This window comes from Chryseobacterium sp. GW823-FHT05E08 (assembly GCF_058795655.1).
In genome coordinates this window covers 200,867-316,209 of sequence record NZ_JBXAHY010000003.1, presented here as the reverse complement: position 1 = coordinate 316,209, position 115,343 = coordinate 200,867, and the positions used below count along the sequence as shown (strand labels likewise).

Here is a 115,343-nt window from a genome sequence, read left to right as displayed (position 1 = left end):
AACAGCAACATCCGAAAAAAAACAAGGATGAAGAACATGAATTAATATTTACCTGCGATACTAAACCCTATAAAGATACCATACAGTTTTTAGAAAACTTCACCCTTAATTTTGAATATTCTGAAGACGGAACCAATTGGATCCCGATGAAAAGCGTTAAATTTTGTCTTTATCTTACCTGGAAAGAACCTTTATATAATAATTTTGAAAGCCGTTCTACAGGAAATGATACGATGCAGATGAAATGCCAGGCCAATAAAAATCAAAAAAATATATTTGAAACTTTACTGTGGCTGGGCTGCAAAGGCGGAACAGGAAAAGGAAATTCTTCCAAAGTAAAAGAGGAAAACGAAGAAGCGGTTTTAGATTCTGTTTTTAAACAATTTGAGGGTTTAAAAATCCTGAGACGAAGAGAGGGACAGACCAGACCAGATAAAACACCCTATTTTTCAAAAGACTGGAGTACACAGGGACTAGGCTACTGGAGAGGAATTAGCTCTGAAACAGCAAACACGCTGACAGATCCTGCAGATCCAAGAGCTTACATGTTCTATGATGCATCTACAGGCGCTTATATTGAAAGAACCAGCAGGGTTATTTTAAAATATGGGGAATTCAGATGTGGAGAATGGACGGCATTTTTGCTCTACATTGGGCTTACACAGGGTATTGTTTTAGATCAATTTGCAATTTTTTCAGGAAATGGTCATGATAACAGCATTATGTTGAAGAAAGCCACTCATTTTATTAATTTAATATTTTTGGTTAAAGGATGGAATATCAAGGATCCTCAAGCTCCAGATTTGCCGGTTTCCACAAAGTATCGCGCGCAGGGAAATGCCAATCCGCTTCATTATTTTTCGGATCATGTTTTTACTTTGTTTGAAAGAAATGGGGTGAAAAAATACTACGATGCATCTTACGGTCTAAGATTCAAAACAGGGCAGAAAACAAGTAAGAAATTATTGGCAGAATATTCTACATCGGCTTTAACGGGGGTTTTGTATTTGAGAGAAAAAACTCCGGGAAAAGCAGAATATAAAACCATTACAACTAATATGGAACAACATTTGGTCATTAGTCTTTTTAAAGGACTTGGCGGAGCCCCGTATGTAACTGATGATAAAATAACATATACATTATGAAAAGGTTAATTTTTTTATTTTCATTTTTTATTATTAATACTCATTTTTTATTTTCACAAATAAAAGACAAAAATATGGACACGATATCACTTACAGATAATATAAAATTATACTCCCAAAAGAAATCCGACAATAATAGTATTGACTGGAGTTTGATTTTAAATGCCAATAATAATGAAAAGACTTTGATCAACAAAAAGAATCAAATTCCGGCAGGAAATCAGTTTATTAAAGCGTCAAAAGATTATTTTCTGGATGTTCCTAAGTTAATTGACGGGTTTTCCTACAAAGATAATATCTACTTTTTTGTTTTCATAGAAAGGGCACTCTGGGTATATCATTCAGGTTTGGGTGGAGGAAACATTTCCAGAGTTAAAATAATGGATATGATTCCCGGATCTGTTGACAATTTTGGAGACGCCAAATTTTTTATAGAAAAATGTGAGGATGATAATGATACGTATTTTTCTGTAACGCACTCAAGAGTTGGAAGACAAGTGATTAAGTTTTTTGAATTAGAGAAAAATCATTTTACCGTAAAAGAACTGGAGTTTTCTGAAACAGATACCGTTTTATCAAAGGAAGATCACGATATTTTTTATGATAAAAACCTAAAAAATGATAAAGAAGAGATAAAGAAAGTTCTCAGGAAAGTTCTCGTAAATAATGTAAAGGAAGAAGATAAATTTAATTATCTGGGAACTTTAAAAGGGACTAATGGTACCTACTTTTTGTATTCTGATAAAAACATTCATTTTCTACTCTTTACCAATAATTATGAATGGATTTTATCTAAATATAAAGAGAGGGTTTTAAAATAATCTTTCCGCTATTTTACTATATAATATTGCTCAATTCTGAATTGGGCATTTTTTTAGCTTTTTAAATTTTAATTAATTTTTAAATCCTGATTAAAAAATATTGCCAAAAATCGTTAATTTAATCTTAAATAAATCTTAATATTTCCCGATTTAGTGTGAAAATTTGCATTAATTCAATATTGATAAATTACTATGAAATCCTTTTAATAAAGGAGATTTTCAATAATTTTAAATCAAAAGTCGTAGAATTACTACATTAAATCGTAGAAATACTACAAAAATTCAGATTAAGGTTTAAAAACTTTCAGGGTAGGAATAAGGAGTATATCTTTGCTATAGAAATCAATCACCAAATCACAAAATATTAACGATTAAAATTTACAAAACATGGCAGCAAATTCAAGAGGAATCTTAAAATTCAACGGTAGCGAAGGTCAAAAATTATTAAAGCTAAATTATAGCGTATCAAGATCTACAGACGTTTCAGGACGTGTAGCATCAGATCCTTCAAATGCAATCATCAAACTTACAATTGAAGCAACAGAAAAATCAGACATTCTGGAAAGCTTACTAAACGGGAAGTACAAGCCAACAAGCGGAGAAATTACTTTCAACAAGTCTCACGAAGAAGGTACATTAATTACTTTGAACTGGGAAAACGGATACGTAATTCAGCATGAAGTAGACTTCGACGCGGTAGACGAAAACAGTATGTTGATCAGTTTCATCGTAAGCGCAGAAAAAATCAATTATGGTAATTCTGCTTACGAAGGTATCTGGCCAGGAGGCACTAACTAACAGTTACAATCATCTTAGTAAAAATAAAATTGGTACAGAATAGTGCGCTCCTTACAGAGTGAGCTATTCTGTTTTTTTTTTGAAAAATAAATTATTTCAGGTTTTTAAGATTTAAAATATTGTAATTCAGTTATTTTAAAGTTTTAAAACATTGATTAATTAAAAATTTATTTGATTTTTTATCGAATAAATTTTAGCATTTAAAACACATACACACCAATTAACCAAAATCAAAAGGTTATGTTTCAGGATGATAACACGCCAAAAACTCCGGCTTCCAAAACCGGAAAACCATCTGTAACCAAACAAATGGGTGAAACGGCAAAAACACAAGCTGTAAATAAAGCGAGCCAGAAAATTCAGGAAAAAACAAACGGAAAAGTTCAGAAAGCAACAGAAACTCTTGCAACGGCTCAGGCGTACACAGGAATTGCCCAAAATGCTTCCGGAATGTTTATGAATCAGGTAAAACAGGCAAATATTCCGACTTTAGTTGAAGATAAAGTCTGGTCTAAACAGCCTACTTCCAAAATACACAACGCCGACGCAATCCCTGAAAGTCAGTTTTTAGGGATCAATCGCGTGGTAAAACTTGACATTATTATTGAAGGTAAGGTCATTAAACATTTCAAACATTTTAAATTAAAGCAAAACGCAGTCAAACATCACGAATTTGATCTGATGCTTGCTCATGATTCGCTGGGAAATGCAGAAAACCATAATTTAGAAGAAGCCCAAAACTTTTTAGGAAAACGAATTACCGTTATTTTTAAATATAAAGATGTTGAAGACGGTCCCGAAAGAAGTTTCGTCGGCGTTATTACAGAAGTCGGTTTCAGTCAGGAAAAAGGAAGTCTGGGAAATATTGTTCTTACAGGTTTCAGTCCGACGATTTTGTTGGATGCAGCTCCACACATTCAAAGTTTTGGAGGAGGTCAGGAAATAAGCCTGAACAGTATTGCTGATCAAGTCATTAAAGAAGGGTTGGGACAAAATAAATTCGATTTCAGAGTAGATTCCCAACACGGAAATGTTTCTTACAGTTCTCAATACGAGGAAACTCATTACAATTATCTCGCAAGAATTGCTGAAGCGTATGGCGAACAGTTCTATTATGATGGTGAAGTTCTTCATTTCGGGAAACTTCCGCCACAGGAACAACCCGTAAAACTCACTTATGGAAGCAGTGTAAATGATGTTAAAATAAAAATGAAAGCCCAGCATGTAAATCCCACTTTTTACGGTTACAACAGCAGTAAAAACGAGAAATTAACGACAGGGAATTCAAAAATAAATCATACTTCTGATATTGCAAAAAGAGCTTACGAGATTTCAGAAAAAACATTTCAAACGCCCTCGTTAAGGGTTGCTCCAATCAAAGCATCTTCTTTTATGGATATTGATGCTTCCCAAAAAGGAACGGCAGGAAGTAAAGCTTCTAATGTATTTGTAACCTCGGGAACAACTACAGTTCCGTTTTTGTATCCGGGATGCATTGCAGACATTGAAATGCGTAAAACAGATACCAATCAGACTTCTTATTTCACCAAATTAATGATCGTAGAAGTGAATCATGAAGTAGATGCAAGAGGTTATTACACAGGAACTTTTGATGCGATAGCTTCAGATACCGGATTTATTCCGCGACCAGAATTTCAGCTGCCAAAAGCCGAACCTCAGTTTGCAAAAGTGATTTCCAATACAGATCCGATGAGTCAGGGACGTGTGCAGGTTCAGTTTGATTGGCAAAATGGCTCAACGACCACAGAATTTATCCGAGTAATGACTCCAGATGCAGGAAGTAGCGATAAAGTGAATAAAAATCGAGGTTTTATGGCAATTCCTGAAGTTGGAGATCAGGTAATTGTGAATTTTGTTCATCAACATCCCGACAGGCCTTTCGTAATGGGCGGAATGTTCCACGGAGGAGTTGGCGGTGGTGGCGGACAAAATAATAATATTAAAAGTCTAAGCAGCCGAAGCGGAAATAAATTAGAACTAGATGACGGCGCAGGCTCGGTTTTCCTTACAGATCAAGGTGGTGCGAACATGAAATTTGACGGTGCCGGAAATGCCACAACCAACGCCAACAACGATAAAACAGTTTCGGTAGGAAATAATAACACCGTGAATACGGGAAGCAAGAACATGATCAATGTAGGAAGTAAAGATGGTGGCGGTGCAAATTCTATGTTTTCTATGGATAATGCCGGAAATATTTCGTTGGAATGCGATACGAATATCACCATTAAAACAGGTTCAAGTTCAATCACATTAAACACTGACGGAACCATTATTCTCAGCGGAAAAATAATTGGAATCGGCGCTGAAGGAATCGGAATTGCAGCTTCTAAAGGTGTTGATGTTTCTTCTCCTGCCAACCATATCGGTGGCGGACAAACGAAAATTGACGGCGGTGATGCTTTTATTAATTAAAATCTGATATGAGTAATTCATTTAAAATAAAAGAAAAATTCTCTGAACAATATACGCTGATCATCGATTCGGATATCAAGGCGGTGAATGTTCACATGACTTCCCGGTCTCAGTTGAGATGGGATTTTAGTGTTTTAAAAGTGGAAGAAGATTTTGTTGAGGTTAAAATCATCATGCTGGATCATATTTTACTCGAAGCCAATAATCCGTTGATTAAAGAAATTGCAGCGTTAACCAGTGCTTTTTCAAGGTTGTACAACGAATTACATTTGAGAATAAATAATGATGGAAAAGCCATTCAGGTTTTAAACATGGATATTATCCGTTCAAAATGGAGCCAGACAAAGGCTGAAATGGAAAAAATTGCCGAAAATAATCCAGACATCAAAAACGCCATTGTTTTAAATGATAATATTTTTCAGAATCAGGAGAAATTGATCGAAGGAATCCAGAATAACGAATTTTTTCTAATGTATTTCAATAAAATTTATGGGAAAAAAGTTCCGTCAAGTTTTAAAGATAATGCCTTGAATTTCTTCAATTCTGCCAACGTACATTGGAGTTTTAATCTGAAAAATAGTTCCAATCCACTGCTTTCTTCAGACGAAATGATCGTAGAACTTTCCGGTGAACCTTCCATTTTATTAAATATTGGATTTTACAACAGAGCATATGTTCAGTTCTCTAATCAGATTGATACAAGTAAGCTCCAAACTTCATTAAACGAAAAAGGAATTTACAGATTTGATGAAATTACAGGAAGAATGATCGAAGCTTCTTTAACCAGAGAAGAGATCGCCGATCCTGAAAACCTTTACACAAAATTGAAATACACATTTTATAGTGACGAAATTTTTAAATATAAAATGTCCAATGAATACCTTACAAAAGAACAGTCTTGATATAAAAACTTTTAGCAGAGGGTTTTCTATAAAAAATTATCATTTTGAATTTAGATTCAGACGTGATAAAAAAAATGATGTCAAAACCTTTTTTGTTTTCATTGAAAAAGGATATCAGAAAGAACAACAGGAATTTATATCAAAAATTGGTTATGGTCTCGAGCATCAAACCATTAATAATAGAAACAAAATAACAGCCCATACAAGAAAACAAATCTTAAAAAAAGCATGATATGGGGAATAAAATTATAACAGAAAAAGATTTCTGGATGTGTTCCAGCGGAGCAATGCCCGCCCAGTTACAGGGAACCAGAAAAAGTAATAAAAAAAGTTCGGGAGACGTGTATATTACCGTTGCAGATACCGCAACAAGCAGTTGGATAGATTTCGGATGTACTAAAAATATGTTGTTGGCTGCGATTTTAACAGCAGTTGCAGTCATAGTTGTGGTCGCATTAATTATTGGAACAGGAGGTATTGCCGCCATTGGTTTAATGGGAATGATGGCGATTGGTGCCGCAGCAGGATTTGCAGGAGGTGTCATCGCAGCCGTTGACGGAGCCTTAAAATGCGGACAAAAAAATGCAACCGCAAGAACCTGGGACGGAAGCAAAAATAATATGCTTCTTACCGGAACTCCCGCCATAACAGGTGATCGAACAATGGCTTGCTCTATTGGAGGAGTCGTAAAATTTGCCCCCGAAATCAAAAGTTGGACACATGCTTTGGCTTTGGGTGGATTTAATTATGTCACTCAATTGGCTGGATGTGCTTTAGGCGGAGCCGGAGTTGGAGCCGGAGGTTTTCTTGTTGCCGGTCTTGCGGGCGGCTCGCTTGCGCTCGCCGCACCCACTTTTTCTAGTGTATTATCGAATGTTGCAGGAAGCTTTACCGGAATTTGGGGCGGAAGCCGGGCTCTTTTCGGATTAAATTCTCTGGCCAACGAACATGCGTATGGAAATGTTCAGGATGCCGGAGATGCCGGATCGGCTTTAGTTAATGGCGGTATTCCCGAAATTGGAATGGGACAACGCATATTTTCAGGGCAGGCACAACCTTCCGATTACCTTCTTTTCTTATATTTGTTAAACATAAGAGCAAAAGGGCCTAAACCTCCTGTAGAAGAACCAAATGCCGGTGGTGATAAAGATAGAAGCACACCTTCTGATAAAGATGGGAATAATAACCCTAAAGATAAGGATGGCAATCAAACACCTGAAGATGAAGGAGCAAATGGAAGTAAAGGGCAAGGAGAGAATAAGACAAAGCCTAAGGATGGAGATGAAAGAAATACTTATGAAAGTCCTCCTAAAACACCTGCAGAAAAATTAGTAGAAGCTACAGAGGCAAAAGCAAAAGAAATTGTAGGAAGTCAAAGTGCTTCAGAAAGAGGTCCTTGTCTGTCCGGAGTATATGATCCGGTTACTGGAAAAACTTTTTATGGTCAAAACTTTAAAACTAATGCTACAGGTAGAGCTGCTTATGAAAAATGGTTAACAGATCCTCCTGAGTTAGGCGGAGCAGATCCTATCATCAAACAAAAAGTTGCCGACTATGAGGCGAAAATTAAAAGTGGTGAAATCAAACCTCCTGAAACGGCTGATAACAGATTGGCGGCACATTCAGAAATAAGAGCTTATGATCAGGCTTTGAAAGCAAGAAGGGAAGCCGGTTTGCCTGTGGATGAAAATTCAATCAGAGAAATGGATCTTCATAATAGGGATCTTCAAAATAATGCAATTAAAAATAATGGAGGAACTCCTCCACCTAAAGTAAGATGTCCACACTGTGGTTTCTTAACTGATGGAATTAATACACACGGACATAATTAATAAATTATGATTAATAAAAATATAGAATTAAGACTTGAAGATATTGACGATCGTTTATTTACAAAAAATGATAGAAACGGTTACGCCGTATATTTTTTAGATCAAAATTTAACCCAGCCGTTTACAGGAGAGATTTATGTGAAATTTAATGATACCATAGAATCCGAAGCTGAATATAAAAACGGCTATAAAAACGGAATTGAATACATCTATAATTCAGAAGGAAATTTAGAACAGACCAATGAAAATAGAGGAAATGTAATTTTCGGAATTTCAAAAGAATATGATGAAGATGGAAATGTGGTAATTGCCAGTATCGTCTATAATAATGACTACCTTAGATCTGTAGAATCTGTTGATAACGAGATTCAGGAAACAAAAGCTTATGATGATAAATTCGGAGAGTCTTTACCGGAATATATTCAGAAACTATTGAAATTATCCAATGAAGAAGTTTTTAAATATGAATTTAAAATCAATAATCCATATTTAAATTATAAAGATTAATTTAAAACCAAACCAACCTCAAATATTTAAACATGAAAAAACTACTCTTAACTTTTATCATAGCAAGTTTCTCATTATTTTCAACCGTAAACGCTCAAACAAATCCACTTGCCAAAACAACTTGGGAAGTTGAAAAAATGAACGCCGACGGAAGCGCTACTTTTAAAAAAGCAAAATCAATCAAATTTCCGGCAGAACAGCCTAAATTTAATTTTCTCCAGTTTGAAGCAGATAAGAAATTCCATACCGGAACTTCATGTTTTCACATGATGGGAACTTATAATGTTTATGAAGATAATCAGGTCGAAATAAGCGAAGGCATGGCAGATATGGCCGGTGATTGCAAGGAGCCAAAAACATTGAACGGAACATATAATTTTAAAATAGATAAAGACCGTCTTGAGTTGACTCCAATAAAAGAATAAGCTTTACTATTCATTTTGTTGATTGTGAAGTGTGGATATTGGTATAATTTTAGTGTATCACGTTATCAGTAAAAACATACACAATGAAATTAAAATTGATCACAGCAACAATAGCAGTAACTCTAGCTATGGTAAGTTGCAAAAAAAATGAAACTAAACAGGAATCAGTTAAAGATTCCACTAAAGATTCTACAGCACAAACAGCCCAAACTTTAATTGATAGTTTTAAACAAAATAAAAACGAAAAGGCTTTCTTAACAAGTTTATACAAAAAACTTGGACAGGAACCGAAAGATGATAAAGGAACACCTTATCGTTTGATTAAAACAGAAGAAATAAAACTTTACGGATCAGACAAACCGTACACTCTGGCTTATGTAGACGAAATTGATGGAGCAATGGCTGGCTGGCCATGGAAAAATCTTTTCGTTCTCAATGATAAAGGCAAAATACTAACTCAGTATGAGACAGAAAAGTATGAACCTGTTGTTGTTTTTGAAAATCAGTCACCTCTATTAATGGTCACTGACGAAACTTCAAAAGGAAATGGAGATCATCATTTTATGGGTATAAAGAACGATACTATTAAAGAATATTTAAATACTCATGGATTTCAGGGTATTCAGACTATTTATGGAGGATATCGTCCTACCACTTTGTCATATACACTCAAAGACATTAATAACGACAAACAGAAAGATATTATATTTACGGGTAAGAAGAAAAATAAGCCCGTCTATTTATCTTTTGTTTGGGATGCAAAAAAAGAAAGCTTCGAGCCTAAAGATTCAATAGGTATGGCACCATAATAAGTTTTATTTCAATATACATATATAAAAGAGAATCATATAATGGTTCTCTTTTATTTTACATTAGATTCTAATATAATTAAGAATTACAAATAACATATCTCTTTGTTTTAAATTAAAAGAAAACACTTTTTCTTATATTTGTTCATTATAGAAAATATGGAGGCAACACAAGATAAAAGGTTATTTCTCATCGATGCTTATGCGATGATTTTTAGAGGATATTACGCATTGATTAGAAGTCCGAGAATAACGAGCACAGGGATAGATACCTCTGCAATTTTTGGATTTACCAATTCATTGATCGAATTGATCAGAAGAGAAAGACCTTCTCATTTGGCCGTGGTTTTTGATGTCGGACAGGCAAGTGTAAGAACAGATGATTTTGCAGAATACAAAGCTAACAGAAGCGAAACTCCGGAAGCCATTAAGATTGCTATTCCATACATCCACAGAATTTTGGAGGCGATGCACATCCCTTATTTAGGGGTTGAAGGTTATGAAGCGGATGATGTGATAGGAACCATTTCATGCAAAGCAGAAAAAGAAGGGTATACCACTTTTATGGTAACTCCGGATAAAGATTTTGCCCAATTAGTTACCGATAAAGTTAAAATATACAAACCAAGTTTAAAAGGAAGTGAAATTGAAATTTTAGGTGTTGAAGAAGTCAAAGCTAAATATGAAATTGAAGATCCAAAGCAGGTGATCGATTTCTTAGCAATGATGGGTGATGCGGTAGATAACATTCCCGGATTGGAAGGTGTTGGAGAGAAAACTGCCATGAAATTCCTAAAAGAATTCGGAAGCATAGAAAATCTTTTAGCCAATACGGATAAATTAAAAGGTAAGCTTAAAGAAAAGGTAGAAGCTTCTGCCGAGCGCGGAATTTTATCTAAAAAACTAGCAACCATTATCTGTGATGTGCCTGTAGAATTCCATCAGGAACAGTATGATCTTGAAACTCCGGATTTTGAAAAAGCAAAAAAAGTTTTTGACGAAATAGAATTCACAAGACTGTATGAAAACCTTTACCGTGCTTTTGCCCATTCTCAAACAGAAGTTGTGGCTAAAGATTCTACAGCAAACGGTGAAGAAATTTCTCAGCCCACAGAAACGCCTCAACAAAAAGTAGCGAAACAAATCGGTCAGTTAGATCTTTTTGCCAATTTTGAAGAACTGGATCAGGCTACTTCTACAAAATCCAGCATTGAGCAGAACGAACATTTATATCAATTTGTTGATAACTATAAGGCTCAGAAAATTTTAGTTAAAAATTTATTGCAGCAAAAAGCGGTTTGCTTTGATACAGAAACGACTTCTCTTAATGAATTAGAAGCCGAATTGGTCGGAATGAGTTTCTCCTATAAAAAAGGATTGGCTTACTATGTTCCTTTGTCTGAGGATAAAGGCGAAGTATTGCAGACACTGGAAATTTTCAGACCGTTTTTTGAAAAAGAAGACTTGCTTAAGATCGCCCACAATCTGAAATTCGATTATAAAATTCTAAAGCAATACGATATTACTGTTCAAGGAGCAATGTTCGACACGATGATCGCCCATTATCTTCTCAATCCTGACGGAAGACACGGAATGGACTATCTTTCAGAAGTTTATTTAAATTATAAACCTGTTTCCATTGAAACCATTATCGGTAAAAAAGGGAAAAATCAGGGAACTTTCAGAGATGCAGATCTGAGAACACAAACCGATTATGCGGCAGAAGATGCAGACGTAACTTTCCAGTTGTATGAATTGTTTGCCCCTCAATTAAAGAAAGAAAACTTAGAGGATCTTTTCTTCAATATCGAAATGCCGTTGATGGAAGTTTTAGCTAAAATGGAATTATCCGGAATTTCTCTGGACGAAAAATGGCTGGCTCAGGAAAGCATCGACCTTGAAAATGATTTAAGACAATTAGAAGCTAAAATATTTGAAATTTCGGGTGAAGAGTTCAATATGAATTCGCCAAAACAATTGGGTGAAGTTTTATTTGAAAAAATGCAGCTTGACCCGAAAGCCAAGAAGACCAAAACAGGTCAATACGCGACTTCAGAAGATGTATTGCAGAAATTGGCTTCAAAGCACGAAATTATTCAGCATATTCTTGAATACAGAACGTATCAGAAATTAAAATCAACGTATGTCGATGCGTTGCCATCACAGATCGACAAAGATGAACGTGTTCATACCAATTTCTCACAAACTACGGCTGCAACAGGTCGTTTGGCGAGTGTAAATCCCAATTTACAGAATATTCCGATCCGAACATTAAGAGGTCAGCAAATTCGTGGAGCGTTTGTTTCAGCAGAAGGGAAAAAGATTATTTCTGCCGATTATTCACAAATTGAACTTCGTTTGATTGCCGAGATTTCTGGTGAAGATAATATGATAAAAGCCTTTCAGGATGGTGAAGATATTCACGCTTCTACCGCTGCGAAACTGTTTAACATTCCATTGGAAGAAGTTTCCAAAACCCAGAGAAGTCAGGCCAAAACAGTAAACTTTGGAATCATTTATGGTCAGGGTGCATTTGCATTGGCAGAACAAACAGGTTTGTCTAGAACGGAAGCTAAGCAAATGATCGAAGCTTATTTTGAAACCTATCCAAAGTTGAAGCAATACATGGCTGAACAAGTCAATAAAGCCCGTGAGATTGGTTATGTTGAAACTATTTTAGGCAGAAAACGTCATTTAAAAGATATTAATTCAGGAAACTTTGTGGTGAGAGGCCATGCCGAAAGAAATGCCGTGAATGCTCCTGTTCAGGGAAGCGCGGCTGATGTTGTGAAAATGGCGATGATTAAAATCCAAAAAGAACTGGAAAAAGAAAAACTTCAGACAAAAATGTTGCTTCAGGTTCATGACGAATTGGTATTTGAAGCTCCAATTGATGAGGTTGAAGTCGCTACAAATATCATTAAAATTGAAATGGAAAATGCCATTGAAACGCAAGTTCCGTTGTTGGTGGAGATTGGAGTAGGGAATAATTGGCTGGAAGCGCATTAGGAATATCCTCTTTTCTATAAATGCTTCGACTTCGCTCAGCATGACATCGCTAAAAAATTACTGTTATAATAATGCAGTTGGTATTAGAGTTGTCATGCTGAGCGAAGTCGAAGCATTTTATCATTAAATATTTTAACGAAAAACAAGAAACTACCAATCTTTAGAATCAATCTTATTATAAGCATTTCTAATCACAGCTTCAGGATCGACATCTTTAAATAAAAATCTCTGTTTTTTAAGGTTAAATGTTTTTGATTTTGAAGGCATTTCTTCATCCATGGTATTGATCACTTCTTGACTTAGCTTTCCTTTCCTTTCCTTTCCTTTCCTTTCAATACTTCATAATTAAGAGCCTGATGACTGCCTGCGCCCATATTGTAAGTTTCAATATAGGTAAGAATCAGGTCACTGTTTATATATTTAAATTTACTGAAAAGATTTCCATTCGGACCTGTTGCGTATAAATTGATGCTTAATTGACCTTTTTCAATGCTGATGTCCTCAGTGTCATAAATCTTGTATTGGCTTTCTGTATATTCTGCGGGGAAAACAGTTTCAGAGGTAGTATCTAAATGAAAGGTTTTATTAGAATTTTGTAAAATAATTAAGACAGTTCTTCCTGCTAAAGTATCCGATTTTTCTCTTAATACCAAAGCCATATCTGAAAGTCCGTCATTATTCAGATCACCCTCTGCTTCATATTGTATTTCGTAAGTACTTGAAACAAAATCGGATACTTTTTTTCCTGTTTTCGGAAATCCTGATAACGATTCTACTTCCTGATCTTTTACAACAGTTTCAGAGAGGTTTTTCTTAGTAAGCGTGTCGGTTTTCGGTTGTGTGGTCGTCTTTTCTTTTTTATGACAAGAATAAACTATAAACAGGAGAGAAATAAAAATGGGAATAAGTTTTTTCAAGGATATTATTTTGTGGTTTGCACAAATTTAGTTTTTATTTCTTTAAAATGTAATAAGATAATAGAAACGCAGCCCAAAACAATAACCGGCAAAATCGACTGTAAAATAGTGATATATATTTCTTCCTTGAACAAATAAGTACTCCAAGAAGATTCTCTTTCTACAAAAATGCTATAGTTCCAGAATAGCCATAAAGTAACAAGAAGAATGAATTCTATTGCCATTTTCAGGTATAAATTTTTGAGTAACGATAATATTGAAAAAAAGATAGAGAGGAAGAACGCTGTCAGCAACGAAATAAAAAATGCATCTTCAAAAAAACTACAGTCTAAACAGCTACTAGAAGTGTTATCTGAAAGTTTCCCCATTGACCAGTACGTATGAAAAAATGTTGCAATAAATAGTATGAAAAATGCGATTCCATTCTTCTTTAAAAATGAGATGATCTTAGATTTTATGAAGGAAATCTTTCTTTTCAAATGTTGTGTTTTTATTAATTTCAATCTGAAATTTGATATTTCGTGTCTGTAACTAATTTTCCTTGGGATAAACAAATGGGATTTCCTTTCTCATTATATTTCCAACCAAGGTTTATAGCTTCTATTATTTTTTCTTTAATCATAACCGGAGTTACGCTTTTAATAAAGTCATCACCGTAACCATAAGACCTACCGAAATTAACATTTACAAACAGTAATTGTCCTTCATTTTCATACTGAACGGGTATTGAATATTCATCATTATGTGCTTCATTATGTGAGATTTTCCTTCTTATTTTCCAATTAAAAATCTCTCCGTTTACATTTATTTTTCTAAGACCTTTTTTTGAAATTGCCATATTATATTTTTTGAAAAATTAATGATCATTTATAAATATATAATCTATTCAGAGAGCTGAGATAAAAGTTTTGTTAATTCTAAAATTTTCGGTTTTAAATTGTCCGAATATTCAATAGAAAAAAATATAATATTTCTGTCATCTGAATCTTTTGCAGCCTTTATACTGATGTTTTCATTTATCATAAAGTTAAAATAAATATTTTTTTCAGTATCGGTTTGGTGAAGTTCATATTTTAATTGTTCATAATCAAGATGGTGAAAAAAATCTAGTTTTTTGCATAATAGATTAATGCCAGTTTGAAAATGTGTATTAAAAATCCAAAAATTGTATTGATTGTTTTTTTTCATATCGATGAGATTTTACTCTTTTTTTAACTTAGAAAATCCCTTTTGATAAGGCTCAAATTCCATCCTTCTAGAATTGAATTTATATTTTTTTGTAATTTGAGTATTAGTTTTATCTTCAATATCCAGATCTATAAAAACTAAAACACCATTTTTCAAATCGTATTCACCAAAATAATGCATGCTTTCGCCATGCCAATATTCATTTATTTCAAAAGTATTATCTCTATAAAGTTTAACATTATATCCACCAGACTTTAATTGTAAGTTTGGTGAAGCATGTAATTTGTATTTAATTTCTTTATTTGAATGTAAATAATTGAAATAAAAATTGATAGATAATAAAGTGATTAATGATAATAATGTAATATTTGTTGTTGTAAAACTTTTGCTTTTTTTAGAATCATACACATAAAGAATAACAATAGTAATTGCAATAACTAAGAGGGTTAAGGGTAATATTATAATATTACTTTTTGAAGCATTAAAATCAGTATAAATTTTTGTGTTGTGGATTAATACAATGAAAAGAATAATCAAAGTTGAATATTTGATTAAAAAATTTAGTACTGATTTTAAACTAAACATTTTATAATTTTCTAAACACTAAACTCAATCTTCCCAAGATAAACCAAGCTAAACATTTCGTCTTCCACAGAGGTAGGTTTTGCAATTTGTCCGCTGTTTAGGAAAATCAAAGAATTGATATCAGCTTTAATCTGAAGCTCATTGATCCTGCTCACTAAAGTTGGAAGCCATTGATCTGCAAAAGAATATTCTGAAAATTTATCATAGATGTTATTGTTGGTGTCATCAAAACCATATTCTACAAAATCATAATCCAGCCAAATCGTATCCTGAGATTCTGCAAATTTTGAATTATGGGTTTCATCAGATTCTTCTTCCACATAAAATTCTTCATCTTCATTCACGAAGTCTTCAAAATCTTCTTCACTGCTGAAATTTCCTATCCAAAAATCTAGTATTTGCGTGTCCATAACTGTTTTTATCTTCTTTTAATTTAATTGACCTCAAAGTTATGACAATATTTGCAAACCCTTCAACAGAAAATACGGCTATTAGGGATTCTTATCTGTATTGATTTTGTATTTTGATGAAATTTTTATTGTACTCTTTTTCCTAGCTCACTCTCCTGAATAGTTTTCTCCAGTCTTGAAATCCGTGTCTTTTCCTGCTTGGCACTCATAATCCAATGAAGCATTACTTTTTTATAAGACGGCGCTTGATTATTGAAAAATTCCCAAGCTTTTGTATTGGCTTTAAACTGTTTTTCATAAATGGGATCGAGCGTTGCAATTTCTTTTTCGTGAGAATAAATGGCAGATCTTTCTTCTTTTCTTAGCTCAAATGCTTTTAAACCTTCGGGCTTCATTAATCCGGCTTTGGTCAGTTCTTCCGCTTTTTTGATGTTGATAACACTCCAGATACTTGTCGGTTTCCTTGGTGTGAAACGGTTGCTGTAACTTTCTTCATCAATTGATCTTCTCACGCTATCGATCCACCCAAAACATAATGCCTGATCAACGGCTTCAGACCAGATCATCGATGGTTTTTTGGTTCCGACTTTATAAAATCCTACCAACAATTCTTTTTCAGTGGCATGGTTTTTCTCGAGCCATTCTCTGAAATCACTGGGTGTGGCAAAAAAAATTGCGTCCATTTTTATGTTTTTTTTGACAGGTTATTTTCTATTGATTGTATTCTTTAATTTTCTGTTCCAATCTTTTTTCCAGATATTCATTTCCACCACGAAGTTCTTGGAGAATGATTTCGGCTTCGGCTTTATATTTTTTGATTTTTTCTTCAGACCAATGAGCGGGTGGTGGTTGAAGATTCGTAATTCTATCCGCCAACTTTACAGCCCAGACTTCTTTGGGAAGCTTTTTTATGCGGTTTAAACTATCCATCATTTTTTGATCTTTTTCCAGATCTGCATTTTTAGTTAACGCTAAAACACCTTCGGCAACAGGTTTACTAAAAATGTTTTCAAGTTCTTCATAGATTGTTGGAGTATCTTCCAGAACATCATGAAGTAAAGCAATTTGAACAGCCAATTCACCATCAAAATTTTCTGTTTTTTCGGAAGCCAATAAGATTTCCATGGCAACGTTACTCAAGTGGACAACGTAAGGAAGATCAGTTCCCGGAATGGTTTGGTTTTGATCTGTATGTTTTTGCGCTGCAAATTTTATAGTTTTTTGATAGATATCCTGAATGCTCATGTCTGGTGATTGCTTTTTCTTAAAATAATTTATAATCGAATATAATCAATTTATATTGATCATCTTTCTGTTTTTAGTTTCGGGCGGGAGCGAAGCTCCCGCCCGAAACCTGAAATACATTTTATCCACCATTAAAAATTTTCATAAGATTTTCAATCGCATTTTCAGAATGCATCAATACCGTATTTTCTAAGGTTAATCTTGTAACCTCAGAAGCTCTTTCGAGCATTTTATTTTCATAAGATGAAATGGCAGTTTTTATATCTTTAAATTCATCATTTGTTAAGCATCCAGCCAATTCGTAAGCATCTTGCATTGCCATATTCACGCCTTCTCCGGCATAAGGTGGCATTCTTATATTCGGAAGTGTTTCCCATTTTTGATTAAGAGGGTAGTGGTATTGCGGACGTGGAATAATCGAAATTTCATCACTTTCAAATAATTCCTGCCAGATTTCATCCCATGAACTGTATTCTTTTTTGAACCATTCTGCGACCTGCTGTTTTTGAGTGAAATCTATTCCAGAATTTTTTACCCAATGTTCGTCAGTGTTACAGCCAGTGTAGAAAGTCAAGGTTCCATCTTCTTTGGTACTGAACAATAAGGTCTTTTCATCATCCAAAGCGAAAACTTTACCACCCTCAACGAGTTTCCAAATTTTTGGAGAATTCATTTCAGCATTGTAAATATTACCTTCGACCATCGTTACTCCTGAATAAATAGGCTGAATATCTGTAACGTAAGGTCGGATTTTAGAGTTGGCTCCATCTGTAGCAATCACGATATCTGCATAGTAAGAAGTTCCTTTTTTGAAATGCAATAACCAGCCATTCTCATGCTTTTCCATGGAGAGAAAATGACTGTCCCAAACCACAGTATCAGGTTGTAAAGATCCTAATAATATCTTACGGAGTGGAGCTCTGTCAATTTCAGGTCGGTCCTCGGAATGAGAGTTTTTCTCGGAATGTTCATTTAAATAAATATTCAGATTTTTATCTATTACTTTTAATTTTCCTGCATTGGGACGGTAATGTGCTTTGAAACCATCCATTAATCCGGCTCTACGAAGGGCTTCTAAACCTGATTCTTCATGTAAATCCAACGTTGCTCCTTGCACACGAACTTCTTTGTTGATATCTCTTTCATATACTTTTACCTCAGCATTTTTTAACTGTAAAAGTCTGGCTAAAGTCAATCCTCCGGGACCACCGCCGACAATGGCTATTTTTTTATTTTGTATTATCATAACGTTTAAATTATGATACAAAATTACTTTTCAGGAAGAATTGAAAATTGTATAAATCGGTCGTTTTTATTTTGATTGAGTTCTTTTGGAAGAAATCCGGATAGTTTTTTAATCTCTTTGATGAAATGAGATTGATCTGTAAAATTCTGCTCAGGAAATAATTTTCCTTCTTTAATATGTTGAAAAGAAGCTCTGAAACGCAGAATTCCACAATATGATTTTAATGAAATACCAAATTGCTGGTTAAAATAACGGTTAATTTGCCGTTCGCTCCAGATTACTTTTTCTGAAAGCTCTTTTACGGTTAACGCACCTTTTTCAGAATAAATAAGATCAAATAAATTCAATTTTCTTTCATCCGTTTTTTGAGACTGAAGTTCTTCCTGTATTTTTTCGGATGCTTTTTGACAAAATTTTTCAAAATCGTTTAAGTCATTAACCGAAAAATTCCAGAAATCAAGAGGTAACCTTTTCACTTCATTTAGTAGTTCCGAAACTGAAGTATGAAGAATATATTCTGCGGCCAATAAATTAAAACTTACGGCAAACATTTTAGTTTTTTCAGCAATTACGATTTGTTCGGGATGTGTACAAATTCCCAATAAAACAATATGAAAAGGTTCTTTTAACGACTGAGAAAAGATCAAATCGATCCTGCCGTCGGGGAGAAGAATAACTTCCTTATTTTCTGACGGATTATCCAGCATCCAGAAGCTTTCAACAAAATCTTGAAGCGATGAATCTGGTTGAATGGATTGATAAATTAAACTGCTCATTAAAGCAAATTTACTTAAAAACTAAAATAGTATAAGGTTCATTCTTTTGTCCTGCCGGTGGGAAAATAAACCTAATGTGAAGTTTATTTTTAAAATAATCAACAAAAGTTTCTCCGCCGGGAATTTTTCCGGTTTCGGTTTTTTTGTAGCCTAAATCGGTTATTGTTTTTAAGTATTGATCATACTCATTTTTATTTTTAAACTGAAACTCAACTCGGTCTGCCGACTTTTCATTTGTATATTCAAATTTTCCGATCTTATATTGAAAATCCGGACTGTCGTATTCATATAAATTGAATTCTGAACTTTCAGTTTTGTCGTAATAAGAATATTTCATCTTTTTAATTTCAACTTTAAATGATGGCATATCCATTTTATTGAATTTTTCTAGCTGTTCCAATGAAAAGGCCTGTCCAAATCCTTGAAAATGCAGAGTTAAAATTAATATAAGTGTTGAGAAAATTTTAAAATGATTCATGTGAAATTAATGTTTTAGGATTGGAGTTTATAGTGTTTTTATTTTGCTGATGTAATCATTTAATTGATCACTTTTAACTTCAATATCATCAGAAATTCCTTTTCCCACTTCTTTATAAGGATATTTCGTGCGGTCAATTAAAGTTCCTGTTGTAATGACTAAAAAGGCATTGTCCGGCAATTTAAATTCTGAATTATCTGAGGTTAATCCTTGCGTATTACAGCCTACGATTTTTACATTTTTCTGTCCTTTAAAACTAGCGACTACAAATTCTCCTGAACTTGATGTTTTCTTATTGGTTAAAATATAAATGGGTTTATTTTTATTCTTGATTTTAATATCCGAAATAGGAATCGCGCCTATTTTTTGTTTCCCGAAATAAATACCATCATTTTTACTCATAAAAAAACTTATCGCTCCAGAATTATCCATAGATCCTGATGCATTATCGGTATCTAAAAAAGGGCGAATTGATTTTAACATGGGAGAAAACATTCCTCCTTCATTATCTCTAAGATCAATGATCCAAAGCTTTGGATTAGCTTGATCTAATTTTTTTACCTTATCGAAAAAAATCTGTACATATTCGTTCCAGTCATCCTGATTCATATTTCCGATGGCGGGTACTGTGATATAAGCCATATTTTTATCAATCAAACTGTCTTTTGGATAAGGGAATTCCACGCCAACGTCTTTAAATCTTTTTAAATAAGCTTCAATGACTTCAGGTTCATAAAATTTTGAATGATGATCACCTAGTTTTCCAAGAATATCTCTAATAATAGGATAAGTTTCTCTAATGGTTTTCTTTTCGTTAGCTTGTTTCAGATAAGTTTGTTTTATTGTTGCCCAATCAATACTCTTTTTATTAACGGAATTCTGCTCCATGAGCTGAATGGCTTTTTCAACATAGGAAGCAGGAGTTTCCTGTGAATAGATTTTTTCTGTAAAAAGAAATAAGCTAAATAAGGTGAAGAGAAGAATTCTTTTCATAAGTATTGATTAGTTTTAATGAATCGAAGATACTTATAATATTCGCTAACAGTATTTTGTATAATTGCTTTTTTATAAAATATTTTTCTCTCTTCTTCCATCCCAGATTGAAAGTATAATTAATTCAGATTTTGAAAATTCATAGAAAATCAAATAGTCTCTAATAATCTTAACCCTAACATCTTTAATGTCAGTTTTTCTGCCAATTGTAGGATGTTCTGCTAATAGTTTAATGGTCTCAACAATTAGCTTGTTAAGTTTTATACTGAAGGTTTTAGATTTGTTTCTAAGAATCCAATATTCAAGAATTTCTTTTCTTTCGATATTGGCTTTGAGTGTCCAGATTACTTTTCTTTTAGCCATTCTTCAATATCTTGATTGGCTTTATCTTCCGTAAGGTAAGCGGAACTTTTATATTCTTCTCTCGCTTCGGCAATTCTGTCTTTTTGAGAGTCGTTAAGGATATAATCATTCTTATCCAATTCAAAATCTAAAAGTTTTTGAATCTCTTCGATGAGTCGGATTTCCTTTAATTGGGTGATCCTATTTATTAAATCGATTTTTAAATCTGACGTTTTCATCTGTTGCGAATTTAATTCAAATTTAGAAAATTTTATTTTAAATATTTATTCTACACCAAAGGCAACTTAAAATAAAAAGTACTTCCCTGATTCAGCGAGCTGTTCACACCAATTTCGCCATTTTGTTTTTCAATGAAATTTTTGGAAATCGCCAAGCCTAAACCTGTTCCGTTTTGATGCTCTCCGGGAACCTGAAAATAACGGTCGAAGATCTGGCGATGGTATTTTTCATCAATTCCGCTTCCTGTATCGGTGATGCTGAATGTTACATATGCATCTGATTTTTCAACCAAAATCTGAATATTTTCATCCTGAAAAGAATGTTTTATGGCATTGCTCAAAAAATTATTCATCACCCAAACCGTTTTATCAAAATCGGCAGAAACAAAATTGTTTTCCTCTAAATTATATTGGAAATTAATAGCTATATTTTTCTGTTCAGCCAGCTTTTCAACATTTTTAATGGCGGTCTGAACAATATTTTTGGGCGAACAACTTTCAATATGTAATCTGATATTTCCTGTTTCAACTTGTGATAAATTCAGGAGTTCTCCAGTAATATCCAATAAACGCTGTCCGTCTTCGTTAATGCTTTTCAACAATTCTTTTTGTTGCTCATTCAGTTCACCGAATTTTTGATTGCCTAATAACTGAACTCCCATTTTAATGGCAGAAATTGGAGTTTTCAGTTCGTGAGAAATGGTTGCGATAAAATTAGTTTTAGCAAAATCCAATTCTTTAAAAGGCGTAATATTTCGGAGTAAAATTACTTTTCCGATGTATTTTTTCTCTTTTTCGCCGGTTTTTACAATGTTGATGGGAACAATTTCCTGTTCAAAATAATTTTCTTTATTATCAGTGACAATTTTTATAGGTTCTTTTACTGGATGATCGATGTTTTTTAAAAGTTCTCTTACTAAATCATTGTTGATCGCCACTTCATGTGCTGTTTTCCCGATGATTTCTTCTTTTCTGAGGTTGGTAATTTTTAAAGCTTCATCGTTGATCATGTAAATAAAATGATTTTCATCGAGTCCAATTACAGCGTCGTGCATATTATTAACCAATGTTTCAATCCTTTTTTTATCCATCAATTGGGTAGAAAGGGTGCTGCTTTCATATTCCTGCAGCTTTTCCGCCATGATGTTGAAAGAATTGGCAAGGTCATTAAACTCTTCACTTCCTTTAAAATGAACCCTTTCATTATAATTTTTATTCGCAATTTGCTTAATACTGAAAGTCAGCTGATTAATAGGTTCTGCAATGGTTTGAGGTAAATTAAACAACAAAGTAAAAGCGATCAAAAAACAAACTGTTCCAATACTTACGATCCAGAAAGTGGCATTTTCTGCGGTGATAATGGCGATATCACTCTTGCGTTCAATGCCTTTCATATTCAATGACATGATTTTAGCCAGATCTTCTCGGATGAGTTTTTCTTTTTCGTTGGTGGGATGTTTTAAATAGCTGTCGAAATGCAGATTAAGATTTTGAGTGGCTTCTTTTTCACCAAATTCAGTGAGATTTTTTTCCTGTAAAGCATTATTTTTTTTGAAATCTTTGATGGCAATTGCGCTGTCTGTACTTATTTTATCCAGTGCCAACAACATGTTTTTGGAGAATTCTAAACTGTTGTAATTGGCGGTAAGAATTTTTTCGGTATCAGATTTTAATTTATTGATATACACAGAGCCGATCACCGAAAGTAAAACGATCAGTAAGAATAAAAGACCTACGCCGAGGGTAAGTTTGGTTTTAATTTTCATTGTGTTTAAGATAAAATAATAATATCGATCTGTCGCTCATTCAATCGGTTCATCAGGGTGTAGATCCAACTGTAGCCGGAAAGTCTCTGCCAAAGCTTTGCGTGGGGTTTTCCGATGCAGACTGTGGTGATATTATGCTCAACTACATAATCTAAAATTCCTTTATGCACACTGTTTTCTTTTATTCGGATCACTTTTGCACCTAATTCCTGTGCTAAATTAAAATTATTAATCAAATATCTTTGCTTATCTAAGGCTATTTTTTCAGGATTTTCAGAAGGTTTCTGCACATATAAAACCGTCCACGGACTGTTATAATAACTCGCCAATCTTGAGGTTTTCCGGATGATATTTTTGGCGATTTTTTCGTTACTGCTGATGCATGCGAGAAATTTTATAGGTTTAAAATTTTCAGTCTTAACCTCTGTTTCCACCTTCTTTTCAACGTGAGTGGCAACTTCTTTCAAAGCCAATTCACGAAGCTGTAAAATGTGTCCGCTTTGAAAGAAATTATTTAAAGCGGTCTGAATTTTTTCTTTTTTGTAAATCTTACCTTCTTTCAGTCTGGTTAAAAGTTCGTCAGCGGTTAAATCGATATTCACCACTTCATCGGCTAAGGCTAAAATTTTATCTGGAACGCGTTCTGAAACCTCAATTCCTGTGATTTTTTTTACCTCTTCATTCAAACTTTCAATATGCTGAATATTCATCGCACTGATGACGTTGATCCCGTTGTCCAGGATTTCCAATACATCCTGCCATCTTTTTTTATTTTTTGAACCTTCTACATTGGTGTGTGCCAATTCATCCACCAAAACAACTTCCGGATGTTCATTGATAATTGTCTGAAGATCCATTTCTTCAAGATTTTTGCCTTTATAAAAAGCAGATCTTCTCGCAATTTCAGGAATTCCGTCTACTAAAGCTACGGTTTCTTCTCTTCCATGAGTTTCAATGTAGCCAATCTTCACATCAATGCCGTTTCTTAACAAAGCATGGGCTTCCTGAAGCATTCGGAACGTTTTTCCAACACCTGCACTCATCCCAATGTAGATCTTAAATTTTCCTTTTTTGGATTTTTGAATGAGCTCTAAAAACTGCTTTGCTGATGATGACATTGATTTTATTCTTTTTAATTTTATTTTTTGAAACATAGGTGTTGTTGGAAGCAGGAAGTTGGGTGATGGAAGTTATTATTGCGTATTATTTACTTCCAGCATCCAACTTCAGACTTCCCGCTTTTTAAAACCAAGCGGCTAAACTCGTTGTAATAAAAAAGTTTCCTTGTTTAAGTTCACCGTTCTTTGCAAAGATCGCATCTTTTGACGTAAAACCCCTCGCCTCGGTACGGAATACGACATTCTTTAAGATCGCATAATCAACATTCAGAGAATATCCATAGGTCTGAAAACCGTTGGGTGTTTTCGTGTTGATAATTACTCCGTTTTTATCGTTGTAATATTCCAATCTTCCGGCCAATGCCCATTTATTATCTAATTGATATTTCATTAAAATATTCGGACTATACCAAATATTATATTGTTCACTTCCTTTTAATTTCTGCTCGGCTCCGATGTCAAAACCTAGAACAGTCGAAAACTTTTCTGTCAATTGAAAACTTCCATACAAATCATGAAAATAACGCATTTTTTTCTCTTCTTTTGATTTATCGTTTCCGATGAATGAACTGCTGTTTAATGTAATTTTTTCATTCGGTTTATAGGTTAATTGATGTCCGAAAGAAATGTTTTGATTGCCTTCAGGTTTTGCGATACGTTGCCATCCATTCAGAACTAATCCGCTTACAAACCATTTTCCATTGTCTGAAGTGTAGGAAATTTTTGCTCCCGTTTCAAAATAAGGCGAATTTTCTGCGGCGAAACTCCTGGTCAGATTAATATTATCTTTTCCGATCGCGCTTTCCCAACCGATGTGAGAAGGCATTATTCCGGCATCGATCCATAAATTTTTGTTTTTGGAAATTTTAATTCCAATATTAGCCTCATTTACGTAACGTAATGCTTCCTGTTCTGCAGCCATATTGTCTTGAGCATAAGTTCCAGCCATTAACGCAAAATTAGCGCGTAAATTTTCACTTTGATAAGCTGCTTTTACAAGTCCTAAATTAAGATTCAGTTCATTATGACGATTATATGAGTATAAAAAATTCTGACGGAGATGATTGTAAGGTTCATTAAAATCATACGTGTAAAATAGTTCAGCATACGCCGAAAAAGTAACTTTATTGTTTGTTTTTAATGAATCTGATGTTTGAGCTTTTGAGAAAAATATTCCCAATAATAGACTTGTTATGATATATTTTTTCATGGTAGTGATAACCTTTTTTGACTTAGGAGCGTTAAGAAAATTAATAATTTTATTTTAATTGATCCAAAGCAATATTTAGCTTTAAAACATTAATCTTTGATGGCCCGAAAAGTCCTAAAAGAGGTTTTTCTGTTTGATTATTAATAAGATTTTCAATTTTTTCAAGGGAAAGATTTCTTTCTTTAGCAATTCTTTTAGCTTGGTATAAAGCACCTTCTTCAGAAATATCAGGATCTAATCCACTTCCGCTTGCGGTTACCAATTCTACAGGAACTTTCGCCGTATTCATTTCTGGGTTTTGCATTTTTAAAGTGTCAATTCTTTTTTGAACCGTTTGCAAATATTCTTCATTACTTGGTCCTTTGTTGCTTCCTGCGCTTCCCGCTGCATTATAATCTACAGCAGACGGACGACCGTGAAAATATTTTACAGATTTAAAATCCTGACCAATATTAGCATAAAATTTTTGTCCGTTATGGTTGATAATTTCTGCGTTTCCTTGGGTTGGTAATGCTTTTGAGCATGCGTAAACAATGCCTAAATAAATTCCAACGATAACTAACATAACTAATGTTAACCTGAATGCTGATATAATATGATTTTTCATTTTAATTAAATTTTTTTGAATTAATTGAGGGAGGATGGAAGTTAAAACGTTGCTATATTCACTTCCAACCTCCAGCTTCCAACTCCAAGCTTTTTAAAAGAACAAACTGATAAATAAATCGATAATCTTTATTCCGATGAATGGTGCGATAATTCCTCCCAAACCATAGATCAAAAGATTTCTTCTTAATAATGCACTTGCCCCAATCGGTTTATAAGCAACACCTTTTAAAGCCAACGGAATCAGGATCGGAATGATAATCGCATTGAAAATAATGGCTGATAAAATAGCTGATTCCGGAGTGTGAAGATTCATGATATTCAATTTCTGAAGTGCCGGAATAAACGTGATAAACAATGCCGGAATAATGGCAAAATATTTAGCAACATCATTCGCAATACTGAAAGTGGTCAAGGTTCCACGGGTCATTAATAATTGTTTTCCGATTTCTACAATCTCGATCAATTTTGTTGGATCATTATCCAAATCAACCATGTTTCCGGCTTCTTTAGCGGCTTGAGTTCCACTGTTCATCGCAACACCAACATCGGCTTGAGCAAGAGCGGGAGCGTCATTGGTTCCATCACCCATCATCGCAACCAGTTTACCTTCCTGCTGTTCTTTTTTGATGTAATTCATCTTATCTTCAGGTTTGGCTTCTGCGATAAAATCATCTACACCGGCTTTTTCTGCGATAAATTTGGCGGTTAAAGGATTATCTCCCGTTACCATCACCGTTTTCACACCCATTTTTCTCAATCGTTGAAAACGTTCCTGAATTCCTGTTTTAATAATGTCCTGAAGTTCAATAACGCCCCAAACTTGTTCATTAACAGAAACAACTAAAGGTGTTCCCCCGTTTTCAGAAATTTTAGTTGTTGCTTCCTGAGTTTCGGGAGGGAAAATATTTCCGGCTTTTTCAGTCAGTTTTTTAATTGTATCGTAAGCTCCTTTTCTAATTCTTGTGTTTTCAAAATCAATACCTGAAGTTCTGGTTTCTGCCGTAAAATCAATGTAGACAGGATTTGGAACAAGTAAGTCTTCAGATTGTAATTGGCTTAATTCAATAATAGATTTTCCTTCCGGAGTTTCATCGGCAACAGAACTTAATGCCGAAGCTTTTATAAATTCATTAATATCAATATTATTTGATGGATGAAATTGCGTTGCTTTACGGTTTCCAATGGTGATCGTTCCTGTTTTATCCAGCAATAGAACATCAATATCTCCTGCAGTTTCAACCGCTTTACCACTTTTTGTGATGACGTTGGCTCTTAAGGCTCTGTCCATCCCGGCAATTCCAATCGCAGAAAGCAGACCTCCAATCGTTGTGGGTATCAAACAAACGAAAAGGGATATAAATGCCGCAATGGTGATTGGCGTCTGCGAATAATCTGCAAAAGGTTTTAAAGTAACTGTAACGATAATGAAAGTAAGGGTAAATCCTGCTAACAATATGGTTAAAGCGATCTCGTTAGGTGTTTTTTGTCTTGATGCGCCTTCTACAAGGGCAATCATTTTATCTAGAAAAGATTCACCCGGTTTTGTGGTGACTTTTACTTTTATTCTGTCGGAAAGTACTTTTGTACCGCCTGTTACTGAACTTTTATCTCCACCTGATTCTCTGATAACGGGGGCGCTTTCTCCTGTAATGGCTGATTCATCGATTGTTGCTAAACCTTCGATAATTTCACCATCCATAGGGATCTGATCACCTGCTTCACAAAGGAAAATATCTCCGAGTTTCATTTCGGCAGACATTTTTAAGGCTGTTTCTACTTGGAATCCAGCTTTGTTGTCTATTATTAATTTTGCCGGAGTTTCCTCTCTGGTTTTTCTCAAGGTATCTGCCTGTGCTTTTCCTCTTGCTTCCGCGATGGCTTCAGCGAAATTGGCAAATAAAACTGTGAAAAATAAGATAATAAATACTAAGAAATTATAAGTAAAACTTCCCTGTGTTTTATCACCTGACAAGCTAAATAAGCTCACGATGAACATGACGATTGTTCCGATTTCTACCAGAAACATGACAGGGTTTTTAAACATGATTTTCGGATTCAGCTTAACGAAAGACTGTCTTATGGCTTCGTTAATCAAATCTTTTTGAAACAATGTTTGTGATTGATTTTTCATTGATTTTAAATAATTTAAAGATTTAGGAATTTAGAGATTAAGAAATTAGATTGTCTTTGAGATTGATTTGAACATTACCTTGATAGATTTAGTATGAAGTAATTTCTAAATTTCTCAATCTGTTAATCTCTTAATTCCCAAAATATTGAAGTTGTTCTGCAATTGGCCCCAATGTAAGAGCAGGGAAGAAAGACAGGGCAGCGATTAAAAGAATGACCGCTAAAGTCATAAATCCAAAAGTTGCGGTATCCGTTTTTAAAGTTCCTGCACTTTCCGGGATGTATTTTTTCTGAGCTAAACATCCTGCAATTGCAATCGGACCGATGATCGGGATAAATCTTGATAACAGCAGCACAACTCCTGTTGAGATATTCCACCAAGGGGTGTTGTCGCCCAATCCTTCAAATCCTGATCCGTTGTTGGCGGATGATGAAGTGAATTCATACAACATTTCACTAAAACCATGGAATCCCGGATTGTTTAATGTCTTGGCTCCAAATTCAGGGAAATAAGCCGTTAAAGCTGTTCCTACAAGAATTAAAAAAGGGTGAAATAAAGCAACGATCATCGCGATTTTCATTTCTTTAGCTTCGATCTTTTTACCCATAAATTCGGGGGTTCGTCCGACCATTAAGCCACTCATAAATACGGCAAGAATGATGAATATAAAATAGTTAAGAATTCCGACTCCACAACCACCGTAGAAACAGTTGATCATCATCGCTAAAAGCTGATTCATTCCTGAAAGTGGCATCGTACTGTCATGCATGGCATTCACAGATCCTGTAGAAATTACGGTTGTTGCAATACTCCAATATCCTGAAGAAGCACTTCCGAAGCGGATTTCTTTCCCTTCCATAGCTCCCAAATGATTATCGGTTCCCATTTCTGTAATTAATGGATTTCCATTGGTTTCATTCATAACATTCGGAACGGCAAGAGCCAGAAAACCGATGGTCATTACGGTGAAAATAGTCCATGAAAGTTTTCTTTTCTTTAAATAAAAACCTAAGGCAAAAACCAACGCAAAAGGAATGATCATCTGAGTAACCATTTCCGTCATATTGGTCATGTAATTGGGGTTTTCTAACGGATGCGCAGAGTTGGCACCAAAGAAACCTCCTCCGTTGGTACCTAAGTGTTTGATAGCCACAAAAGCAGCAACCGGACCTCTGGAAACATCAACTTTCTGACCTTCAAGATTGGTGATATGGTCTTTCCCTTCGAAAGTCATCGGAGTTCCATTAGCAGAAAGAATGAAAGCCACCAAAATACTGATCGGGATTAATATTCTGATCATTGATTTTGTGAAAAAATCGAAGAAATTACCTAATTCTGTAGTCGTTTTTTCTTTAAATGCTTTGAAAAGTACGGCCATAGCAGCCATTCCGGTAGCAGCTGTTACAAATTGTAAAAACATTAAGTATAATTGACTTAAATAACTAACTCCCGTTTCTCCTGAATAATGCTGTAGATTACAGTTTACTAAGAAAGAAATTGCGGTATTAAAAGCCAGATCGGGCGACATATCCGGGTTTCCGTCTGGGTTTAAGGGAAGTAATGATTGATTTAATAGGATGAAAAACCCAATGATGAACCAAACTAAATTAATGGCCAGCATGGCAAACATATTCTGTTTCCAAGTCATCTGACGGTTAGGGTTGATCCCTGAAACTTTATAAATAGCATTTTCAATCGGTTGAAAAATTTTATCTAAAAAAGTCTTTTTATAACCGTAAACATCAGCAATGTATTTCCCTAAGAAAATCCCAATAACTAATGTGATCGCGAACATCGCTATGATGCCTAAAATTTCTGTATTCATGATTTTGATTAAAATTTTTCAGGTTTCGTTAAAACATAACAGATGTACCCAAAGGCTAGTATTGAAAGGATAAATAAACTCCACATAATTTTTTATATTTTGTCGAAAAAATCAACAGATTTGTATAAAAGCCAAAACAGTACTGCGAAAAGCAGTATTAAACTAATGAGCATCATGATGTTACAATTAAGGTTAATAAAGTAAAAAGTACATACGATACAATCAAAAAGCTGAATTTTGAATGCTCCCGTTTTTTGAACGTTTTTCTTGAAATTGTCATTTTTAGAATATTTTATTTATATCCATAATGCCAAAAGAAGAACCGTTTTGTCTAAATTCAAGGTAAATGCTTTGCTGGTAATGTGTTGCGAGATTTTAAGGTAATGTAACAAAACAGAAAAGCCTATCAAAATGATAGGCTCGTTATTATAATGATAGGATGTTTTAGGTGAGAGGCAGTAAGCTATAAGAGAATTTTAGCGTAATAATTTCAAACTCTCAAACACTAAAATTCTCAAATCCTCAAACTCATCTCAGTTCGTACTCTTCCAATTTGCGATACAGCGTTGCAATACCGATTTCCAGCAATCTCGCGGCTTCGGCTTTGTTTCCTTTGGTGTATTGAATCACTTTTTGAATATGTTCTTTTTCTAAAGATCGCATGCTCAAAGAATCTTTTTCTGTAGAAGTCACTTTTTCAGAGTAATGAGGCAGGCTTTCTTTATCTAAAATGTTGTCGTTCATTAAGATTAAACTTCTTTCGATGGTATTTCTTAATTCCCGGATATTTCCTTTCCAGTCGTTTTTTTCTAATTCTTTATAGTATTCCGGGGAAACCTGAACGGAAGACAAATGCAGTTTATTCGAAAAAATATCAATAAAATTTTTAGCTAAAACTTTTAAGTCTTCTTTTCTTTCGCGAAGTGGGGGAAGATTGATTTCGAAAACATTCAACCTAAAATATAGATCTTCTCTGAAATGTCCCTGTTTTATTTCGTCTTCTAAATTCCTGTTGGTGGCAGCAATTAACCTGAAATCCGATTTGGAAACTTTGGTTTCGCCCATTTTCATGAATTCTTTGGTTTCCAGCACACGAAGTAATTTTGCCTGAAGTTCGATGGGCATTTCACCAATTTCATCAAGGAATAATGTTCCGCCGTTAGCTTCTTCTACGAGCCCTTTTTTATCTTTTATAGCTCCTGTAAAAGAACCTTGCTTGTGCCCGAAAAGTTCGCTTTCTAAAATTTCTTTGCTAAATGCTGAACAATTGATTGCAACAAAATTATTCTTCTTTCTGTCACTTCCTTCGTGAATTGCATTCGCAAAAACCTCTTTTCCGGTTCCGGTTTCGCCTGTTAAAAGAACGGTTGCATCTGTTAAGGCAACTCTCTCTGCCAATTTTTTAGCCTGAATAATTAAAGGAGAAATTCCAATAATTTGATTGAATCCTTTTTGAATATTACTTTTTTGAACAATCTTTGATTTATTGTCTTTTGCTTTTTCCAATGTTTTATAGACCAACGGAATAATTTTCTCGTTATCGTCACCTTTTACTAAATAATCGTAAGCTCCGTTTTTCATCGCCTGAACAGCATCCGTGATATTTCCGAAAGCGGTCATCAAAATGATTTCAAGATGAGGATATTTTGTTTTGATGGATTTCACAAGATCAACACCGAAAGCATCGGGAAGCCGGACATCACTCAACACAACATCAAAGTCGTACTGTTCGAGCATCGTCATTGCAGAACGCGCTGTGGAAGCTTCTTTTACGTTAAAATTTTCTTGGGAAAGGATCATTCCTAGTAATTTCAGGAGCTTGATCTCATCATCGATGATCAGAATGTTTCCGGACATGGTTGTAATTTTGGGAAAACTTAATGCAAACTTAGATAATTATTTTGGAAAAAGGCTAAGAAAGATGAGAAGGAAAAGATGGATTTTGTTGTTGGGGAGCCTTGTCAAGGTTTTAAACCTTGACAAGGCTTTTGGGAAGAAAAATAATTTCAAAGTTTAATAGAAGAAAACTATTTGATATGATGACTTCATGACAATTTACAGACAAAAGCCTAGCCGCGATAGTAACGGTTACCCCGCAACATGAAGTGGAAGAGTGGGTGGGTTTGGTGTTGGGAACGTTGGCGTGAGGAGTATGAGTGGATAGCGCGAAACAGCTCCTGAAAAAATAAGTAATGAGTAATTGGTAATAAGTAATTAATTATCGTCACAATAGATGTAATAATAGGAAAAGTAGAAAGTGTTCTTTTTTGATTGCTTACATTTGTATACATTCCAATCTTAAAAGAATGAAAATGAATTTATATATGACCGACAAAAGATATAAGGAGACAATTCATACCGATAACAATAATTACGAATATACTACCATAACTCAGGACGAAAATAAAGTAAGAATCTATACTCTGAAAAACGGATTGAAGGTTTTTCTTGCTCAGAATTTTGATGCTCCAAGGATTCAGACCTACATTCCTGTAAGAACGGGAAGCAACAACGATCCGTCTGATAATACAGGTTTGGCACATTATCTTGAACATATGATGTTTAAAGGGACTTCAAGATTAGGAACTCAAAACTGGGAAAAAGAAAAGGTTTTACTAGACCAGATTTCTGACTTATATGAACAACATAAAGCAGAACAAGATCCTGAAAAAAAGAAAGAAATCTATACAAAAATAGACGAGGTTTCTCAGGAGGCGAGTCAGTATGCAATTGCAAATGAATATGATAAAGTAATTTCTTCATTAGGCGCAAGCGGAACGAATGCCCACACTTGGTTTGACGAAACCGTTTACAAAAATAATATTCCGAATAACGAACTTGAAAAATGGCTTAAAGTCGAGAAAGAAAGATTTTCTGAATTGACGTTAAGACTTTTTCACACTGAATTAGAATCAGTTTACGAAGAGTTCAACAGAGCGCAGGATAATGATTCAAGATTGGTGAATTATGAGTTGATGGATGCTCTTTTTCCAACCCATCCAAATGGTCAGCAAACGACTCTAGGGAAGCCAGAGCATTTGAAAAACCCTTCTATGAAGGCTATTCATAAATATTTTGATGAATATTATGTTCCTAATAATTATGCAATGGTTTTCGTGGGTGATCTGGATTTTGAAGAAACAATTCAGCTTGTAGATCAATATTTTGGAGTTATTCCTTACAAAGAATTACCAAAGAAAACCCCAATCATTGAAAAACCACTTACTGAAATCGTTGAGCGAACAGTAAAAAGCCCGACGACACCAAGAACTCAATTGGCTTGGAGAACCGAGAGCTATGGAAGCCGAGAAGCGATATTAGCCGATATTGTAGCAAATATTTTAAGCAATAGAGGAGAAGCAGGATTATTAGATTTAAATATTAACCAGACGCAAAGAATGCTTTGGGCACAAGCTTTTTCGGTTGGGTTGAAAGAATACGGATATTTTTCAATTGTTGCTGTTCCGAAAGAAATGCAGACATTGAATGAAGCCAAAGAAATGGTATTGGAGCAGATCGAATTGCTGAAAAAAGGAGATTTTCCGGATTGGATGCTTCCTGCCATCATCAATGATTTTAAACTTCAAAGAATGAAAGCGCTGGAAACAGCCGATGGTCTTGCAACTAATCTTTACGACACTTACATCAAAGGCAGATCTTGGGAACAGGAACTGAGCGAGATGGATGAATATTCTACCGTTACCAAAGAAGAAGTTGTTGATTTTTCGAATGAATTCTTTAAAGATAATTACGTTATCATTAACAAAGAAAAAGGAGTTAACGATAAATTATTAAGAGTTGATAACCCAGGAATTACGCCAATAAAAATCAACCGTGAAGCGCAATCTGAATTTTTACAGGAGATTTTAGCAGAAAAAACAGGAGACATCCAACCAGAATTTATTGATTATCAAAAAGAAATAAAAACGGATGTCGTTAAAGATAAAAAACTAAGTTTCGTTAAAAATAAATACAACGAAATTGCTCAGGCTCACTTTATTTTTCCTTTTGGAAGTGATCACGACAGAGATTTGGGAATTTCTACCCAAGTTCTTCAATATCTCGGGACCGAAAAATTTTCTCCCGAAGATCTTAAAAAAGAGTTCTTTAAAATTGGGGTAAGCAACGATTTTAAAACCTCTGCCGATCAACTTTTGATCTCATTGAGCGGATTAGAAGAAAACCTTGAACAGGGAATTGGATTGCTTCAACACTGGATGCATAATGTAAAGTCAGATCAGGAAATTTACAATCAGTTTGTAGAAACCATTCTTGAAAATCGTGAAGCAGTAAAGAAAGATAAAAACCGCATTATGACGGCTTTGACGAACTATACAAAGCTTGGAGAATTCTCTCGTTTTACAGATATTATTTCTAAAGAAGAGCTTGAAAGCACCAATGTTGAGGTGTTTACAGACAAAATGAAAAAACTGTTTGATTATCCTTATCAAGTATTTTTCTACGGAAAAAACTTTGAAAACTTTACTAATTATATTGAAAAATATATTGAAACGGCAAGTCTTCAAATTCCTGATCCTAAAAAATATCCTGAACCTGAGACCAAAGGAAATGTCTATTTCATGAACTACGATATGGTTCAAATGGAAATGAGCAAGATCGGAAGAGGAAATGAGGTCAACACCGCAAACTTCGGAAAAATCAATGTTTTCAATGAATATTTTGGAAGAGGATTGTCTTCGATAGTTTTCCAAGAGATCCGTGAGAGCAAGAGTTTGGCGTATTCTGCATACGTTTCTTATGCTGCCAACGCAGAATCGGGACATCCAGATTATATTACGACATACATCGGAACCCAGCCCGATAAATTGCAGATTGCAGTTGACACAATGAGCGAATTGATGAGTGAACTTCCTGAAGTGCCAACTCAGTTTGAAAATGCCAGAAATGCCGCCTTAAAACAAATTGCATCAACAAGAATTACACGAACTACTATTTTCTTCAATACCTTAAGGTTAAAAAAAATAGGCATTTCGCATGATTTTAGAAAAGATATTTATCAACAGATTCAAAGTCTGAAATTTGATGATGTGAAACAGTTTTATCAATCAGACATAAAACCTGTTCATTTCAATACGGCCATTATCGGGAAAAGAGAAAACCTGAATATGGAAGCTGTCAACCAAATGGGAGAGTTTAAAGAACTGACATTAAAAGATATTTTTGGACATTAAAATAGGAGCCACAAAGTGGCGACTTAACAAAGGACAGGATGAAGTCAATAAAACAACATCGAAAACAATATTCAAAATGATATTCAAACAAAAAGAGGCTTCTTATGAAGCCTCTTTTAATTATTAGTCTAAAAAATTATTTATATTCCTTATATTTTTTATTATTGCTTCTTCACTTTCTTTAGGTGGGTTTCTACCAAAAGCACTAAAAAAAGAACTCAATGGATCATCCATCATATCTTTTCTTTTTTTATAAAATTTTTCATACGTTGTAGTAATGCCATAAGGAACCGAGGGAATTGGTTTTTTCACATATTTTAAACCGACTAAAGAAAAATTAAAATAACCTTTAGAATCATATGCTTCTAAAACTAAACCCGGTAAACCTTTAAATGTGTAAGGGCCTTCTTGAACAGGAATTTTGTCAGTAAACCAAACAATTATTTGTTTTTTACCATATTTAGTAGTTGCTTTTCTACAATTATATCCCTGTATATTTTTAGTTTCATTTTCAATTTTCCATATAATTTTATTTGGAGCTTCAAAATTATAATTGTCTCTTGAAATTTGATCATAAATTATTAATTTTTCATTCGAAAAATAAACTTCAGGTTTAAATTTTGCTTTTGGGAGCAATCCTCCATTTATTATAACTTGCCCATTTACAGAATTTTCTACACTTTTTTTTACAGCTAAAATTGCCAAAGAATCTGCTGTATCTTTGTAGCCGCTTTTAAAAATAGAAGTTTTTTTTCCTATTAATAAAGAAGTAATTTCTTTTTTTTGAGTTTTAATATTCGCGGTATCTATTAAAAATGTAGCTAAATAATTACATTCTAAATAAGTACTATCTATTTTTTGGCAAAAAAATAAAGAAGTATAAAACATCGAAGAAAAAATACAAAGTTTAAATAAAATATTATCCACCATAGTCTGCACTTCCACACATAAATTCGTTATATAATGTGCTATTTGCACTCATGCAGGCATAAGCATGTGCTTTTGAACCAGGATTACCAAGGTCGTAACATACTGTGTCAACTGCGTTTGCACCAGAATTACACCAAGCTACCATTGGGTAAGATTGGCAATATTGCTGTGATTTAACTTCTTTTTTGGATTCTTCTGCGCTTATTGTTGGTTTTGCTTCAATGATACTTTTTGCACTGAGTAATCCAGCTACGCTAAAGGTCGCTAATAATAATAGTTTTTTCATAAATTGTTTTTTTTAATGATTAACGGTTCGAAACTAAAAAAAATATTTTAAATCCAAAATTATTTTTCTAAACTAATTTATGTCATCACACAATCACCATCGCCATCCTGAAAATGAGGATCAAAGCCGTTGGGAAGGTTTTTAATAAGTTGTTTGTGAAACATATACCGTCTTTCCATATTTCGTTGATGGATTTTTGGAAATATATTCATTAATTCTGCTTTTTTGTTGAATTCTGTTTGATAGCTTGTTAAAGAATTAATTTTATTCTTTACAATAAAATGGCTTAAAAATGTAACAAACTGTTTCAGATCAGATGTTGAAAACAAATAGGATATTTTTAAGTGACCGTCTCTTACAAACAAAAGGGCACAAATTTTTAAAGCATTCTTCGTATCATAAATTTTTATCCAGAAATATTTAAAGCTTTCAGAATAACTGGAAAATAAATAGTTTTCTTCTTTATTTTTGCTTTCCAAAACCCACGGATTTTCTATTGCCCAATTGAGTTCTTCTGCATTTCTGTTTGTATGAAATTTTGAGATGAAACCAGCACTTTCTGCATCTATTTTATCAAGAATTTCAAATTTGAAATCAGGTTTTTGAATGAAGCAGTTTTTTACTGAAATAATAGAATTTAATACGGAATCTCCTAAGCTGAGAAGTGGCTTTAGATGCTCTGTTTTAGGCTTTTTTGAAGGAATTATCGTTGCCAGATCTGTCCGGAAATAATATCTTTTTCCAATTTTAGGCTGAATGTATTCAAAAGTACCCATTTTATTGTAGAGTCCTTCTGCTTCTTTCGTAAATTCTGTGAGCGCAAGATTCTCATTATATTCTTCAAATGCCTTTTGTAAAAGGGATTGAGCAATTCTTTTTCCTCGGAAATTACTGCTTACATACAACGTACTCAACCATGCATAATTAAACACTTTTCCATCAATGATAAAATTATCAGGAAAACAACCAATATAACCGGCTAAATTGTCATCGTCAAAAGCTAAAATAAGTAACGTTTGATCATCATTTGCCTTTGGATTATTGATGTGAGACTGAGCTCTGTGTGCTGTAATTGGCAGAAAATCGTATTTTTTGAAATCTCCGGATGATACAAATTCTCCCAATTGTTTTTTATTAAATGTCTTTAAATGTATCATTTCCTTAGAATTTTATTTTTATTTAAAATACCTTTTAATTGATAATAAGTAATTTCTTTTTTTAAGATCGTTTCTGCATTTTCTCCAGTTTCCATCGGGATTCTTTGCAGGTTTTTTGAAATGCTGTCGAGTTTTATTCCTGCGCTTCCGAAAGTGCAGAACATTTCTTTATTTTTAAATAATTCATCAAAAAAAGCTTTTTCAACGCCGAAATCTGTAAAAGGAAAAGCAAAACTTTCATAAAGAAAATCATTGTTCTTTAAATAATCAAACGTTTTCCTGGTCGTCTCTAGTTTTTGATTTAATGACAATTCATTATATAAAGGATGATCCCAACTGTGAGAAGAAATTCCAAATCCTTTTTGAGTTAATGACTTTAATTGATCGAAGTTTAAATAAGGTTTTTGTTCTTTTAAAAATGAATTAATATTAATTTCAAGAGCTTTCGTAAGCTTATCCAGAATTTCTGTCTGATGATAATTTAACTGTAATATTTTCTGTTTATTTTCTGATTTCGAATCGCTTTTAAACTGAAGAATATTATAGATTTCTGGCCTTATTTCTTTATTTTTTTCAATTTCATTAATAATCAAACTTGCCTTGCATCGAAACATTAAATCTTTATTATCAATGAAAGCAGGATTAATGAAATTGATGGCATAAATTCCTTTTCTTTCTAAAATCGGAACGACTACATCATAAAATTCCCTGAAACCATCATCAAAAGTAAGTAAGGCAATTTTCTTTTTAGGTTTAAAATTTCCATTGATAAAATCCTTAAATTCTCCCCAATTCACAAACTGGAAATACTTTGATAAGTAATCCAGATCTTGCTCAAACTGTTTTACATTTTTATAATTAATGATATGATTAAGATGAGGTAAGTTTTCATCAGAAACACAATGATAGACAGGTAAACAATAGGGAAGAGGAAACGATTTTTCGATGTCATTTCCTGCAAAATTGGCTAATAAATTTATGATTTGCTGTTTCATACAATAAAAAAGAATCTATTTAAATTAATATTAAAAATTTAAATAGACTCTTAAAGTTATCATTAAAAAAATTACTTTATCACTTTCATTTCATCGATAAGCCATTTAGAATCAGCATATTTATCGATAATAAAAAGAATATATTTGGTATCAACCATGATATTTCGGCTGAAACGTGGATCATAATTGATGTCACTCATCGTTCCTTCCCACTGTCTGTCGAAGTTTAATCCAACAAGATTTCCGCTAGCATCCAAAACCGGACTTCCAGAGTTTCCTCCTGTTGTATGGTTCGTTGCAGTGAATCCCACAGGAACATCGCCTGTTTTATCTTTATAATTTCCGAAGTCTTTTTTGTTGTAAAGATCGATTAGTTTTTTGGGGACATCAAACTCATAATCTCCGGGAACATATTTTTCAATAACTCCGGCTAAATGTGTCTGGTACCCGTAAGAAACACCGTCTCTTGGAGTTGATCCTTTCACTTTTCCGTAAGTTACACGAAGCGTAGAGTTGGCATCCGGGAAAAATTTTCTATCCTTGTCAGTAGCAATTTGTTGAGCCATGAACGTTTTTTGTAACGCATCAATTTTTGTCTGAAGAGACGTAAATTGAGGATCAGCGGTTTTCATATAAGTATCTCTTATTGAAACGTAAAGCTGATAAACAGGGTCTTTTTTAATCGTTTTGATTAATTTATCCTGATTAGAGAAAGCTTTCTCAATGTCTGTACTAAGATTTGCTCCATTCACAGAAGTTCTTCCCGTAATAATTGAATTTTTCGAAATATCTTCAATAACAGGAATGTTTTGAGCTTCATTTTTATACTTGTCAAAACCTGCAGGTAAGAATTGTGGAGCCGTTTTATTAGCATATAAAGCCAATAGTTTTGCGGTTACTTTTGCATCCAATTCTGCGCTGTAATCTTTGTAGAATGCAGTTAATTTCGTTTTAAGTTTAGTCAACTCTTTTTCATCCATTCTGCCGGATTCTACAGAAGAAATGTAAGTATAATAGTCACTTGCAAGCTTTAAAGTTTCTGCATTTTTAATGACTTCTGTGTAATAGGCATTATTTAAAGCAAAAGGAGCCTGATCGTTGTATAATTTATTCAATTGATCTAAAGTTGCCTTCACCTCATGGTTTTTAGACACTAGAGAACCTTCATACATTACTTTTTTCTCAACGGCGTTGGATTTTTTCAAACCTTCAACTTCACCGATCCATTTTTTCCAGTAATTGGCAACAGAAGCAAATTTTGAAGCATATTTGATACGCGTTGCATCGTCTGCACGCATTTTTTCGTCTAATGTTTTCAGAGCAACATCACGTACGGCAATTTTTGCAGGATCGATTTCTTTCATGATCTTTTCTACAGCAATTGCAGGAAGATATTCCGTTGTTTTTCCAGGGAATCCGAATACAAAAGTGAAGTCATTTTCATTTTTATCCTTGATAGAAACCGGAAGATAATGCTTTGGAGTATAGGGAACGTTGTCTTTTGAATATTCTGCAGGGTTGTTGTTCTTGTCAGCATAAATTCTGAACATAGAGAAATCTCCGGTATGTCTCGGCCAAACCCAGTTATCGGTATCAGAACCGAATTTTCCGATGCTTTGTGGTGGTGCGCCTACTAAACGAATATCTTTATACGTTTCGATGGTGTAAGCGTAGTATTTATTTCCGTAATACATTGGTTTTACAGAAATAGATTGAAAAGATTCTGTTTTTTGTGAATTTTTATAAACCTCAATATTGGTGTTGATCTTTTTGGTAAGATCTGGTTCTGTAAGGTTGTCTGTACCTTCTAAAATTTGATTAGAAACATCCTTGATGTCTACAATAAAGTCTACTGTTACTCCCGGATTTGGAAGTTCTGTACTCATATTTTGTGCCCAGAAACCGTTTGATAAAAGATCATTTTGTACGGTAGAATGAGCCTGGATCTGACCAAAACCGCAGTGGTGGTTTGTCAATAATAATCCTTTTGGAGAAATGATTTCGGCAGTACACCCTCCGTTGAATTGTACCACAGCATCTTTTATGCTTGCTTTTTGAGGATTGAAGATGTCTTTAGCAGAGATTTTCATTCCTAAATCTTTCATTTCCTTTTCATTGAGCTCTGTTGGGATCCACATTCCTCCGTATTGCTGTGCAAAAGCCATGGCAGCCGGCAAAAGAAATACAGATAAAAGTATCTTTTTTGTCATAATCAAAATTTTGCCCTAATTTACAAAGAAAATGGGAGATTTTGGGTATGAATTATCAGTTAAAAGCGATAAAATGGATAGTTAATTATTGATGATCGATAAATCATTAAAATGATGCTGAATTTGTTATTCAATATTAATTATAAATGATAATTGTGCTTTATGTTTTTAATCTAAATTTAAAACTGATAGGCGATTATTTTAGGATCATTCATTAATTGTTTAATTAATGTTTCATGATGTTTATTCTTGCCCGTGAGTCTCCAGGTTGTTGCCAGATTTCCTACAGTGTATTGCTGTCTTATCATCAGATATTTCAAATTATTATTTCTGAATAATTCTTCACAATGCCTTATTTCATCGGAAGCTACAATGGCAATTTTATATTCTCTGATCTTATGATTGTTGTCGATAAAAGCCTGAAGATAAGTAAGCGAACTTAAAATTAATAGAACCAAAACGGTTCCCAAAAGAGATAAATAAACATAGCCGGAACCTACAGCCATTCCAATTGAAGCGGTTGCCCAGATCGTTGTTGCAGTGGTGATTCCATCGATTTTATTATCTCCTTTAAAAATAACTCCGGCTCCCAGAAAACCAATTCCAGTAATGATATTTGCGGCCAAACGGTCAGGATTTTGAACACCTATTTTAATGGAAAGTATGGTAAACAGACAAGATCCGAAGCATACTAAAATAAAAGTACGCAACCCTGCCGATTTGTTTCGATATTCTCGTTCTGCGCCTATGAAAACGCCCAAAAGAACAGAAATAAATATCAATAACAGCTCATTTTGAATAGAATGATCCTGTAAAAATTCCATTTTTTTAATTTTAAACTTCTATTAATAAAAATACAATAAAATCTTCATCTATAAACATAAAAAAGACTGCCTATAAAGACAGTCTTTTGGTTGGCTGTTGAATTGAATTAATTTTTAATAAATTTCTGTGTCACCGCCTTATCTTTTGTAGATAATTTGATGATATAATTTCCTTTTGGAAGCTCAGAAACATTGATTGAGTTATTTTTTACACCTGATGAATTAATGATTCGTCCGGTTGTATCATAAATCTCTGCTTTAACGATTTCTTTATCAGATCTAATTGATAAAATATCTTTCACAGGATTCGGATAAATACTGAAAACATCTTTGTTTTTGTTGCTTTCTGAGGTTGCTAAAACGGTTTCATTCTGAATATTTGTTGTGAAAGTATTCGTAATGATCGGATGGTTGTAATCAAAATAGATTTTAGCCGTATTACTGAAACTGTCTCCTAAAACTAAGGTAGATTTTGTCTTAATTTTGAAAGAAACATAACCATCATTATTCGCATCATCAAAAGGAAGCTGAATGTTTTCAAAGATAAATTCAAGCGTGTTTGGATTCGTAATTTTTGTTACAAAACTGTGACTTCCGTTAAGAGAAACGATGGATGAAAGATCAAATTTTGAAGCATCGATTTCGTCTTTTACAACGATGTTTTGAGCGTTTCCGTTTCCGGTATTTTCAAATCTGATCAGATAATGAACATATTCTCCAACCTGTGTTTCAGCAATGGATGTTCCTTCAAGACAGGTTTTGTCATTCGGGTCAAATGAATTGACAACGGTTTGATTTAATGTAAACGTATTATCTAAAGGCGTGTCGTCCGTAGCTCCGTTGATTTGTGCTGTGTAATGAAGAACATCACCGCCATTCAGAGGAGGAGTTGCAGTTGGCGTGTTTAATTTGAAAGTTACCGTAATTTCTTTGGTTTCAAACGGAAGAAGGTTGGTGAAGTTCCAGTTTAAAATTCCGATTGTTTGTGAATTTGGAGCCGTTGTAGCATTTAAATAATTCATCACATTATCATTGAAATTGAAATTTAAACTTCCTGATTGTGTAGTTGTTCCTTTGTTTTTGTAAACAATTTTATATTTTGCGTCGAAACCTGGTCTGGCAGCAGTAAGCGGAATGGCAACAATTTCTAAATCGTTGTGTGTACCGTTTGCTGAAATGCAGAAGTTCTGAGCCAAAGGACTGGCCTGTGTTGGGAAATTTGCTGTTAAACTAGAAGGAGAAATAGTGAAATAAGCAGGATTTTCAACAACAGGAGTAATTGTACTAGAGCCACTTAATACAGAAATTGAATAATTTCCCGAGCTGTTAGCAATATATCCTCCGGAATTGCTTCCATTTACAATATTAAACTGCTGAAATGCCTTATTTAAGTCATTTGCATCACAGCCATTGTTATTGGAGTCATATTTCGTATTCCCTTGAATCGTATACGTGGTTCCGCCGGGAACAAAAGAACAATAGCTATTTACTTCAACATTACCAAGACCTGATGATATTAATTTAGCAGATACCTGTTGAAGGTTATTGGTGTCGCAGCATACGTAAGCCAAATTGGGCAAATAAGCTACAGGAGCCGGACTGAAATTCAAGATCGGATTTCCGTTTTTTATATTGATATTGGTTAAAGAATTTCCCATTACACTTATTCCGTCCAACAACGTATTTTGACTTACATCCAGACTTGTTATGCCATTTTCACTTAGATTGAATGATTTTAATCCTGTAATTGGTGAAACATCAAGTGATGTCAGCGCATTTCCTCCAATTCCCAAATTGATAATGGCCGGAGTTCCTGTGAAGTTTAGTGAAGAAATATTGGTTGCTGATAAGCTTAAAGCTTTTAAATTGGGCTTATTTTGAATGTTGATTGATGTTATTAAAGGAGAGTTTAAAACTAATAAATTATCCAGATTATTAGTGTTTTGGATGTTTATTGAACTTAATAATGAGTTGTTATCAACATATAAATACTCCAAAAGACTGGCGCCGCTTACATTTAATGACGGCAGTTTTGTATTTTTAATACTGAAATGCTTAAGTTGGCTTAAAGGACTTAAGGTTAATGAAGTAAGATTAGGTTTATCAATAATGATTTTTTTTAAATTTATATTATTAGAAAAATTTAAACTTGTAAAATTTGTATTGGGAAAAACCCCGTCTCTTACCTCAATTTCTTCAAGTGCCGTAAGGCTGGAAATATCTGCACTGGCTAAATGAGCGTTACTTACAATGGTAAGTTTTTTTAGGGTGGGGTTTTGTAAGAAACTCAGGTTGGTAACGTATCCGCCGTTGGTGACTAGGCTAAAAGTTTCAAGCTGAGTACAGCCTTGTGTGACGATTGTACCTATGGCATTGTTGCCGATGTATAAGATTTTCAGATTTGTCATATTGCTTACATTCACCTCGTTGATGTGGATGTTTCCCTGTACAGTAAGCATTCTTAAATTCGCAAAGCTCTGGATCCCTGTAAGGTTATAAATCTGGGTTTGGTTAAATGATAAGCTTGAAATATTCAAAGCTTCGCTTACCTGAATTTCCCCATCGTTATTGGTGTCGATTACGGTCATATTACCGTTGAGATCCTGTGCAATAAAATTCCATTGGTTCGCGGATACCAGTTTAGCCTTAAACTGAGGATCCGGAAAATTAATAATTTGTGCACTGAGTGAAAAATGTGCTAGAATTAGCACAAAAAAGTAAATGTTTTTCATGGGTTAGTGATTTGGTGTGCTAAATATACAAATAAAATAGTATTGTGAAAAATATTTGCTTTTTAATTTTAATTATTGAATAAAAACAATCTATCATTGTGTTTTATTTAAATTTTTATTAATTTTTGGCTGATTTGAAAATTTTTAAGCCACAAAAAAAGACTGCCTTTAAAGACAGTCTTGTATTTTATAATTTATTTTTTGAATTAATTCTTAATAAATTTCTGAGTCATCGTTTTATCTTTTGTAGATAATTTAATGATATAATTTCCTTTCGAAAGTTCAGAAACATTGACCGAATTGTCTGTTACACTTGCCGAATTCAAAATTCTTCCGGCAACATCGTAAATTTCTGCTTTCACGATTTTTTCTTTTGATTTAATAAACAAAACATCTTTTACAGGATTCGGATAAATGCTGAACTGAGTTTTATCATTATTGATTTCAGAAGTTGCTAATACATTCTGAACCGTTGTTGTATAAGTATTCGTAATGATTGGATGGTTGTAATCAAAATAAATATTCGCTTTATTACTGAAGCTGTCGCCAAGGTTTAAAGTAGATTTTGTTTTAATTTTAAATGAAACATATCCGTCATTAGTCGCATTATTAAATGGAAGCTGGATGTTTTCAAAGATAAATTCTACAGTATTTGGATTTGTAATTCTCGTTACAAAATTATGACTTCCGTTCAGTATAACTAAACTTGATATGTCGAATTTAGAAGTATCAATAACATCTTTTACAACAATGTTTTGTGCATTTGCTGTTCCAGTATTTTCAAATCGGATTAAGTAATGAACGTAATCTCCGACCTGAGCCTGGGTAATAGAAGCTCCTTCAAGACAAGTTTTATCATTCGGGTCAAAAGAATTGACAACCGTTTGGTTTAATGTAAATGTGTTGTCTAAAGGCGTTTCATCAGTTCCGGCATTGATTTGAGCTGTGTAATGTAGTATATCTCCACCATTCAAAGCCGGTGTTTGCGTTGGAGTATTTAAAGTAAATGTAACTGTTATTTCTCTTGTTTCAAATGGTAAAAGATTGGTGAAATTCCAGCTTAAAACTCCTGTTGATTGAGAATTTGGCGCGAGTGTGGAATTTAAATAATTCATCAAATTATCATTATAATTGAAAGCAAAAGTTCCTGATTGCGTTGTTGTTCCCTTATTTTTGTAAATGATTTTATATTTAGCATCAAAGCCAGGAACTGCAGCAACTATCGGAAAAATTAGAACTTCAAGATCATTGTGACTTCCATTCGCAGACATACAGAAGTTTTGGTTAAAGGGGCTTGTTTGTGCAGGAAAATTCGCGGTTATACTTGTTGGCGAAAAATTAAAATAAGTTGGGTTTTCTAACACAGGTGTAATTGTATGATTACCGGTTTGAACAGGAATTGAATAATTTCCTGAAGCATCTGCTATCATATTTCCGGAATTAAAGCCATTCGTTATTGAGAATTTTTGAAACGCTTTTATAGGATCATTGATATCACAACCATTGTTATTCAAATCATATTTCGTGCTTCCCTGCATTGTGTAAAAATTCCCTCCGGGAGTGAAAGAACAGTATGAATTTAATACAACATTAGGTTGATTGTAAGAATATACAACCAGTGCATTTATCATTGCCAGCTCAAAATCATCAACACATATATAATGTAAATTTGGGGTGTTTGAAAAAATAGGAGTTGCTCCTTGATCATAATTATTTTTTCCATTCTTAATATTAAAGCTTATAAGATTAGGATTATTAGAGAAATTAAAATTGCCAAGCTTTGTGAGTTGCCCGGCATCAATTGTAGTGAATAGATTATTATTAATGTATAAATTCACCAAATTAGGAGTTTCCTCCAGCGAAATTGCTGTAAGTTTATTATTTGTAGCCGAGATATTTAGTAAATTATTGTTGTTATTTAAAATTAGTGTTGTAATTAAATTATTATTACATTCTAGGGTCATCAGATTTGGAAAATTAGAAATATCAACTGATACTAATTGATTTCCACTACAGGAGAGAGTTTGCAGATTTGGTGTGCTAATAACTGAGAAATTAGTAAGTTGATTATTAGCGATAGTTAGATTCTGCAGACTACTTAAATTATCAATAGAAAGAGCCGTAAGATTATTATTGGCTACATGTATAACTTCAAGATTGGATAATCCTGATATTTGTAGATTTGTCAGAGCATTACTAAAAGCAGATAAAGACTTAAGATTAGCAAACTGATTAATACCTGTAAGATCAGTAATCATATTACCAGTTTGGCCGGGAATAAAGAGCTTGGATACATTCAATGCTTCTGAAACCTGAATTTCTTGATCTCCATTGGTATCAATCTTTATGTTATTATTGTTAATATCCTGAGCAATACTATTGGTAACATTTGCTGCTAATAATTTTGCTTTAAAAACAGGATCCGGAATATTCACAATCTGCGCCTTAAGCCCAGAAAACAAAATCATAAATACGATTAAGTAGATTTTTTTCATGTATTATTAGTTAGTAGTTATTTTTTTAATTAAGTGGCAAAAATAAGCCATTGAAACTGAATCTCAATGGCTTATTATGTTAAATGTTTTCTGAAAATCTATTGTTTTTCAATCAAATCCAAAAACTGTTGTTCATCCAGAATCTCAATCGTTCCGATGTCCTGAGCTTTTTTTAATTTGCTTCCTGCTTTTTCCCCAACAACAAGGAAATTCAGGTTTTTAGATACAGCAGAAATGTTTTTTCCACCGTGTTTTTCTACCATATCTTCCGCAGATTCTCGTGTGAATAAAGATAATTTCCCTGTGAAAAGGAAAGTTTTTCCGTCTAAAACATTAGATAAAACCTCATTCGTATTTTCTCCTTTTTCAAGCTGAACGCCGTAAGATTTCAAACGTTCAAGCATCAAAATATTTTCAGAATTTGCGAAGAAATCAACGATACTTACTGCGATTTTGGTTCCGATATCTTCAACCTGACAAAGTTCTTCTGCTGTTGCTGCTTTTAAATCATCGATCGTAGAGAAATTTTTGACTAATTTCTTCGCAACCGTTTCTCCGACGTGTTTTATACCAATTCCATACAAAACTTTTTCAAACGGAATTTCTTTAGAATTTTCGATTCCGGTGATAATATTTTGGGCAGATTTTTCCGCCATTCTTTCTAAAGGAAGAAGTTGCTCTTTCGTTAAAGTATAAAAATCAGCAGGATTTTCAACTAATTTTTCTCTGTAAAGTTGTTCGATCGTTTCACTTCCCAAATTGTCGATGTTTAAAGCTTTTCTTGAAACATAATGAATCATTCTTCCCACAACCTGTGGTGGACAATGAAGTTCATTCGGACAAAAATGAATCGCCTGATCAATAATTTTCACTAATTCTGTTCCGCATTCAGGACAGTTTTTAATGTATTCGATCTCTTTGCTTTCGGAAGTTCTTTTTTCTGTGTTTATGCCTACAATTTTAGGAATAATTTCACCTCCTTTTTCTACATAAACGAAATCATTTTCATGAAGATCTAGTTTTTTGATAATATCTTCATTATGCAGAGAAGCTCTTTTTACAATCGTTCCGGCTAATAAAACAGGCTTTAAATTGGCAACAGGAGTAATCGCTCCAGTTCTTCCGACCTGATAAGCAACGCTTTTTAATTCCGTTTCTACTTTTTCAGCTTTAAATTTATAAGCCATTGCCCAACGTGGAGATTTTGCGGTATATCCAAGCTGTCTTTGTTGTTGTAACGAATTGACTTTTAAAACAATTCCGTCAATTTCAAAAGGTAAATTATGACGTTCTGTATCCCAGAAATTGATAAATTCTTTCACTTCATCCATCGTAGAACAAAGTTTTGCCTGTTGTGAGGTTTTGAAACCCCATCCTTGCGCTTTTTGAAGCAGCTCCCAATGTGTTTCTGCAGGAACTTCTTCCGAAATATATTGATATAAAACCGAAGAAAGAGAACGTTTTCTTACTTCTGCGCTGTCTTGCATTTTCAAACTTCCGCTTGCAGTATTTCGAGGATTCATAAAAGGATCTAAACCTTCTTCTTCACGCAGTTTATTAAGTTTATCGAAATTTTTTCTTGTTAAATAAATCTCTCCACGCATGAAAAACTGACTTGGAAAATCTCCTTTTAATGTCAAAGGAATATCCGAAATCGTTCTCACGTTTGCTGTGATCTCATCTCCCTGAAAACCGTCTCCACGTGTTACTGCCTGAACCAATTTTCCGTTTTCGTATAGAATGGAAATGGAGGCACCGTCATATTTTAATTCAGCTACAAATTCTACAGGATCATCAATCGTTTTAATGATTCTTTTTTCCCAATCTTCAAGATCATCAAAATCATAAGAATTATCCAAAGAATACATCCTGAATTTATGCTGAATGGTCGGGAAATTCTTAGTTACAGCCCCACCAACACGTAAAGTCGGAGAATTGATATCATTAAATTCCGGATACTGTGCTTCAAGATCTTGAAGTTCTTTTAATTGAGTATCAAATTCAAAATCTGAGATGGTGGCCTCATCAAGGATGTAGTAATTGTAATTATGCTGATGTAGCTCTTCGCGGAGCTTTTCTATCTTTTGTTGAATGTTTTCAGGCATTGCTATTCTATCTTTTAAGCAAAAATAACTAAACTAATTGCATTTAAAAAAATAAGACAATTAAATATTGTGAGAAAATTAATATCGCGTAACATATTCCAACGAATTGATTTTGTTTAGAATAAATTTCATGTTAAAACTAATTTAACATAATGTTGTAATAAAGTTTAAAAAACGTTAAAACTCCCGTAAACAGACGGCTCATAAAGTCAGGATACCTTTGCACAGCTAATTTGAAGATATGAAAAAAGTAAAGATTGTATTAGGGTTATTGTTTTTGAGTTTTGGGACGGTAGCGTATGCACAAACAACACAAGCTTCTATTTTGGGAAAGGTTATCAATACGGGAAACAGTGCTCAGGAGAAAGTAAAAGTGACGATCATAAATGAGTCCACAGGTTTCAGAACGGAAACCGAAACCAATTCAAAAGGAGAGTATATTTTTAAAGAAATTCCTCTTGGTGGACCTTACACGGTGATCGTAAATGATGAGAAAAAAGAGGGATACACTGTGAATTTTGGTGATCAGGTGACGGTAAATGTTGACTTGGCAAATAGAGAAAAAACCATCGAAGAAGTTGTCATCACAGGAAATCTGAAAAATAAAATCGGAAATTTAGGTGCTGCAACAGCTATTTCTGCAAAGAATATCGGTATTTTACCGGTAAACGGAAGAAATTTCACCAACCTTACAGAACTTTCTCCATTAAGTGGAAAAGGAGGAAACTTGTCCGGACAATTAGGATCTTCTACCAACTTTACGATCGACGGGATGACCGCGAAAAACCCAACATCTGCAGGAGCGACAACAAGCCGAAGCGGTGCACCTTTTTCAATCTCGATTGAAGCGGTTCGTGAATTTAAAATTACAACCAACCAATATGATGTGACGCTTGGAAGAAGTGGTGGAGGTACGGTAAGCGCCGTTACAAAATCTGGAACGAACAAATTTTCAGGAAGTGCTTGGGAATATCTGAGAACAAATTGGCTTTCAAGTCTATATGATATCAGAGGAAATAAAAGAACGAATGATTTCTCAACGTCTCAGTTCGGATTTTCATTGGGAGGACCAATTATTAAAAATAAATTACATTTTTTCGTAGCTTGGGATCATCAGTTGGATTCAAGGCCGTTGGTGATTGCGGATGTTCAATCTAAAGAAGATGCGTTGAGATTTGGAGTTACGAATGAAACGCTTAACCAAGTTTTAGACATTGGAAGAGCAAAATACGGTATTGGAAACTCACCACAATTCGGGACTTTTGATAAAGTAAGAAATTCTGATGCCGGATTTTTACGTTTAGACTGGCAGATTAACCCTAAAAACTTGTTAACCATAAGGAATAACTTTACTTACGATTTAAATAAAAACGGGTTGGCAGATAACACAGCGATCAATTTCTTTGAATCTTACGGTAATGATAAAAACTTAGACAACAGTTTGTTACTGACTTTGAGGTCAAATTTAAAGCCGAATATGACCAACGAATTAAAGGCTCAATATTTATATACGCAACAGGATAGTTATCAGAATGACGAGTTGGGACATGCGGTTCCAAGAGGAATCGTAGAACGTGTGCAATCGGTTATTGATGAAAAGAATAAGCCGACAACAAGTATTCAGTTTGGAGGACATCGTTTTGGTCAAGAGGGCTTTAGAAATAATGTTTTCCAGATTGTGGATAACTTATATTACAACACGGATAAAATTAAATATACTTTCGGTGCAGATTTGATGTACACAGGTTCAAAATCAATATACGGAAGTGAGGTTAACGGAAGATTTCATTTTGATGGGTTAACCAATTTTAATAACCTTGTTTCAAACAGGTTTTACAGAGAAGTTCCTTTGGTAGATGATACTTCTGTAAGATCTAGTATCTGGAATGTTGGTGTTTATGGGCAAATTCAGACTAAAATTGCAAAAGGTTTAGATTTAATGGCTGGTTTAAGATTAGATTACGGAGGTTATCCGAAAGCTGAACTTAACCAAAAGTTACTTGATGAAATGGGTATTAGAACGGATAATCAGATTAAATCATTTATTATTCAGCCAAGATTTCAGTTTGAGTGGAATATCAATGAGGGAAATAAAGATTTCTTAAAATTCGGAGCCGGAATTTTCTCTTCTGACATTAATAATTATATGGTTATCAATAACTTGGTTTTTGATGGAAAACATTTGGCAACGGTAGATGTTAATCCTTCAAAAATTGGCTTGACTCCTGATTTTGTAAACTATAGAAATGATTACGGAACAGTTCCTACACTTTCTCAGTATCAGCTTCCAACGATCAATTATACTGGAGAAGATGCTAAAATTCCAATCGTTTACAAAGCAAATATTTCTTACACTCACTTCTTTAATGAAAGATTCAGAGCGGGAGTTGCGGGTTATATGGCTTTAGGAAGAAACAATTATTTCTATTATGACAGAAACATGCAGGCAAATCCTTTTTTCACGTTGAATAATGAAGGCGGAAGAGGAGTATTTGTTCCTGTAAATACGATAGATCCTACAAATGGAAAAATTGATTGGAAAGAGGGGACAATCAACAAAAAATTCGGAAGAGTGTTGGAACTTGTGAGTGACGGTAAAGTAAACCAGTTCTCGTTCGTGGTTGACACAAGTTACCGTTATTGGAGAGACGGAGAAATTACCGCAAGTTATACATGGTCTGATATTAAGGACAATACGTCTTACAATGGAAACGTTGCCAATTCAGCGACATTGTCTACGCTTGTTCAGAGTGATCCGAGAGACTTGAGAATGACGTATTCGGATAATCAGTTCCGTAATAAAGTCGTGTTGTATGGTAACTCGCCAACGATTGCAGGATTTACAATCGGTTTAAGATATTCAGGAATTGGAGGAACGCGTTTCTCTCTGACTTCCGGAGGTAATATTAATGGAGATTTCGTTGATACTAATGATTTGGCGTATATTTTCCCGAATCTTACTCAGCCTTTGCTTGATGATCCAGAAGTTGGAAAAGCGTTAAAAAATTACATTACCGATTACAATAACAATATTGCAGAAAGAAATGGTGGTAAAAACGGATTTTATGGAGTTTGGGACATTCGTGTAGCGAAAAAAATTAAATTTGATAAAATCGGAGCATTTGAGCTTTCGGTTGATATTTTTAACCTAGCCAATTTGTTGAACAAAGAATGGGGTGTAAACAAATCATACGGAAATACAGCATTGTACAGAATTGACAAGTTTGACCCGATTACAAAACAATTTGTGTATTCTAAAAACACCAGTGGTTTAGCACCTTTATCTGGAAATCCATACCAAATTCAAATTGGAGCAAAGTATAGTTTCTAAACAAAATATATAATGGTGAATGGTGAATTTTGCTTTGCAAGTCAATTGCTAATTATAAAACATTTACTTTAAAAATTGACAACGAAGTTAATTCACTATTGACCATTCACTTTTAAAATTATTACCTTTATCTAAAAGTCTCACGGCTTTTTAATATTAATATCTAATTATATTATGAAAAATTTTATCTTAGGGTTAGCAGTTTTAAGCACAGTTTCAATGAAGGCACAAACCCAGATTATCGCACACAGAGGTTATTGGCAGACGCAACCTCCGACAACGGAAAATTCAATTAAATCATTAGAAAATGCCCAGAATTTAAAAATTTATGGAGCTGAGTTTGATGTGAGAATGACGAAAGACGGTGTTTTGGTCATCAATCACGATGAGCATCATGCAAAAATGGAGATTTCTGAAACCAATTTTAAGGATTTAGAAAAAGAGAAATTATCAAACGGTGAAAATTTCCCTACGTTAAAAGATTATTTAAAACAAGGAAAAAAAGACAAATCGTTGAAGCTGATTGTTGAGATCAAGCCTGATAAAACAAAAGAAAAAGAAGATGAATTGACAGCGAAAACGATCAAAATGATCAAAGATATGAAGCTGGAATCTCAAAGTGAATTCATTTCTTTCAGCTTAAATATTTGTAAAGAAATCAAAAAATTGGCACCTACATTTAAAGTTCAATATCTGAACGGAGAATTGTCACCTGAACAAATCAAAAAAGAAGGTTTAGACGGAATCGATTACCATTACAGCGTTTTCGATAAAAACCCAACATGGATTTCTGAAGCGAAAGCATTAGGGTTAATCACTAATTCCTGGACGGTAAATGACACTGCGGTTTATGACAAATTAAAAGCTCAGGGAATCGGTTTTATCACGACAAACATTCCTGATCAATTAAAAAATAAGTAATTCTTTATTAAGATTAAACGTTAAGCAAATTTTCCAAAAATAAAGCTTAAATTAATAATCTTAATGATTTCAATAAATAATCCACCTGTCTCTTTTTGAGGCAGGTTTTTGTTTTTTAAATCAATTTATTTAAAAATTAAACATTCAAAAACCTCTTTAATAAAGGAAAAAATTATTATATCAAAAAAGGACAATAAAACTAAGTAAATATAGTATGCTATTCATATTAAAAATGCTTAATTATTTAACCTGTTGTTAACCAAATGAGTGTGATTTTTGTTAATCATAAGTTAATATTTTGTTTAATATTTCTTTAATAAATGTTAAAGTCTTGTTAAGATCGTAGTCAGAATGTCGGTCTAATTTTGCGCAAACAAAAAAGGTATGCGTAAAGAGACACAAAAGTTGTTGGTTTTGTCACTGCTCGGGCTCGTCAGTGTCAGTCTGACAGCTCAGGAGAAAGCTAAAAGAGACACTATTAAAAACATTGACGAGGTTGTGGTAACGGCTTTAGGTATCAAAAGACAAGACAGATCTTTGGGATATGTTGCCGAAACCATTAAGTCCGAGGAATTATTAAGAACTCAGAACAATAACTGGTCACAGGCATTGGAAGGAAGAGTTGCCGGTCTGAAAATTCAAACAGCAGGAGCCGGGCCTTTGGGAAGTTCTACCATCAAATTGCGTGGTGATATTTCCATGAATGCGAGTGAGAATAACGCTCTTATCGTTATAGATGGTGTTCCGATGAATAATAACACAACAGGAACAGGTTTTTCGGCTTATGGCGCAGGTTCTAAAGCAGATTTGCCAATCGACTACGGAAACGGAATTAATACAGTAAATCCTGATGATATTGAATCCATTACGGTCTTAAAAGGTTCTACAGCATCCGCTTTATATGGTTCTAGAGGAGCAGGTGGAGCAATCATGATCACCACAAAATCCGGAAAAAGCAAGAACGGAAAAATACAGGTTTCTTTAAATTCTTATTCAAGTTACGATACCGTGTTGAAATGGCCGGATTATCAGTATGAATACGGTCAGGGAACGATGCAGAAAGACGCCAACGGAAACTATTTTTATTCTTATCAGGTTTCGGCAGACGGGCTTAATACTGGGGGAACAAGTAGTGCTTTCGGACCGAAATTCGCGGGACAGTATTTTTTCCAATATGATCCGGCAACGGAAGGTCAAAGTGCGACAAGACAACTGTGGCAGCCTTACAAAGACAATATCAAAGGTTTCTGGAAAACAGGAACAACATTCTCAAACAATATTTCATTAGAATCTTCGAACGAAACGACATCTTTCAGGTCATCTTTAACCTATTTAAAGAATGAATGGATGATGCCAAACACGGGTTTCGACAGATTTAATGCAGCTTTTTCAGTTGATCATAAATTAAGTGAGAAATTAAAAATCGGGATTAAATTCAATTATAATAAAACTAAGAGTGACAACTTGCCTGCAACGGGTTACAGCAACCAGTCGATCTCTTATTTCATGATCTTCCAAAATCCGAATGTTGATTTATCTTGGTACGCGCCGATCTGGAAATCAGGGAAAGATCAGGTTGATCAGATTCACCCGTTCAGTTCGTTTATCGATAATCCATATTTGATTGCTTACGAAATGCTGAATGGTGTTGATAAAAACTTCATCACAGGAAACGTAAACCTTAATTATAAAATTACTAAAAACTTCGAAGTGTTGGTGAGATCCGGAATGGAATTAACCAACGAACTGCGTACCCAAAAAAGACCTTGGAGCTCTGCAAACTATCTTCAGGGAATGTATAGAGAACAGCACATCAGGTTGATGGATTTAAATAATGATATCTTATTTACGTATAAAAATAAATTCAACGACTTTGATTTCAGTGCATCGGTAGGAGGAAATATCCGTTACACAGAATACACGATGAATGATTATCTGGCAGACGGACTTCTGAAACCGGGACTTTATACAATGCCAAACGGAATTTCAAACATCAATAAATTTGCAAAACCAAGTGATAAGCAGGTTAACAGTACGTATGCTTTGGCAACTTTAGGGTATAAAAACAAAGCTTTCTTAGATCTTACGGCAAGAAATGACTGGAGCAGTACGCTTCCGCAAGAGAACCGTTCTTACTTCTATCCATCGGTTTCTACATCGTTCATTCTTTCAGATATTTTCAAGTTAACGTCTGATAAATTTAATTATTGGAAATTAAGAGCTTCATGGTCTACAGTCGGAAACGATACAGATCCTTATATGTTGATAAAATACTATAATAACAGTGATTTTTCAGGTTCTGTAGAATCTCCGGCGTTATATCCGAACCCGAATCTGAAGCCCAACATGATTACAAACATGGAAGCAGGGATGGATTTCAGTTTTATTAAAAACAGGATTAATTATTCCATAACGGCTTATCAAAACAATTCTAAAGATCAGATTGTAAAGATTCCGACATTATGGGAAACGGGTTACAGCAATAGAGTGATCAATGCAGGAGAGGTTAGAAACAGAGGGCTGGAAATGACTCTAAATACATATCCGATCAGAAATAAAAACTTTTCATGGAGCGTAAACGCCAACTGGTCTCTGAACAGAAATAAAATTCTTTCTCTTCCTGAAGAGTTCCACGGCGAGCCTTACACAATGGCAAGTGTAGGTGGAGTAGTATATTACAACGCATTTGTAGGTGGTTCATTGGGTGATATGTATGGTTATGGATTGATGTATTCTCCTGATGGACAGGTGATTTTCAACGCGAGCGACGGTTTAACAGCAAAACCTACTCAAATGAAGAAGATCGGAAACGCATATCCGGAATGGAGAGCAGGTCTTCAGAATGAATTCAGATATAAAAATATTACGGTAAGTTTCTCATTTGACGGTCAGTACAAAGGAATGGCATATTCACAGTCTCACCATAAAATGACAGAACAGGGGAAGTTAGAGCATACATTAATCGGAAGAGATAACCCTGGAGGTTTGATCGTTGGAGCAGGTGTTGTACAAAATCCTGATGGTTCATTCTCTCCCAATACAAAAGGAGTGTTGGCATCGGCTTATTACGCAGATTATTACAGAAGAGCCAACGTAGAAACGAATACTTTCGATACTTCTTTCATTAAATTAAGAGATGCCAGAATTTCATATTCTTTCCCGAAAACAGTGACCGAACAGCTTAAAATCACAGATCTGACTTTAGCATTATTCGGAAGAAATCTTTGGATGTGGACGAAGTTTCCATTATTCGATCCGGAAGCGGCAACGCTTAACGATAACCAGATTACTCCGGGAGTTGAGATGGGACAGTTGCCAACAGCAAGAACGGTAGGTATTCAGCTTAATGTTAAATTCTAAAATTTAAAATCATGAAAAAATTACTTTTAAATATTTTATTAATTACAGGAATTGGTTTTGTTTCAGTTTCTTGTGACAGGAATTTAGATGAGGTTAACGTTGATGAAAGTAGAGTCAATGAGCCAGTAGCTTCAAAATTATTAGTTCCGATTCAGTACAATATGTCTGCGATCAACTATATGAGAGCAAACGATTTCACATTTGATATCATGCAGGTTTCTCTTGATTTTCCGAACGAAGGAAACTCTCTGAGCCGTTATTATGTAACAGAAAATACAGGTGCAGGTTTTTGGAACAACAGCTACAAATGGCTGATGCAGATCAGTGATATGAAAAAAGCGGCAATAAGAGATAATGATGTTAATTATCAGGCAATTGCAATGGTTTTAAATGCTTGGGTTTATTCAAATCTTACGGATACTTACGGAGATGTTCCGTTTTCAGAAGCTTCTAATTTGGATGGAGGTATTTCTCAGCCGAAATTTGATAAGCAGAAAGATATTTATATTCAATTATTGAATGATTTAAAAGCCGCAAATTCACTTTTCGTTACTACAAAATTACTGACAGGTTCAGATCTTTTCTACAAAGCAGAATCCGATGCCAACGGAATTATAAACTGGAAAAAATTCTGTAACTCTCTTTCATTAAGATTATTGACAAGGATTTTAAAGAAAAACGGTGAAGTAAACGTTAATGAAAGAATTCAGGAGATCATCAATAATCCTTTGGTTTATCCGATTTTCCAGAGCAATGCTGAGACTGCAAAATTAAACGTAACCGGAGTTTCCCCACTTCTTCCTCCGATCGCCAGACCACAGGATTTCACAACAGGAAGAGCCGCTTCCGCATTTTTTGTTGAAACTTTAAAAGCAAATAATGACCCGAGAATGGCTTTGTTTTTTGGTCAGGCAAAAGATTTGGCAAGTGTAAATATTGGGTATAAAGGGGCTCCGTCAGGGTATACTTACGGAACGGTATTTAATTATCAGCCTTCTAACATGAATCAGAATTTGGCAAAAGCTCCATTAAATATTTTGATTTATCCATATGCAGAATTACAGTTCACCTTGGCAGAATTAGCAAACAAGGGAATTATTCCCGGAAGTGCGCAGACTTTCTACGAAAATGGGGTAAAAGCAACCATCGAGCAATGGGGTGCTGTGATGCCTGCTAATTATTTTACCAATCCGATTGTGGCATATGATGGTTCTTTAAACAAAATATATCTTCAAAAATACGTTGCTTTATTCTTTGTAGATCAACAGCAATGGTTTGAAAAAAGAAGAACAGGTTTCCCAATACTTCCCAACAATGGTGGGCTTTTAAATAACGGAGATCTTCCTCAAAGATTAATGTATCCTCCAAATCCAAAGGTTTTGAATACTGCCAATTATCAAACTGCAGTTCAGCAAATGGGTGGAGATAATATCAATCTTAAAACATGGTGGAATCAATAATAAGTTGAAAAATTTAAGTCAATAATTAAGCTAAGTTTAAATTAAAATATAAAAATTAACCACAAACTTAAGCATAAAAATTAACCACAAAGTTTGTCATTCCGTAGGAATCTAAACTAAGTTTTTCCAAGATTGTTGAGATCCTTTCAGGATGACAAAGAGGATGTGAAAATAAAACCACCTTAATAATTAAAATAAAATGAATATAAAATTTTTAATGCCTTGCTTACTAATTTCAGCAATGGCATTTTCTCAAACCTCTGTTTCAGGATATGTATTTGAAGACACTAACAAAAACCTGAAAAAAGAAAATAAAGAAAAAGGAATCGAAGGAGTAGCGGTTTCAAACGGAACTCAGGTAGTTTTGACTGATAAAAGCGGAAGATACAGCTTACCAATTCAGGAAAATCAGACGATTTTTGTGATCAAGCCTTCAGGTTATATGACGCCTGTCAATGGAAATAATTTACCTCAATATTACTATCAATATAAACCAAAAGGTTCACCTGCAGATTTCAAGTACAAAGGAACTGCGCCGACTGGAGAACTTCCAAAAGAATTAAATTTTGCATTAAACAAGCAAAACGAAAGCAAAAATTTCGACATTTTGGTTTTCGGAGATCCGCAACCTTACACAGAAAAGGAATTGGATTATTTCAAAAGATCGATTGTAAACGAGGTTAAAAACACCAAGAAAAATGCAGTATTGGGAATCAGTTTAGGTGACTTGGTTGGTGATAATTTAAGCTTACAAAAACCTTACGCAGATGTAATGAAAGAAGTTGGTTTGCCTTGGTACAATGTGATGGGTAACCACGATATGAACTACGATGCAAAAGAAGATTTGCTCTCAGACGAAACATTTGAATCTAATTTCGGACCTGCGAATTACTCTTTCAATTACGGAAATGTTCACTTCATTATTTTGGATGATATTTTGTATCCCGATCCAAGAGATGGAAAAGGATATTGGGGCGGTTTCCGTGAGGATCAGTTGAAATTCGTTGAAAATGATCTGAAATTGATTGATAAAAGCAAATTGGTTGTCGTTTCTTTCCATATTCCGTTGGATCATAAAAATGAAGATAATTTCAGAAATGCAGACCGTCAAAAATTATTTGATTATTTGACTCCTTTTCAAAATGCTCTGATTTTATCGGCTCATACACACATCCAACAGCAGATTTTCTACGGAAAACAAGCAGGTTGGAATGGTTCAAAAGATCTTCACGAATATAACGCAGGAACAACGTGCGGTGACTGGTGGTCAGGAACAAAAGACGATGCAGGATTGCCGACTTCAACCATGAGAGATGGGACTGCAAAAGGATATTCTTTCATCAGTTTTAATGATAATCAATATAAAGTTAAATACAAAACAGCCGGAAAACCGGAAGATTATCAGATAGGTTTATATGTTCCGAAAGCAATTCCTCATCCGGGCAGAACTTCCGCGAAAATCTTGGCTAATTTCTTCATGGGAAGCAAAAAAGACAAGGTAGAATACAGAATCGACGGCGATCAGTGGGAAACAATGGAGTACGACGAAACGTTGGATCCAAACTTTGTAATGTCAGTTTTCAAATGGGATGCTACTCCAAATCTTTTGCCTGGAAGAAGACCTTCAAACCCGGAAATGTCAAAACACATTTGGACGGGTGCTTTTCCTAAAAAATTAACATTAGGAAAGCATAAAGTTGAGGTGAAAGCAGTGGATATGTATGGGAATCAATTCACAACAACACAAGAATTTGAGGTTCAAAACCCTATTCTTATTCCTTAGTTTTTATTTTTTTTACTATACTTTCAAGAAACCGATTCCTTTTTGGAGTCGGTTTTATTTTTTTTTAAATTTAAATACAAATCTTTTTAAACACAAATAAACACAATTAAAAGGTGTGATACTATCAATAGGAACGGGCTTTAGCCCGTTTGTTGAGATTAACAATTCAATTGGCTTTAGCCAAAACTTAAAAATATTTAATTAAAATTTTTGTGGTTAATAAATTTGTGTAATCTGTGAAAAACATTTGTGCTCATTCGTGTTTAAACAAAAATGACTTTCGTAAATTTGCTTAAACGAATAAAATACTATCAAAATGAATATACAAGGAAAAAATGCCATCGTTACAGGCGGAGGAAGAGGTCTTGGTAAAGCGGTTGCTTTGGCATTGGCAAATGAAGGAGTAAATATCGGAATTACAGGTAGAAATGAAGAAAACCTTAAAATGACAGTTGATGAAATCCAAAAATTGGGAGTGAATGCATGTTATGCTGTTTTCAGTATGGATAATGAAATTCATGTAAAATCTGGAATTGAATCTCTGGCAGAGCAATTAGGCGGAGTCGATATTTTGATCAACAACGCAGGAATCGGAGACTTCGGAACAATCGAAGAAATGCCTTCTGAAACTTGGGAACAGGTGATTAAAACCAATCTTTTCGGAGTATATTATGCTGCAAAAGCAGTTCATCCTTTCATGAAAGCAAAAGGAGAGGGAGATATCGTCAACGTAGCATCCACAGCTGGATTAAAAGGCGGTCCGAATATGTCAGCATACGCAGCTTCAAAAGCAGCGGTAGTTTCTCTATCTCAATCGATGATGGCGGAGTGGAGAAAACAAAACATCCGTGTCATCACATTAACGCCAAGCACAATCGCTTCTGATATGTCGATCCAAGGTGGATTAACAGACGGTAATCCTGAAACCGTTCTTCAACCGGAAGATTTCGCAGAATGGGTAAGAGATATTTTAAAAATGAACAGAAGGGCTTTGATTGCAAACGGTTCTATTTTCTCTACAAATCCATAATTTAGAAATAATTTTCATATCAATAGGAGCGGGCTTTAGCCCGCTTTTTTATACATAAAACATCCTGGCTTTAGCCAAAAATTAAATAATAATTGTCTAGATCCTTCCAGGATGACAAACTGAATGGATAATCATGATGCGATCTTTGCTGAGTGAAACGCCTTTGCGAACTTAAAAACATAAAGCTTATCAAAAGAACTTTGTGCTCTTTGCGTTAAAAAAAGTAAACACTTCGACTCCACTCAGTGTGACATTCCCAATGCTAACAGTTTAAAAACAAAAAGTAATAATTACTTTAAATCAAAAAAGTAGTTTTATTTTTGCAACAAATTATTGACATGCAAAATTATTTAGAATTCGATTTCAAAATTTCTCCGCTTCAGCCTTGGAGCGATATATTAATGGCAGAGCTTATCGAGATAGGTTTTGACAGTTTCACAGAAGAATTGGAAGGTATTTTAGGATATATTCAGAAAGATTTATTTAAGGAAGAAGAACTTAAAGCATTACCACTTTTCCAGAATGAAGACGTTAAAATTGAATACACTTTCAAAGAAATGCCAAATATCAACTGGAACGAAGAATGGGAAAAGAATTTCGAACCAATAAATATCGATGATAAAGTATTGATCAGAGCAGAATTCCATGAATCTGTTCCGGGAATGCATGAAATTATAATTCAGCCTAAAATGTCTTTCGGAACGGGGCATCACCCAACAACGCATTTGATGATCCAACAGATGATGGATATCGATTTCAATGGCAAAAAAGTCTTAGATATGGGTTGTGGAACTTCGGTTTTGGCGATTTATGCCAAACAAATTGGAGCTGGAGATACAAAAGCGATCGATATTGATGAATGGTCAGTTGAAAATTCAAAAGAAAACGCTACAAGAAACAATGTAGAACTGGATATCGAGTTAGGAACTGCCGAAAACTTAGGAAAAGAAAATTACGATATTATTTTAGCGAATATCAACAGAAATATCTTGATTTCAGACATTCCAACTTATGTTTCTGTATTAAATGATGGCGGAAAATTATTACTTTCAGGCTTATGTTTCTTTGATGTGGACGATATTCTAGAAGTTTGTAAAGAAAACGGACTTGAATTGAAAAAACAACTTCAAAGAGAAGAATGGGTAAGTTTATTGCTTGAGAAATAAAACACTGCAAAATATTAATATGAAATCTTTATTTACAGTTTTATTTTTATTAATCATTCAATTCTTTTCTGCACAGGAGGAGGAAATTGCCTATGCCAACGGAATTTTTAATTTTGAAGAAAATAAAACTCAAAAAATATTCACAGATTGGACTAGAGTAAGACAGTCACCAAAGGTCGATGCTCAAATTCTGGATTCTTTGCAAACCAATCAACAGGTTTTGATCATTAAACAGGATGAAACTATTTTAAAATTAGGAGAGCGAAGAGCAAACTGGTATAAAGTATCCTATCAAAAAGACGATAAAACCTCAGAAGGGTACATCTGGGGCGGAAATCTTTGTGTAGGTTACAGAAATAAAAACGGTTATGATTTTCTTTTTGGCTTAACGAAAACAGTTAATAAAAAAGACAAGCAATATCCTGAAATTATTATTAATCAAAATATCGCTGCTGTAAAAGTAGTCGAAGGAAATACATTAATTGATGAGGTTTCCTTTGATACTGGTTCTGCAGAAAGTTTGAGCTATGGAACGTTTACTATTGAAAGTAATCATAAGCTTAATAATGTTGAATTAACCTTAAAAGCGATGGTTTCCGGTGAAGCTTGCGGAATTGCTAGTTATGATCAATATGTTCTTTTTAAGGACAAAAAACTGATTGCCCTGCCTCAATTGATGAATGTTGGTGATGCCGATGTTTATTATCACACCGAAGAATTTATTTTTCCAAACGACAAAGGCGGAATTCCAAATGCTTTTATCTTTAAAATGGAGGAAATGGAAAGAGACGATAAAGATCGTGAGAAAAAGAAAAAGTCCTCAAAGATCTATCTCTGGGACGGAAACTCTTATAAGTTGAAATAAATTTTAAAAAAATAAATATGAAAACCACTGTATATTTACGGTGGTTTTGCTTTTTATATAATACTATGAATTATTTTGTATACGGACTTGAGCATATTTATACTGATGAGACTCATACGGGATGTAAGTTTTTAGGATATTTTGACGACGCTGACAAAGCGGAAAAAGAAAAGCAAAGATTATTACATTTTCGCGGGTTTTCAGATTATCCCAACGATTTCTATTTGAAAAAAATTGGATTAAATAAAATAAATTGGCAAAACGGCTTTATAGATGTTGTAGGTGAAATAGGAAGAGATTATTTACCGGAAGATGATTTTGTTCCTGATTATAGTCAAATAATTAAAGAACTAGATTTAAAGACGGTCTTTAAAGTAAGCCATACTTATACAATTCATACATTTTTAGATGATGAACGAGAAATAGGCTTATTCTTTGATGAAAAAAATGGCAAATGATGTTGTTCATTTCCTCAGACAAAAAGATGGATTTAATAAGTATCCGGATGATTTTATAATTAGTGAAATTTTACTGAATGATTGGCAATGGAGTTCAGGATTTGGATAATGTCTGAAAATTGTCTGAAAAATCACAATGAGTTTTTGAAGCTTTTCCCGCTTTCCACTATATCTTTTGCTTCGCTTCGCTACACAAAAGGATGCCGTTGCAATCGGGGCTAGGTTTGTGTTTATTTAAAGATTTGTAATAAAACAAAAAAACCTCTCAAGATTGAGAGGTTTCTGTGAGCGCGTCAGGATTCGAACCTGAGACCGTCTGCTTAGAAGGCAGATGCTCTATCCAGCTGAGCTACGCACCCATTAAATAATTTTGAGAAAACTATTAAAACAGTCGGGGCGGCAGGATTCGAACCTGCGACCTCCTGGTCCCAAACCAGGCGCGATGACCGGACTACGCTACGCCCCGATTAGGTCATCTAAAACAACGAATATTACCTTGTTTTTTGTGGGTGCAAATGTATAGTTTTTTTTTGAATTATAAAAATAAAATTTCAAGAAAATAGCTAACGTCTTAAAAATGAAACAATTTTTCTTTTAATTAACTTTAATCATAACTAAGAATAACAATGAAATCTCGAAATCAAGTACTTTTAAGAGACTACTCATTTTTATTGTAGTAAACGCCTTTTTACCTTTTTCTACTCAAAGAAATTAATATGATTAATAATTTTAAAGAGAATGCAGGAGTCAAAATTTTAAATGAAAGTTTTCAATTGAAAATTAATGAAAAAAGAAAATTCTTTTAGAAAAACTTTATATTAGTATAAAACAGTATTTTTAATTGAAGTGAAATACCAAGAATTTAACTACAAAAACAAGCCAGAAATCGAGCAAATGCTAAATGATGGCCAGAATGTTTCCGAACTTATTATCGGAGCTATAAATGGTGTCGACGATCAGCAGTGGTTGGAAGAGCTTTGTATTAAATATATTCTTAATGAAGATTTCGGCATTGCCCGAACCGCGATATATGGAGTAGGTGATATTGCAAGGATTTACCGTAAATTATTAAATTTCGAAATAATAAAAGAAAAATTTACCCAAATTCAGGATCAAAGATTGAAATATGTAGTTGAGGATGTCGAAAATGATTTTGAAATATTTTTAAAAGAATAAAAAAGGCTTAAAAACAAAAAGACTCACAATTAAAATTATGAGTCTTTTTGTGAGCGCGTCAGGATTCGAACCTGAGACCGTCTGCTTAGAAGGCAGATGCTCTATCCAGCTGAGCTACGCACCCATTGAATAGTTTTGAGAAAACTATTAAAACAGTCGGGGCGGCAGGATTCGAACCTGCGACCTCCTGGTCCCAAACCAGGCGCGATGACCGGACTACGCTACGCCCCGAGTATAATATAAGGTAAAGAAAAAATGCGGAGGGTAAGGGATTCGAACCCTTGCGACACTTTCGCGTCGACAGTTTAGCAAACTGCTCCATTAACCACTCTGGCAACCCTCCTTTTTTCTTTAATTTTTAATGATCGTTGTTCTGTTATTGCGAGTGCAAATATAGAATAGATTTCTTTATTTACCAAATATTTTTCAAGAAAAATTTGCGTATTTTTGAGCTGATAAATGATTAAAAAAATAGACCAATGCGTAAAACATTATATATCATCGGATTAAGTGCTTTCGTTTTTTCGTGTACTCCACAACAAAATGCGAAAAAAAGTTCTTACAAACCGAAAACCCCAGTATCACAGCCAAAAACTGCAATAAAAACACAAACTCCTGAAAAACCAAAACCACAAATCACAAATGATCACGGTGTAGAATTTTTTACTACAAATATTGCAGATGCAGCTAAAAATGATAATACCGCGAGTTACGGTTCTATCGTTTCAGCAAAACCCGCAGGATATAAAGTAGTGAAAACGTATTTCCCTGCAATCGCTCAAAACTTCAGACAGAGATATCTTATCTTACATTATACGGCGTTACCGGATGATAAATCGATAACTGTGCTTAGCCAACAGGCTGTAAGTGCACATTATTTGGTAAATAACACTGGAGATAACGAGATCTATCAATTAGTAGATGAAAATAAACGTTCTTATCACGCCGGAGTAAGCTCTTGGAGAAATGATAAAAATCTTAATGATACTTCTATCGGAATTGAAATCGTAAATGCAGGTTACACCGCAGATGCAACAGGAAAGAAATTATTCGTTCCTTTCAGTGATGATCAGGTGAAAAAAGTGGCTGCTTTGGCAAAAGATATTATTACAAGATATCAGATTCCTGCAACTAATGTATTGGCACATTCAGATATTGCGCCTACCAGAAAGCAGGATCCAGGACCGTTTTTCCCATGGAAAAAACTTTACGATCAATATCAAATAGGAATGTGGTACGATGAAGCTTCAAAACAAAGCTATTATGATTTGGCGACATCTACAGATTTTACTGCAAAATACAATGATCCGACATTTATTTCAAGTGTTCAGACTCAATTGCAAAAATTTGGATATGGATTAGATCTAAGTGGAAAATGGGACGATGGTACCAAAAAAACAATTGAGGCCTTTCAATATCATTTCCGTCCGCAAAACTATGATGGAATTATGGATGCCGAAACATGGTCGATATTACAAGCTTTAAGTCTAAAATACCCTGTAAAATAAATATAAAGCGCATCGGTATGATGCGTTTTTGCTATATTTAAAACTATAAAAATTTAAAAAATCTGTAATGGAAAATTTCAGAAAAGAAAGTGATCTATTAGGTGAACTCTACGTTCCTGTGGATGCTTATTATGGAGTTCAGACCCAAAGAGCGATTGATAATTTCAAAATTTCGGGACAGTTGCTTTCTTCATACCCCGACTTCATAAGAGGATTGGCTTTTGTGAAAAAAGCTGCCGCAAAGACCAACTATGAATTAGGTTTGCTTGATGAAGAATTATATTTCAAAATTGCTGAAACTTGTGACGAATTAATTTCAGGGCAACTTCACGACCAATTTCCTGTAGACATGATTCAGGGCGGGGCGGGAACTTCGATTAACATGAATGCGAACGAAGTAATTGCCAATAGAGTGTTGGAAAAATTAGGTAAAAATAAAGGTGAATACGAATTTTGTTCGCCAAACGATCATATCAACCTTTCACAATCAACAAACGATGCATATCCTACTGCTATAAAAATGGGATTATTGCAGATGAATATTGGTCTTGTGGACAAACTTCAAAAAATTGTTGAAGCTTTCCGTGCGAAAGGAGAAGAATTTCAGGATGTCATCAAAATGGGGAGAACCCAACTTCAGGATGCTGTTCCAATGACGATGGGACAGGAATTTGAAGCGTTTGCAGCCAATTTGGAAGAAGATATTTCTAAATTAAACAGCAACGCAGATCTTTTTGTTGAAGTAAATATGGGAGCCACAGCAATTGGAACGGGAATTAACGCTCCGATTGGTTATGCTACACTTTGTGCTAAAAATTTAACTCAAATTACAGGTTTTCCAATCGTTTCTGCTCCAAATTTAGTTGAAGCTACACCAGATACAGGTGCTTATGTGATTTATTCTTCCGCAATGAAGCGTCTTGCCGTGAAATTATCAAAGATTTGTAATGATCTGAGATTGCTTTCTTCAGGGCCAAGAGCGGGATTGTTTGAAATTAATTTACCTCCAATGCAGCCGGGTTCTTCAATTATGCCTGGAAAAGTAAATCCGGTAATTCCGGAAGTGGTTAATCAGGTTTGCTATAAGGTAATTGGAAATGATTTAACGGTGACTTTTGCAGCGGAAGCTGGTCAGTTACAATTAAATGTAATGGAGCCCGTACTTTCTCATGCGATAATGGAAAACATTAATTTCCTTTGCAATGCTTTAGATACGCTTCGTGACAAGTGTGTTGTCGGAATCACTGCAAACAAAGAAGTGTGCTTAAACATGGTTAAGCACAGCATCGGAATTGTTACAGCTCTTAATCCTTACATCGGTTACAAACAGTCTACACAGATTGCAAAAGAATCGTTGGAAACAGGAAATAGTGTATATAATTTAGTGTTGGAAAAAGGATTGCTTTCACAAGAAAAATTGGATGAAATCCTTGATCCTAAGAACATGCTGAAACCTCATAATAAATAATATTTTCTGTGAGTAAGATCAACAAAACTGTCAAAGCATTACAAAATATAGCTCAAGATCCAAGCTTGCTTAACTTGGTGCTTAACGACAGAAATGTAAAGAAAAAAGAATTTCTTAAAAAATATCCTCATTTGGAAACCCTTCCTCAGATCAACCTTCTTGATCTGAGTGAAGGATCTTTTGATGAAACCATTGATTTATGCTTTCTGGACGGAGGTTCAATTCCTACAGATTTAGCCTTGTTAAAGACTTTAGCAAAAGGAAAGAAAAGCTATTTTGAAATCGGAACATGGAGAGGAGAAAGTGTTTGGAATGTTGCAAAAGTGATTAACGATTGCACAACTTTTAACCTTTCAGGAAAAGACCTTTTGGAGCTAGGTGTAGATAAAAAATATGCCGATCTTCACGGAATTATTTCCAAAAAAAATCCTGAAATCCTTCATTTAGAAGGAAATTCGAAAACGTTTGATTTTGGAGGTTTAAATAAAAAATACGACCTTATTTTCATCGACGGAGATCATTGCTATGAAATGGTGAAAAACGATACTGAAAAGGTGTTTAAACATCTTATGCATGAAAATACGGTAGTCGTTTGGCATGATTACGCCTTTAATCCAGAAAAGATCAGATATGAAGTTTTTCAAGGGATTTTGGATGGTTTGCCTAAAGATTTTCATCAAAACTTATATCATTTAGCCAATTCGATGTGTGCTGTTTTCATTAAAGGTGATTTTAAAACCAAGGCTTTTGAAAGTTTACAGGAACCTGAGTTTTTATTTGAAGTAAATTTGAAAATAAAAAAATAGGTGAAATTTTTAATTATCATCCCTGCACATAACGAAGAAGGCAATCTCTCATTCACTTTAAATTCTTTACAACAGCAAAGTTTTAAGGATTATAAAGTTGTGGTTGTTAATGATGGTTCAACGGATAAAACATCCGAAATTATCAAGAAATATACGGATCAGGATTCTCGTTTTGAAACCATAAATCTTCAAAAATCTGCTCATCAACCGGGTTCAAAAGTGGTTAACGCTTTTAAAAATGGGTTAAAAACTCAAAATATAAATGAGTTTGACATCATTTGTAAGTTTGATGCAGATATTATTTTACCTGAAAATTATCTTGAAACCATAGAGGAATCTTTTCAAAATAACCCAAAAAATGGTTTGATTGGAGGGCTTTTATATATCGAGAAAAATGGAGAATGGATATATGAAGGAAATTCAAATAAACATCACGTGAGAGGTCCGATGAAAGCTTATCGAAAGGAATGTTTCATCGAAATTGGAGGTCTAAGAGAAACATTAGGCTGGGATAATATTGATTCTATTTTACTTGAAAATTTAGGTTGGAAAGAAGTCGTTTTGTCTGAATTACAAGTGAAATTAATTAAAGTAAAAGGCGCTGATTACACCGTAAAAGAATCTGATTATTACGGAAGATATTTTTATTTTCTAGGCTTAAAAAGATTTCTGGCTTACGTTGCATCTTCCAAAGAAGCTATGAAAAGCAAATCGATTCCATTTTTCTTCCAAATTATTAAGTCTTACGAAAACTGCAGATCAAAAAAACTGGAAATGAAAATCACGAAAGACGAACAAAAAGTTATCAACAACAAGCGTTGGGAAGCTTTGAAAAAGAAATGGTTAAAGATTTAGTAAAATAGTTAAGCATACAGTTTGTCATTCCGTAGGAATCTAAATCCCAATTATAAAAGGTATTGTAGAGATGCTTCCAGCATGACAAAGATGATATAGGTAAGATTATTGTTGTCGCAAGATTTTTTGCATTAAAAATATCAATAGGAACGGGCTTTAGCCCGTTTAATAAATCAAGAAAATCAATTGGCTTTAGCCAAAACTTAAAGTGAAAAAAATAGCCTACATAGAAATAGACACTCACGCAGAAATTGCACAGGATTTTATTGAAATCATGCAGGATTCGAATGAATTTGAAGTAGATTATTATTTTTCGCAAAGAATTAAAAATCAGATAAAAAAATCAAGAGAAAATATATTTCTGTCTGATAGTTCAATGATTATGGATCAGCTGAAAATAAAAAAATACGACCTGATTATTATTGGAACTGTTCATCGCTATTTCAACACATTTCAAGCTATTACAAATAAATTTAATACGGCAATTATAGTTCATAATATTAATTTTACCAATATTTCAAAATCTGATTTAATTAAAAATATCCTGAAAAAAGATCTGATTTACAGATTGAAATTATGGTGGAAAGAAGGACTTTTCTATTCTTCAAAAGTTTATAAGAAGGCGAAAAATTTATTGGTTTTAGATCAGGAATTAGCTTCTGAAAAATATACATTCCTTCCTCTTTTTTACACTAAAAATGTTCAGAATTCAGAGAATAAAGTGTTGAAAATAGTTATTCCTGGAGGTGTTTCTCAAATGAGACGAGATTACAAAAGAGTATTTTCAAATATAAAAAAATGGGAAGATGATTTAAAAAATAGCCCAAATTCAGGAAATAAATTAATTGAATTTATATTTTTGGGAAAAGCTGACGGAAATGAATTACGAGAAATTATTAATCTGGAAAAATCTTCAGAAAAAATTAATATCACCTACTTTTCAGAACGTATTTCTCAGGTTGATTTTGAAAAATGGATGAGTGAAGCAGATGTTTTATGGTGTCCTATTCAGCAAGAAACTGAGTTTTTCAGTCAAAAAGAAATCTACGGAACCACTAAAATGACAGGTAATCTTGGCGATGCGATCAAGTATGGAAAATTGGCTGTTTTTCCTAAGAATTATCCTTCGAAACTAGATTTCATTATTCCTGAGAATGATAATTTAATGGAACAGTTTATCCAACTGAAAAATATTAACTTCGATTTTCAGAAAAATTATAACAAAAAATTGGTTCAGGAGAATTTAGAAAATATTTTAAATCAATTAATTACTACTTGATTTTAAAAACACTTTTTATAAATCTGATATTTAAATAATCCTCAATTGGGAAGATTTTAGTGAAATAATTTCCAATATAAATCAATACTAAAACAACGGTCGGTTTGTAGATCAAATTGATGAAGTTATTATCAAAAGTAGGCAACACAATCGCAACAGTTATCGCTAAAGTACAGATAATCGACACAAAAATCATTTCAATTGTCAACGGAGAAACTTTAAAAACAACATAATTAAAAATGATTTTAATAACGTTGTAAGTTGTTAGTGAAATTGCTGTAGATAAGGCAATTCCAATCAATTTAAGGTCTGTGTTTTTAATGAAATAAAGATTCAGACCAATCGTTAATCCTGCCAATAAAAGCATCACTAAAATATTGAAACGATAGTATTTAGAAAGTGAAATAATATTTCCGTTGAACCCTGTGGCAAGGTCAACTAAAACCGCAGAACCCCAGATCCAAACTACGGGTTCGTATTCTCTCAGCATTGTTCCGTTTTTAGGCATAAATTGCGTTAAAAAAGGAAATCCTACCATGATGCAGGAAAATAAAACGGCGCCTAAAAAATATAAAGATAAAGACGTTTTTTTATGAAATCTGTCCAGTTCTTCCATATCTCCGTCTGCCAGTGTTTTATTAATAATTGGCGCAGAAATATTAAATAATCCCAATTGTGGAATAGATATCAAGGAAATTAAAGCGTATAAAACTGAGTAAATTCCGACTTCTTCCATTCCTAAATATTCTCCAATCATAAAGCTATTAATGGCTAAATAATTCCCGAATGTTCCCAGAAATCCAAAAAAACTATAATTAAAAAACTCTTTCCAGAAATTATTTTTCTTAAAATAATCTGTGTTGAAATCGAGTCGTATTTTTTCTAGTTTATTCGTGTAATAAATGTAACCGAAAAGCATTAAAGTGAAAATCCCAAAGAAAAAAGCAAATGCAACTTTCTGTGAAAAAGCAAAATAGAAGAATAAACAAAATGCTCCTAAATTGGCTATTTTCGGAAAAAGATTATCAAAAATATTAGAAACAACGATTCTTTTGTAGTTGGAAGTGTATTTATTAAAGATCGCACAAAACGAAAGAATTAAGATCAACGGAAGAATCATTTCTTTGCTCTTCCAGGCTTCCGAGAGTTTGAATTTAGGATAAAAATAGGGGAGGACAAAAAATATTACACTGAATACAACAAAATTAATAAGAACTGTAAGCAAAGAAAGCGAAAGCATATTCTGTTTTTTGCCGTCTTTTTCTACAGTGTGAAAAAATTTCACATTAGAATAAGAAATTCCTAAAACAACAAAAGGAACCAGCATTTCAGCTGCAGGAAGGATGTAGCGCAATTTTCCGTAAAATTCAAAATCATAAGGGAAAATGAAAATTGCAGAAATTGTACCCAACAAAAAACCAATATAACCGATAATGGAATATTTGAAGCCTTGCCTTGCTACTACGCTCATAATAATATTTTAAAGGTTTTTAGGTATAAAAATAATGTTGTTGATGTATTCCGTTTTATTTTTTTCGTCGTTGGTGTTTTTTGTTAGAATTTCTTCAGTCAGTTTTTCAAGCTCAAAATTATGTCTGTTTAGATATTTGGCTTCATATCCCCAGCTTTCAACCTCAGAAATTTCATTCCAGATGGGTTTGTCGTGGTGTCTTTGCTCCATTTCAACCATCAAAGTCGGTAAAAATTGCTGAATGATTTTTTTTGCTCCTAAAAGCGTTTTCATTTCATTTCCTTCAACATCTATTTTGATGAAATCCAGTCTGTTAAAGTGTTCAATTGCAGCCCAATCATCTAATTTAATGACCTTTACTTTTTCGGTATAGCTTTTTTCTTCGCCCTTTTCTTTATATAAAGTGTTCAGCGTTCCTCGGGACGCGATCATTTTACCATTGATAATGGGAACTTTAAACTCGGCAGTTGTATTTTCGTCAGAAAGTGCCAGAGGAAAAACGTTTATTCTCGGGAATAATCTTTTCAGGCGGCGGTACAGTTTTTTGTTGGGTTCAAAAGCATAAATATGGTTATGATCCAACTTGTTTTCCAGCTGATAGAGGAAGGTTCCAACGTTGGCTCCGATATCAAGAATGACTGCTTTTTTGGGCAAATATTCTTTGATCCAGACCAATTCTGGTTCTACATTACGAGCCGAAAAATTATCTTTATTAAGATGGTTTAAGGTCTTAAAATATCTTTTTTTATAGAAATTCGGACTAATATATTGTAGTTTTTCTGCAATTCTTTGGTATAAAGACATCCTGAGTTTTTTGACGATCAGCAAAGATAAGCAAAAATGTTAAACTAATGTTAAATTTGTTTGATTGTAATGGGTTGATTATCAGTTGTGAAAATATTTTTTTCAAGCCTGTAAATAACAAACTGGATGTTGAATTTTTATTGAATTAAATAAATGGTGTATTCAAAAAATCATTAAAAGGTTTCATGACTTTAAAAATCTCTGACATGCTTTTCGCTGCATTTTCATCTAAAACTTCTTCGTCTTTTAAATTATAAACCACAATGAAGCTTTTTAATTTTAAATATTCACCCATCGGATCTTCTTTTTCAAAACCTTGAGGAACTTTTTTCAACTTGTCGTCTTGGTCTAATTCCGGGAAGTACTTTTTGAAATCTTTATTGTTGATAACTTTCATGAAATCGTCTCCATATAAAGAAATTTCTTTTCTTACTTCTTTCAAAACAGAGGATTCCGGCATGTAAATTCCGCCTGCTAAAAATGATTTTCCGGGTTCTATGTGAAGATAATATCCGCCTTTCTGACTTCCTTTTCCCATTCCTAATGAGGCACCGAAATTGGTTTTGTACGGGATTTTGTCTTTTGAAAATCTCGTATCTCTGTAAATTCTGAATAATGCTTTTTTTGGATCTAATTTTGCCAACTCTTCATCAAATCCTCCCATTTCATTGATCAGCTCTTCAAGAAAAGAAATTACATTTTGCTGAGATTCTGTGTAAAGATTTTTATTTTCATTAAACCATTCGCGATTGTTGTTTTTAGTCAACTTTTTGATAAAATCGAACGTTTTTGTAGAAATGGTAGCGGACATGTTTATATTTTAAATCAAATTTAATTAAATCTCTTTTATACGCCAAATAATATATTTTTTTAATGATTCACAATTATTTAACTCGATAACAAATAATTTAATAATCGCCGTCTTGATTGAGATTTTGTTACATTAAAAATAAAAATTTTAGGGTTTTTCTGTTGAAATTTTAAAATATTTAGGGTTTTGGAAATTAAAATTATTAATTCCGTAATATTATATAAAAAGAAATCCAAATATTAATTGTATATTTGCAGAAATTTTATAATATTTAATGAATTTATTTACGGAGTCCAATTTAAGTCCTGACATTCTTAAGGCAGTTGGCGAACTGGGTTATGAAAGCCCAACAGAAATCCAAAAACAGACTATCCCTTTTATTCTTTCAGATATTCGCGACTTGATCGCACTTGCGCAAACAGGGACAGGCAAAACAGCAGCGTTTTCGCTTCCGATTTTGGATATGATTGACGATACGAGTCGCAAAATCCAATTTTTGGTGCTTTGTCCGACACGAGAACTATGTCTTCAGATTTCTAAAGACATAAAAAATTACTCCAAATACATGAAAGACATCAAAACTACAGCAGTTTACGGTGGAAGCAGTATTATGGACCAAATTAGATCTCTAAAGGATAAGCCACAGATTATTGTAGGTACTCCAGGAAGAGTTATCGACCTTATCAACAGAAAAGCATTAGACTTTTCTGCTATTCATTGGTTAGTTTTAGACGAAGCTGATGAAATGCTTTCAATGGGTTTCAAAGACGAATTGGAAACAATTTTGAGAGAAACTCCTGAAACAAAACAAACTTTCTTATTCTCTGCAACGATGAATAAAGAAGTGGAGAGAATTTCTAAAAATTATCTTACAAAACCACACCGTATTTCTGTGGGTTCTATTAACGAGGTTAAAAAGAACATCAAGCATGAATATTACGTTGTTGGGTACCGTAACAAAAAAGAAGCTCTTAAGAGATTAATTGATGCAAACCCTAACCAGTATTCAATTTTGTTCTGTAGAACAAGAATGGAAACTCAGGAAGTTGCAGATTTCTTAATGCAGAACGGTTACGCAGCTGATGCTCTTCACGGAGATCTTTCTCAAGCGCAGAGAGATACTGTAATGAAGAAATTCAGATTGAAAAACATCGATATTTTGGTTGCGACAGACGTTGCAGCGAGAGGATTGGATGTTGATTCATTAACTCATGTTATCCATTATTCTTTACCAGATGATCCTGAAGTATTCGTTCACAGAAGTGGAAGAACAGGTAGAGCAGGAAAAGACGGGATTTCAATCTCTTTAATTAAGCCTGAAGAAAGCAGAAAATTAAAGCAGATAAAATCTACAACGAAAATTGATATCGTTGAAAAAATTATACCAACAGGACAAGAGGTAATTAAAGCTCAGGTTGGTGGAGTTTTCGAAAAATTATTCACAGAACACGAAGATATCTTCGAATTTGATGACAGCTTGATCCCGGATCTTAATGCTTTCACAAAAGAAGAATTGGTACACAAATTATTGCAGTTCCAATTGAAAGATCTTGCATTGTACTACAAAGATAAACATGATCTTGTTGAGCAGAAATTCAGCTCTAGAGATGATGACTATCCTAGAAGAGACAGAGATAGAGGTCGTGACAGAGATAGAAGCAGAGGAGACCGCGATAACAGAAGTGGAGACAGAGACAGAGGAGGAAGAGAACGTGGTGGAAAACCAAGAAGAAAGAACGAAGATATGGTAAGATTCTTCTTCAACTTGGGTAAAAAAGATCAATTGAAGAAATTAGATGTTTTAGATATCATCAACAAAGCAACTACACCTGCGGGAGGTAGCAAGAAAAGAGCTGAAATTGGTGACATCGAAATTCTAGAGAAATTCTCTTTCTTTGAGATTGAAAAATCGTTTAAAGGAGAGCTTTTGAATAATATTGCATCAATGAAATTCAAAGGAAAAGATATGAGAGCTGAAGAGGCGAATTAATACTCATTCCAAACTATATAAAACCGGCATCAAAGCCGGTTTTTTTTGTTTGATAATCAGGCATTAATGTAATGTTAACAAAACTTAACGTCAGATTGTTTCAGGTAAGGTCCTTTTTTAGGAAATTTGCACAAAATTATAAATACTTAAAAATGGGAATTGGTAATATTTTCCACGCTTTTCAACCAAAAGACAAAATCTTCTTTGTACTTTTCGAAAAAGTAACAGAGAACCTAGTTGCAATGTCTGAAGAATTCAACACCGGTATCAAAGATTTCGATCTTAACGATGACTCTATGTTGAAGAAAATGAGCGACTATGAACACAAAAATGATGAGCTTACTCATGAGATTTTTGTAGAATTGGGTAAAAACTTTATCACTCCTTTCGATCGTGAAGATATTCACACGTTGGCTACTGGTTTAGATGATATCGCTGATTACATCTATGCTTCTACAAAGTATATTTTTCTTTACAAGTCTCCTGAACTGAAGGCTTATTCAGATTTCTCTTTACTGATCCACAAAGCTTGTCTGGAAATCCAGAACGCAATGAAAAACCTTAAAGGGTTTAAAAACATGGAGCAGGTAAAAGAAGCTTGTATCAAAGTAAATTCTATTGAAAATATTGCAGATGACCTTCTTTCCAATTCTATGGTAGAATTGTTTGAAACGAATGACGCTATCAATATTATCAAAGTTTCATCTGTACTTAATTATCTTGAAATAGTAACCGATAAGGCAGAAGATGTTGCCAATACTATTGAGAACATCATGATTAAATACGCCTAAACAATATAACAAAAATGGAATTTCCTATTTTACTGATAGTTATTATTGCGCTGGCTTTAATTTTCGATTATATCAATGGTTTTCATGATGCGGCCAACTCGATTGCGACTATCGTTTCTACAAAAGTTTTAACTCCATTCCAGGCTGTACTTTGGGCAGCGCTTTGGAATTTTGCGGCTTTCTTTATCGCTGCTTATATTATTGGAGAATTTAAAATTGGTAATACAATTGCCAAAACGGTTAACGAGAACTTTATTACATTAGAAGTAATATTTTCAGGTCTTATTGCTGCAATAGCCTGGAACCTTTTAACGTGGTGGTTTGGGATTCCTTCATCATCATCACACACTTTGATCGGCGGGTTTTTAGGAGCGGCTTTAATGCACGCCTTTATGATGGATTATCACGAAGTTGTTGCTGCTCATCCTGAGCTAGGAATGTGGGATACGTTTAAGACGGCTGCTTATCAGGTAACGACACAAAGCGTTGTTAAATTTGATAAAGTAATTCCTATTTTCTTATTCATTTTTATGGCTCCGATTATTGGGATGATTATTTCAATCATTATCACATTAATTATTGTTCACCTTTATAAAAAATCGAATCCGCATAAAGCAGATCAATCATTTAAGAGATTACAGTTGGCTTCTTCGGCTTTGTTCAGTTTAGGACACGGTCTGAATGATGCACAGAAAGTAATGGGTATTATTGGAGCAGCGATGATCTATTATCACGTGAATATGCTTCAGGATCCTGTTTATCTTAATATTCCTTCTGCAGGACGTTTCGATTATTTTGCACAACATTATATTTGGGTTCCTTTGGTTTCTTTCATCGCAATTGCATTGGGTACAATGAGTGGTGGTTGGAAGATCATTAAAACAATGGGAACTAAAATCACTAAAGTAACTTCATTGGAAGGTGTAAGTGCTGAAACAGCAGGAGCAATTACTTTATTTATTACAGACCATTTTGGTATTCCTGTATCTACAACACATACGATCACAGGTTCTATCATTGGAGTTGGTTTAACAAAAAGAGTTTCCGCGGTAAGATGGGGAATTACGGTAAGCTTACTTTGGGCTTGGGTATTAACGATTCCTATCTCTGCAATTGTTGCAGGAATTACTTATCTTTTGGTTACATTTTTAACTTAAAATACAAATTCAAATAATAAAAAAAAACTTTGTCCATTTGGGCAAAGTTTTTTGTTTTATAAAGCCCTGAAAAATCGTATTTTTGTTGAAATTATATGATTTTATGGAATTTTTAGACAGATACCAACAAATTGTTGCGGACGCCATTACCAAGTACACTTTTAAAGATAAACCTACTGAATTGTACGATCCGATGAACTACATTATTTCCCACGGTGGAAAACGTCTTCGTCCGATCATGGTGTTGATGGCTTGTGATTTGTTTGGCGGCGATCTTAAACAGGCGATCAAACCTGCCTTGGCAATCGAGTTTTTCCATAACTTCACTTTGATCCATGATGATATTATGGATGAAGCTCCTTTAAGAAGAAATAAACCTACGATTCATACTTTACACGGAATCAATGTGGGAATTCTTTCCGGAGACGGATTGATGTTAAAGGCTTACAAATTCTTTGAAGACCTTGAACCTGAAATTTTTAAAGCTTGTATCAGAATTTTTACACATACCGGACTTCTTTTATGCGAAGGTCAGCAGTATGATATCAATTTTGAGACGCAGGAAAACGTAACTTTTGATGATTATATCAGAATGATTACGTATAAAACAGGTGTTCTAAGTGCATCTTCTTTCGAGATCGGATCATTGATTGCTAAAGCTAATTTTAAAGATGCTAAAGCAATTTTCAACTTCGGAAAACACATCGGGATTGCTTTCCAGATCATGGATGATTATTTGGATGTATTCGGAGATCAGGCGCAGTTTGGAAAAAAACATGCAGGTGATATTTACGAGAACAAAAAAACAGTTCTTTATCTGATGGCGAGAGAGCATGCAACGGACGAAGAAAGAAAAGAACTGGATTATTGGTATTCTAAAAAGACAGATAATATCGACAAAGTTTATAACGTTGAAAAGATCTTCAGAAGAACTAAAGTTGACGAAAAAGCCTTGCGTTTGATCGAAAAACACAACGAAATCGGTCAAAGCTACCTTAAGAAAATAGATATTCCGGAAGAAAAGAAAAAGCCGTTTATAGAACTGGCGAATTATCTTTTGAGAAGAGAGAGTTAAATTAGGTAATAGGATTTAGGGCTTGGGAATTAGTTCCTTTCAAACGGTGCAAGCTAAGCCCTAATTCCTAAATCCTAAACTTTATACAATGAAATTCAGGACTGAAGTTGAGATCAAAGAATCAGAGAAAAAAATAGAAATTGAAGATAAAATATTTTCAATAGGTTCATGTTTTGCCTCTGAAATGTCAGATTTATTTTATGATGGCCAGCTTCAAACCGTCAACAATCCGTTTGGGACTGTTTTTAACCCGTTTTCAATCAGTAATTCCATTAAGACGCTTCATGATTCTGATTTTTATCATGAAGAGGATTTAATCACCTTTAATGATGAATTTATTTCTTTGGATCATCACACGAGTTTCGACACAAGATTTGTTCATCAGACCTTAGAAAAAATAAATTCCAAAATTGAAGAAGGAAATCGGTTTCTTCAAAATACCAATTGGGTAATCATAACTTACGGAACTTCATTTATTTATGAATTTCTTCCTAAGAATAAATTGGTTGCCAATTGTCATAAAATTCCCCAAAAATTCTTCGAAAAGAGATTGTTGACCCATCAGGAACTCACAGATTCCATTTACAATACGATTTTAAACCTTAAAGATATTTGTAAAGATGATGTTCAGATCTTATTTACGGTTTCACCAGTTCGTCATACGAAGGATGGAATGATTGAAAATCAGTTAAGTAAGTCAAAATTGATCACAGCTATTCATGAAGCGATTTTATTGTTTGAAAATTGTCATTATCTTCCGATTTATGAGATTTTAATGGATGATCTTCGGGATTACCGCTTTTATAAAGAAGATATGATACATCCGAATTCTCAGGCAGTAAATTATATTTTTGAAAAATTCGGGAGCGCTTATTTTTCTAATGAAACACAGGATTTTATTAAAGAAAATTTTAAGATCAATAAAGCTTTAGAGCACAGAACGAATGACGATAAAGATCCAAAATACCTTGAGTTTAAAGAAAAACTGAACGAAAAGATTGAGGCTCAACGTAAAAAAGTTAAACATAAAATATTCCAGTTTTCAAATGATCGACTTTACAAAACTTGATTATTTAAAAGAGGGAAATAATAAGCAAAAAAGAGCTTATGAAGTTCTTACCAATCACGAAATTTTCGAAAAATTAAGTAATTATTCACCCATTTTATCCGGAACAATTCCGATTGAAATTGATGTTGAAGGTAGTGATTTAGATATAATTTGTGAGGTTAAAAATGAGACCGAATTTCTGGAAGTTTTAAATCAAATTTTACCTCAAAATATTGATTTTACAATTGAAAAGAATATAATTAATAATGAAAATTGCATTATTTTGAATTCTATGTTGGAAGAATTTCCCATCGAAATTTTCGGACAAAATAAACCGACAACAAAACAGAATGCTTATCGACACATGATCGCAGAATACAAAATATTACAGGAAAAAGGAGAAGATTTTAAACAAAAAATAATAGAATTAAAGAAAAAAGGAATCAAAACAGAACCCGCTTTTGGCTTGTTGATGAACCTTGAAAATCCTTATGAAGATCTATTAAAATTTTAAAAACAATGATTGATACACATACCCATTTATACTCAGAAGAGTTTGATGAAGATAGAAAAGAAGCTATTCAAAGAGCTTTAGATAAAGGAATTACAGAGTTTTATCTTCCGGCAATCGATTCAGAATCTCACGAAAAAATGCTGCAATTGGAAGCAGATTATCCGAATCAGATTTTCTCAATGATGGGACTTCATCCTTGTTATGTAAAGCCTGAATCTTGGAAAAAAGAATTAGAAATTGTTAAAAATTATCTTGATCAAAAACATTTTCCTGCAATCGGAGAAATTGGAATTGATCTGTATTGGGATAAAACGACATTAGATATTCAGGTTAAAGCTTTTGAACAGCAGATTGACTGGGCAATTGAAATGGATCTACCAATTGTAATTCACACAAGAGAAAGTTTTGACGAAACTTTTGAAGTACTAGAAAGAAAAAAACATCCAAAACTTCGCGGAATTTTCCATTGTTTTTCAGGAGATTTAGAACGGGCAAAACACGCAATCAATCTGAATTTCATTCTGGGAATTGGTGGAGTAGTGACCTTTAAAAATGGTAAAATCGATCAATTTTTAAACGAAATTCCTTTAGACAAAATTGTTCTGGAAACAGATTCTCCATATCTGGCTCCCGTTCCTCACAGAGGGAAAAGAAACGAAAGTTCTTACCTGGATTTGGTTGCCGGAAAGCTGGTGAATATTTATGGTAAAGATTTTTCTGAGATCGATAGAATTACAACTGAGAATGCAAAGAATTTGTTTAAATAAGATCAATAGGAACGGACTTTAGTCCGTTTAACAAAAAAAATAATTCCAATTGGCTTTAGCCAAAATCAAAAAATAAAGCCTTCTCAAATTGAGAAGGCTTTTATATTATTTTTTTCTGAAAAAGCTCTTGTTTTTAGGCTTCTTTCCGGCATCTACTGCTGGTTTTTTCTTAGTATTCGCAGTTTGAGACGGTCTAGGAGATCTTGCACCTGCAGGTTTATTATTAGAATCTCTTTTCTGTGCTACTAAATTATCTGTGTGAAAAGGGTGATCTTTTACAATAGGAATTTTCATTCCGATCAGCTTTTCGGTATTTTTCAGGTTTAATAAGTCAAGTCCATCTACGAAAGAGATTGAACTTCCCTCTGCACCCGCTCTTCCTGTTCTTCCGATTCTGTGAACATACGTTTCAGAAACGTCGGAAAGCTCGAAATTAACAACGTATTTAAGCTCGTCAATATCAATTCCTCTCGCTGCAATATCTGTTGCAACAAGAACTCTTGTCTTTCCTGATTTAAAATTATTTAAAGCATTCTGACGGGCATTCTGAGATTTATTCCCATGAATAGCTTCTGTAGAAATTTTGCTCGCCTGAAGTTTTCTTGCAATTTTATCTGCTCCATGTTTCGTTCTTGAAAAGACTAAAACGGAATCAGAAATATCATTTTGCAAAATATGAGTAAGAAGATCTAGTTTGTCATCTTTTTCAACAAAATAAACCGATTGTTTGATGGTTTCAGCTGTTGAAGAAACAGGAGTAACTTCTACTTTTACAGGATTATTTAAGATAGAATCTGCTAATTTCTGAATTTCAGAAGGCATTGTTGCTGAGAAAAATAAAGTCTGTCTTCTCTGAGGTAAAAGTTTAATAACTCTTTTTACATCATGTACAAAGCCCATATCCAACATTCTGTCGGCTTCATCAAGTACAAATATCTCAATGTTTTTTAAACTTACGATTCCCTGAGCAATAAAGTCAAGCAATCTTCCCGGAGTCGCCACCAAAATATCAACCCCTCTTCTAAGAGCAGTTTCCTGGCTTCCTTGTTTTACCCCTCCGAAAATCACCAGTTCCTTTAATGGAAGGTATTTTCCGTAAGCTTTAATGTTCTCTTCGATCTGTATCGCCAATTCTCTTGTCGGAGTCAGAATAAGAGCTTTTATATTTTTGTTTTGTACTTTATTTTTGGATAAATTTTGTAAAATAGGAATGGCAAAAGCGGCCGTTTTTCCGGTTCCGGTTTGTGCACATCCTAGGAAGTCTCTGCCATTTAAGATTTCAGGAATAGATTTTTCCTGAATAGGAGTAGGGGTTGTATATCCCTGTTCCTGAATTGCTTTTGCAATGGGGTCTATTAGGTTTAGGTCTGTAAAATTCAAATGAATTATTTTTTTATTTAAAGTAAAAATTCCCTCAATGTGAAGGAATTATATTATGCAAAGGTAGTTTAAATATTTTTAAGTATATTACTTGACTTTGGTCCATTGCTGATTAAGTTTTAAATCTTCAAAAAATTTGTAAACTTCAATCAATTTTTCGCTTCCTCTTTTTCCATAATCTTCCACTTTTTTTGAGGTACCATCGGCAAAATTTACAGTTAAATTAGAACTTGAAAGATCTGATACGTTTTTTTGTCCATAGTTTTCATTTAAATTTTTAACATCTAAACCATTTAATAGAGAAACTAATTTATTATAATCTGCTTCTTTAATTGTTGCTTTAAAGGTTCCTTCGCGAGGTTTTGAAAACTCATCTTTTGAAGGTGTTTTTGTAAAGTTAAAATGTTCCGCTTCTAAAACCGCAGTTCTGTCAGGATTGATAGTCATCGCAAATACAGGACAAAATCCGAAACAAGGTGTTGTTTTATATTCAATTGTAGAATATTGTGATTTGCTATTTTGTGAGTTTTGTGCATTTTGAGAATTACACGAAAATAATACAACAAATGCAAAAAGACCTAGTAAATATTTCATAGTTTAAATTTGATTGGAGTCTCTCAATAATTGTTCCAAAAGATATGGTCTAGTCAATAATTAAAGAAAAGTTCATAAAGGCTCTAGCAGAGGGAGTTTTTTGTTGTTATAATGTAATGATTTAGATTAATTACATAAAATATTCTATTATAAATGATATAATTTTACTTGAATTTAAAAATTAATTTATAATCATGAAAAAAACTACAATTTTAATTGCAACAGTCTTAGGTTTTGCTGCAAATGCACAATCATGGAATCTTACAGGAAACGGAGCAACTAGTCCAACTACTAATTTTTTAGGAACTACAGATAACCAATCTCTTGTTTTTAAAACTAATAATATAGAATGGATGAAACTAAATACTAAAGGGAGGGTAATATTTCAGAATATAGACAGCGGTTCAGGTTTGGATAGTAACTTGTTTTTAGGAGGAGGAAATGATAATTTTGTAGGATTCGCCAATACATCAGTTGGTATAGGTGCACTTGTTAGTAATATAGGAGGAGGAGCAAATACAGCTTTAGGTGCAAATAGCTTAAGAGCAAATGTATCAGGAGGGCAAAATACTGCAATAGGAGTAAATGCTAACGCAAATAGTACTATTGCTACAGCTAACACTGCTGTAGGAGGAAATGCAATAAACGGTCTTGGAACATCCAAAGCGAATACAGCAGTTGGTTTTGCTGCTCTTGCAAGATACAATGCTACAGTTAATGATAATATTGAGAATAATACAGCAATTGGTTATGGTGCAATGTCAGGAACAAATTCAGGTGTTGGAAACTCAGCCCTTGGAAAAAGAGCTCTAAGCGGAGTTTCTAGTGGAAACAATAATATTGGGATAGGTATTGAAACAGGAAATAATATTGCAGCAGGTAATGAGAATATTGTTATTGGTAATAATTTGAACGTTTTAACATCAGGAGGAAATAATCAGCTAAATATTGGAAATTGGATTATAGGAAATAATGGTACCATTGGGATCGGACAATTCACCAACCAATTGCCAGCAGATGGTGTTTCTCAAGATGGAGAAAAATATAAACTTTTCGTAAAAGACGGTATAAGAACAGAAAAAGTAAAAGTTGATATTGCAGCAAGTAATGGCTGGGCAGATTATGTTTTTGAAAAAGATTATAAACTAATGCCATTGAATGAGCTTGATCAATTTATAAGTAAAAATGGCCATTTGCCTGAAGTTCCAACTACTGAAGAAGCTATTAAAAATGGAATAGAGCTAAAAGAAATGAATATTCTACTCTTAAAGAAGGTGGAAGAGCTTACTCTTCATGCAATTGAACAACAAAAGCGTATTGAAGCTTTAGAAAGTAAGTTCAAGTAATATTAAATTTGAATTTATGAGAAATAAAATATTACCTCTATTATTAATTGTTTCATCCTTTTCTTTTGGACAAAATAAATTCTTTTATGTAGAGATTCCAAGTGAAAAGAATGTTCCAAAAATAAACAAGACAACAGATAATAAAATACATCTTGTACATACTGATCAGGAAGTAAACAGACTGTTTTCAAATTATTCGATATATAAATTTGAAAAAGCATTTCCTACTTCAAAAACTGAAAAACTGAGAAATGTGTATGTACTAGAATGCAGTAGTTTTGATTTGAAGGATCTATTATCACAAAGATTCGGAAGTTATTTTCCTAATACAGAATATGCTTCTCAGCCTGAGTTATTATATACACCAAACGACTATCATTTTTCTGGAGACTATCTAAACTCCAAAACTTATGATTTAATAAATGTAAAAGAAGCATGGGATTATAGTCATGGAGATCCCAAATTTTTTGTTGGCATTTCAGACACACCTGCAAAATTAGATCATCCTGACCTGAGCGGAAAAGTATTTTCTCTATATTCTAATCCTGTAGCTCCTGATGGTCATGGGACAGCAAGTGCAGGAATAATAGGGGCAAATACAGATAATAATCTGGGTATTGCAGGAATTGGTTTCAATTCTTCTGTATTAAGCTACGGAATATCTGTCGGAAGCATGCTTGAACTTTCACAAAATGGGGCTAGAGTAATTAATGCTAGTTGGGGTTCCGAGCTTTCTCAGCCAAGCACCTATGAGCAGATGATAATTGATGAAATTCACGATAATGGTAGTGTTATTATCGTATCCGCTGGAAATGGGACTGTTTCCGGATCAGGGAATCCCTTCACGTATTATTATCCAGCTAGCTATAATCATGTTATAAGTGTGGGTGGTGTTGGATCTCAAGATGTTGGATGGATTGCAACCTATGGAAGTTCGGCTGGGTTGCCTTCAAACTGGAGAGATAGAGTTGAGAATCGTCCCGGAAATCCTAACACAACTTTTCAAACCAATGATAAAGTTGATATAATGGCACCTGGTTTTGGTGGCTTCTCAACTGTATATTTGACTACTGTTCCTCCGCAGGGTACTCAGGAATATAACAATTATGGAGGAACTTCAGCTGCAGCTCCACATGTTTCAGGAACAGCAAGTTTAATGCTTACAGCAAACGGATGCTTAAATCCTGATGAGGTTGAATCAATATTAAAGCTTTCATCTGTATCAATTGATGATATCAGTACAAATATACCATATATTGGGAAAATTGGTTCTGGTAGAGTCGATGCAGGAAATGCAACAAAAATTTCATGGCAGATGAATCCTTCTAATGGAGGTGAGGTCAATGTTAAAGATAGACATTTCGACAGGTGGCATTTTGAATTACTTAACTCTCCGCAAAAAATAAGAATTGAAAATCAATCGTTCACTGATAATGCGGATATCCTCTTCAGAGCAAAGGAATATATTTTAATTGATACTGATGTTTTATTAAAACCTGGACCAGGCAAAAGTGATTACTTATTTGTTTCTAATGAGAATACTTGCTTCAATTTTAAACCTACTTTCAATCCGAGTAATATAATCACAGATAAGAAAGCAGATTTTAAACAGGAGACTTATAACGATCTACAAAATAATGACATAAGTATATATCCTATTCCTACTAAAGAAAATATTTTAATAAAATCTAAGATTGACTTTAATACAGCAGAAATTAAAATATATGATGGCAATGGTAGGTTAGTACAACAAAATATAATCAATAATAAAAATAATATTATTTCAATTAACCTTTCTACACTTGTAGCTGGCAATTATATTATAGAAATTTTATTTGATGGTAAAAAACATTATTCTAAAAAAATAGTAAAGCAATAAAATAATTTACAGTAAACAAAAAAGGATAAACAGCAATGTTTATCCTTTTTTTATATTGTATAAGATATTTTCTTATCCGTGCAACTGCTTCCAGATCGCATCTTTCAATTCCATAAGACCTTCTCCTGTAACTCCTGAGAAAAATAAAGGTTTTTTATTTTCAGGGAATTCTGCAGAGATCTCTTTTCTAAGCTCTTCATCCACAAGATCGGATTTTGAGATAGAAATGATGAAATCTTTATCTAATAATTCAGGGTTGTATTCCTGTAATTCATTTTCCAAGATTTTAAACTCTTGGAAATGACTTTCAGAATCTGCAGGAATAAGGAATAATAGGATCGAGTTTCTTTCAATATGTCTCAGGAAACGGTGACCAAGACCTTTTCCTTCCGCTGCACCTTCAATAATTCCCGGAATATCAGCCATTACAAAAGATTTGTAATTTCTGTAGTCTACAATTCCTAAATTGGGCGTTAAAGTGGTAAAAGCATAATTGGCAATTTTCGGTTTAGCAGCAGAAACAGATGATAGAAGGGTTGATTTTCCTGCATTAGGGAAACCTACCAATCCAACATCAGCTAAGATTTTAAGTTCGAAAACGATAAAACCTTCCTGACCGTCCATTCCCGGTTGTGCAAATCTAGGCGTTTGGTTGGTAGAAGATTTGAAATGTTCGTTTCCTTTTCCACCTTTTCCACCTTCCATCAGGATGATTTCCTGACCGTCTTCCAGGATTTCACCAACGATTTCTCCGTCTTCATTTTTAGCGATGGTTCCGATAGGTACATTGATATAAATATCTTCTCCGTAAGCTCCTGTAAGCTGGTTTTTAGCTCCATTCTGACCACGTTCTGCCTTTATGTGACGCGTGTATCGAAGAGGTAGTAAAGTCCATTCATGAGCATTTCCTTTCATGATAACGTGACCACCACGTCCTCCGTCTCCACCATCAGGACCTCCTTTCGGAATATATTTTTCACGACGAAGATGGGCAGAACCTGCGCCACCATGACCGCTTTTACAATGAATCTTTACGTAATCTACAAAATTTGACATAATTCTTTTAGGGTTTAGGCTTCAGGGATTAGGGAATAGATTTGAGCAATGCTAAATCCGAATCCCTAAATTCTAAATCCTTATTTTATTTTTTCTACTTCAGCAAAGAGCTTTTCAGAGATTTCGTTGATCTCGCCAACTCCGTTTACCTCTACATATTTTCCTTGCTGCTTATACAATTCAGCTACTTCAGCTGTTTTTGCATAATATTCTTTAATTCTGTTTTCGATGATTTCTACATTGCTGTCATCGGTTCTTCCGCTTGTTTCGCCTCTTTTCAGCAATCTTTCAACCAAAATAGTATCTTCTACGATTAATGAAAGACAAACATCGATGTTGTCGTTTAATTCATCTTTTACGATTTTTTCCAAAGCTTCTGTCTGAACTGCAGTTCTCGGATATCCGTCGAAAATAAATCCTGCAGCATCCGTTGGTTTTCTCAATTCGTCAATCAGCATATCGATCGTTACCTGATCCGGAACCAATTCTCCTTTATCAATGTAAGACTTTGCCAGTTTCCCAAGGTCAGTATCATTTTTCATGTTGAATCTGAAAAGGTCACCTGTTGAGATTTGTTTTAAATTAAATTTCTCGATCAGATTCTGAGCTTGAGTTCCTTTTCCACTTCCTGGAGGGCCGAACAGAACAATGTTTATCATAATGTTGAAGCGCTTTTGGCAGTTTGCAATTGGCTTTTACCATTAGCCTATTTGCTTTTAGCCTTTAGCATTTTTAAGTTATTATTAAATTTATTTCTTTATTTTACTTTTTTAGGCTAAAAGCTATCAGCTAATAGCCAACAGCGTTTAATGGTTGATTTGTCCGTCAGATAATTGATATAAATTCGGAAGGTTTCTTCCTAATTCATCATAATCTAAACCATAACCAAGAACAAATTTGTTCGGAATCTCTTTTCCGATATAATCTAATTTGAAATCTTTTTTATAAACTTCCGGTTTCAATAAGAAAGAAGCGATTTTTACAGATTTTGGACGCTGTGTTTCGCTAAAATATTTGAAAAGGCTTTCAACCGTATTTCCTGTGTCTACAATGTCCTCTACAAGGATGATGTGACGGTCTTTTACGTCCTTCGTTAATTCCATTTTCTGGTAAACGATTCCTGTAGATTCTGTTCCTGCGTAAGAACTCATTTGGATGAAAGCAATCTCGCATTCACCTGGATAATGTTTCAAAAGGTCTGAGAAGAACATGATAACTCCGTTCAAAACACCAATGAAAACAGGAACTTCGTCCTTGTAATCTTCATAAATTTTTAAAGCTGTTGCTTTTACGATCTCCTGAATTTCGGCGTCCTCCAGATAAGGAACAAAAGTTTTGTCGTGAACTTTAATACTTTCCATAAAATTTTTAGTAGTTTGCAAAGTTACGGATTTTTGATGAAAGTTTTTAGCGTTTAAGACTAAGAGTGTTTTAAGCTTTAAGAGTTGATGATTTTATACTGTAATGTTATTTTGAATGGAGAAAAAGTGTGAAGAAGAATCTGTTTTGCAGTATTTTTCATAATGATTTTCCAATCTCTTTGTCATCCTGAAAGGATCTAAATAACATTTTTAGAATTGTAATATTGAAAGATGCGTGTCTAGATCCTTTCAGGATGACAAACTTTCTGAATGTTTCGAGGTGCTGAAATGGCGACAAATACCCTAGCCCCGATTGAGTGAAAATCCTTTTTTGAAAAAAAAGATTGCAACGGAAAGCGGGAAATAGCTCCTGAAAATAAGTAATGAATAATGGGCAATGAGTAATAGAAAACTAAATAGAAGAATGTTTAAAAATTATTATCTTTGCGACTCACAAAACCCAGAAAACGATAATGTAGGATATAATTTCTTTCAGATTTAATTGAACAATAACGAAAATGTTATTGAAGTTTAACCTTAATTAAGAAAGAAATCATGCTTTTTCTACACAATATATCTTTTGGGTTTCCTGCGGGGAATCTGCTTTTTAATTCTATTAACTTAACGATACAATCAAATACAAAATCGGCTTTGGTCGGAAGTAACGGCATGGGGAAATCTACCTTGCTGAAAATTATTGCGAATGAAATTGAACCTTTGGAAGGAAGCGTCAATATTCAGGGTGATATTTTCTATGTTCCGCAGATGTTCGGGAATTTTAATCATCTGACAGTTGCTGAATGCCTAAAAATCGACAAAAAATTACATGCACTTCAAAAAATAACGAATGGAGAAGTGGATGAAATGTATTTCGAAACTTTAAATGACGATTGGGATATTGAAGAACGCTCTAAAATCGCTTTACAGTATTGGGAACTTGAAAATTTAGATGTAAATCAAACATTAGAAAGCCTGAGTGGCGGACAAAAAACAAAGGTTTTTCTAGCGGGAATTCAAATTAATCAGCCTGAAATTATTTTATTGGATGAACCAACGAATCATCTTGATTTGGAAGGCAGAAATCTGCTGTATGAGCTTGTTGAAAAGACAAATTCGACGGTTGTAATTGTCAGTCATGACCGAACTTTATTGAATTTAGTTGATACTATTTTTGAATTGAGCAATCAGGGGATTTCGACTTATGGCGGAAATTATGATTTTTATGCCGAACAAAAAGAAATTGAAAATGAGGCGTTGCAAAACGATATTCATTCCAAAGAACGTGCGTTGAAAAAAGCAAAAGAAAAGGAACGTGAAACTTTGGAACGAAAGCAAAAACTCGATGCGCGAGGAAAAGGAAAGCAGGAAAAATCGGGTGTGGCGAGAATTATGATGAATACGTTGAGGAATAATGCCGAGAAAAATTCTTCAAAATTGAAAACGATTCACGCTGAGAAAATCAATGATATTTCTGGTGATTTGCGGGATTTGCTTTCGTCTGTGAGAAATGCGGATCAAATGAAAGTCAATTTTAATGATTCAGAACTGCATTCCGGGAAGATTTTGATTTCGGCAGCGGAAATTAATTTTAAATATAATGAAGAAAACCTTTGGCAGGAAAATCTCAATTTTGAAATTAGAAGTGGTGACAGAATTTCTATCAAAGGTTCGAACGGTTCGGGAAAAACGACTTTGATAAAGCTGTTGTTGGAGGATTTGAAACCGTCTGTCGGAAAAATTTCGAAGTCGGATTTTAATTCGATTTATATTGATCAGGAATATTCTTTGATTGATCGAGATTCAACGATTTACGATTTTGCTCAAAAATTCAACGATAATGCGTTACAAGAATCTGAAGTGAAAACATTATTATCAAGATTTTTATTCGGAAAAGAAACATGGGATAAAATAGGTGATGTTCTGAGTGGCGGTGAGCGTCTGCGACTTCTTCTGTGCGGACTTTCCATCAGCAATAAAGCTCCTGATATGATTATTCTCGATGAACCAACGAATAATTTGGATCTTCAAAATGTAGAAATTCTAACCAATTCTATTAAAGATTATCATGGAACTTTGTTAGTGATTTCACACGATGAGATTTTTTTGAGGGAGATTGGGATTGATAATGAGATTGTTTTAAGCTAATCACAAAATTAATATATTTTTTGTCGTTCCTTGGTGGTTTTGAGAATCTTAGTCATCAAGGAATTGCATTATAAACGCTCCAAAGTCCATTGATAAATATCATTCAGAATATCTTCTCTAATCTCTTCATTTAATATTTCATGTCGCATTTGAGGATGCAGTTTTACATTTACATCTTTAAAACCATCAATCCTTAAATTCTCAACAGTCTGGGTAACTCCTTTTCCAAAATCGCCTATGGGATCATTTTGTCCGCTAATAAACAGAAGAGGGAAAGATTTTGGAATTGTTTGTGCCCAATTTCTTGCCGTCGCTTTTTTATAAATACTGAATAACGCATAAAATGCATTGTTGGTAAAAGGAATTCCACAAAGTTCATCCTGAGAAAAAGCATTTCTGTTGGCGGGATTCAGACTAAGCCAGCTTGTATCACTGAAATTGTTGTCTTTTTTGAATTTCTGGTTATTGACAATCGTAAAAAGAGTATTGAAAAAAGTACGTTTGTGAGGCGTTATTTTGTTGGCTAACGAAAAATAAACTGTTACCAAATTAATACCTGCCAAAGCTCCTCCCGTTCCTGTAATAATTGCCCCCGAAAATTGATCACCCATTCTTTGCAGCAAACAACGCGTAATAAAAGAACCCATTGAATGTCCAAGAATAAAATGAGGAACATTCGAATATTGATCCATCAAGTGTTTACTCATCTTTTCTGAATCTGTAATCAATCTTTCATCCGGATTATTAAGTTGAAAGAAACCAATATCTTTTTTGTCTTTTACCGATTTTCCGTGCCCTAAATGATCATAAGTCAATACCGCAAATCCTCGATTGGCAAAATATTCCGCAATCTCCGAATATCTGCCACTGTGTTCCTGCATCCCGTGAACGATTTGTAAGGTTGCTTTTACAGGAATTGTTTCAGGATAGAATAAAGTGTAAAAGAGTTGGGTTTGATCATCTGTGGTTGTAGATAGGTATCCTGATTTTTGTAGGGGTTTCATGGTTTAAGTATTTGAAGGATAATAAAAGATACATAATTGATGAAAGAAAGTGATTCTGCTATATCTAAGTAATAATATAATTTAGACCTTTAAAATTGAAATATCTTTAATCTTCATATGGAAGTATATCATCGTCTTCATATCTAAATAATTTTAGCATTTGTTTTTCAGCCTCTTTTAGTTTACGATGTTTTTTACCTTCATTAGTTTCAACGGGTTTATCATTTATAAAATAACTATCAACTCTTAAAACTTCATATCCAGTAATTTTAGTTATTCCTTCATTATCAATTTTTTTATTGATTTGTAATTGACAATCAATAGTAAAACCATTTTTAAACTCAACTTGTCCTTTTTGAACTAATTCTTTAAATTCTGTAGACTTCATCAAGAATGGGATTGGGTCATTTTTATATATTCCTGTCCATTTATAATAACCTTTTTTAAGAACAGGAGATATTATTTCAATCCTTGCATCACTTATACTTTGTGGCTCAATAATATCTGAGTGTAAAATAAATCGATTAAAGTTTTGCTTTTTTATAAAGTTTTCTGAGATTGTTTTGTTATTTTTATCTTCTATTTTAAATGAAACTTTATCTATTTTTTCATAGTTAATCAATTGTTCATAAAAATTAGAACGGCGCTTTTTTATAATAATATTATTTTCAAGTTTTCTACTAATATTTTGTATTTGTTCTTTTGCTTCTTCTATTTGATTTTGATTTAATTCTTGATTTAATTTTTTATTCTGTAATTCAAGATTTTCGTTTTGTAATTCAATCCTTTTAATTTCTAAAGAATCTTTTTTATTATCTAAAGCAACTTTGTCTTTGTCCTCAAGAATTTTATCAACAAAATGCTCCGTAAGCTTCTCTGCTGTTTTAGTAATTGGAGTTACTATGATTGCGGTAATAACTCCTAATACAATAGCTCCAACTATTACTGCATTTTTTCTTTCTTGTTTTGATAAAACTTTAAAAATTTGTCTAAAGCCACCCTCACCATATGGCTCAATTTCTATCGATATTTCAGTGTCTAACTCTCTCGAAATCTCCTGCATTATGGCAATTATTTCATATTGAGATTTGTTTAGAGTTATTGCATCAATTGTATGGCTATCATCATTAAACCAATAATGAATTTCTAACTTTTCAGAAAATAGTAGAGAATTTGGAATCATGATGTTATAAGTTTTATGTTTTTTAGAAATAAATATAGCAAATTATGATTAAATATTATCAATTCTAGGTTTATAGAATCTAAAGCCCACATTTTCCATCCACCCAAAAATAAAATCCACCACAAATTTGGTCACCCTATTTTTTAAAAGTAATTTTGCATGAATCTAAAAACAAAAGTAAAATATGTCAACTTACGTAGTTGTAGGTCTTCAGTATGGAGATGAAGGTAAAGGAAAAATCACGGATGTTTTATCTGCAAAATCGGATTATGTTGTTCGTTTCCAAGGGGGAGACAACGCTGGTCACACGGTTTATGTGGGTGAGGAGAAATTTGTTTTACACCTTCTTCCTTCAGGAGTTTTGCAGTGTAAAGGTAAATGTATCATTGCCAATGGAGTAGTGGTAAATCCTAAATCTTTCATTAGAGAAGTAGGCCAGATCGAAAGCAAAGGCCTTAGAACAGACCACATTTTTATCAGCAGAAGAGCGCATGTGATCATGCCTTACCACATCCTTTTGGATACTTACCGTGAAGAAGAACACGGAGGAACTCAGATAGGAACTACTAAAAAAGGAATTGGGCCATGTTATGAAGATAAGATCGCAAGAATCGGTATCAGAATGGTAGACCTTTTAAATCCTGAAATTTTAAGAGATAAAATTGAGAAAAATCTAAAGGTTAAAAACTCTCTTTTTGAAAAATATTACGGAAAACCGACATTAGACGTTGAAGAAATTTACAACGAATTTTTAGAGATCGGAAAACAACTTCAAGACAGAATCGTTGATACTGAGGTTGAATTGAACGAAGCTATCAGAGATGGTAAAAACGTTTTATTCGAAGGAGCTCAGGCGTTGATGCTAGATATCGACTTCGGAACTTATCCATACGTAACTTCATCTTCTCCATCTACAGGAGGCGTTTGTACAGGAGCTGGTGTTCCGCCAACTTCACTTAAAAACCTGATCGGTGTTGCAAAAGCATATTGTACAAGAGTAGGAAACGGACCTTTCCCTTCTGAATTGGACAATGAATTAGGAGAAAGCATCAGACAGATCGGAGGTGAGTTTGGAGCTACAACAGGTAGACCAAGAAGAACAGGTTGGTTAGATCTAGTTTCTTTGAAGCATGCTTGTATGATCAACGGAATCAATAACTTAGTAATTACGAAATTAGACGTTCTTACAGGAATTGAAAACCTTAAAATCGTAACTCATTACAAAACTGAAGATGGAAAAATCATCGATTATTTCACTTCTTCAACAGAAAAATTATACAACTATGAGCCGATCTACCAAGATCTACCGGGTTGGAACGAAGATCTTACACAAGTAAGAAGCTATGACGAACTTCCAGACAATGCTCAGAAATACATCGAGTTTATCGAAAAGTATTTAGGAATCAATGTTTACTTAGTTTCAGTAGGACCTGAAAGAAGTCAAAACATCATCAGAAAAGAATTATTCTAAGGAATATTTTAAATAAATAAAAAAGAGGCTATCAATTTTGATGGTCTCTTTTTTTTTTTGTGTCATTGCGAGGAGCGAAGCGACGAAGCAATCCTTTCATAATTAATCACAAAATAATCTGTGTAAATCCGTAAAATCTGTGGTCAAAAAACAAAAAAATCTCCCACAAAAAAATGCAGGAGAAAAAAGGTAGGTATCAACGCAAAGGGAACTTTAAAAATCAATGCGTCAAAATATAAATTGGTTAATCAGTTTTTAGAATATTTGGCATAAGCTTTCGCTAGTTTTTCATCATATTTATTCAATTTGTAACCTCCGCCATTATAACCTTTTGCGAAATTTGCCCAGCTTTTATTTCTCAAATGAACTAAAAGCCCGTTTTTCTCAAGGAATTTTCCGAAAGCTTTCAAATGCTCGCCTTCATTAATTTCCATTTTTGAAACGAAGTCAGCAGTGTCAATATATCCAAGATTTTTAGCATGAAAACCCATAATTTGGAAACTTCCCCAAGAAGCGGAAGATAACGCTGCATCTTTAAATTTCGGATCGTTTCCTAAAGTCATTGCTTCATTCAGTCTGTCGTATTCCTTCACCCCGCCTTGATAATAGATTTTCGTCCATTTTGGATATAGAACATCTTTATGATTAGCATTGTAAAAAGTATTTGGATCAATTCCTCTTTTCTTTAATTCGTTCCAGAAAATGTGTCCTTCAAATAAAATTTTAGGTTTATTGTTAATTAAAAATCCTTTTCCGCTGCTCTCGATTTCATTAACGGCTTTTACGGCTGCCAATTCAAGATCGTATTGATTAGCAAAAGTAATCAAGTCACTTTCTTTCAAAAATTTATCTGCTGAATTTGTCGGAGCCGGAGCTGAATTCTTTTGAAGTAAAACCGTCCACGTTTTCATTCCGACAATTCCGTCAACGACTAAAGAATTTTTTCGTTGAAAATCTTTCACGGCTTCATCAACTTCCAGAGAAAAAGAATCTGAAATTTTGATGTTATATCCTTGTTTATAAAGAAGTTCACAAAGGGTAGTGACTTCCGGTGATTTTGTGTAATATTTTAAAAGTTTCATGGCTGTTAGTTTTTTAGTTATAAATGATAAATATAATCGGTGTATTTTATCGACATAGGAAGCTGTAGCGTTAAGAAAATTAAAAATTAATCCGTTAAAAAATTCCCACTGTTTGAAGCACGAGACAGATTTAGAGTCGAAAAACAAATGTTGATTTCGTGCGAGTTTTGGGGATTTTAGGATTAAGTTTTAATTTTTAGCGAAAGATTCCAAGTCTTGAATTTTTGATTCTTTTGTTTCAAGACAAAAGAATTTGATAAAAAAATACTTTAATTAATCGGTACTTTCGGCATTCTCTCACAAATCATCCCAATTAAAAAGTATGATTTAAATTTCACTTCCTCTCTTTGAAGTTTGTAGTCTAAATTCATAGGATTGACGTTTACGACGCTGAAATTTTGTTGCAAAACAGCGTAATCATCAACTCTCAGTTCAATGCTGTATTCTCCGATCGGAATCATTTGGTTGATCATTCCGATTTCGTTGGTTTCTATCTCGAAGATCCTGTTGTTGTTCGTTCCTTTGATGGAAATAGCGCATTTGTAAATCGGATCATTATTTATTTTATCAAAAACCCTGAACTGTACCATTGCTGAAGTTGGCTGAACCTGAATGGGAACTCTTATCGGAACAAAAATTCCGGGAACTCGTATTGGCGTGGCGACAATCGGAGTGATGGGTTTTACTGGAGCAACAGGCTGAACCGGAGTGGCAACGTGCGGAGTAGGAGTAATTGGTCTTAAATTTCTTATTCCACCTAAAGCACTCACATTTATTCTATTATTGAATGCTATATTTGGATTCATTTTTGGAACTTCGGTCACTGTTTCAAGGACAGGTTTTGCCGCGAATTCCATTGTTGATATTTTTGCGTTTTCCGGAGTGTCAGTTTTTCGGGATAAGGTATTGAGTTGGTCAGATTTTATGGTTCTAACATTCGTTACGGCTTTCAGGAACTTCTGATTGTTATTTTTGTTCACAAAAAGCTGTTGTTTCATGATCAACGGACCGAAATAAATCAGTTGATTAGGATTATTTACCGTATCATTCGTGATGGATGGATCTAAAATTATTTTTAAATTTTTAATCAACATCATTGTTTTCGGGAATGCCGGAAGCTTAAAATCATTGGAAATGGTCTGTCCGTCTGATATTTTTTTAGCTTCATTCCATTGAAAAAGAGTAGACATCATAAAATTTTTGTTGAACCAGTTTCTTTTTAAATGAACAAAAGAATATTCCAGTTCTACGGCTAGAATCACGCTTTCATCATAATCAATAGTAAGAATTTCTGATGGTAGATTTTCATTGGCATTTTTTGCTTCAGAATGTAAATTATCAAGCTCGGATTTTTCAATTCTCATGCTGTTCCAACCAGATTCATTTTCCATAAAATCATATGGAATAAAATTAATATCGTGAATAGAAGAATTGCTGATCACATCCGTTTTTTCTGCTGCAGTAAAGGTATTTTTTGCATTTTGAGCCATTGCAACATACAAATCTGCTTCGGAAGTTTTATTGATCTTTCCAAGTTCTTTTTCAATGAGATCTTTGAAGCCTTTTACTTTCCATTCAGAAAAAGCAAGCTCTTTTATATTGTTGAGATTGAGTAATTGGTCGTTCCAGTTCTTTTTTTCTTCATCAGTATCTAAACTGTCAAATATTTCCAAATGAGAAGTGATTTTGTCGACCGCCATTTCATGGTTGGTTAGATATTTTTTATAGGCTTTAAATTCTTTAGTATCATTATTTTTAGCATCATATAATATAATGCTTTTACTTTCTAAGATTTTATCTAAATTTTCCTCAATATTTTTTAGGTTACTCTTATCCAGAATATCTCTGTAAATATCAAATAAAGAATTGTTCGGATTCAAATCCCAGAAATTTGAAGAAATTGGAACGGAATTCAGCTCATAAGCCACGTTTTGTTTTTTAATGATAGAAAGCGATTTTTTCTGATCATCATTCAGTAGACTTTGAGGTTTTAATAATTCCAGTTCTTCGTTTTCGTATACTCTCAGAGAAGGGCAGATCATTGGCAGATCATTCTCCATAGAGCTTTGAGACGCGTAAATGTTTCTAAGCTTTTGATAGACGGCAACAAAGTATTTCATGGTAATTGGTTTTGGTTAATAGGTGTTTTTAATTGGTTTTAAATCTAAAAACATTAAGTTCTTCGCTGAGTGAAACGCCCTTGCGAACGAAAGTCACAGTAAGTTTTTCAAAAAAATCTTTGCGAACTTTGCGTTAAAAAATTATCAACAATCAAAAATTTTATAAATAACCGACAGAAAAAAGCTCCTGCCGGTTATTCTATTGAGAAGGATATTATGATTTACCGTCTGTCCAAACTTTGATATCTGGGTTTGGATTTGGAGATTTTGGAACTACATGACATTTGTATCCGATAATATAGATACCGTTTGACTGTAGTTTTTTACCGCTCCATTTTGCATCAGTTTGAGAATTTTGGTTTTCGTAATCGTGACTTCCGCCAAAGACGAATGGTCCGATTCCCACTGCCGCTCCAGAACTGATTTTTGTGCTTGCTGCTTTGTACGCTGTACTATTTTCACTGAAATCTAACATTACATCTCTTGCAATGATCAATTCTGTAACGATCATTGGCATTAATCCTTTTCCTTTACCATCACTGATGATGTCTCCGTTTAATGATTGTGGAGAAGTTTCGTGAAGTTTCCAGTATTTTGATTCTACAAATTCTTCGCTGAACCATCCTCTTTCCACTCTTACTTTTCCAAGTTTAAATGATATTTTAAGGTTGCTGAAATCAGTATTCATCGATGTTCTCGTAGTGTTTCCACTATTTCTTGCTCCGATACTGAATAATCCCATGCTGAATCCTGCACCTGCGCTCCAGTTGTGAATTGTTTTAGAATAATCGCTGTGCGCACTTCCTTCATACATTGAAATTGTTGGCCAGTTTTTAGATTCTTTTAAAGCATTTGCTGAGATTGGAATTGATGGTGAATAATTAATATAATCGATCACTCTAGTTCTCTGGCTGTTTCTGAATTCCGATTGAAGACGTTTTTTGATGACCAACATGTGTTTTTCTTCAATTTCGCTCAGATAATTCTGAATTCTTTCAACCGCTTCTTTGTAACCTAGAGATTGCCATGCTTTTAACGCTGCATCTTCTCTTTTTTTCATGTTTTTACCGTCGATTGACAGTCTTGCCATTGCATCAGGATCACCATTGTCGGCATCTGTTCTTATGGTATTGTTGGTTTCTACAACATCATAATATTTCATTTGATACTCAATATATTTAGAATACATCGGAGCTACAAAAGTTTGGTGTAATTCCGGCTTGTTTAGGTCGTCTACCGGAGCGTTTTCGTCAAAATCAGGATTTTTTACTACTTTGATTTTGAAAAGTTTGTCTCTTAATTTTTCAAGATTTTTTTCAACCTTAGGATCCATTGGAGTATCTACAACTACAGACCATTGCATCAAATCTTCGTATACTTTTGATACTCTTTTTGATGAATCATTAAAAATTGTCATCTGTCTTCCGTTTCCGCTTGGTGTAAGTGGTGGCAATTGAGATGGGATTGCGTCTACCATTGCAGAGAACTGTTCCATTTGAAGATATTTACGGAACTTGCTGTCTTTCATTGCGTTTTGGAATTCCTCTAAATTAGTTTTAGGATTTCCGTTGGCATCTAAGATTGGTTTTCCTGTTCCGTCCAATAATGGTTTTGGAGCCGGAGCGTTTCCGAATAAACCGTTTAATGCATAATCAAAAGTGTCTTCTGTTAGCGTAAGTCCGATTGGGTCGAATGCGATAAAGTCATTTGGACCGATTGAATCCGGATCTCCACCGTTGGTTACAGAATCGTAAACTTGTTTTAAAAGCATGCTCATTAATGAGTTTGATCTAGCTTCTTGAGTTAAAGTTGGCATAATTATAAGTTTTTAAAATTTTTCTTGCTTACTCTTTTCGGTTTTCAGCATTCCCCGATTTCTTATGGTACAAATGTATTTCGGGTTGAAGAAGAAAGTCTCAGTGTTTTTCCGATTTTGAGAGTGTGGTTTTTACTATTTTTTATTTTACGTTGAATTTTTTGAATTAAAATGAAGTTATCATTGAAAAATAAAAATCTTATACCTCTTATTTTTAGACTGTTATTATTTTTAGCATAGTTAAATTTTAAGATTGTTATAAAAATTTTCAAAATATTGCAGTTTTAACAATTTTTTGGCAAATATTTTGATATTGAAACAATGCTTATCGATAAGAGCTACTAAAACTAATAATCACCTTATATTAACAGTTTAAATATTTTAAGTGATGAAACACCTAAACACTAATCAGGAATTTCGCTTTAACGAGATCCTATTCGAGCATCGTAACAAAGAATATGGTGCTTATGCTTTAAGAAATGAATCAGACAGAATACTAACCAAAGCGCTTTTTATAGGAGTGAGTTTGTTGGCTGCGATTTCGATTACTCCATTAGCTATTTCGGCTTTCAAAACAGATGCGCCAACAGAACAGCCGCCTAGTATTCATGAATTTATCCCTATTGATATAGTAGAGACGCCTCCGGTAAAAGTTACGCCGGTTCAGCCTCCTGCTGTGGTTCCAGAAAAAGTGAAAACTTATGATGATAGATTACCAGATCCTAAAAAGGTTTTAACTAATGAAAAGAAAGATAATCCGGAAGATAGAGTGAATGCGGTTGCAGGCACTCAGACATCACCAGGAAAAGAGGTTACAACACCTGCTTATGTTCCAACAGCTCCAACAATCGGAACAGGGCCTGTAATTAATACTGCTCCGCCAACAATTCCTCAACCTGTTGATAAAAACAAGATTCTTAGCGGTGGAGAACTTGCTGTTGAAGCTAATTTTGAAGGTGGAATTAATACTTTCAGAAATAAAGTAATAAGCAATTTTGACGGTTCAGGATTTGAAAACGAAGATGTAATGAAAACTACCATTACTTTCATCGTAGAAACAAATGGAACTATCTCAGGAATTAAAGCTGATGGTAAAGATGCTAATTTCAATAGTGAAGCTATCAGAACTATTAAATCTATCAGAGGAAAATGGGTGCCTGGGAAAAATAAACAAGGTGAATCAGTAAGAAGTTATTTCAAATTTCCAATCTCAATGAAGTTTGATAATTAATATAATTATTCACAATTTGATATAATTTAAAAATCTTTGTAAACTTTGCTGAATAGAACGCCTTTGCGAATCTTAAAAGCATTAAGTAGTCTAGAAACCTTTGTGTGCTTTGCATTAAAAATAACATTATTATTAAAAGCAGGTATTCAAAATTTTAAATACAAATCTTGACAGTTATCCACAAAAAGCTAATTTTTGTGGATAATTTTTTTTATACTTAAAAGGCTTATTAACAATATTTTAACTCAATTTTAGTTTTCGCCATTCACTAATAGCAAAGAAAAAAGTGTATTTTTGAAGCTTAAAGTTCTAATAATGGCAAAAATCATAGGTATCGCTAATCAAAAAGGAGGAGTTGGAAAAACTACAACAGCTGTAAATTTAGCCGCAGCATTAGGGGTATTAGAAAAGAAAATATTAATAATTGATGCTGATCCTCAGGCTAATGCAACCTCCGGTTTAGGAGTGGAGGACGTTCAGTATTCTACATATAACTTGCTGGAGCACAGTGTTGATACAAGAACATGTATCAAGAGAACAGCTACACCAAACCTGGATATCGTTCCTTCTCACATCGACTTAGTTGCTGCAGAGATCGAATTGGTAGACAAAGTAAATCGTGAGTACATGCTTAAAAAAGCATTACAAACTGTAAGAGATGACTACGATTATATTATCATTGATTGCGCACCGAGTTTAGGTTTGATCACTGTTAACGCTCTTACAGCAGCAGATTCTGTAATTATCCCGATCCAATGTGAGTATTTTGCTTTGGAAGGATTAGGGAAATTATTGAATACAATTAAAAATGTTCAGAAAATCCACAATAAAGATTTAGATATCGAAGGTTTGCTTTTAACAATGTATGACAGCAGATTGAGATTGTCTAATCAGGTTGTAGAAGAGGTAAATCTGCATTTCCCTGAAATGGTTTTCGAAACAATTATCAGCAGAAATGTAAGATTGAGTGAAGCACCAAGTTTCGGTGAAAGTATCTTAAATTATGATGCCGAAAGTAAAGGAGCAATCCAATACATTCAGTTGGCAGAAGAGGTTTTATTGAAGAACGAGAATTTAGTTAAGAATTAAAAAAGGCTTAAAGCCAAAAGCTTAAAGCTTAAAGCATAATATGAAGGACAAAAAAAGAGCTATGGGACGTGGTTTGGGAGCAATTTTAAGTGCAGAATCCAAGGCTACGGTCAATTCTGCTACTGATGAGGGAGCAGATAAGTTTGTGGGAAGTATCGTAGAAGTATCGATTGAAGATATTTATCCGAACCCGACTCAGCCAAGAACTTATTTTGATGAAAAGGCATTAAACGAACTCGCGCAGTCTATTAAAAACTTAGGCGTAATTCAACCAATTACGTTAAGAAAAGATGGCGAAAAGTTCGAAATTATATCTGGGGAAAGACGTTTCAGAGCAAGTAAACTTGCGGGGTTAACTTCTATTCCGTCTTATATTCGTTTAGTAAACGATCAGGAGCTTCTTGAGATGGCTCTTGTTGAAAATATCCAGAGAGAAGATCTTGATGCGATTGAAATTGCATTAACGTATCAGAGATTGATGGACGAAATCGGTCTTACTCAGGAAAATTTAAGCCAAAGAGTAGGAAAGGATAGAAGTACTATTACCAACTCTATCAGATTGTTAAGATTAAATCCGGATATTCAGAACGCGATCAGAAGTGGTGAAATTTCTGCAGGTCACGGTAGAGCAATCATCAGTCTTGAAAATGAAGAAGATCAGCAGACTTTATTTAATTTAATTATTAAAGAAAAACTGAATGTTCGTCAGACTGAACAGGCTGCTGCTGCATTGAAAAATCCAAAATCACCGGCTGCCAAAAAAGCAACGATTGAACTTTCAAATAATTATAAGAGAGTACAAAAAACAATTGCTGATATTTTAGAAGTAAAAGTGGAGATCAAAGCCTCCGGAAATGGTAAAAAAGGTAAAATTGTTCTGGATTTCAAAAATGAAGACGAGCTGGAATATATTTTATCTCATATTAAATAAATGAAGAAATTATTTTTCACTTTTTTCTTGTGTCTGTTTGCTGTTGCTTATTCACAAGTAAATCCTAACGATACAATTCGGGTAGAATACCATCCGAAAGACAGTATCTCTGCCGCAAAACCAGCAAAATCTGAAGCTAAAATAGTTGCAGATCTTGAAGGTGCGAACGGGCCAACCAAAAAAACATTAAAACTAAATCCTACAAGAGCGGGATTGTATTCTGCTGTTTTACCTGGATTAGGTCAGTTTTACAATAAAAAATATTGGAAAGTTCCTATCGTTTGGGGAGCTGTTGGAGCCGGTGTAGGAATTGCAATGTGGAACGACAAGCAATACAAAAAGTACCGAGAATACTACATTGCCAAACTGAACGGAACTCCAAATGAGTTTGTAGACAGTCACCCGTGGCTCGACAAAGTTGCATTTGGAAATGCACAGGACAGATCAAAAAGACAAAGAGATTACGCCATCGCAATTACAGGATTAATTTATATTCTGAATATCGTAGATGCCGTGGTAGACGCACATCTTTACGAAAGCCGTCACGACCCGGATTTGACTTTTACTCCTGCGGTTATTCAGGATCAGTATGGTATCAATCCTCCAAAAACAGGGTTGAGTTTAAGTTATAGATTTTAATAATTAATATATAAACTGTTTTTAATTAAGCTCTTTGCTGAGTGAAACGCCTTTGCGAACTTAAAATATGCATAAAGATTTTAAAGTTAAAGCTTTGCTATCTTTGCGTTAAAAAAGAACAGATAAATAATAAAATATGAAAATAGCATTAGTTGGATACGGCAAAATGGGCAAAATCATTGATGAAATTGCTACAAAAAGAGGTCATGAAGTTGTTGCCAGATTAAAAGAAACTCCAACTGCTGAAAACCTTAATAATCCAGATGTTGTTATTGAATTTTCTTTGCCGGAAGTAGCTTATAACAATATTAAAGCTTGCCTTGAAAACCAAATTCCTGTGATCAGCGGAACAACGGGTTGGTTGGAGAAAAAAGAAGAAATTGAAAAAATTGCTGTTGAAAATAATACAGCATTCTTATACGGCTCAAATTTTAGTTTAGGCGTGAATTTATTTTTTGCTTTAAACGAAAAGTTGGCTGATTTAATGAAAAATGTTGATGAATACTCTTGTCAGTTAGAAGAAATTCATCATGTTCACAAGCTTGATGCTCCAAGTGGAACTGCGATTTCTATTGCAGAAGGTATTTTTAAACATAATCCGAAATTCAACGCATGGAAACTGGAAGAAACCCAAGGAGATCAATTGGGTATTTTTGCTGTGCGTGAAGATGAGGTTCCGGGAACTCACAGTGTTTATTACAGAAGTGAGGTTGATGAAATTGAGATTAAACATACAGCATTCAACAGAAATGGTTTCGCATTAGGCGCTGTTGTTGCTGCAGAATGGATCAAAGATAAAAAAGGAAATTTTACAATGAAAGATGTTTTAGGTCTTTAATTTTGTAACAAATTCCCTACATTGTAAACTAATAGTTGTGAATGGTGAGATAGTCAATTGTCAATAGCAAAATCTATTATCATTTATAACTCACCATTTATCATTTATATTATTATAGATTAGGCAAGAAAAATTTATGAATTATTTTTTAACTTATACAGTATACGTCCTCATTTTATCTGTATTAATGGGACTTTCAACTTGGAAACTGTTCAAGAAATTAGGGTATAGTCCGCTTTTTGCGTTTATCCCTTTTTATAACTATTTCATTATTTTAAAAGAAACAAAACATCCGAAATGGTGGGCTCTTTTGTCGTATTTACCGATTGTTGGCCCGATCATGATGTCTGTTTTTCATATTTATTTAATGAAAAAATTTGGGAAAAGCCTTTTCCAGAATCAGTTGCTTACGGTGATCCTTCCATTTATTTATATGGCAAGTGTGAACTATTCCAAGGATGTAGAGTTAGAAGATGAAAACGAATTATTCTTAACCGACGAAGAGAAAAACGCAAAAAAGAAAGACTCTTTCATAGGTTCTATTACTTTCGCAGTGGTTTTTGCAACCATTATTCACTCTTTTGTAACACAGCCTTTCGGGATTCCTACAGGATCTATGGAAAGAACGTTATTGGTAGGTGATTTCCTTTTCGTAAATAAATGGAGTTACGGTTACAGACTTCCAATGCGTCCTTTGGCAATACCGTTTTTACAAGGAACAATTTTTGATTCGGGTGAAAAAGGAAACCCTAAAGACGACCCAAAATCTTATGTTGATGGAGTAAAGCTTCCTTATGAGAGAATACTTCAATTCAATAAACCTCAGAGAAATGATGTAGTTGTTTTCAATTATCCTCAGGATTCTGTACATACGGCGATCGACAGAAAAGATCCTTATGTAAAAAGATGTGTGGCTGCTGCTGGTGATGTTTTTGAAATGAGAGGTGGAAGACTTTTTGTTAATAATAAACCGGAAGTTGTTCTTGGAGATCAGGAAGTTCAACACGGATACACAGTAAACACAGGAAGTCAATTAGATATTCCAAGTCTTTACAATACCTATGGATTTTTGCCTGTAAGAGAAATGCAGACGGATAAAGGATTTATGTATGCTTTTCAGGGATTAACTGATAAAACGGCTGCAGAGATCAAAGCTCTTCCGAATGTGATCGACATGACGGAGAACATGTATCCAAAAGATTCTGCAACAATTTCATATAAATTAAATGCTGATAAAACGGCATACACAAAAAGTATCGACACTACACAATCTATTTTCCCTGTCAACAAACCTTGGAACCAAGATTGGTACGGTCCGGTTAGAATTCCTAAGAAAGGTGATGTTGTAGCAATCAACAAAGAAACTTTACCGATGTATCAGTGGATCATTTCTGAATACGAGCACAATAATTTAGAAAAGAAAAACGATAAAATTTTCATCAACGGAAAAGAAGCGAATCAATATACGATCAAGCAGGATTATTTTATGATGGTGGGAGACAACAGAGATGCTTCTTTGGATGCAAGATTCTTTGGTTTCGTTCCTGAGGAAAATATAGTTGGGAAGCCGATGTTTACATGGATGAGCGTTCAGGGAGTTTTTGCTGATGCAAGTTCTACGTATCAGGCTCCAAAAAAAGTTCGTTGGGACAGAATGTTTAAAGCGACAAACACTGGTGAAGCCAACAAAACTTCATATTGGTGGATCGCTGCGATGATTCTTATCTTATTCTTTGGATGGGAATACTTCATGAAATTATTCGGGAAAAAGAAAAAAACAGAAGAAGATTTATAGTTAAAATAAATTTAAAAATAAAATGAAGTATTTGAAAGAATACTTCATTTTTGCATTATGATTATGAAGAATGTATTATTACCGGTATTTTATTTACCGCCAATTTCTTGGTTTTCAGTTTTTTTGAATGCTGAAAATGATGTTTTATTTGAACAATTTGAAAGTTTTCCAAAACAGACGTACAGAAGCAGAACCAATATTTTTGGAGCAAACGGAAAGCTTACATTAATAATCCCAATCAGTCACACCGGGAATAGAGAGTTTAAGGATACAGAAATTTCTTATAGAGAAGATTGGAGAAGTCTTCACTGGAAATCAATCAAAACAGCTTATCAGGGCTCTCCTTATTTTGAATTTTACGAAGATAAATTGAAAAAGATTTATGAATTAGAGGAAAAATATTTAATGACTTTTAATTTAAAAGCCATCGAAATTCTTCAAAGTATTTTAAAAACAGAAAAGGCACACTCTTTGAATGTAGAATATATCAAAAATCCTGAACAGATCAATTTCAGAGAAAAGTTCTCTGCAAAATCACCTTCTGAATTCGAAATGGAAGAATATTACCAGACGTTTTCGGATAAATTCGGGTTTTTAAAAGACTTAACAATTTTGGATCTTATTTGTAACAAAGGACCAGAATCTTTGACTTATCTTAAAAATATTAAACAATCATATTAACATGAAATTGCTTTGTTTTATAATTATTCAATAAAAGCGGATTCATATAATATTTGATAATAAACAAACAACTACATATGAAAAAGGTATTATTAGCTGCTGTTTTTTTAGCAGGTTTTAGTTTCACTTTTGCTCAGGAAGCACAAGCGGTTAAAGCCAACCAGAATGAGGATAAAGACCTTATGACTTGGTATCACAAAGACTTTGCTACGTCAAAAGTATATGGTGTAAATACGGAAAACGCATATAAATATTTAGAATCTAAAGGTCTTAAACCTACAACTGTTGTTGTCGGAGTTTTAGACAGCGGTGTTCAGGTTGATCACCCAGGTTTAGTGAAAAATGTTTGGTCAAATCCTAATGAAGTTCCAAATAACGGTAAAGATGACGATGGAAACGGATATATCGACGATGTTCACGGATGGAATTTCATCGGTGGAAAAAATGGTGATATCGACGTTGATAATATGGAGGTAACGAGAGTGGTTGCTAAATATAAGCCTCTTTTCGAAGGAGATGATTCAGCTAAAAATAAAGCTAATCAGACAAAAATGCCTGAAGACTTCGCAATGTATATGAAGGCTAAAGAAATTTTCACCAAAAACAGTGTTGAAGGTAGACAAGCTATGCAAACGTACACGATGATTACTGATCTTATTCCTAATATGGTAAGATTATTAGGTGGAAAATCAGTAACTGCAGAAAATATTGCGGCTATCAAAGCTCCGGGGGATCAAAAAGATGCGATCGCTCTTAATGTTTTAGGTCAGGTTTCTCAAAGCCCTGAATTTAAAGGAAAATCTGCAGCAGATTTCGAAATAGGAATGAAAGAGCAGATGAAAGAAGCTCTTGAGCATTATACTCCTCAAGCTCAGCAATATGATTTAAGTTATGACCCAAGAAAATCAATCGTAGGCGATAATTATGATGATTATTCTGAAAAAAATTACGGGAACAATCATTACGAAGGTCCTGATGCTACCCACGGAACTCACGTTGCTGGTATCATCGCAGGATTACCTCAAGGAAAAGAAATTCAGTATGGAGTAGCTTCTAAAGTAGCTAAGATCATGTCTGTAAGAACAGTTCCAAACGGGGATGAAAGAGATAAAGACGTTGCAAACGCAATCAGATATGCTGTAGATAATGGAGCTAAAGTTTTAAATATGAGCTTTGGTAAACCGGTTTCTCCGGGTAAAAATGTTGTTTGGGATGCATTCAAATATGCTGAAAGTAAAGGAGTTTTATTAGTGAAAGCCGCAGGTAATGAAAATGAAGACGTAACTGAACATGTAGCTTATCCTACAAACTATAAAAACGTTACAGACGAAAAACCACTTGTAAACAACGTAATTGTTGTAGGTGCAAGCACAAATAATAATGATGCTTTGAGAGCTGATTTCTCAAACTTTAATAAAAATAAAGTAAATGTTTTTGCTCCGGGTGAGCAGATTTATTCTACCGTAACAAAAAGCGGATACAAATATCTTCAGGGAACTTCAATGGCTTCTCCTGTTGTAGCTGGAGCGGCAGCAGTTCTATTGGCATACATGCCGGGATTAAAGCCAGATCAGATAATTGAAGCTTTAGTAAAATCTAGCAATCCAAGTACGACAAATGGTTTCAGTGATTTCTCTCAAGCCGGAGGAGTTATTGATGTAAAAAGAGCCGCTGAATACGCTTACACGAATTTCTACAACGGCAAATCTTCTGATGTAAAAAAGGCTACGAAATCCGTAAAAAAGACTGTTAAAAAATAACTTATCTACCTGTATTTAAGGTTCCAAGATAGAAAGTCCGAATTTTTCGGACTTTTTTTATTTTTATTATGCAATTTTGGCACGGTTTTTTATAACTTTATAGTAACAAAATAATAAACAACAAAATGAAAAAGTTACTACTTGCAGGGATGTTAGGAACATCACTTTTTGCAGTGTCTTGTTCCACAGTAAAGAAAGCTGAAACATCACAGAATCAGAGATCGGAATTTCTTAAATTAAAAGGGGATTGGCAGATTGTAAGCATAAATTACGATAAAGGACTTAAAATTAAACCTTTTGATGAAGGGATTGATGCTCAGTGTTTTGTAGGGAGTCATTGGAGATTTATTCCAAATAACTACACAGGTGCTATTACCGTGAACGGTGGCGGAAACTGTGGTTCTGGATTTACTCAGCCTATTAAATTTGAAGTGAAAGACGGAAATACTTTTATGTTCAAAAAAATTGCTGATGGAACTAAAGCTAAGCAAAATTTAGCAGGATATACTTTAGATGTGATCAATCAGACTACAGATCAGTTTTCTTTAGAGCAAAATGTTCCGTTTGACGGAAGTACAGTAAAAGTTGTTTACAACTTCGAGAGAGCTGGAATGAAATAATTATAAACATAAAAGATTAAAAAAGATGAAATTTAATAAATCATATATCGGAGGCCTATTCTTATCATCAGCATTGCTATTGACAAGTTGTGAGGCAGTACAGAATTCTAATCACCAGCAGAGAGGTACAGCAGTAGGTGCTGCTTCGGGAGCTGTTTTAGGTGGTATCTTAGGTAACAATGTTGGTAAAGGAGGAAATGGAGCTTTAGGGGCTGTATTAGGAGGTATTATTGGTGGTGTTGCAGGTAACGTTATCGGTAACAAAATGGATAAGCAGGCTAAAGATATCAAAGAAACTTTACCGGGAGCTGAAGTAGAAAGAGTAGGGGATGGTATTAAAATTACAATGAACGAAAGTATTGTAACTTTTGCATTTGATTCTTCAAACCTTACATCTGTAGCTCAGACTAACTTAGATAAATTAGCTAAAGTTCTTGTAGATAACCCTGATACAAATATTAATGTTTACGGACATACAGACAGCAAAGGAGCAGACGATTATAACATGAAGCTTTCACAAAGAAGAGCTGATGCTGTAAAAGCTTATTTGGCAGGAAAAGGTATTGCTTCAAGCAGAATGTTTGCTAAAGGAGAAGGAGAAAGCATGCCGGTTGCAACAAACGATACAGATGAAGGAAGAGCTAAAAACAGAAGAGTAGAGTTTGCTATTACAGCAAATGAAAAAATGATTAATGATGCTAAACAAGGGCAGTAATTAATTTAACATATAAATATTTTCTTAAAGACCGCTTCGGCGGTTTTTTTTGTATTTTTATGCAATTATTTTTTATTTTGAAATTGTTATTTTTGCAACTGAAATACCATAGATGAAGAAATATTTAAAACTACTTCGCGTAGAGCAATGGGTGAAAAACCTTTTTGTATTTGTCCCCCTCTTTTTTTCAGGTAATATCAAAAATGTAGAATTACTTACAAAAAGTATTTTTGCTTTTGTTATTTTTTCGCTGGCGGCGAGTGTTGTTTATATTCTTAATGATTATAACGACATTGAAGCAGATAGCAAACACCCTGAAAAACGCAGAAGACCTTTGGCCAGTGGAGCCATATCGAAATCAAGAGCGATAGGAATTCTTATTGGTTTAATGATTATTGATATTGCGCTCGTATTCTTGGCACAAACCTATTTTCATGAAAATCTTTGGAAGTTCGCGACGATTATCGGGATGTATTTTGTAATGAATCTGGCTTATACATTCAAATTAAAGCATGTTCCTATTATTGATATTTTTATTATTGCAACAGGATTTGTTTTAAGAGTTTTAGCAGGAGGTTATATTACAGCAATTAATATTTCTCAATGGGCGATTTTATTAACTTTTGTTTTGGCATTGGTTTTAGCAATCGGTAAAAGACGTGGAGAGCTTATTAATGCTCAGGTTTCGGGGAAAACAAGAAAAGCATTAGATGGTTATAATGTACAGTTTGCAGATATTGCACTTTCAATTTCTGTGACATTGGCGATCGTTTGTTATTTGATGTTTACGTTATCGCGAGAAGTTCAGGCAAGATTTCATGAAAGAGTTTTTTATACCGTAATTTTTGTTGTTTTTGCTTTTTTAAGATATTTACAGCAGACATTGGTGTACAACAGAACAGAATCTCCTACAAAAATTGTCTACAGAGACAGATACATACAGGTTACCTTACTATTATGGGTGGCTGCATTTTTAATTCAAATTTACTTTAAAAAATGAAGCCGAATTTTATACAAAAAGTCACAAACTGGGGCAATTTTCCCATAGTGGAAAAAGAAATGAAGTCTGAAGACAGCTTCAAAAAAATAAAAGATTTTGTCGTTAATCATAATGAAGTCATTGCCAGAGGAAACGGAAGATGTTACGGAGATGCTTCATTGGGTGAACATATATTTTCTACTAAAAAATTAAATAAATTCATAAGCTTTGACCGTCTGAATGGAATTTTAGAATGCGAATCGGGAGTTTTACTTTCCGAAGTCCTTGAAATTTCTGTTCCGCAGGGCTATTTTTTATACGTAACTCCGGGAACGAAGTTTGTTTCGGTTGGCGGAGCGATTGCATCTGATGTTCATGGTAAAAATCATCACGCAGAAGGCTGTTTTTCGGAATATGTGATCGAGTTTAAATTAATGACCGAAAGCGGCGACATCATCACTTGTTCAAGAGAAGAAAATATCGAAAAATTCTGGGCTACAATTGGCGGAATGGGTCTTACGGGAATCATTCTTACCGCAAAATTTAAGCTTAAAAATATAGAATCTGCTTACATCCGTCAGGAAAGTATTAAAGCAGAAAATCTTGACGAAATTTTTACATTATTTGAAGAAAGTGAAAGCTGGACGTACACCGTTGCGTGGATTGACTGTCTACAAAAAGGAAAGGATATCGGAAGAAGTATTTTGATGAGAGGTGAACATGCTTTTCAGCATGAGCTTCCTCAGAATTTAACTAAAAATCCTTTAAGGTTAAAGAAAAAACTACAGCCGACGGTTCCTTTTTACTTTCCGAATTTTGTTTTGAATTCACTTACGGTGAAAATTTTTAATCTGTTATATTATAAAAAACAGTCTAAAAAAGAAGTGAAAAGTTTCATCGATTACGAAACATTTTTCTATCCTTTAGATGCTGTCAATGAATGGAATAAAATTTACGGGAAATCAGGTTTTATCCAATATCAGATGGTAATTCCAAAAGAAACAGGAAAAGAAGGAATGAAAAAAATCCTTGAAACCATTGCAAATAGCGGAAATGGTTCTTTTTTGGCAGTTTTAAAACTTTTCGGAAAGAATAATCCTGACGCATACAATTCGTTTCCTTTTGAAGGTTACACGTTGGCGCTGGATTTTAAAGTTAATTCAAAGCTGAAAAAATTGGTTGAGCAATTAGATAGTATTGTTCAGGAGTTCGGAGGAAGAATTTATCTTACCAAAGACAGCATGAGCAGATCATCGCTGACCAATTATCTTAAAAATGTTCAAAGTTCCAAATTTGTGTCTTTACAGCACAAAAGAATCATAAATAATAATTCATAAATGATAGTTCTGGGAAGTACGTCTGAGGTAGCTCAGGCTTTTGTTGAAAAAGCTTTGCAAGAGGGAGAAAAGTTTGAGAAAATTTATCTTTTCACGTCTAGTAAAGAAACTACGGAAAGGTTTGCAAGACACATCGATGTGATGTTTCTACAGCAATCTGAGGTTATAGAACTGGATCTGATGAAGGAAATTGATTATAATCAGTTTGATTATGTCAATTCAAATGTATTATTTTGTGCGACAGGATATTTGGGAGACGGAACGGAAGAAGGCTTGTATGATAATAAAAATACAGAGAGAATTATTGATATTAATTACTCAAAGTTAGTTCCTGTAATGAATTATTTTGCTCAAAAATTTGAAAGCAGAAGATCAGGAACCATTATAGGATTATCATCTGTAGCAGGAGACAGAGGAAGACAGAGTAATTTTATTTATGGAAGCGCAAAAGCAGCTTTTACGGCTTATTTAAGCGGATTAAGAAATTATTTGTTTGAGAAAAAAGTTCATGTCATGACAGTAAAACCTGGTTTTATGGCCACAAAAATGACAGAAGGCTTACCTTTAAATCCAAAATTAACGGCAACTCCAAAACAGGCGGCGGCTTGTATTTATAAAGCATTCAAAAAAGAGAAAAATGTTGTATACGTTTTACCGATTTGGGGCGTTATTATGATGATCATCAGGAATATTCCTGAATTTATATTTAAAAAATTAAAGCTTTAATTAAAATGAAAAAATTGTATTGTTTTGATTTTGACGGAACCCTTACCTATAAAGATACCATGTTTATGTATCTTAAATTTTATGATTCTGCAAAGTTTCGGGTACAATTTTTAAGACATATTCCCCTTTTTATTTTATTAAAATTAAAATTGGCTGAAACTGAAAAAGTAAAGAAAAGTTTCATCGGATCTATCCTGAAAGGCCAGACTCAGGAGAAAATAGAGAAAAAAGCCAAGCAATTCTTTGAAGAGAACTATCCAAAGATCGTTCGCGAAAATGCGCTCGATTTTATTCAAAATATCGATAGAGATAATACACAAAGTTTATTGGTGACTGCCTCACTCGACATTTGGACAAAACCATTTGCCGAGGCATTACAAATGCAGCTTGTTTCCACGCGTGCAGAGTTTAAAAACGGAGTTTTTACAGGAAATTTCATTGGTAAAAACTGCAATGGAAACGAAAAATTAATGAGAATAAAAGAAGAAATAAGCAATTCTAAATACGATAAAATCATCGCTTTCGGAGATACTTCGGGAGATAAGCAAATGCTTAAATGGGCGAATGAAGGACATTACCAATTTTTTCACTAATTTTGGGTGAGTAAAAAAGTAAAAATGAATAAACTACTTATTGGGCTTTTAGCGCTTTCTATGAGCTGTACAACTGCAGTTTCTCAGACTGATCAATCATCCAAAAAATCAGAACAAATGCGGAAAAAAGCAGAAATTCTTGTATCAGAATCTCAGGGCGGAGCAGATCAGCCCGGATTTTCAATTGTTAAAAATGAACAGGAGCTTCAAAAAGCAGTGAAAGGTGGTAACTCAAATCTTATCGTAGAAGCCGGAACTGAGCCTGCAATTAATTACCCAAAATTCCCAAAAGATAAAAAAGTAGTTTTATATAATTTAGGAATGTTCAGGTCAGGAGATCACAGAATTTCAGAAATTAAAAGCGTTTCTGTGAAAAACAATATTCTGTATGTAGAAGTTCCTTTCGTAGAATCTGGTGGTATGGAAATACAGGTGATCTCAAATCCTTGGGTATTATTTACCGTTCCTTCAGACTATCAATTCAATTCTGTAGAATTAAAATATTCAAAATAAAAATGAATAAAGTATATTTAGATAACGCTGCAACAACGCCTCTTTCGGAAGAAGTTATTGATGCAATGGTTGGCACCATGAAGATGAATTTCGGAAATCCGTCTTCAACTCACAGCTTCGGTCAGGAAGCAAAAATTCTTCTTGAAAATGTAAGAAGGCAGATCGCAGATTATCTTCACGTAACTCCGGCTGAGATCATTTTTACCTCTTGTGGAACAGAATCTAATAATATGATCATCAAATCCAGCGTAGAAAACCTTGGAGTAGAAAGGATCATCAGCTCTCCATTGGAGCACAAATGTGTTTCTGAGAGTATCTTGGATATGAAAAACAGAAAAGGAGTAGAGGTAGCTTACATTCGTCCTAACGAAAAAGGAGATCTTGATCTTAATAAACTAGAGGAATTATTAAAAGCTTCTGATAAGAAAACGTTGGTGAGCTTAATGCACGTCAACAACGAGATTGGAAATATTTACGATATTAAAAAAATAGCAGAATTGTGCAAAGCAAATAATGCACTTTTCCATTCAGATACAGTTCAGACAATGGCTCATATGCCATTGGATTTTTCTGATATTGCTGTAGATTTTGCTTCTTGCAGTGCCCATAAATTCCACGGTCCGAAAGGTGCAGGTTTTGCTTTCATCAGAAAAGCATCAGGATTAAAAGGTATTATCACAGGCGGACCTCAGGAAAGAAGCCTGAGAGCCGGAACTGAAAACGTTGCAGGAATTGTTGGTTTGGGTAAAGCATTAGAGATTTCTATTAAAAAGATGGAAGCTTATGCAGCCCATATGCAGGAAATTAAAGATTATGCAATTGAAAGATTGTCTGCTGAGGTTTCAGGCATTAAATTCAACGGAAGAAGTGCTGAAAAGGAAAATAGCCTTTATACGGTTTTAAGTGCTTTATTGCCTTATAAAAACCCTCTGATCGGACTTCAGTTGGATATGAAAGGAATTGCAATTTCTCAGGGAAGCGCGTGTTCTTCTGGAGCTTCAAAACCTTCAATGGTGATGATGATGGTGTTGTCTGAAGATGAGATGGATGGTTGTACCCCGTTACGTATTTCGTTTAGCCATATGACAACTAAAGCTGAAATTGATGCTTTGGTAAGTGCTCTGAAAGAGATTTCAAGCGATTACGCTATAGAAAAAACAAATGTTGAGCATAGATAGTCTTATTACTGAAAAGTAGTAATTTTGAATATTGAAATCGACGATTAAAAAGAATATAATATTAATTAAAAATAAAAAATAAAATGGCTTTAGAAATTACAGATAGCTCATTCGCAGAGATACTTTCAAAATCAAAAGAACAACCGGTATTGGTTGATTTTTGGGCAGTATGGTGTGGACCATGTAGAACATTGGGACCAATCATCGAAGAAGTAGCAACAGATTTTGATGGAAAAGCAATAGTAGGAAAGGTAGATGTAGACAACAATCAGGAAATTTCTATGCAATATGGTATCAGAAATATCCCTACAGTTCTAATTTTTAGAAACGGTGAGGTTGTTGATAAAATCGTTGGAGTAGCTCCAAAAGAGACGATCGCTGAGAAATTAAGTGCACACTTATAAAAAAAATAAGTTTGATAATGAATGCCTTCCGTTTTTGGAAGGCTTTTTTTTACTAAATAATTTGCAGGTAAGCGAAAAAGTTGTAGCTTTGCAATCACAAAAAAGAAACATAGTTCTTTAAATTTACAACAACGAAAATTTGATCCGGTAGTTCAGCTGGTTAGAATGCCGCCCTGTCACGGCGGAGGTCGCGGGTTCGAGTCCCGTCCGGATCGCAGAAGTTTTCTCAATTTACTTTAAAAAAATTGATCCGGTAGTTCAGCTGGTTAGAATGCCGCCCTGTCACGGCGGAGGT

Annotated in this window: 99 protein-coding genes and 6 tRNA genes (1 of these 105 cut by a window edge); 56 read left to right on the top strand and 49 right to left on the bottom strand. The window is 34.0% G+C overall.

Features of this window, described 5'->3' with window-relative positions; translation table 11 throughout:
* The 11 genes from AC1Q7L_RS11880 to polA form a co-directional block, all read left to right on the top strand.
* Positions 1 to 1,145 carry the 3' portion of a hypothetical protein gene (locus tag AC1Q7L_RS11880; protein ID WP_410693304.1) on the top strand. 454 nt of this gene lie to the left of the window's left edge, so only the last 1,145 of its 1,599 coding nucleotides appear in the window; the start codon falls outside the window, past its left edge; it ends in the stop codon at positions 1,143 to 1,145.
* Between the two features lie 74 nt (positions 1,146 to 1,219).
* Positions 1,220 to 1,966 (top strand): hypothetical protein, encoded by a 747-nt coding sequence (locus tag AC1Q7L_RS11875; protein ID WP_492306135.1) that lies wholly within the window; start codon positions 1,220 to 1,222, stop codon positions 1,964 to 1,966.
* Between the two features lie 387 nt (positions 1,967 to 2,353).
* Positions 2,354 to 2,764, top strand: coding sequence for a type VI secretion system tube protein TssD (gene tssD, locus AC1Q7L_RS11870; protein WP_072409683.1), 411 nt, complete (start codon positions 2,354 to 2,356; stop codon positions 2,762 to 2,764).
* 240 nt (positions 2,765 to 3,004) lie between these two features.
* A complete protein-coding gene (locus AC1Q7L_RS11865) occupies positions 3,005 to 5,200 on the top strand; it encodes a type VI secretion system Vgr family protein (RefSeq protein WP_492306134.1) in 2,196 nt (731 codons plus the stop codon).
* Between the two features lie 8 nt (positions 5,201 to 5,208).
* A complete protein-coding gene (locus AC1Q7L_RS11860; protein WP_492306133.1) occupies positions 5,209 to 6,102 on the top strand; it encodes a hypothetical protein in 894 nt (297 codons plus the stop codon).
* Positions 6,074 to 6,334, top strand: a complete 261-nt coding sequence (locus AC1Q7L_RS11855; RefSeq protein ID WP_492306132.1) for a hypothetical protein — start codon at positions 6,074 to 6,076, stop codon at positions 6,332 to 6,334. Before AC1Q7L_RS11860 ends, AC1Q7L_RS11855 begins: the two co-directional genes overlap by 29 nt.
* A 1-nt stretch (position 6,335) precedes the next feature.
* Positions 6,336 to 7,934, top strand: coding sequence for a hypothetical protein (locus AC1Q7L_RS11850; protein WP_492306131.1), 1,599 nt, complete (start codon positions 6,336 to 6,338; stop codon positions 7,932 to 7,934).
* A 6-nt stretch (positions 7,935 to 7,940) separates the two neighbouring features.
* Positions 7,941 to 8,441: a hypothetical protein gene (locus AC1Q7L_RS11845; protein ID WP_492306130.1), complete on the top strand. Its 501-nt coding sequence runs from the start codon at positions 7,941 to 7,943 to the stop codon at positions 8,439 to 8,441.
* A gap of 32 nt (positions 8,442 to 8,473) precedes the next feature.
* On the top strand, positions 8,474 to 8,866 hold the full coding sequence (locus AC1Q7L_RS11840; RefSeq protein WP_492306129.1) for an META domain-containing protein: 393 nt from the start codon (positions 8,474 to 8,476) through the stop codon (positions 8,864 to 8,866).
* Positions 8,867 to 8,949: 83 nt separating this feature from the next.
* Positions 8,950 to 9,675 (top strand): hypothetical protein, encoded by a 726-nt coding sequence (locus AC1Q7L_RS11835; RefSeq protein ID WP_492306128.1) that lies wholly within the window; start codon positions 8,950 to 8,952, stop codon positions 9,673 to 9,675.
* A gap of 159 nt (positions 9,676 to 9,834) precedes the next feature.
* Positions 9,835 to 12,684 carry a DNA polymerase I gene (gene polA, locus AC1Q7L_RS11830; RefSeq protein ID WP_492306127.1) on the top strand — a complete coding sequence of 950 codons (2,850 nt, stop codon included), beginning with the start codon at positions 9,835 to 9,837 and terminating at the stop codon, positions 12,682 to 12,684.
* Positions 12,685 to 12,834: 150 nt separating this feature from the next.
* Here the strand turns inward: polA and AC1Q7L_RS11825 are convergent, their stop codons facing one another.
* From AC1Q7L_RS11825 to AC1Q7L_RS11720, 22 genes are all read right to left on the bottom strand, one after another.
* Positions 12,835 to 12,963 (bottom strand): hypothetical protein, encoded by a 129-nt coding sequence (locus AC1Q7L_RS11825; RefSeq protein WP_492306126.1) that lies wholly within the window; start codon positions 12,961 to 12,963, stop codon positions 12,835 to 12,837.
* Positions 12,964 to 12,983: 20 nt separating this feature from the next.
* Positions 12,984 to 13,601 (bottom strand): hypothetical protein, encoded by a 618-nt coding sequence (locus tag AC1Q7L_RS11820; protein WP_492306125.1) that lies wholly within the window; start codon positions 13,599 to 13,601, stop codon positions 12,984 to 12,986.
* Positions 13,602 to 13,606: 5 nt separating this feature from the next.
* On the bottom strand, positions 13,607 to 13,825 hold the full coding sequence (locus AC1Q7L_RS11815) for a hypothetical protein (protein WP_492306124.1): 219 nt from the start codon (positions 13,823 to 13,825) through the stop codon (positions 13,607 to 13,609).
* Positions 13,826 to 14,100: 275 nt separating this feature from the next.
* Positions 14,101 to 14,439 (bottom strand): hypothetical protein, encoded by a 339-nt coding sequence (locus AC1Q7L_RS11810; protein WP_492306123.1) that lies wholly within the window; start codon positions 14,437 to 14,439, stop codon positions 14,101 to 14,103.
* Positions 14,440 to 14,483: 44 nt separating this feature from the next.
* Entirely contained in the window at positions 14,484 to 14,789 is a 306-nt protein-coding gene (locus AC1Q7L_RS11805; protein WP_492306122.1) for a hypothetical protein, read from the bottom strand.
* Positions 14,790 to 14,801: 12 nt separating this feature from the next.
* Entirely contained in the window at positions 14,802 to 15,374 is a 573-nt protein-coding gene (locus tag AC1Q7L_RS11800) for a hypothetical protein (RefSeq protein ID WP_492306121.1), read from the bottom strand.
* A gap of 11 nt (positions 15,375 to 15,385) precedes the next feature.
* Positions 15,386 to 15,784, bottom strand: a complete 399-nt coding sequence (locus AC1Q7L_RS11795) for an immunity 22 family protein (RefSeq protein ID WP_492306120.1) — start codon at positions 15,782 to 15,784, stop codon at positions 15,386 to 15,388.
* Between the two features lie 125 nt (positions 15,785 to 15,909).
* Entirely contained in the window at positions 15,910 to 16,467 is a 558-nt protein-coding gene (locus AC1Q7L_RS11790; protein ID WP_492306119.1) for a YdeI/OmpD-associated family protein, read from the bottom strand.
* Between the two features lie 28 nt (positions 16,468 to 16,495).
* The gene (locus AC1Q7L_RS11785) at positions 16,496 to 17,029 is read right to left on the bottom strand and encodes an HD domain-containing protein (protein WP_492306118.1); all 534 of its coding nucleotides are present in this window, start codon (positions 17,027 to 17,029) and stop codon (positions 16,496 to 16,498) included.
* Positions 17,030 to 17,150: 121 nt separating this feature from the next.
* Positions 17,151 to 18,275 carry an FAD-dependent oxidoreductase gene (locus AC1Q7L_RS11780; RefSeq protein ID WP_492306117.1) on the bottom strand — a complete coding sequence of 375 codons (1,125 nt, stop codon included), beginning with the start codon at positions 18,273 to 18,275 and terminating at the stop codon, positions 17,151 to 17,153.
* A gap of 23 nt (positions 18,276 to 18,298) precedes the next feature.
* Positions 18,299 to 19,051 (bottom strand): DUF6597 domain-containing transcriptional factor, encoded by a 753-nt coding sequence (locus AC1Q7L_RS11775; RefSeq protein WP_492306116.1) that lies wholly within the window; start codon positions 19,049 to 19,051, stop codon positions 18,299 to 18,301.
* Between the two features lie 10 nt (positions 19,052 to 19,061).
* Positions 19,062 to 19,529 carry a hypothetical protein gene (locus AC1Q7L_RS11770; protein WP_492306115.1) on the bottom strand — a complete coding sequence of 156 codons (468 nt, stop codon included), beginning with the start codon at positions 19,527 to 19,529 and terminating at the stop codon, positions 19,062 to 19,064.
* Between the two features lie 27 nt (positions 19,530 to 19,556).
* Entirely contained in the window at positions 19,557 to 20,522 is a 966-nt protein-coding gene (locus AC1Q7L_RS11765; RefSeq protein ID WP_492306114.1) for a S41 family peptidase, read from the bottom strand.
* Between the two features lie 72 nt (positions 20,523 to 20,594).
* Positions 20,595 to 20,885, bottom strand: a complete 291-nt coding sequence (locus AC1Q7L_RS11760; protein ID WP_082891239.1) for a type II toxin-antitoxin system RelE/ParE family toxin — start codon at positions 20,883 to 20,885, stop codon at positions 20,595 to 20,597.
* On the bottom strand, positions 20,867 to 21,103 hold the full coding sequence (locus AC1Q7L_RS11755) for a hypothetical protein (RefSeq protein ID WP_492306113.1): 237 nt from the start codon (positions 21,101 to 21,103) through the stop codon (positions 20,867 to 20,869). The genes AC1Q7L_RS11760 and AC1Q7L_RS11755 overlap by 19 nt, the downstream gene beginning before the upstream one ends.
* A gap of 50 nt (positions 21,104 to 21,153) precedes the next feature.
* The gene (locus tag AC1Q7L_RS11750) at positions 21,154 to 22,869 is read right to left on the bottom strand and encodes a HAMP domain-containing sensor histidine kinase (RefSeq protein WP_492306112.1); all 1,716 of its coding nucleotides are present in this window, start codon (positions 22,867 to 22,869) and stop codon (positions 21,154 to 21,156) included.
* A gap of 5 nt (positions 22,870 to 22,874) precedes the next feature.
* Positions 22,875 to 23,987, bottom strand: coding sequence for a sensor protein KdpD (locus AC1Q7L_RS11745; RefSeq protein ID WP_410693328.1), 1,113 nt, complete (start codon positions 23,985 to 23,987; stop codon positions 22,875 to 22,877).
* A 124-nt stretch (positions 23,988 to 24,111) separates the two neighbouring features.
* Positions 24,112 to 25,197, bottom strand: a complete 1,086-nt coding sequence (locus tag AC1Q7L_RS11740) for a porin (protein WP_492306111.1) — start codon at positions 25,195 to 25,197, stop codon at positions 24,112 to 24,114.
* 49 nt (positions 25,198 to 25,246) lie between these two features.
* Complete coding sequence (gene kdpC / locus AC1Q7L_RS11735; protein WP_492306110.1) at positions 25,247 to 25,804, bottom strand: potassium-transporting ATPase subunit KdpC; 558 nt, start codon at positions 25,802 to 25,804, stop codon at positions 25,247 to 25,249.
* A gap of 93 nt (positions 25,805 to 25,897) precedes the next feature.
* A complete protein-coding gene (gene kdpB / locus AC1Q7L_RS11730) occupies positions 25,898 to 27,937 on the bottom strand; it encodes a potassium-transporting ATPase subunit KdpB (RefSeq protein ID WP_492306109.1) in 2,040 nt (679 codons plus the stop codon).
* Between the two features lie 130 nt (positions 27,938 to 28,067).
* Positions 28,068 to 29,762 carry a potassium-transporting ATPase subunit KdpA gene (kdpA, locus tag AC1Q7L_RS11725; RefSeq protein WP_492306108.1) on the bottom strand — a complete coding sequence of 565 codons (1,695 nt, stop codon included), beginning with the start codon at positions 29,760 to 29,762 and terminating at the stop codon, positions 28,068 to 28,070.
* A gap of 528 nt (positions 29,763 to 30,290) precedes the next feature.
* Positions 30,291 to 31,619 carry a sigma-54-dependent transcriptional regulator gene (locus AC1Q7L_RS11720; RefSeq protein ID WP_410693333.1) on the bottom strand — a complete coding sequence of 443 codons (1,329 nt, stop codon included), beginning with the start codon at positions 31,617 to 31,619 and terminating at the stop codon, positions 30,291 to 30,293.
* 455 nt (positions 31,620 to 32,074) lie between these two features.
* Between AC1Q7L_RS11720 and AC1Q7L_RS11715 the strand changes: the two genes are divergently transcribed.
* Positions 32,075 to 34,954 (top strand): M16 family metallopeptidase, encoded by a 2,880-nt coding sequence (locus AC1Q7L_RS11715; RefSeq protein WP_492306107.1) that lies wholly within the window; start codon positions 32,075 to 32,077, stop codon positions 34,952 to 34,954.
* A gap of 123 nt (positions 34,955 to 35,077) precedes the next feature.
* On the opposite strand, the gene AC1Q7L_RS11710 is transcribed toward AC1Q7L_RS11715, so the two are convergent.
* The 9 genes from AC1Q7L_RS11710 to ligA form a co-directional block, all read right to left on the bottom strand.
* A complete protein-coding gene (locus tag AC1Q7L_RS11710; protein ID WP_492306106.1) occupies positions 35,078 to 35,884 on the bottom strand; it encodes a GLPGLI family protein in 807 nt (268 codons plus the stop codon).
* Positions 35,874 to 36,170: a hypothetical protein gene (locus tag AC1Q7L_RS11705; protein WP_492306105.1), complete on the bottom strand. Its 297-nt coding sequence runs from the start codon at positions 36,168 to 36,170 to the stop codon at positions 35,874 to 35,876. Before AC1Q7L_RS11705 ends, AC1Q7L_RS11710 begins: the two co-directional genes overlap by 11 nt.
* 77 nt (positions 36,171 to 36,247) lie before the next feature.
* Entirely contained in the window at positions 36,248 to 37,327 is a 1,080-nt protein-coding gene (locus AC1Q7L_RS11700; RefSeq protein ID WP_492306104.1) for a GNAT family N-acetyltransferase, read from the bottom strand.
* The gene (locus tag AC1Q7L_RS11695; RefSeq protein WP_492306103.1) at positions 37,324 to 38,322 is read right to left on the bottom strand and encodes a polysaccharide deacetylase family protein; all 999 of its coding nucleotides are present in this window, start codon (positions 38,320 to 38,322) and stop codon (positions 37,324 to 37,326) included. The genes AC1Q7L_RS11700 and AC1Q7L_RS11695 overlap by 4 nt, the downstream gene beginning before the upstream one ends.
* A 71-nt stretch (positions 38,323 to 38,393) precedes the next feature.
* Complete coding sequence (locus AC1Q7L_RS11690; RefSeq protein WP_492306102.1) at positions 38,394 to 40,532, bottom strand: S46 family peptidase; 2,139 nt, start codon at positions 40,530 to 40,532, stop codon at positions 38,394 to 38,396.
* Positions 40,533 to 40,711: 179 nt separating this feature from the next.
* Positions 40,712 to 41,356: an MgtC/SapB family protein gene (locus tag AC1Q7L_RS11685; protein ID WP_492306101.1), complete on the bottom strand. Its 645-nt coding sequence runs from the start codon at positions 41,354 to 41,356 to the stop codon at positions 40,712 to 40,714.
* 107 nt (positions 41,357 to 41,463) lie between these two features.
* Positions 41,464 to 44,088, bottom strand: coding sequence for a DUF7619 domain-containing protein (locus AC1Q7L_RS11680; protein WP_492306100.1), 2,625 nt, complete (start codon positions 44,086 to 44,088; stop codon positions 41,464 to 41,466).
* Positions 44,089 to 44,294: 206 nt separating this feature from the next.
* Positions 44,295 to 46,583, bottom strand: a complete 2,289-nt coding sequence (locus AC1Q7L_RS11675; RefSeq protein WP_492306099.1) for a DUF7619 domain-containing protein — start codon at positions 46,581 to 46,583, stop codon at positions 44,295 to 44,297.
* A 98-nt stretch (positions 46,584 to 46,681) separates the two neighbouring features.
* On the bottom strand, positions 46,682 to 48,688 hold the full coding sequence (gene ligA / locus AC1Q7L_RS11670) for an NAD-dependent DNA ligase LigA (protein ID WP_492306098.1): 2,007 nt from the start codon (positions 48,686 to 48,688) through the stop codon (positions 46,682 to 46,684).
* Between the two features lie 241 nt (positions 48,689 to 48,929).
* Here ligA and AC1Q7L_RS11665 point away from each other — a divergent pair, with 241 nt between their 5' ends.
* From AC1Q7L_RS11665 to AC1Q7L_RS11625, 9 genes are all read left to right on the top strand, one after another.
* Positions 48,930 to 52,019 carry a TonB-dependent receptor gene (locus AC1Q7L_RS11665; protein WP_492306097.1) on the top strand — a complete coding sequence of 1,030 codons (3,090 nt, stop codon included), beginning with the start codon at positions 48,930 to 48,932 and terminating at the stop codon, positions 52,017 to 52,019.
* Between the two features lie 174 nt (positions 52,020 to 52,193).
* Positions 52,194 to 52,940 (top strand): glycerophosphodiester phosphodiesterase family protein, encoded by a 747-nt coding sequence (locus AC1Q7L_RS11660; protein ID WP_492306096.1) that lies wholly within the window; start codon positions 52,194 to 52,196, stop codon positions 52,938 to 52,940.
* Positions 52,941 to 53,324: 384 nt separating this feature from the next.
* Entirely contained in the window at positions 53,325 to 56,300 is a 2,976-nt protein-coding gene (locus AC1Q7L_RS11655; RefSeq protein ID WP_492306095.1) for a SusC/RagA family TonB-linked outer membrane protein, read from the top strand.
* Positions 56,301 to 56,311: 11 nt separating this feature from the next.
* On the top strand, positions 56,312 to 57,760 hold the full coding sequence (locus tag AC1Q7L_RS11650) for a SusD/RagB family nutrient-binding outer membrane lipoprotein (protein WP_492306094.1): 1,449 nt from the start codon (positions 56,312 to 56,314) through the stop codon (positions 57,758 to 57,760).
* Between the two features lie 217 nt (positions 57,761 to 57,977).
* Positions 57,978 to 59,543, top strand: coding sequence for a calcineurin-like phosphoesterase C-terminal domain-containing protein (locus tag AC1Q7L_RS11645; RefSeq protein ID WP_492306093.1), 1,566 nt, complete (start codon positions 57,978 to 57,980; stop codon positions 59,541 to 59,543).
* 316 nt (positions 59,544 to 59,859) lie between these two features.
* Complete coding sequence (locus tag AC1Q7L_RS11640; RefSeq protein ID WP_492306092.1) at positions 59,860 to 60,573, top strand: 3-ketoacyl-ACP reductase; 714 nt, start codon at positions 59,860 to 59,862, stop codon at positions 60,571 to 60,573.
* Between the two features lie 338 nt (positions 60,574 to 60,911).
* Positions 60,912 to 61,739, top strand: coding sequence for a 50S ribosomal protein L11 methyltransferase (prmA, locus tag AC1Q7L_RS11635; RefSeq protein WP_492306091.1), 828 nt, complete (start codon positions 60,912 to 60,914; stop codon positions 61,737 to 61,739).
* A 19-nt stretch (positions 61,740 to 61,758) separates the two neighbouring features.
* Positions 61,759 to 62,604 carry an SH3 domain-containing protein gene (locus AC1Q7L_RS11630; protein WP_492306090.1) on the top strand — a complete coding sequence of 282 codons (846 nt, stop codon included), beginning with the start codon at positions 61,759 to 61,761 and terminating at the stop codon, positions 62,602 to 62,604.
* A gap of 17 nt (positions 62,605 to 62,621) precedes the next feature.
* A complete protein-coding gene (locus AC1Q7L_RS11625) occupies positions 62,622 to 63,062 on the top strand; it encodes a hypothetical protein (protein ID WP_492306089.1) in 441 nt (146 codons plus the stop codon).
* Between the two features lie 285 nt (positions 63,063 to 63,347).
* On the opposite strand, the gene AC1Q7L_RS11620 is transcribed toward AC1Q7L_RS11625, so the two are convergent.
* Positions 63,348 to 63,421 (bottom strand) — tRNA-Arg (locus tag AC1Q7L_RS11620).
* A gap of 32 nt (positions 63,422 to 63,453) precedes the next feature.
* Positions 63,454 to 63,528 (bottom strand) — tRNA-Pro (locus tag AC1Q7L_RS11615).
* 380 nt (positions 63,529 to 63,908) lie between these two features.
* Here AC1Q7L_RS11615 and AC1Q7L_RS11610 point away from each other — a divergent pair.
* Positions 63,909 to 64,238, top strand: a complete 330-nt coding sequence (locus AC1Q7L_RS11610; protein ID WP_492306088.1) for a hypothetical protein — start codon at positions 63,909 to 63,911, stop codon at positions 64,236 to 64,238.
* 50 nt (positions 64,239 to 64,288) lie between these two features.
* On the opposite strand, the gene AC1Q7L_RS11605 is transcribed toward AC1Q7L_RS11610, so the two are convergent.
* The 3 genes from AC1Q7L_RS11605 to AC1Q7L_RS11595 form a co-directional block, all read right to left on the bottom strand.
* Positions 64,289 to 64,362, bottom strand: a tRNA-Arg gene (locus AC1Q7L_RS11605).
* Positions 64,363 to 64,394: 32 nt separating this feature from the next.
* Positions 64,395 to 64,469: transfer RNA gene (locus AC1Q7L_RS11600), tRNA-Pro, on the bottom strand.
* A gap of 27 nt (positions 64,470 to 64,496) precedes the next feature.
* A tRNA-Ser gene (locus tag AC1Q7L_RS11595) sits at positions 64,497 to 64,581 on the bottom strand.
* Between the two features lie 136 nt (positions 64,582 to 64,717).
* On the opposite strand from AC1Q7L_RS11595, the gene AC1Q7L_RS11590 reads away from it, so the two are divergent.
* The 5 genes from AC1Q7L_RS11590 to AC1Q7L_RS11570 all read left to right on the top strand — a co-directional run bounded on the left by AC1Q7L_RS11590 (position 64,718) and on the right by AC1Q7L_RS11570 (position 70,154).
* Entirely contained in the window at positions 64,718 to 65,746 is a 1,029-nt protein-coding gene (locus AC1Q7L_RS11590; RefSeq protein WP_492306087.1) for an N-acetylmuramoyl-L-alanine amidase, read from the top strand.
* 67 nt (positions 65,747 to 65,813) lie between these two features.
* A complete protein-coding gene (gene aspA, locus AC1Q7L_RS11585; protein ID WP_492306086.1) occupies positions 65,814 to 67,214 on the top strand; it encodes an aspartate ammonia-lyase in 1,401 nt (466 codons plus the stop codon).
* Between the two features lie 8 nt (positions 67,215 to 67,222).
* Positions 67,223 to 68,020: a class I SAM-dependent methyltransferase gene (locus AC1Q7L_RS11580; RefSeq protein WP_492306085.1), complete on the top strand. Its 798-nt coding sequence runs from the start codon at positions 67,223 to 67,225 to the stop codon at positions 68,018 to 68,020.
* Positions 68,021 to 68,875, top strand: a complete 855-nt coding sequence (locus AC1Q7L_RS11575) for a glycosyltransferase family 2 protein (RefSeq protein ID WP_492306084.1) — start codon at positions 68,021 to 68,023, stop codon at positions 68,873 to 68,875.
* A 208-nt stretch (positions 68,876 to 69,083) separates the two neighbouring features.
* A complete protein-coding gene (locus tag AC1Q7L_RS11570; protein WP_492306083.1) occupies positions 69,084 to 70,154 on the top strand; it encodes a hypothetical protein in 1,071 nt (356 codons plus the stop codon).
* Here the strand turns inward: AC1Q7L_RS11570 and AC1Q7L_RS11565 are convergent.
* The 3 genes from AC1Q7L_RS11565 to AC1Q7L_RS11555 form a co-directional block, all read right to left on the bottom strand.
* Complete coding sequence (locus AC1Q7L_RS11565; protein WP_492306082.1) at positions 70,147 to 71,625, bottom strand: lipopolysaccharide biosynthesis protein; 1,479 nt, start codon at positions 71,623 to 71,625, stop codon at positions 70,147 to 70,149. The genes AC1Q7L_RS11570 and AC1Q7L_RS11565 overlap by 8 nt on opposite strands.
* Before the next feature lie 9 nt (positions 71,626 to 71,634).
* A complete protein-coding gene (locus tag AC1Q7L_RS11560) occupies positions 71,635 to 72,429 on the bottom strand; it encodes an FkbM family methyltransferase (protein WP_492306081.1) in 795 nt (264 codons plus the stop codon).
* Positions 72,430 to 72,574: 145 nt separating this feature from the next.
* Complete coding sequence (locus AC1Q7L_RS11555; protein ID WP_492306080.1) at positions 72,575 to 73,240, bottom strand: DUF2461 domain-containing protein; 666 nt, start codon at positions 73,238 to 73,240, stop codon at positions 72,575 to 72,577.
* A 274-nt stretch (positions 73,241 to 73,514) separates the two neighbouring features.
* On the opposite strand from AC1Q7L_RS11555, the gene AC1Q7L_RS11550 reads away from it, so the two are divergent.
* The 7 genes from AC1Q7L_RS11550 (at position 73,515) to AC1Q7L_RS11520 (ending at position 80,582) form a co-directional block, all read left to right on the top strand.
* On the top strand, positions 73,515 to 75,230 hold the full coding sequence (locus AC1Q7L_RS11550; protein WP_072412442.1) for a DEAD/DEAH box helicase: 1,716 nt from the start codon (positions 73,515 to 73,517) through the stop codon (positions 75,228 to 75,230).
* Positions 75,231 to 75,382: 152 nt separating this feature from the next.
* Positions 75,383 to 76,021: a DUF47 domain-containing protein gene (locus AC1Q7L_RS11545; protein ID WP_072412441.1), complete on the top strand. Its 639-nt coding sequence runs from the start codon at positions 75,383 to 75,385 to the stop codon at positions 76,019 to 76,021.
* Positions 76,022 to 76,035: 14 nt separating this feature from the next.
* Positions 76,036 to 77,178 (top strand): inorganic phosphate transporter, encoded by a 1,143-nt coding sequence (locus AC1Q7L_RS11540; RefSeq protein WP_492306079.1) that lies wholly within the window; start codon positions 76,036 to 76,038, stop codon positions 77,176 to 77,178.
* A 103-nt stretch (positions 77,179 to 77,281) separates the two neighbouring features.
* Positions 77,282 to 78,253: a polyprenyl synthetase family protein gene (locus AC1Q7L_RS11535; protein WP_410693361.1), complete on the top strand. Its 972-nt coding sequence runs from the start codon at positions 77,282 to 77,284 to the stop codon at positions 78,251 to 78,253.
* 88 nt (positions 78,254 to 78,341) lie between these two features.
* Complete coding sequence (locus AC1Q7L_RS11530; RefSeq protein ID WP_492306078.1) at positions 78,342 to 79,322, top strand: GSCFA domain-containing protein; 981 nt, start codon at positions 78,342 to 78,344, stop codon at positions 79,320 to 79,322.
* On the top strand, positions 79,300 to 79,815 hold the full coding sequence (locus AC1Q7L_RS11525; RefSeq protein WP_492306077.1) for a DUF4269 domain-containing protein: 516 nt from the start codon (positions 79,300 to 79,302) through the stop codon (positions 79,813 to 79,815). The genes AC1Q7L_RS11530 and AC1Q7L_RS11525 overlap by 23 nt, the downstream gene beginning before the upstream one ends.
* 5 nt (positions 79,816 to 79,820) lie before the next feature.
* Positions 79,821 to 80,582, top strand: coding sequence for a TatD family hydrolase (locus AC1Q7L_RS11520; protein ID WP_492306076.1), 762 nt, complete (start codon positions 79,821 to 79,823; stop codon positions 80,580 to 80,582).
* A 105-nt stretch (positions 80,583 to 80,687) separates the two neighbouring features.
* Here AC1Q7L_RS11520 and AC1Q7L_RS11515 read toward each other — a convergent pair whose 3' ends face one another.
* Positions 80,688 to 81,962, bottom strand: coding sequence for a DEAD/DEAH box helicase (locus AC1Q7L_RS11515; protein WP_492306075.1), 1,275 nt, complete (start codon positions 81,960 to 81,962; stop codon positions 80,688 to 80,690).
* Positions 81,963 to 82,049: 87 nt separating this feature from the next.
* On the bottom strand, positions 82,050 to 82,556 hold the full coding sequence (locus AC1Q7L_RS11510; RefSeq protein WP_492306074.1) for a DUF6438 domain-containing protein: 507 nt from the start codon (positions 82,554 to 82,556) through the stop codon (positions 82,050 to 82,052).
* 194 nt (positions 82,557 to 82,750) lie between these two features.
* Between AC1Q7L_RS11510 and AC1Q7L_RS11505 the strand changes: the two genes are divergently transcribed.
* The gene (locus AC1Q7L_RS11505) at positions 82,751 to 83,902 is read left to right on the top strand and encodes a hypothetical protein (protein ID WP_492306073.1); all 1,152 of its coding nucleotides are present in this window, start codon (positions 82,751 to 82,753) and stop codon (positions 83,900 to 83,902) included.
* A 16-nt stretch (positions 83,903 to 83,918) separates the two neighbouring features.
* Complete coding sequence (locus tag AC1Q7L_RS11500) at positions 83,919 to 85,781, top strand: S8 family serine peptidase (protein WP_492306072.1); 1,863 nt, start codon at positions 83,919 to 83,921, stop codon at positions 85,779 to 85,781.
* A gap of 72 nt (positions 85,782 to 85,853) precedes the next feature.
* On the opposite strand, the gene obgE is transcribed toward AC1Q7L_RS11500, so the two are convergent.
* The 3 genes from obgE to hpt all read right to left on the bottom strand — a co-directional run bounded on the left by obgE (position 85,854) and on the right by hpt (position 88,198).
* Positions 85,854 to 86,837, bottom strand: coding sequence for a GTPase ObgE (gene obgE, locus AC1Q7L_RS11495; RefSeq protein ID WP_410693372.1), 984 nt, complete (start codon positions 86,835 to 86,837; stop codon positions 85,854 to 85,856).
* A gap of 80 nt (positions 86,838 to 86,917) precedes the next feature.
* Positions 86,918 to 87,496, bottom strand: a complete 579-nt coding sequence (locus AC1Q7L_RS11490; RefSeq protein WP_410693373.1) for an adenylate kinase — start codon at positions 87,494 to 87,496, stop codon at positions 86,918 to 86,920.
* Between the two features lie 147 nt (positions 87,497 to 87,643).
* Entirely contained in the window at positions 87,644 to 88,198 is a 555-nt protein-coding gene (gene hpt, locus AC1Q7L_RS11485; protein ID WP_066751064.1) for a hypoxanthine phosphoribosyltransferase, read from the bottom strand.
* Between the two features lie 555 nt (positions 88,199 to 88,753).
* Between hpt and AC1Q7L_RS11480 the strand changes: the two genes are divergently transcribed.
* The gene (locus AC1Q7L_RS11480) at positions 88,754 to 90,343 is read left to right on the top strand and encodes an ABC-F family ATP-binding cassette domain-containing protein (RefSeq protein ID WP_492306071.1); all 1,590 of its coding nucleotides are present in this window, start codon (positions 88,754 to 88,756) and stop codon (positions 90,341 to 90,343) included.
* A 68-nt stretch (positions 90,344 to 90,411) separates the two neighbouring features.
* On the opposite strand, the gene AC1Q7L_RS11475 is transcribed toward AC1Q7L_RS11480, so the two are convergent.
* Together AC1Q7L_RS11475 and AC1Q7L_RS11470 are read right to left on the bottom strand one after the other, a co-directional pair.
* A complete protein-coding gene (locus tag AC1Q7L_RS11475; RefSeq protein WP_492306070.1) occupies positions 90,412 to 91,347 on the bottom strand; it encodes an alpha/beta fold hydrolase in 936 nt (311 codons plus the stop codon).
* Positions 91,348 to 91,453: 106 nt separating this feature from the next.
* Positions 91,454 to 92,530 (bottom strand): hypothetical protein, encoded by a 1,077-nt coding sequence (locus AC1Q7L_RS11470; protein WP_492306069.1) that lies wholly within the window; start codon positions 92,528 to 92,530, stop codon positions 91,454 to 91,456.
* Between the two features lie 184 nt (positions 92,531 to 92,714).
* Here AC1Q7L_RS11470 and AC1Q7L_RS11465 point away from each other — a divergent pair, with 184 nt between their 5' ends.
* Positions 92,715 to 94,001 (top strand): adenylosuccinate synthase, encoded by a 1,287-nt coding sequence (locus AC1Q7L_RS11465; protein WP_066751055.1) that lies wholly within the window; start codon positions 92,715 to 92,717, stop codon positions 93,999 to 94,001.
* Positions 94,002 to 94,249: 248 nt separating this feature from the next.
* Here AC1Q7L_RS11465 and AC1Q7L_RS11460 read toward each other — a convergent pair whose 3' ends face one another.
* The 3 genes from AC1Q7L_RS11460 to AC1Q7L_RS11450 form a co-directional block, all read right to left on the bottom strand.
* Positions 94,250 to 95,083: an N-acetylmuramidase domain-containing protein gene (locus tag AC1Q7L_RS11460; RefSeq protein ID WP_492306068.1), complete on the bottom strand. Its 834-nt coding sequence runs from the start codon at positions 95,081 to 95,083 to the stop codon at positions 94,250 to 94,252.
* A gap of 269 nt (positions 95,084 to 95,352) precedes the next feature.
* Positions 95,353 to 97,203, bottom strand: a complete 1,851-nt coding sequence (locus tag AC1Q7L_RS11455) for a hypothetical protein (RefSeq protein ID WP_492306067.1) — start codon at positions 97,201 to 97,203, stop codon at positions 95,353 to 95,355.
* 214 nt (positions 97,204 to 97,417) lie between these two features.
* Positions 97,418 to 99,019 (bottom strand): hypothetical protein, encoded by a 1,602-nt coding sequence (locus AC1Q7L_RS11450; RefSeq protein WP_410693382.1) that lies wholly within the window; start codon positions 99,017 to 99,019, stop codon positions 97,418 to 97,420.
* Positions 99,020 to 99,407: 388 nt separating this feature from the next.
* On the opposite strand from AC1Q7L_RS11450, the gene AC1Q7L_RS11445 reads away from it, so the two are divergent.
* The 18 genes from AC1Q7L_RS11445 to AC1Q7L_RS11360 all read left to right on the top strand — a co-directional run bounded on the left by AC1Q7L_RS11445 (position 99,408) and on the right by AC1Q7L_RS11360 (position 115,263).
* Positions 99,408 to 100,250, top strand: a complete 843-nt coding sequence (locus AC1Q7L_RS11445) for an energy transducer TonB (protein ID WP_492306066.1) — start codon at positions 99,408 to 99,410, stop codon at positions 100,248 to 100,250.
* Positions 100,251 to 100,565: 315 nt separating this feature from the next.
* Positions 100,566 to 101,339 carry a ParA family protein gene (locus AC1Q7L_RS11440; protein ID WP_072412396.1) on the top strand — a complete coding sequence of 258 codons (774 nt, stop codon included), beginning with the start codon at positions 100,566 to 100,568 and terminating at the stop codon, positions 101,337 to 101,339.
* Positions 101,340 to 101,379: 40 nt separating this feature from the next.
* Positions 101,380 to 102,270 (top strand): ParB/RepB/Spo0J family partition protein, encoded by an 891-nt coding sequence (locus AC1Q7L_RS11435; RefSeq protein WP_123983389.1) that lies wholly within the window; start codon positions 101,380 to 101,382, stop codon positions 102,268 to 102,270.
* A complete protein-coding gene (locus AC1Q7L_RS11430) occupies positions 102,271 to 102,909 on the top strand; it encodes a DUF5683 domain-containing protein (protein ID WP_492306065.1) in 639 nt (212 codons plus the stop codon).
* A gap of 136 nt (positions 102,910 to 103,045) precedes the next feature.
* Positions 103,046 to 103,747, top strand: a complete 702-nt coding sequence (gene dapB, locus AC1Q7L_RS11425; RefSeq protein ID WP_492306064.1) for a 4-hydroxy-tetrahydrodipicolinate reductase — start codon at positions 103,046 to 103,048, stop codon at positions 103,745 to 103,747.
* Positions 103,748 to 103,883: 136 nt separating this feature from the next.
* Positions 103,884 to 105,542: a signal peptidase I gene (gene lepB, locus AC1Q7L_RS11420; protein ID WP_492306063.1), complete on the top strand. Its 1,659-nt coding sequence runs from the start codon at positions 103,884 to 103,886 to the stop codon at positions 105,540 to 105,542.
* A 63-nt stretch (positions 105,543 to 105,605) separates the two neighbouring features.
* Positions 105,606 to 106,223 carry a WbqC family protein gene (locus AC1Q7L_RS11415; RefSeq protein WP_492306062.1) on the top strand — a complete coding sequence of 206 codons (618 nt, stop codon included), beginning with the start codon at positions 105,606 to 105,608 and terminating at the stop codon, positions 106,221 to 106,223.
* Between the two features lie 77 nt (positions 106,224 to 106,300).
* On the top strand, positions 106,301 to 107,983 hold the full coding sequence (locus AC1Q7L_RS11410) for a S8 family serine peptidase (RefSeq protein WP_492306061.1): 1,683 nt from the start codon (positions 106,301 to 106,303) through the stop codon (positions 107,981 to 107,983).
* Between the two features lie 125 nt (positions 107,984 to 108,108).
* Complete coding sequence (locus AC1Q7L_RS11405) at positions 108,109 to 108,603, top strand: lipocalin-like domain-containing protein (protein WP_410693389.1); 495 nt, start codon at positions 108,109 to 108,111, stop codon at positions 108,601 to 108,603.
* Positions 108,604 to 108,628: 25 nt separating this feature from the next.
* Complete coding sequence (locus tag AC1Q7L_RS11400) at positions 108,629 to 109,318, top strand: YiaD family glycine zipper/OmpA-like lipoprotein (protein WP_410693390.1); 690 nt, start codon at positions 108,629 to 108,631, stop codon at positions 109,316 to 109,318.
* A gap of 112 nt (positions 109,319 to 109,430) precedes the next feature.
* On the top strand, positions 109,431 to 110,318 hold the full coding sequence (locus tag AC1Q7L_RS11395) for a decaprenyl-phosphate phosphoribosyltransferase (RefSeq protein ID WP_492306060.1): 888 nt from the start codon (positions 109,431 to 109,433) through the stop codon (positions 110,316 to 110,318).
* Positions 110,315 to 111,634: an FAD-binding oxidoreductase gene (locus tag AC1Q7L_RS11390; RefSeq protein ID WP_492306059.1), complete on the top strand. Its 1,320-nt coding sequence runs from the start codon at positions 110,315 to 110,317 to the stop codon at positions 111,632 to 111,634. The genes AC1Q7L_RS11395 and AC1Q7L_RS11390 overlap by 4 nt, the downstream gene beginning before the upstream one ends.
* Complete coding sequence (locus AC1Q7L_RS11385) at positions 111,635 to 112,360, top strand: SDR family NAD(P)-dependent oxidoreductase (protein ID WP_410693393.1); 726 nt, start codon at positions 111,635 to 111,637, stop codon at positions 112,358 to 112,360. It begins immediately after the preceding gene.
* A gap of 5 nt (positions 112,361 to 112,365) precedes the next feature.
* A complete protein-coding gene (locus tag AC1Q7L_RS11380) occupies positions 112,366 to 112,953 on the top strand; it encodes an HAD family hydrolase (RefSeq protein ID WP_492306058.1) in 588 nt (195 codons plus the stop codon).
* Positions 112,954 to 112,977: 24 nt separating this feature from the next.
* Positions 112,978 to 113,466 (top strand): hypothetical protein, encoded by a 489-nt coding sequence (locus tag AC1Q7L_RS11375; protein WP_492306057.1) that lies wholly within the window; start codon positions 112,978 to 112,980, stop codon positions 113,464 to 113,466.
* A gap of 2 nt (positions 113,467 to 113,468) precedes the next feature.
* Complete coding sequence (locus tag AC1Q7L_RS11370) at positions 113,469 to 114,644, top strand: cysteine desulfurase family protein (RefSeq protein ID WP_492306056.1); 1,176 nt, start codon at positions 113,469 to 113,471, stop codon at positions 114,642 to 114,644.
* Positions 114,645 to 114,727: 83 nt separating this feature from the next.
* A complete protein-coding gene (trxA, locus tag AC1Q7L_RS11365) occupies positions 114,728 to 115,048 on the top strand; it encodes a thioredoxin (protein ID WP_410693397.1) in 321 nt (106 codons plus the stop codon).
* Positions 115,049 to 115,189: 141 nt separating this feature from the next.
* Positions 115,190 to 115,263: transfer RNA gene (locus AC1Q7L_RS11360), tRNA-Asp, on the top strand.
* Positions 115,264 to 115,343 lie beyond the last annotated feature (80 nt).

What these genes read in the sequence shown, in the direction of transcription:
- AC1Q7L_RS11590 (WP_492306087.1), top strand. Translation starts at nt 64,718, where the DNA reads ATGCGTAAAACATTATATATCATCGGATTAAGTGCTTTCGTTTTTTCG.
- AC1Q7L_RS11545 (WP_072412441.1), top strand. Translation starts at nt 75,383, where the DNA reads ATGGGAATTGGTAATATTTTCCACGCTTTTCAACCAAAAGACAAAATC.
- AC1Q7L_RS11530 (WP_492306078.1), top strand. Translation starts at nt 78,342, where the DNA reads ATGAAATTCAGGACTGAAGTTGAGATCAAAGAATCAGAGAAAAAAATA.
- AC1Q7L_RS11690 (WP_492306102.1), bottom strand. Translation starts at nt 40,532, where the DNA reads ATGACAAAAAAGATACTTTTATCTGTATTTCTTTTGCCGGCTGCCATG.
- AC1Q7L_RS11780 (WP_492306117.1), bottom strand. Translation starts at nt 18,275, where the DNA reads ATGATAATACAAAATAAAAAAATAGCCATTGTCGGCGGTGGTCCCGGA.
- AC1Q7L_RS11785 (WP_492306118.1), bottom strand. Translation starts at nt 17,029, where the DNA reads ATGAGCATTCAGGATATCTATCAAAAAACTATAAAATTTGCAGCGCAA.
- AC1Q7L_RS11845 (WP_492306130.1), top strand. Translation starts at nt 7,941, where the DNA reads ATGATTAATAAAAATATAGAATTAAGACTTGAAGATATTGACGATCGT.
- AC1Q7L_RS11560 (WP_492306081.1), bottom strand. Translation starts at nt 72,429, where the DNA reads ATGTCTTTATACCAAAGAATTGCAGAAAAACTACAATATATTAGTCCG.
- AC1Q7L_RS11840 (WP_492306129.1), top strand. Translation starts at nt 8,474, where the DNA reads ATGAAAAAACTACTCTTAACTTTTATCATAGCAAGTTTCTCATTATTT.
- obgE (WP_410693372.1), bottom strand. Translation starts at nt 86,837, where the DNA reads ATGTCAAATTTTGTAGATTACGTAAAGATTCATTGTAAAAGCGGTCAT.
- AC1Q7L_RS11790 (WP_492306119.1), bottom strand. Translation starts at nt 16,467, where the DNA reads ATGGACGCAATTTTTTTTGCCACACCCAGTGATTTCAGAGAATGGCTC.
- AC1Q7L_RS11435 (WP_123983389.1), top strand. Translation starts at nt 101,380, where the DNA reads ATGAAGGACAAAAAAAGAGCTATGGGACGTGGTTTGGGAGCAATTTTA.
- AC1Q7L_RS11390 (WP_492306059.1), top strand. Translation starts at nt 110,315, where the DNA reads ATGAAGCCGAATTTTATACAAAAAGTCACAAACTGGGGCAATTTTCCC.
- AC1Q7L_RS11835 (WP_492306128.1), top strand. Translation starts at nt 8,950, where the DNA reads ATGAAATTAAAATTGATCACAGCAACAATAGCAGTAACTCTAGCTATG.
- AC1Q7L_RS11460 (WP_492306068.1), bottom strand. Translation starts at nt 95,083, where the DNA reads ATGAAACTTTTAAAATATTACACAAAATCACCGGAAGTCACTACCCTT.
- AC1Q7L_RS11645 (WP_492306093.1), top strand. Translation starts at nt 57,978, where the DNA reads ATGCCTTGCTTACTAATTTCAGCAATGGCATTTTCTCAAACCTCTGTT.
- AC1Q7L_RS11700 (WP_492306104.1), bottom strand. Translation starts at nt 37,327, where the DNA reads ATGATACATTTAAAGACATTTAATAAAAAACAATTGGGAGAATTTGTA.
- AC1Q7L_RS11490 (WP_410693373.1), bottom strand. Translation starts at nt 87,496, where the DNA reads ATGATAAACATTGTTCTGTTCGGCCCTCCAGGAAGTGGAAAAGGAACT.
- AC1Q7L_RS11680 (WP_492306100.1), bottom strand. Translation starts at nt 44,088, where the DNA reads ATGAAAAACATTTACTTTTTTGTGCTAATTCTAGCACATTTTTCACTC.
- AC1Q7L_RS11640 (WP_492306092.1), top strand. Translation starts at nt 59,860, where the DNA reads ATGAATATACAAGGAAAAAATGCCATCGTTACAGGCGGAGGAAGAGGT.
- AC1Q7L_RS11385 (WP_410693393.1), top strand. Translation starts at nt 111,635, where the DNA reads ATGATAGTTCTGGGAAGTACGTCTGAGGTAGCTCAGGCTTTTGTTGAA.
- AC1Q7L_RS11875 (WP_492306135.1), top strand. Translation starts at nt 1,220, where the DNA reads ATGGACACGATATCACTTACAGATAATATAAAATTATACTCCCAAAAG.
- aspA (WP_492306086.1), top strand. Translation starts at nt 65,814, where the DNA reads ATGGAAAATTTCAGAAAAGAAAGTGATCTATTAGGTGAACTCTACGTT.
- AC1Q7L_RS11760 (WP_082891239.1), bottom strand. Translation starts at nt 20,885, where the DNA reads ATGGCTAAAAGAAAAGTAATCTGGACACTCAAAGCCAATATCGAAAGA.
- AC1Q7L_RS11650 (WP_492306094.1), top strand. Translation starts at nt 56,312, where the DNA reads ATGAAAAAATTACTTTTAAATATTTTATTAATTACAGGAATTGGTTTT.
- AC1Q7L_RS11755 (WP_492306113.1), bottom strand. Translation starts at nt 21,103, where the DNA reads ATGAAAACGTCAGATTTAAAAATCGATTTAATAAATAGGATCACCCAA.
- AC1Q7L_RS11555 (WP_492306080.1), bottom strand. Translation starts at nt 73,240, where the DNA reads ATGTCCGCTACCATTTCTACAAAAACGTTCGATTTTATCAAAAAGTTG.
- AC1Q7L_RS11510 (WP_492306074.1), bottom strand. Translation starts at nt 82,556, where the DNA reads ATGAAATATTTACTAGGTCTTTTTGCATTTGTTGTATTATTTTCGTGT.
- AC1Q7L_RS11655 (WP_492306095.1), top strand. Translation starts at nt 53,325, where the DNA reads ATGCGTAAAGAGACACAAAAGTTGTTGGTTTTGTCACTGCTCGGGCTC.
- trxA (WP_410693397.1), top strand. Translation starts at nt 114,728, where the DNA reads ATGGCTTTAGAAATTACAGATAGCTCATTCGCAGAGATACTTTCAAAA.
- AC1Q7L_RS11710 (WP_492306106.1), bottom strand. Translation starts at nt 35,884, where the DNA reads ATGGTGGATAATATTTTATTTAAACTTTGTATTTTTTCTTCGATGTTT.
- AC1Q7L_RS11525 (WP_492306077.1), top strand. Translation starts at nt 79,300, where the DNA reads ATGATCGACTTTACAAAACTTGATTATTTAAAAGAGGGAAATAATAAG.
- AC1Q7L_RS11660 (WP_492306096.1), top strand. Translation starts at nt 52,194, where the DNA reads ATGAAAAATTTTATCTTAGGGTTAGCAGTTTTAAGCACAGTTTCAATG.
- tssD (WP_072409683.1), top strand. Translation starts at nt 2,354, where the DNA reads ATGGCAGCAAATTCAAGAGGAATCTTAAAATTCAACGGTAGCGAAGGT.
- AC1Q7L_RS11505 (WP_492306073.1), top strand. Translation starts at nt 82,751, where the DNA reads ATGAAAAAAACTACAATTTTAATTGCAACAGTCTTAGGTTTTGCTGCA.
- AC1Q7L_RS11565 (WP_492306082.1), bottom strand. Translation starts at nt 71,625, where the DNA reads ATGAGCGTAGTAGCAAGGCAAGGCTTCAAATATTCCATTATCGGTTAT.
- AC1Q7L_RS11440 (WP_072412396.1), top strand. Translation starts at nt 100,566, where the DNA reads ATGGCAAAAATCATAGGTATCGCTAATCAAAAAGGAGGAGTTGGAAAA.
- AC1Q7L_RS11715 (WP_492306107.1), top strand. Translation starts at nt 32,075, where the DNA reads ATGAATTTATATATGACCGACAAAAGATATAAGGAGACAATTCATACC.
- AC1Q7L_RS11630 (WP_492306090.1), top strand. Translation starts at nt 61,759, where the DNA reads ATGAAATCTTTATTTACAGTTTTATTTTTATTAATCATTCAATTCTTT.
- AC1Q7L_RS11375 (WP_492306057.1), top strand. Translation starts at nt 112,978, where the DNA reads ATGAATAAACTACTTATTGGGCTTTTAGCGCTTTCTATGAGCTGTACA.
- AC1Q7L_RS11860 (WP_492306133.1), top strand. Translation starts at nt 5,209, where the DNA reads ATGAGTAATTCATTTAAAATAAAAGAAAAATTCTCTGAACAATATACG.
- kdpC (WP_492306110.1), bottom strand. Translation starts at nt 25,804, where the DNA reads ATGAAAAATCATATTATATCAGCATTCAGGTTAACATTAGTTATGTTA.
- AC1Q7L_RS11535 (WP_410693361.1), top strand. Translation starts at nt 77,282, where the DNA reads ATGGAATTTTTAGACAGATACCAACAAATTGTTGCGGACGCCATTACC.
- AC1Q7L_RS11825 (WP_492306126.1), bottom strand. Translation starts at nt 12,963, where the DNA reads ATGGATGAAGAAATGCCTTCAAAATCAAAAACATTTAACCTTAAAAAA.
- AC1Q7L_RS11665 (WP_492306097.1), top strand. Translation starts at nt 48,930, where the DNA reads ATGAAAAAAGTAAAGATTGTATTAGGGTTATTGTTTTTGAGTTTTGGG.
- AC1Q7L_RS11705 (WP_492306105.1), bottom strand. Translation starts at nt 36,170, where the DNA reads ATGAAAAAACTATTATTATTAGCGACCTTTAGCGTAGCTGGATTACTC.
- AC1Q7L_RS11770 (WP_492306115.1), bottom strand. Translation starts at nt 19,529, where the DNA reads ATGAATCATTTTAAAATTTTCTCAACACTTATATTAATTTTAACTCTG.
- AC1Q7L_RS11540 (WP_492306079.1), top strand. Translation starts at nt 76,036, where the DNA reads ATGGAATTTCCTATTTTACTGATAGTTATTATTGCGCTGGCTTTAATT.
- lepB (WP_492306063.1), top strand. Translation starts at nt 103,884, where the DNA reads ATGAATTATTTTTTAACTTATACAGTATACGTCCTCATTTTATCTGTA.
- prmA (WP_492306091.1), top strand. Translation starts at nt 60,912, where the DNA reads ATGCAAAATTATTTAGAATTCGATTTCAAAATTTCTCCGCTTCAGCCT.
- ligA (WP_492306098.1), bottom strand. Translation starts at nt 48,688, where the DNA reads ATGCCTGAAAACATTCAACAAAAGATAGAAAAGCTCCGCGAAGAGCTA.
- AC1Q7L_RS11450 (WP_410693382.1), bottom strand. Translation starts at nt 99,019, where the DNA reads ATGCCAACTTTAACTCAAGAAGCTAGATCAAACTCATTAATGAGCATG.
- AC1Q7L_RS11800 (WP_492306121.1), bottom strand. Translation starts at nt 15,374, where the DNA reads ATGTTTAGTTTAAAATCAGTACTAAATTTTTTAATCAAATATTCAACT.
- AC1Q7L_RS11795 (WP_492306120.1), bottom strand. Translation starts at nt 15,784, where the DNA reads ATGGACACGCAAATACTAGATTTTTGGATAGGAAATTTCAGCAGTGAA.
- AC1Q7L_RS11720 (WP_410693333.1), bottom strand. Translation starts at nt 31,619, where the DNA reads ATGTCCGGAAACATTCTGATCATCGATGATGAGATCAAGCTCCTGAAA.
- AC1Q7L_RS11550 (WP_072412442.1), top strand. Translation starts at nt 73,515, where the DNA reads ATGAATTTATTTACGGAGTCCAATTTAAGTCCTGACATTCTTAAGGCA.
- AC1Q7L_RS11625 (WP_492306089.1), top strand. Translation starts at nt 62,622, where the DNA reads ATGAAAACCACTGTATATTTACGGTGGTTTTGCTTTTTATATAATACT.
- polA (WP_492306127.1), top strand. Translation starts at nt 9,835, where the DNA reads ATGGAGGCAACACAAGATAAAAGGTTATTTCTCATCGATGCTTATGCG.
- AC1Q7L_RS11415 (WP_492306062.1), top strand. Translation starts at nt 105,606, where the DNA reads ATGAAGAATGTATTATTACCGGTATTTTATTTACCGCCAATTTCTTGG.
- AC1Q7L_RS11410 (WP_492306061.1), top strand. Translation starts at nt 106,301, where the DNA reads ATGAAAAAGGTATTATTAGCTGCTGTTTTTTTAGCAGGTTTTAGTTTC.
- AC1Q7L_RS11430 (WP_492306065.1), top strand. Translation starts at nt 102,271, where the DNA reads ATGAAGAAATTATTTTTCACTTTTTTCTTGTGTCTGTTTGCTGTTGCT.
- AC1Q7L_RS11865 (WP_492306134.1), top strand. Translation starts at nt 3,005, where the DNA reads ATGTTTCAGGATGATAACACGCCAAAAACTCCGGCTTCCAAAACCGGA.
- AC1Q7L_RS11775 (WP_492306116.1), bottom strand. Translation starts at nt 19,051, where the DNA reads ATGAGCAGTTTAATTTATCAATCCATTCAACCAGATTCATCGCTTCAA.
- hpt (WP_066751064.1), bottom strand. Translation starts at nt 88,198, where the DNA reads ATGGAAAGTATTAAAGTTCACGACAAAACTTTTGTTCCTTATCTGGAG.
- AC1Q7L_RS11745 (WP_410693328.1), bottom strand. Translation starts at nt 23,987, where the DNA reads ATGTCATCATCAGCAAAGCAGTTTTTAGAGCTCATTCAAAAATCCAAA.
- AC1Q7L_RS11470 (WP_492306069.1), bottom strand. Translation starts at nt 92,530, where the DNA reads ATGATTCCAAATTCTCTACTATTTTCTGAAAAGTTAGAAATTCATTAT.
- AC1Q7L_RS11765 (WP_492306114.1), bottom strand. Translation starts at nt 20,522, where the DNA reads ATGAAAAGAATTCTTCTCTTCACCTTATTTAGCTTATTTCTTTTTACA.
- AC1Q7L_RS11370 (WP_492306056.1), top strand. Translation starts at nt 113,469, where the DNA reads ATGAATAAAGTATATTTAGATAACGCTGCAACAACGCCTCTTTCGGAA.
- AC1Q7L_RS11805 (WP_492306122.1), bottom strand. Translation starts at nt 14,789, where the DNA reads ATGAAAAAAAACAATCAATACAATTTTTGGATTTTTAATACACATTTT.
- dapB (WP_492306064.1), top strand. Translation starts at nt 103,046, where the DNA reads ATGAAAATAGCATTAGTTGGATACGGCAAAATGGGCAAAATCATTGAT.
- AC1Q7L_RS11740 (WP_492306111.1), bottom strand. Translation starts at nt 25,197, where the DNA reads ATGAAAAAATATATCATAACAAGTCTATTATTGGGAATATTTTTCTCA.
- AC1Q7L_RS11395 (WP_492306060.1), top strand. Translation starts at nt 109,431, where the DNA reads ATGAAGAAATATTTAAAACTACTTCGCGTAGAGCAATGGGTGAAAAAC.
- AC1Q7L_RS11455 (WP_492306067.1), bottom strand. Translation starts at nt 97,203, where the DNA reads ATGAAATACTTTGTTGCCGTCTATCAAAAGCTTAGAAACATTTACGCG.
- AC1Q7L_RS11475 (WP_492306070.1), bottom strand. Translation starts at nt 91,347, where the DNA reads ATGAAACCCCTACAAAAATCAGGATACCTATCTACAACCACAGATGAT.
- AC1Q7L_RS11465 (WP_066751055.1), top strand. Translation starts at nt 92,715, where the DNA reads ATGTCAACTTACGTAGTTGTAGGTCTTCAGTATGGAGATGAAGGTAAA.
- AC1Q7L_RS11480 (WP_492306071.1), top strand. Translation starts at nt 88,754, where the DNA reads ATGCTTTTTCTACACAATATATCTTTTGGGTTTCCTGCGGGGAATCTG.
- AC1Q7L_RS11500 (WP_492306072.1), top strand. Translation starts at nt 83,919, where the DNA reads ATGAGAAATAAAATATTACCTCTATTATTAATTGTTTCATCCTTTTCT.
- AC1Q7L_RS11405 (WP_410693389.1), top strand. Translation starts at nt 108,109, where the DNA reads ATGAAAAAGTTACTACTTGCAGGGATGTTAGGAACATCACTTTTTGCA.
- AC1Q7L_RS11400 (WP_410693390.1), top strand. Translation starts at nt 108,629, where the DNA reads ATGAAATTTAATAAATCATATATCGGAGGCCTATTCTTATCATCAGCA.
- AC1Q7L_RS11675 (WP_492306099.1), bottom strand. Translation starts at nt 46,583, where the DNA reads ATGAAAAAAATCTACTTAATCGTATTTATGATTTTGTTTTCTGGGCTT.
- AC1Q7L_RS11685 (WP_492306101.1), bottom strand. Translation starts at nt 41,356, where the DNA reads ATGGAATTTTTACAGGATCATTCTATTCAAAATGAGCTGTTATTGATA.
- kdpB (WP_492306109.1), bottom strand. Translation starts at nt 27,937, where the DNA reads ATGAAAAATCAATCACAAACATTGTTTCAAAAAGATTTGATTAACGAA.
- AC1Q7L_RS11445 (WP_492306066.1), top strand. Translation starts at nt 99,408, where the DNA reads ATGAAACACCTAAACACTAATCAGGAATTTCGCTTTAACGAGATCCTA.
- AC1Q7L_RS11750 (WP_492306112.1), bottom strand. Translation starts at nt 22,869, where the DNA reads ATGAAAATTAAAACCAAACTTACCCTCGGCGTAGGTCTTTTATTCTTA.
- AC1Q7L_RS11380 (WP_492306058.1), top strand. Translation starts at nt 112,366, where the DNA reads ATGAAAAAATTGTATTGTTTTGATTTTGACGGAACCCTTACCTATAAA.
- kdpA (WP_492306108.1), bottom strand. Translation starts at nt 29,762, where the DNA reads ATGAATACAGAAATTTTAGGCATCATAGCGATGTTCGCGATCACATTA.
- AC1Q7L_RS11520 (WP_492306076.1), top strand. Translation starts at nt 79,821, where the DNA reads ATGATTGATACACATACCCATTTATACTCAGAAGAGTTTGATGAAGAT.
- AC1Q7L_RS11855 (WP_492306132.1), top strand. Translation starts at nt 6,074, where the DNA reads ATGAATACCTTACAAAAGAACAGTCTTGATATAAAAACTTTTAGCAGA.
- AC1Q7L_RS11850 (WP_492306131.1), top strand. Translation starts at nt 6,336, where the DNA reads ATGGGGAATAAAATTATAACAGAAAAAGATTTCTGGATGTGTTCCAGC.
- AC1Q7L_RS11815 (WP_492306124.1), bottom strand. Translation starts at nt 13,825, where the DNA reads ATGGCAATAGAATTCATTCTTCTTGTTACTTTATGGCTATTCTGGAAC.
- AC1Q7L_RS11810 (WP_492306123.1), bottom strand. Translation starts at nt 14,439, where the DNA reads ATGGCAATTTCAAAAAAAGGTCTTAGAAAAATAAATGTAAACGGAGAG.
- AC1Q7L_RS11695 (WP_492306103.1), bottom strand. Translation starts at nt 38,322, where the DNA reads ATGAAACAGCAAATCATAAATTTATTAGCCAATTTTGCAGGAAATGAC.